This window comes from Hymenobacter aquaticus, from assembly GCF_004765605.1.
In the GTDB taxonomy this organism is placed as follows: domain Bacteria; phylum Bacteroidota; class Bacteroidia; order Cytophagales; family Hymenobacteraceae; genus Hymenobacter; species Hymenobacter aquaticus.
The window spans coordinates 340,020-455,362 of sequence record NZ_SRLC01000002.1; the positions used below are offsets into that span (position 1 = coordinate 340,020).

At 62.3% G+C, this 115,343-nt stretch carries 67 protein-coding genes (2 of these 67 cut by a window edge); 51 read left to right on the forward strand and 16 right to left on the reverse strand.

Annotated features, from left to right (window positions below):
* The 3 genes from E5K00_RS14325 to E5K00_RS14335 all read left to right on the forward strand — a co-directional run.
* On the forward strand, positions 1-1,708 hold the 3' portion of the coding sequence (locus E5K00_RS14325) for a peptidase domain-containing ABC transporter (RefSeq protein WP_317128881.1). 521 nt of this gene lie to the left of the window's left edge; the window shows 1,708 of its 2,229 coding nt (coding positions 522-2,229); the start codon falls outside the window, past its left edge; it ends in the stop codon at positions 1,706-1,708.
* A 13-nt stretch (positions 1,709-1,721) separates the two neighbouring features.
* The gene (locus E5K00_RS14330) at positions 1,722-3,038 is read left to right on the forward strand and encodes an HlyD family secretion protein (protein ID WP_135464007.1); all 1,317 of its coding nucleotides are present in this window, start codon (positions 1,722-1,724) and stop codon (positions 3,036-3,038) included.
* A gap of 159 nt (positions 3,039-3,197) precedes the next feature.
* Positions 3,198-4,388 carry a M1 family metallopeptidase gene (locus tag E5K00_RS14335; protein ID WP_167856899.1) on the forward strand — a complete coding sequence of 397 codons (1,191 nt, stop codon included), beginning with the start codon at positions 3,198-3,200 and terminating at the stop codon, positions 4,386-4,388.
* A gap of 55 nt (positions 4,389-4,443) precedes the next feature.
* Here the strand turns inward: E5K00_RS14335 and E5K00_RS14340 are convergent, their stop codons facing one another.
* The 3 genes from E5K00_RS14340 to E5K00_RS14350 all read right to left on the reverse strand — a co-directional run bounded on the left by E5K00_RS14340 (position 4,444) and on the right by E5K00_RS14350 (position 6,903).
* Positions 4,444-5,187 (reverse strand): tetratricopeptide repeat protein, encoded by a 744-nt coding sequence (locus E5K00_RS14340; protein ID WP_167856900.1) that lies wholly within the window; start codon positions 5,185-5,187, stop codon positions 4,444-4,446.
* A 97-nt stretch (positions 5,188-5,284) separates the two neighbouring features.
* Entirely contained in the window at positions 5,285-5,590 is a 306-nt protein-coding gene (locus tag E5K00_RS14345; RefSeq protein WP_135464010.1) for a hypothetical protein, read from the reverse strand.
* A gap of 338 nt (positions 5,591-5,928) precedes the next feature.
* The gene (locus tag E5K00_RS14350; protein WP_135464011.1) at positions 5,929-6,903 is read right to left on the reverse strand and encodes an NAD-dependent epimerase/dehydratase family protein; all 975 of its coding nucleotides are present in this window, start codon (positions 6,901-6,903) and stop codon (positions 5,929-5,931) included.
* 253 nt (positions 6,904-7,156) lie between these two features.
* Between E5K00_RS14350 and E5K00_RS14355 the strand changes: the two genes are divergently transcribed.
* The 4 genes from E5K00_RS14355 (at position 7,157) to E5K00_RS14370 (ending at position 11,520) form a co-directional block, all read left to right on the forward strand.
* Complete coding sequence (locus tag E5K00_RS14355; protein ID WP_135464012.1) at positions 7,157-8,212, forward strand: patatin-like phospholipase family protein; 1,056 nt, start codon at positions 7,157-7,159, stop codon at positions 8,210-8,212.
* 222 nt (positions 8,213-8,434) lie between these two features.
* The gene (gene kbl, locus E5K00_RS14360) at positions 8,435-9,682 is read left to right on the forward strand and encodes a glycine C-acetyltransferase (RefSeq protein ID WP_135464013.1); all 1,248 of its coding nucleotides are present in this window, start codon (positions 8,435-8,437) and stop codon (positions 9,680-9,682) included.
* Between the two features lie 184 nt (positions 9,683-9,866).
* Entirely contained in the window at positions 9,867-10,586 is a 720-nt protein-coding gene (locus E5K00_RS14365) for a hypothetical protein (protein WP_135464014.1), read from the forward strand.
* 505 nt (positions 10,587-11,091) lie between these two features.
* Positions 11,092-11,520 carry an STAS/SEC14 domain-containing protein gene (locus E5K00_RS14370; RefSeq protein WP_135464015.1) on the forward strand — a complete coding sequence of 143 codons (429 nt, stop codon included), beginning with the start codon at positions 11,092-11,094 and terminating at the stop codon, positions 11,518-11,520.
* Positions 11,521-11,544: 24 nt separating this feature from the next.
* Here the strand turns inward: E5K00_RS14370 and cdaA are convergent, their stop codons facing one another.
* Together cdaA and folP are read right to left on the reverse strand one after the other, a co-directional pair.
* Positions 11,545-12,384, reverse strand: coding sequence for a diadenylate cyclase CdaA (gene cdaA, locus E5K00_RS14375; protein ID WP_135464016.1), 840 nt, complete (start codon positions 12,382-12,384; stop codon positions 11,545-11,547).
* Positions 12,381-13,169: a dihydropteroate synthase gene (gene folP / locus E5K00_RS14380; protein WP_245328301.1), complete on the reverse strand. Its 789-nt coding sequence runs from the start codon at positions 13,167-13,169 to the stop codon at positions 12,381-12,383. Before folP ends, cdaA begins: the two co-directional genes overlap by 4 nt.
* A gap of 143 nt (positions 13,170-13,312) precedes the next feature.
* On the opposite strand from folP, the gene E5K00_RS14385 reads away from it, so the two are divergent.
* From E5K00_RS14385 to E5K00_RS14410, 6 genes are all read left to right on the forward strand, one after another.
* Positions 13,313-13,867 (forward strand): DUF1599 domain-containing protein, encoded by a 555-nt coding sequence (locus E5K00_RS14385; protein ID WP_135464018.1) that lies wholly within the window; start codon positions 13,313-13,315, stop codon positions 13,865-13,867.
* 160 nt (positions 13,868-14,027) lie between these two features.
* Positions 14,028-15,137, forward strand: a complete 1,110-nt coding sequence (locus E5K00_RS14390) for a BT_3928 family protein (RefSeq protein WP_135464019.1) — start codon at positions 14,028-14,030, stop codon at positions 15,135-15,137.
* Positions 15,138-15,206: 69 nt separating this feature from the next.
* Positions 15,207-16,262, forward strand: coding sequence for an ABC transporter permease (locus E5K00_RS14395; RefSeq protein ID WP_135464020.1), 1,056 nt, complete (start codon positions 15,207-15,209; stop codon positions 16,260-16,262).
* A 134-nt stretch (positions 16,263-16,396) separates the two neighbouring features.
* Positions 16,397-16,918, forward strand: coding sequence for a shikimate kinase (locus E5K00_RS14400; RefSeq protein WP_135464021.1), 522 nt, complete (start codon positions 16,397-16,399; stop codon positions 16,916-16,918).
* 79 nt (positions 16,919-16,997) lie between these two features.
* Positions 16,998-17,678 (forward strand): sterol desaturase family protein, encoded by a 681-nt coding sequence (locus tag E5K00_RS14405; protein WP_135464022.1) that lies wholly within the window; start codon positions 16,998-17,000, stop codon positions 17,676-17,678.
* A 276-nt stretch (positions 17,679-17,954) separates the two neighbouring features.
* Positions 17,955-20,372: a hypothetical protein gene (locus tag E5K00_RS14410; protein WP_135464023.1), complete on the forward strand. Its 2,418-nt coding sequence runs from the start codon at positions 17,955-17,957 to the stop codon at positions 20,370-20,372.
* 77 nt (positions 20,373-20,449) lie between these two features.
* On the opposite strand, the gene E5K00_RS22855 is transcribed toward E5K00_RS14410, so the two are convergent.
* Positions 20,450-20,620, reverse strand: a complete 171-nt coding sequence (locus E5K00_RS22855) for a hypothetical protein (protein ID WP_167856901.1) — start codon at positions 20,618-20,620, stop codon at positions 20,450-20,452.
* A 169-nt stretch (positions 20,621-20,789) separates the two neighbouring features.
* Positions 20,790-23,036, reverse strand: coding sequence for a beta-1,3-glucanase family protein (locus tag E5K00_RS14415; protein WP_135464024.1), 2,247 nt, complete (start codon positions 23,034-23,036; stop codon positions 20,790-20,792).
* Between the two features lie 740 nt (positions 23,037-23,776).
* Here E5K00_RS14415 and E5K00_RS14420 point away from each other — a divergent pair.
* The 23 genes from E5K00_RS14420 to E5K00_RS14530 all read left to right on the forward strand — a co-directional run bounded on the left by E5K00_RS14420 (position 23,777) and on the right by E5K00_RS14530 (position 95,678).
* On the forward strand, positions 23,777-24,184 hold the full coding sequence (locus E5K00_RS14420) for a hypothetical protein (protein WP_135464025.1): 408 nt from the start codon (positions 23,777-23,779) through the stop codon (positions 24,182-24,184).
* 39 nt (positions 24,185-24,223) lie between these two features.
* On the forward strand, positions 24,224-24,913 hold the full coding sequence (locus E5K00_RS14425; RefSeq protein ID WP_135464026.1) for a formyltransferase family protein: 690 nt from the start codon (positions 24,224-24,226) through the stop codon (positions 24,911-24,913).
* A gap of 46 nt (positions 24,914-24,959) precedes the next feature.
* Positions 24,960-26,996, forward strand: coding sequence for an AMP-binding protein (locus E5K00_RS14430; protein ID WP_135464027.1), 2,037 nt, complete (start codon positions 24,960-24,962; stop codon positions 26,994-26,996).
* 4 nt (positions 26,997-27,000) lie between these two features.
* Complete coding sequence (locus E5K00_RS14435; RefSeq protein WP_135464028.1) at positions 27,001-33,585, forward strand: non-ribosomal peptide synthetase; 6,585 nt, start codon at positions 27,001-27,003, stop codon at positions 33,583-33,585.
* 291 nt (positions 33,586-33,876) lie between these two features.
* The gene (locus E5K00_RS14440) at positions 33,877-47,754 is read left to right on the forward strand and encodes a non-ribosomal peptide synthetase (RefSeq protein WP_167856902.1); all 13,878 of its coding nucleotides are present in this window, start codon (positions 33,877-33,879) and stop codon (positions 47,752-47,754) included.
* 83 nt (positions 47,755-47,837) lie between these two features.
* The gene (locus E5K00_RS14445; RefSeq protein ID WP_135464030.1) at positions 47,838-48,878 is read left to right on the forward strand and encodes a TauD/TfdA family dioxygenase; all 1,041 of its coding nucleotides are present in this window, start codon (positions 47,838-47,840) and stop codon (positions 48,876-48,878) included.
* A 411-nt stretch (positions 48,879-49,289) separates the two neighbouring features.
* Positions 49,290-60,044 (forward strand): non-ribosomal peptide synthetase, encoded by a 10,755-nt coding sequence (locus tag E5K00_RS14450; protein WP_135464031.1) that lies wholly within the window; start codon positions 49,290-49,292, stop codon positions 60,042-60,044.
* A 135-nt stretch (positions 60,045-60,179) separates the two neighbouring features.
* Positions 60,180-63,575, forward strand: a complete 3,396-nt coding sequence (locus E5K00_RS14455; protein WP_135464032.1) for a non-ribosomal peptide synthetase — start codon at positions 60,180-60,182, stop codon at positions 63,573-63,575.
* 6 nt (positions 63,576-63,581) lie between these two features.
* A complete protein-coding gene (locus E5K00_RS14460) occupies positions 63,582-67,979 on the forward strand; it encodes a type I polyketide synthase (RefSeq protein ID WP_135464033.1) in 4,398 nt (1,465 codons plus the stop codon).
* Positions 67,980-68,149: 170 nt separating this feature from the next.
* On the forward strand, positions 68,150-74,167 hold the full coding sequence (locus E5K00_RS14465; protein ID WP_135464034.1) for a non-ribosomal peptide synthetase: 6,018 nt from the start codon (positions 68,150-68,152) through the stop codon (positions 74,165-74,167).
* A 225-nt stretch (positions 74,168-74,392) separates the two neighbouring features.
* The gene (locus tag E5K00_RS14470) at positions 74,393-76,912 is read left to right on the forward strand and encodes an outer membrane beta-barrel family protein (protein WP_135464035.1); all 2,520 of its coding nucleotides are present in this window, start codon (positions 74,393-74,395) and stop codon (positions 76,910-76,912) included.
* A gap of 546 nt (positions 76,913-77,458) precedes the next feature.
* On the forward strand, positions 77,459-77,974 hold the full coding sequence (locus E5K00_RS14475; RefSeq protein ID WP_135464036.1) for a UpxY family transcription antiterminator: 516 nt from the start codon (positions 77,459-77,461) through the stop codon (positions 77,972-77,974).
* A gap of 86 nt (positions 77,975-78,060) precedes the next feature.
* Positions 78,061-79,470 (forward strand): nitroreductase family protein, encoded by a 1,410-nt coding sequence (locus E5K00_RS14480; protein WP_135464037.1) that lies wholly within the window; start codon positions 78,061-78,063, stop codon positions 79,468-79,470.
* Between the two features lie 59 nt (positions 79,471-79,529).
* Positions 79,530-80,384, forward strand: a complete 855-nt coding sequence (locus E5K00_RS14485) for an alpha/beta fold hydrolase (RefSeq protein WP_135464038.1) — start codon at positions 79,530-79,532, stop codon at positions 80,382-80,384.
* Positions 80,385-80,444: 60 nt separating this feature from the next.
* Positions 80,445-81,683 (forward strand): pyridoxal phosphate-dependent aminotransferase, encoded by a 1,239-nt coding sequence (locus E5K00_RS14490; protein ID WP_135464039.1) that lies wholly within the window; start codon positions 80,445-80,447, stop codon positions 81,681-81,683.
* A 30-nt stretch (positions 81,684-81,713) separates the two neighbouring features.
* The gene (locus tag E5K00_RS14495; protein WP_167856904.1) at positions 81,714-82,094 is read left to right on the forward strand and encodes an acyl carrier protein; all 381 of its coding nucleotides are present in this window, start codon (positions 81,714-81,716) and stop codon (positions 82,092-82,094) included.
* 81 nt (positions 82,095-82,175) lie between these two features.
* Positions 82,176-83,255 (forward strand): D-TA family PLP-dependent enzyme, encoded by a 1,080-nt coding sequence (locus E5K00_RS14500; RefSeq protein ID WP_135464041.1) that lies wholly within the window; start codon positions 82,176-82,178, stop codon positions 83,253-83,255.
* 61 nt (positions 83,256-83,316) lie between these two features.
* The gene (locus E5K00_RS14505; protein WP_135464042.1) at positions 83,317-88,548 is read left to right on the forward strand and encodes a non-ribosomal peptide synthetase; all 5,232 of its coding nucleotides are present in this window, start codon (positions 83,317-83,319) and stop codon (positions 88,546-88,548) included.
* Between the two features lie 73 nt (positions 88,549-88,621).
* Complete coding sequence (locus E5K00_RS14510) at positions 88,622-89,911, forward strand: class I SAM-dependent methyltransferase (RefSeq protein WP_135464043.1); 1,290 nt, start codon at positions 88,622-88,624, stop codon at positions 89,909-89,911.
* Positions 89,912-90,059: 148 nt separating this feature from the next.
* On the forward strand, positions 90,060-91,688 hold the full coding sequence (locus tag E5K00_RS14515; protein WP_135464044.1) for a cyclic peptide export ABC transporter: 1,629 nt from the start codon (positions 90,060-90,062) through the stop codon (positions 91,686-91,688).
* Positions 91,689-91,779: 91 nt separating this feature from the next.
* Positions 91,780-92,505 carry a thioesterase II family protein gene (locus E5K00_RS14520; RefSeq protein WP_135464045.1) on the forward strand — a complete coding sequence of 242 codons (726 nt, stop codon included), beginning with the start codon at positions 91,780-91,782 and terminating at the stop codon, positions 92,503-92,505.
* Complete coding sequence (locus E5K00_RS14525; RefSeq protein ID WP_135464046.1) at positions 92,477-93,157, forward strand: 4'-phosphopantetheinyl transferase family protein; 681 nt, start codon at positions 92,477-92,479, stop codon at positions 93,155-93,157. The genes E5K00_RS14520 and E5K00_RS14525 overlap by 29 nt, the downstream gene beginning before the upstream one ends.
* Positions 93,158-93,260: 103 nt before the next feature.
* Positions 93,261-95,678: a penicillin acylase family protein gene (locus E5K00_RS14530; RefSeq protein ID WP_135464047.1), complete on the forward strand. Its 2,418-nt coding sequence runs from the start codon at positions 93,261-93,263 to the stop codon at positions 95,676-95,678.
* 130 nt (positions 95,679-95,808) lie between these two features.
* On the opposite strand, the gene E5K00_RS14535 is transcribed toward E5K00_RS14530, so the two are convergent.
* On the reverse strand, positions 95,809-96,618 hold the full coding sequence (locus E5K00_RS14535; RefSeq protein WP_135464048.1) for a DUF305 domain-containing protein: 810 nt from the start codon (positions 96,616-96,618) through the stop codon (positions 95,809-95,811).
* A gap of 395 nt (positions 96,619-97,013) precedes the next feature.
* Between E5K00_RS14535 and E5K00_RS14540 the strand changes: the two genes are divergently transcribed.
* From E5K00_RS14540 to E5K00_RS14565, 6 genes are all read left to right on the forward strand, one after another.
* Entirely contained in the window at positions 97,014-99,284 is a 2,271-nt protein-coding gene (locus E5K00_RS14540) for a heavy metal translocating P-type ATPase (RefSeq protein ID WP_135464049.1), read from the forward strand.
* A 12-nt stretch (positions 99,285-99,296) separates the two neighbouring features.
* Positions 99,297-99,674, forward strand: a complete 378-nt coding sequence (locus E5K00_RS14545) for a cupredoxin domain-containing protein (protein ID WP_135464050.1) — start codon at positions 99,297-99,299, stop codon at positions 99,672-99,674.
* 240 nt (positions 99,675-99,914) lie between these two features.
* Positions 99,915-100,265 (forward strand): ArsR/SmtB family transcription factor, encoded by a 351-nt coding sequence (locus E5K00_RS14550; protein WP_135464051.1) that lies wholly within the window; start codon positions 99,915-99,917, stop codon positions 100,263-100,265.
* A gap of 30 nt (positions 100,266-100,295) precedes the next feature.
* A complete protein-coding gene (locus E5K00_RS14555; RefSeq protein ID WP_135464052.1) occupies positions 100,296-100,883 on the forward strand; it encodes an ArsI/CadI family heavy metal resistance metalloenzyme in 588 nt (195 codons plus the stop codon).
* 42 nt (positions 100,884-100,925) lie between these two features.
* Positions 100,926-101,444: a GNAT family N-acetyltransferase gene (locus E5K00_RS14560; RefSeq protein WP_135464053.1), complete on the forward strand. Its 519-nt coding sequence runs from the start codon at positions 100,926-100,928 to the stop codon at positions 101,442-101,444.
* A gap of 81 nt (positions 101,445-101,525) precedes the next feature.
* Complete coding sequence (locus tag E5K00_RS14565) at positions 101,526-101,951, forward strand: arsenate reductase ArsC (RefSeq protein ID WP_135464054.1); 426 nt, start codon at positions 101,526-101,528, stop codon at positions 101,949-101,951.
* A 222-nt stretch (positions 101,952-102,173) separates the two neighbouring features.
* Here E5K00_RS14565 and E5K00_RS14570 read toward each other — a convergent pair whose 3' ends face one another.
* Genes E5K00_RS14570 through E5K00_RS14580 form a run of 3 tightly spaced genes read right to left on the reverse strand, consistent with a single transcriptional unit; the run spans position 102,174 to position 104,345 of the window.
* A complete protein-coding gene (locus tag E5K00_RS14570; protein WP_135464055.1) occupies positions 102,174-102,800 on the reverse strand; it encodes a hypothetical protein in 627 nt (208 codons plus the stop codon).
* Positions 102,801-102,852: 52 nt separating this feature from the next.
* Entirely contained in the window at positions 102,853-103,620 is a 768-nt protein-coding gene (locus E5K00_RS14575; RefSeq protein ID WP_135464056.1) for a hypothetical protein, read from the reverse strand.
* A gap of 32 nt (positions 103,621-103,652) precedes the next feature.
* Positions 103,653-104,345, reverse strand: coding sequence for an XRE family transcriptional regulator (locus E5K00_RS14580; protein ID WP_167856905.1), 693 nt, complete (start codon positions 104,343-104,345; stop codon positions 103,653-103,655).
* 140 nt (positions 104,346-104,485) lie between these two features.
* Between E5K00_RS14580 and E5K00_RS14585 the strand changes: the two genes are divergently transcribed.
* The 3 genes from E5K00_RS14585 to E5K00_RS14595 are packed head-to-tail and all read left to right on the forward strand — an operon-like array spanning position 104,486 to position 105,489.
* Positions 104,486-104,710, forward strand: a complete 225-nt coding sequence (locus E5K00_RS14585; protein WP_135464058.1) for a hypothetical protein — start codon at positions 104,486-104,488, stop codon at positions 104,708-104,710.
* A gap of 9 nt (positions 104,711-104,719) precedes the next feature.
* The gene (locus tag E5K00_RS14590; protein ID WP_135464059.1) at positions 104,720-105,106 is read left to right on the forward strand and encodes a hypothetical protein; all 387 of its coding nucleotides are present in this window, start codon (positions 104,720-104,722) and stop codon (positions 105,104-105,106) included.
* A complete protein-coding gene (locus E5K00_RS14595; RefSeq protein WP_135464060.1) occupies positions 105,103-105,489 on the forward strand; it encodes a hypothetical protein in 387 nt (128 codons plus the stop codon). Before E5K00_RS14590 ends, E5K00_RS14595 begins: the two co-directional genes overlap by 4 nt.
* Here the strand turns inward: E5K00_RS14595 and E5K00_RS14600 are convergent.
* Positions 105,455-106,249 carry a helix-turn-helix domain-containing protein gene (locus E5K00_RS14600; protein ID WP_135464061.1) on the reverse strand — a complete coding sequence of 265 codons (795 nt, stop codon included), beginning with the start codon at positions 106,247-106,249 and terminating at the stop codon, positions 105,455-105,457. The two genes, E5K00_RS14595 and E5K00_RS14600, sit on opposite strands and share 35 nt — an antisense overlap.
* Positions 106,250-106,352: 103 nt before the next feature.
* Here E5K00_RS14600 and E5K00_RS14605 point away from each other — a divergent pair, with 103 nt between their 5' ends.
* The 3 genes from E5K00_RS14605 to E5K00_RS14615 all read left to right on the forward strand — a co-directional run bounded on the left by E5K00_RS14605 (position 106,353) and on the right by E5K00_RS14615 (position 108,527).
* A complete protein-coding gene (locus E5K00_RS14605; protein ID WP_135464062.1) occupies positions 106,353-107,276 on the forward strand; it encodes a hypothetical protein in 924 nt (307 codons plus the stop codon).
* Positions 107,277-107,289: 13 nt separating this feature from the next.
* Positions 107,290-108,012 carry a hypothetical protein gene (locus E5K00_RS14610; protein ID WP_135464063.1) on the forward strand — a complete coding sequence of 241 codons (723 nt, stop codon included), beginning with the start codon at positions 107,290-107,292 and terminating at the stop codon, positions 108,010-108,012.
* Positions 108,013-108,077: 65 nt separating this feature from the next.
* The gene (locus E5K00_RS14615) at positions 108,078-108,527 is read left to right on the forward strand and encodes a hypothetical protein (protein ID WP_167856906.1); all 450 of its coding nucleotides are present in this window, start codon (positions 108,078-108,080) and stop codon (positions 108,525-108,527) included.
* Positions 108,528-108,534: 7 nt separating this feature from the next.
* Here the strand turns inward: E5K00_RS14615 and E5K00_RS14620 are convergent, their stop codons facing one another.
* Both E5K00_RS14620 and E5K00_RS14625 read right to left on the reverse strand, forming a co-directional pair.
* On the reverse strand, positions 108,535-109,176 hold the full coding sequence (locus E5K00_RS14620; protein ID WP_135464065.1) for a hypothetical protein: 642 nt from the start codon (positions 109,174-109,176) through the stop codon (positions 108,535-108,537).
* A gap of 50 nt (positions 109,177-109,226) precedes the next feature.
* Positions 109,227-109,940: a hypothetical protein gene (locus E5K00_RS14625; RefSeq protein ID WP_135464066.1), complete on the reverse strand. Its 714-nt coding sequence runs from the start codon at positions 109,938-109,940 to the stop codon at positions 109,227-109,229.
* A gap of 387 nt (positions 109,941-110,327) precedes the next feature.
* On the opposite strand from E5K00_RS14625, the gene E5K00_RS14630 reads away from it, so the two are divergent.
* Entirely contained in the window at positions 110,328-110,516 is a 189-nt protein-coding gene (locus E5K00_RS14630) for a VRR-NUC domain-containing protein (RefSeq protein WP_394346330.1), read from the forward strand.
* Here the strand turns inward: E5K00_RS14630 and E5K00_RS14635 are convergent.
* A complete protein-coding gene (locus tag E5K00_RS14635) occupies positions 110,513-112,204 on the reverse strand; it encodes a hypothetical protein (protein WP_167856907.1) in 1,692 nt (563 codons plus the stop codon). The two genes, E5K00_RS14630 and E5K00_RS14635, sit on opposite strands and share 4 nt — an antisense overlap.
* A 24-nt stretch (positions 112,205-112,228) precedes the next feature.
* Positions 112,229-112,537 carry a hypothetical protein gene (locus tag E5K00_RS14640; RefSeq protein ID WP_135464069.1) on the reverse strand — a complete coding sequence of 103 codons (309 nt, stop codon included), beginning with the start codon at positions 112,535-112,537 and terminating at the stop codon, positions 112,229-112,231.
* Positions 112,538-113,131: 594 nt separating this feature from the next.
* On the opposite strand from E5K00_RS14640, the gene E5K00_RS14645 reads away from it, so the two are divergent.
* Positions 113,132-114,601, forward strand: a complete 1,470-nt coding sequence (locus E5K00_RS14645) for a PDDEXK family nuclease (RefSeq protein ID WP_167856867.1) — start codon at positions 113,132-113,134, stop codon at positions 114,599-114,601.
* 20 nt (positions 114,602-114,621) lie between these two features.
* Positions 114,622-115,343: the beginning of a DEAD/DEAH box helicase gene (locus E5K00_RS14650; RefSeq protein WP_135464071.1), read on the forward strand. Its footprint extends 1,183 nt past the window's final position; only the first 722 of its 1,905 coding nucleotides appear in the window; its start codon is at positions 114,622-114,624; its stop codon lies off the right edge, out of view.

Sequence of the window (115,343 nt, forward strand, 5' to 3'; positions counted from 1 at the left end):
CTTTAAAAGCTATTCTCACGTATGGGGGCAGCTTATTATGGGGTTAATTGTGGCCTCTTTTCTTCAACTAGCTTTGCCGTTTCTTACGCAGGCAACAGTTGATATTGGTATAAATTATCAAAATATAAGATTTATTTACTTAATATTGATTGCGCAGTTAATATTGATTATATCTCAGGCTTCTGTGCAGATTATTCGTGACTGGCTTTTGTTACATATTACAAGTCGTATTAATATAAATATGTTGTCAGATTTTCTGATAAAGCTTATGCGACTTCCGATTAGTTTCTTTGATTCCAAGCATACCGGTGATATTCTTCAGCGGGCCCAGGATCAGCGACGTATTCAAAACTTTCTGACCTCAGCAACGCTTAACGTTTTATTTTCTGTAATAAACATTTTGATATTTGGATTTGTGTTGTCTTACTACAGCTTCACAATATTTTTGGTTTTCTTGTGTGGATCAGTTTTGTATGTGGCTTGGACGCTTGTTTTTATGAAGCGCCGTGCAGAGCTAGACTTCAGGTACTTTGACGAGTCATCGGGTAACCAGAGTAGTTTGATTCAGCTCGTGAATGGAATGCAAGAGATAAAGATGAACGGTTCCGAGCGCCGTAGGCGTTGGGAGTGGGAGCAAATTCAGGTTCGCCTTTTTAAAATATCTATTAAAGGTCTATCACTCGCTCAGTGGCAGACTAATGGGTCCTTGCTGATAAATGAAATTAAGAATATTATAATATCATTTATTGCTGCTAAAGCTGTAATTGATGGTCAATTAACATTGGGTATGATGCTCTCCGTACAGTATATTATTGGGCAGCTAAATCTACCTATTAGCAATTTTGTGACTTTCATCCGAGGTGCTCAGGATGCTTATATAAGCCTAGAGCGGCTGGCTGAGATTCATAATCAAGCGGACGAAGAAACTGTGAGTGAAGAGTTAGTGCGGGTTTTGCCTTCGGATCGTACCATTCATATTGAGAATATGAGTTTTCAGTATGGTGAAAAATCATCTCCTTTTGTACTGAAGAATATTACAATGCAGATACCAAAGGGTAAGGTAACTGCTATTGTGGGACCGAGTGGGAGTGGAAAAACTACTTTATTAAAATTGTTGCTGAAATCATATGAGCCGACTAGTGGTAGTGTTAGAATAGGCTACACACAGCTAAGTCAAATTAGTCCTAGGTTTTGGCGTCGTCAATGTGGAGTTGTGATGCAGGATGGTTATATATTTTCGGATTCTATTGCCCGAAATATATCTGAGTCTGATGTAGAAGGCGTGGTGAATAAAGCCAAGCTTTTGGAAGCTGTGCGAATAGCTAATATTGAGGATTTTATTGAGCGTGCTCCAACAGGCTATAACACCCGGCTAGGTGCATCAGGTACTAACATCAGTGGGGGGCAGAAACAGCGTATCTTGATTGCTAGATCTGTGTATAAAAATCCGGATTATTTATTGTTTGATGAGGCTACTAGTTCGTTAGATGCAAATAACGAAAAAATAATTATGGAAAATTTAGAGCAGTTTTATAAAGATAAAACGGTGGTTATTGTGGCGCACCGATTGAGTACGGTTAAAAATGCGGATCAAATTGTTGTTCTTGATGCGGGAGAAATTGTTGAAATTGGTAATCATGATTCTTTGGTGAGTAAAAAGGGATTCTACTACACTCTGGTGAAAAACCAGCTGGAGCTGGGTAATTGACTTGTATAATGCTATGGCTTTGAAAATAGATGAGCTTGATGAGCGCAGTGAAATTGTGCGCGATGTAATAGGACAACCACCCGCATGGCCTATCAGATGGGGTAGTATGTTAATTTTCCTTATTATCGCACTTGCTGTTATAATGTCGGCCATAATTCGTTACCCGGATACTATTATAGGTCAAGTGCAGATATCCACTACTGAGCCACCTATTCGAATTACGGCTCCGGTCGACGCACAAATCCGCAAGCTATTCGTTGTAGACGGTCAATTTGTGCAGGAAGGGGTATATATAGCAGAAACTAGGAGCGTAGCCAGTGGGCAAAGTATGAGCAAGGTCAGGGAAGTTATTAGCCAGGTTGAAGCCTTTATAAAAAATCCTAAACCTGACTTCGTTCCAACTAATCCTTATCTTACGTTAGGTGACGCGCAATTGATGTTTAATAGTTTGCAAAAAGATGTAAGAGACTATACTAGTTTTTTGCGCGACAATTATTTTGCTGAACAAATCAAAACTCTTGAATCGCAAATAGCTGACTATAAATCATTGGACGGAGTGTCTAAAATAGGGAAAGGTATTAAGTTGCAGAATTTGCAGCAGGCAAAAGAGCGCTTTCAGGCACAGAAGCTACTGTATAAGGATAAAGTTATATCTAAATTTGATTTTTTTCAGGAGGAAAGTCGCTACAACGAAGTAAAGCAAAGTTTCGAAGCAGCAAGAGAATCAGAGTTGGAAAATAATATTCTTATTACGGCCAATACTCGGCAAATAAAACAGCTGCGTTTCGACGCCAAAGAGCAGGAGCGTAAGCTGCGTCTAAATGTTCAGCAATCTTTGCTTAATCTGAAAAATCAGATGAGTGAATGGGAGCAAAAAAATGTTTTTATTTCTCCTATCGCTGGCAAAGTAAGTTATTTGAAGCGTATAGTTGATAAGCAATATGTCAAAGCCCAGGAAGAGTTATTTGCTATTGTTCCTGCCGATAGTAACTATATCGCCATTGTGAACGTCCCAACCACTGGCTATGGCAAAGTAGCAGTCGGTCAGCGGGTGCAGATTCGATTAGAAAATTATCCGACGGTGCAATTTGGTGTGTTGGTAGGAAAGATCAGGAAGCTTTCCTACCTGGCCAATGAGAAAACCTATTTCGCGGAAGTAATGCTACCCAAAGGCCTAACGACCAACTATCTGAAAACCCTTCCTTACCATCCCGAAATGGGCGGAATAGCGGAAATTGTAACGGAGGATTTAAGTTTGCTGGAACGGATATTCTATAGCATTAGGGAAATATTCGGTGAGTCTTTTTCTAAGCGCACCACCGTCTCCTGAAAAATCAGGATAAGTGTACTATAAAGAATAACTGCCGGCTGTGCCGTAGCGCGTGCATTTTCCCTAAAGCATATGGGTGAAATTTCTTTCTTGTCCGTGGTCCTGTTGAGCTGTGGGATGTGGTCGGAGCCGACGGGGCCTAATACCTGCGTCGCACGGTTGCGGGTCGAACCAGACCGGCATTGGGTGGAATCGGACACCCGGCTCGACTTTGCCTGCGCGCAGCCGCTGGATAGTATCCGGCTGGTCTTGCAGGGCGACATGGTAGTGAAGCGCGTGCAGGGGCGGCAGGTGGCTGGCTTCCGCACCATTGCCGACCCCACGAACCAGCGTGATACGCTGGTGGTGCGGTTTCGGGAGTCGATGCCGGCCGGCCGCCGCGTACTGCTGCGGGTAGCAGCCGAAGGAGAAGTGATGGAAGCACACTTGAGCAGTGCGGTGAATTCGTTTTCGCCCGCCTGGACGGAGTGGACCGAGCAGACGGCTATTATACCAACCGTGTTGTTGTCGGGCAGCGCGGCACGCTTTGCTTATGAACTGCAAATGGCGCTTCCCGTGGATTATACTCTGCAGGCCGCCGGACGGGTTGTGGCGGTGCGTGCTGGGCGGTGGGTGGTGAAAGACAGTATCGGTGGGCACTTCGGAGTATATTTTGCCAAGCCGCTTCAGCAGCGCCAAACGCGCGTGCAGGGCATTACGCTGGCCATAACGCAGCCAGCGGGTGCCGATTCCGTTCGGCAGCAGGTAGTAGCTACCGCCGCCGCTGCCGCCACTTTCTACAACGCGCTGCTGGGTCCGCAGCAACAACTTACGTACGTAAAGATGATTGTGCCGCCTCGCCCCGGCAGTGGTGCCCCTGCGGGCTGGAGCTACGCGGTACCCGGGGGCATTATCCGGCTACAGCTGACCGGCAACCGGGTCAATGACTTTTACAGCATCGGGCACGAGCTAGCCCATCAATGGTGGTACGCGGCTCCGTTCAGCAACACGAACTACCAGAGTTTTCTCAACGAAGGGTTTGCAGAATACTGCTGTTTGCTGTTCTACCGGTCTGAGTTCGGACAGGAAGCTTTTGCCCAGCTCCTGACCCGCTACCAGCGCATAGCCGAAAGCCTGGGCAGTATCCGGTTGATGCCCGGCGGGCTGGCTGAAAAGCAGCGAAATCAATACACGTACATCAAGGCGGCCTACACCCTCTACCAGCTAGAGCAGAAAATAGGCGCGCCGGCCATGCAGCGCCTGTTGCAGGAAGCCCTGCGGCAGCATCCCCAGAGCTACCAGCAGTGGTTGGAGTTGGTAGAGCAGCAGCAGGGGCCCGCGGCGCGGCAGTTCTACGAATCTGTTTTCTAGACCAAATCCGAGGTGCGCGCACATCAACCCAGAAGCCGCTTTAAGGTACCCCGCGCTACCGACCAGTCACCGTTTGGGCTTGCAGCAGGGTTTCTAACTCATAAAGCGTTATCTGGTGCGGGTAGTTAGCGTATGCCTCGTTGTCTTCGTTCAGCCGGTAGCCCTGCCTGTAATACGCCTGGCCCAGCCGAAGGTGCCGGGTGGCTTCGCCGTTCTTTTTCCGCGCCAGATATACCTGTGCCAGGTAATAGTGGGCGTCGGGAAACTGCGGGTTGAGACGCAGGCAATAGGTTAGGTAGTGTGTTGCCTGGGGGTAGTCCTGCATTTCATAATACAGGACACCCGCGTAGAATAAGCTATTGAAATGGGGCGGGCGTTGCGGGTGCCCCTGCGTTTGCTGGGCAATGTCAAGCCTGAAGCTAGCGGCAGCCTGTGCGTAATGTCCCAGCTCCAGGTTGCACAGTCCTTCGTAAAACGGATACGTATGGTCCATCTCGTAACCGCCGGGCACTAGCCGCCGGGCTTGTTGAAAATCCAGCAGGGCCCCTGCATAGTCTTTGGTGAAGATACATTTGAGAAAGCCCCGGTAAGCTGTCCACGTTTTGGGGTCCAGCGCTACGGCCTTGTCTTCCAGCGGAAAGGCTGTAGCGTAGTCACCTTTCTTGAGGTAGGGAATCGCCTTTTCTCGGTACGCCACAGCGATAGTGGGGCACGCGGCAATCAGACTATCGCAGTATTTCTCCCAATTCGGGTGATTGTAGCCATACACGGCCGCGCCTTTGTCCAGGTATTTGGCCACTAGGCTATCCGCATAGTGCCGATCCTGGCAAGCTGCCCTTGCCGCTGGTGGAGCAGGCGCCGGCTGGCAGCGGCCTGCCATCAGCAAGGCTGACGCGCTAAGGAATAATAGCAGCCACTTTCCCATCGCGCAGCTTAAAACTGAGAAAAGCAATGTAGTTAATCGGGGTATCGTTGCGGCCCCGGGCCTTTTTCCACTGATTAAGCGTTTTCAAATACGCGAACAGGTCAGCAACCAGTTGTTTGTCAAACTGGAAAGGCTGGTAAGCCTCGTTGGTTTGCAATACCTGAACGCGGGGTAGCATCTGGCCTTCACAGTCGATAACAAATCGAAAAGTAACGTACCCGGAGCCGGTATAAGGCTTAGCGCGGGCCGCGAGAAACCGCTGGGCCTCGTGGAGCAAAGTAGCCGAGCTACGGGGATATTTAGCGTCGACCCCCAAGCTGTAGTACTGCGCAAAGATTGCGCTACATGCGGGGTTGCTGCGCCGGGTCGTATCCATGTAATCGGCTCCCGCGAGCCGGAAATTCTGGGCCGCAGCTGGTAGAGCCAAGCCGGCCGCTGCGCTCAGCAACAGCAGCAGCCGACTCAGAAAAGCACAAGGGCAGCAACAAGTAAGCATAAAAGCCAGACCTTAATAGTCCGCGTAAGGTAGGCGTAGATCAGCAGTGCTGAGCCAGCCTTACTGGGCTTCAGAAATACAAAAGTAGTGCCCGCAAACGCCGCTTTTCAGGGCTTCTTCTACACCGACAGCGCCACTTGCTGCTTGAGGTGCACGAGCATGTCCTGGGTCATTTTGTCCAGGTCGAAGTCGGGTTGCCAGCCCCAGTCCTGGCGGGCGCGGCTGTCGTCGATGCTGGCGGGCCAGGAGTCGGCAATCTGCTGGCGCGAGTCGGGCTGGTAGGTCACCCGGAAGTCGGGCAGGTGGCGCTGGATGCTGGCCGTAATTTCCTTGGGTGAGAAGCTCATGGCGCCCAGGTTGTAGCTGCTGCGGATCTTGATCTGCTCGGCCGGGGCGTGCATCAAGTCCAGCGTGGCTTTCAGCGCGTCGGGCATGTACATCATCGGCAGGTAAGTATCTTCCGACAGGAAGCACTCGTAGTTCTGCCCCGCCACGGCTTTGTGGTAGATATCCACGGCGTAGTCGGTGGTGCCGCCGCCGGGCAGGCTCTTGTAGCCAATCAGGCCGGGGTAGCGCAGGCTGCGCACGTCCAGGCCGTGTTTCTTGAAGTACCACTCGCACCACTGCTCCCCGGCCAGCTTGCTGATGCCGTAGATGGTGTTGGGGTTCATGATGGTGAGCTGGGGCGTGTTTTCGCGCGGGGTATCGGGGCCAAACACGGCAATGCTGCTGGGCCAGTACACCTGCTGCACGCCCAGGTCCACCGAGGCGTCGAGCACGTTGAACAGCCCGTCCATATTCAGCTGCCAGCCAAACTTGGGGTTCTTCTCGGCCGTGGCCGAGAGCAAGGCCGCCAGGTGGTAGACCTGCTTGGGCTTGTACTGGCGCATTACTTCTTCCAGGCGGTTTTTGTCGAGCACGTCGAGCAGCTCAAACGGGCCGGCTTCCTGCGTTTCGGCGTCTTTGGGCGCCCGCACGTCGGCGGCCACCACGTGGGCGGCCCCGTAGCGCTGGCGCAGTTCGTGGGTGAGTTCGAGGCCAAGCTGGCCGCCGGCACCGATAACGAGGATAGTGTCGCTGGGAGTAGATTGCATGTTGACGGGAGAAGAGGGTGGGGGTGGGGGCTACAAAGATACCGCACGGCGCGCTTACTCCGGTGCCGGGGCCGCCGCCCGAATGGTACGTAAGTCGCCCCGGCCGGGGTTGGCCGGGTAAGTGGCTTGGGGCTAATCCATTGCTGCGCGGTACAAGATTTTGCCCGGCTGCCAACCCCCGGCTGCCCACCACGGCTCCGATGCTGTACGGCCCCGGGGCCCGCTGTTTTAACCGCTTTTACTATACTGCGCCATGCGTCAGGTCTTTATCATCGTGAGTCTGCTCCTGAGCCTAGCCCCGGGTGGCTTGGCCCAAACCCCAGCGCCCGTAGTCTACCGCAACCTGGTGATGGAGGGCGGCGGCATCCGGGGCATAGCCTACGGCGGGGCGTTGCAGGAGCTGGAAAACCACGGCGTGCTGGCCGGCATCCGGCGCGTGGGCGGCACCTCGGCCGGGGCCATTCAGGCCGCGCTGCTGGCCGTGGGCTACTCGCCGGCCGAAATCATTGCCGTGGTCAACGACATGCCGGTGCAGCGCCTCAACGACGGCCGCCTGATTTTCTTCGGGGGCAGCACCCGGCTCATCAAGCAGTACGGCTGGTACCGCGGTGACCAGTTTACCCGGTTTATGGGCGAGCTGGTGGAGCGCAAAACCCACGACCCGAACCTCACGCTGGGCCAGTTCCACGACCTAGTCCGGCAGGACTCGCTGCACTACCGCGACCTGTACACCACCGGCACGAACCTTACCACCCAGCGCGTGCAGGTGTTCAGCCACGAAACCCACCCCGACATGCGCGTGGCCGATGCCGTACGCATCTCCATGAGCATTCCGCTCTATTTCCGGGCCGTGCTGCTCGATGCCCAAGGCCACGTGGTGCGGCAGCCCGCCAAAGGCCAGCCGGTGCAGGTGCTGGTGGATGGCGGCCTGCTGGCCAACTACCCCATCGACCTGTTCGACCAGCCCCGGTACCGGCCCGGTGCCAGCGGGGCCGGACCGGCGGCCGTGAATCCCGAAACGTTGGGCCTGCGCCTCGACCGGCCCGAGCAGATTGCCTACGACACGCTGGCTACCGGCCGCCAGCAGCTGGCCCCGTATGTCATCAACAGCTTTGGCAGCTACGTAGGTGCCCTCTACAACGTGGCCCTGGAAAACCTCAACCCGCCCCGCGCCACCGACTGGCCCCGTACCGTCAGCATCAGCACCGCCGGCTTCAACCCCAAAATAAAGCGCATATCGGCGCAGCAGAAGCAGCAGCTCCTGGACAGTGGCCGCGCCGGGGTGCAGCAGTTTCTGAGCCGCCGGTAACCCCACCCCAACCTTCGCCGCGACACCCCACCCCAACCCCTCCCCTCGGGAGAGGGGCTTAGGTTAGTATTGCAATGACTTCTACTTCTACTAGTGTCGTTGCCAAAGTAAAATAAGCCCCTCTCCCGGAGGATTCCGCGCATTAAGCGGAGAAGGCTTGGGGTGGGGTTCGTATCTTTGCCGTACCCCACTCACCAAGTCACTCATTCACTCATTCACCGCATGTACACCACCCTCCAGCCCGATCTGCAGCAGCAGCTCCAGGAAATCAAAGACAACGGCCTGTTCAAGAAGGAGCGGGTAATTACCTCCGCCCAGGGGGCCGAAATTGAAACCCAGGAGGCGGGCGAGGTGCTGAACTTCTGCGCCAACAACTACCTGGGCCTCTCGTCGCATCCCGAGGTCATCAAGGCCGCCAAGCACGCCATTGACACCCACGGCTACGGCATGTCGTCGGTGCGCTTTATCTGCGGTACCCAGGACATTCACAAGCAGCTCGAAGCCAAGCTGGCCGAGTTTCTGGGCACCGAGGACACGATTCTCTACGCCGCCGCCTTCGACGCCAACGGCGGGGTGTTCGAGCCCCTGTTCAACGAGCAGGACGCCATTATCAGTGATGCCCTGAACCACGCCAGCATTATCGACGGGGTGCGCCTCTGCAAGGCCCAGCGCTACCGCTATACCCACAACGACATGGCCGATCTGGAACTCCAGCTCCAGGATGCCGTGCAGAAAGGCACCCGCCACCGCATCATCGTCACCGACGGCTCGTTCTCGATGGACGGCACCATCGCCCAGCTCGATAAAATCTGCGACCTGGCCGACAAGTACCAGGCCCTGGTCATGATTGACGAGTGCCACTCGATGGGCTTCCTGGGCAAAACCGGCCGCGGCACCCACGAGTACCGCGACGTGCTGGGCCGCGTCGATATCATCACCGGCACGCTGGGCAAAGCCCTGGGCGGCGCTATGGGCGGCTTCACCTCGGGCCGTAAGGAAATCATTGAGATGCTGCGCCAGCGCAGCCGGCCGTATTTGTTCTCCAACACCCTCGCGCCCGCCATCGTGGGGGCCTCGCTGCGGGTGCTGGAGCTGCTGACCGAAAGCACCAAGCTGCGCGACCAGCTCGAGGAAAACACCAAGTACTTCCGCGAGAAGATGACCGCGGCCGGCTTCGACATCAAGCCCGGCGAGCACCCCATCGTGCCCGTTATGCTCTACGACGCCAAGCTCAGCCAGGAGTTTGCGGCCCGCATGCTGGAAAAGGGTATTTACGTGGTGGGCTTCTACTTCCCCGTGGTGCCCAAGGGCCAGGCCCGCATCCGGGTGCAGCTGAGCGCGGCCCACACCCGCGCCCACCTCGATAAAGCCATTGCCGCCTTCATCGAGGTCGGCCAGGAGCTGGGTACGCTCAAGGACCGCTCGGCCGAGCGGCCCGAAGCCGGCCAGGTCGTGACCAACACGCCGTAAGCGGCCGGAGGCCCCGTTCCCGCTCCAATGCGAAGCGGCGGCCCCAAAATAAATATTCCCAAGAAGGGCCGGCTGCTATCCAGGTAGTCGGCCCTTTTTCTATCTTCCCCTACGCTCCGCTTATCCGCTATCCGACCTATTGCCGCGTGTCCCAATCCTCACTTTTATCCCCGTATCAATCCGCATGGCATCCCCCTTTAAAAACCGGTTCAAAAACTTCTTCCTGAGCAAAAGCATCAGCCGGGAGAGCATGAAAAAGCTGGTGGCCGACCACCTCGACGCGCTGGAGGCCGCCCAGCAACCCGCCGGGGCCCCCGACACCGCCGCCATGGCCGCCCGGCTGCGGCCCCTGTTCGAACAGTTTCAGGTGGGGCTCGGCAGCAGCGCCGCTTCGCAAGCCCAGCGCGGCACCCACACCGGCAGCGTTGCCGACACGCTTGAGGCGCTGAGAAACTACCCCGCCGAAATTGCCCGCGTCCATATTCTGCCCAAGCACGACGATAAATCGGCGACCTACCGGGAGTTTTTCCCGCAGGGGCGCACGGCTTTCACTACGGCCTCCCAAAAAACCATCGGCACGCTGGTGCGCGCCTTTGCGGAAACGGCAGACAAATATGCGGCGGTGGTACCCGTGGCGGCCGTCGCCGAGCTGCAAAAACGGCTCAAAAACTTCGAAGAAGCCTCTACCCGGCAGGGCAAAGTCGTGAAAGTGACCAAGGACGGCAGCCAGGCCATCGGCAAAGACCAGCGTGCCCTGGGGGTGCTGCTGTTCGCCCACTACGGAGCCCTCGTGAGTGCGTTTGCCGAAACCCCGGCCCAGGCCGAACCCTACTTCGACTTTTCGGTGCTGCCGGCCAGCCAGCGCAAGAAGTCCAAGAAAACCGCTGACGCCCCCGGTAAATAGGCCTGGGGGCATCTCAACCGGGGCCGCCGCTGCCGCGAGCCGCTTTCCGGGCCTCAGTACCAGGCGGCCTCTCGCTGCCCCGGTTATCCTGCCAGCCCCTTAGGAGAAGCCGTTCCGGCATCTGGAATGGGCTTCAAGTCGTTTCGAAGGTCGTTCTGGAATCCGGAAGGGCCTTCGAAACGACTTGAAGCCCATTCCGGATTCCGGAACGGCCATAAAAACGTTTCGAAGGCCATTCCGGAATTCGGAACGAAGTAAAAAACGATTGGAAGGCCATTCCGGAATTCGGAATGGCCTTCAGGCGCTTACGAAAGCCGTTCCGGATTCCGGCGTGGTGCTACCTCGGTAAGCACGCCCCGGCTACGTGGCAAGCGCCCTTAATTGGGAGGCGGACGGTGCATTCGGGGCGGCTTTTGCCTATCTTGCCCCGCCGCGCGCTGGTGTTGCCACCGGCTGCCGGGCTGCTTGCCGCTCTTTCCCTACCTCCCCCTATTCGCCGCCCGCTATGAAGCAGGAACTAAGCAATGCCTTTGGCAAAGTCTACCTGACCATCGACTACGTAGCCTCCCACAACTGGGTGTACAACAACTGGGTGGGCTACCAGACCCACGCCGGTATCGTGGACGGGGCCAACGCCTGCCTGACGCACATTGCCCGGCACCGCTGCCCCTACCTGCTCAACGACAACAGCCTGGTTATCGGGCCCTGGGACCACGCCGTGGAGTGGATAGCCCAGGACTGGACGCCCCGCGCCATTGCCGCCGGCCTCACTCATTTCGCCCACGTCGTCAGCCCCGAGTCGTTCGCGGCCCTGTCGGCGCAGGCCATGCACACCAGCATCGGCGCTAATTTCCAAATGCGGATTTTCGGCGACCTGCCCGAGGCGCAAGCCTGGCTGCGGCAGGCCCAGCAGGCCGTCGCTGCCCCGCTGTAGGCGTCGGCAGGGCCGAAAAGCGCGTTAGGCGGCTACTTCGGCGGCAGCCGAAGCCGACGGGCTGGCCGCCTTCGGAGCCGCGTCGAACAGGAACTCGTTCAGGCGGGCCCGCAGATCGGAGGACGACAGATTGCGGTACACCTCGCCGCCCCGCACCAGCGAAATCTGCCCGGTTTCCTCGCTCACTACCAGCACGACCGAGTCGGTCACTTCCGTCAGGCCGATGGCGGCGCGGTGGCGCAGGCCCATAGAAGCGGGCACGTCGGGGTTTTCGCTCACGGGCAGAATGCAGCGCGCCGCCTTGATGCGGTTGCCGGCAATAATCACGGCCCCGTCGTGCAGGGGCGAGGTTTTGTTGAAGATGGACATGAGCAGGCGCTTGCTCACGGTGGCGTCGATCAGGTCGCCGGAGTCGCCGTAGAACTTCAGATCCGACACCATCTGGAAGGCAATCAGGGCCCCGGTGTTTTTGCCGGCCAGGCTTTTGGCCGCTTCCACGAAGGGCGTGATGCTCATGCGCTCGGCGGGCGCGTCGCGCCGCCACGGAAACACCCGCATCCTATCAAACGCCGTGGCCTTGCCGATGGTGAGCAGGAAGCGGCGGATTTCCTGCTGAAACAGGATGATGCTGGCCAGCACCCCCACGCTCATAAACTGCCCCAGGATGCTGGTGAGCAGCTCCATGCCGGCGGCCTTTACTACCAGGTAAAGCAGGTAGATGGACATCAAGCCCAGGAAAATCTTCAGCGCCACGCTTCCCGTCAGCAGCTTATAGAGCTGATAAAACAGCACCGTAACCAGCAGCACGTCCACGACGTCTATCCAGCCAATGCGCAGGAAGCCGATGCTGAAGGTGCCAATCACGGGGACGAGGGAAGGTAGGTGTTGGAAACGAGCCGCACGGTTTGCACGGCCTCGGCTACGTCGTGTACGCGCAAGAGCCGGGCGCCGTTGAGCAGGGCAATGGTATTGACGGCGACCGTGCCGCTGAGGGCCGCGTCGGGGGTGAGGTCCAGGGTCTTGTAAACCATGGCTTTACGCGAGAGGCCGGCCAGGATGGGCAGGCCCAGCAGTTGCAGCTCTCGCAGATAGGCCAGCAGCTCGTGGTTCTGGGCGGCCGTCTTGGCAAAGCCAAAGCCGGGGTCCAGAATGATATCCGTCACGCCCACGGCGCGCAGCCGGGCCACTTTGTCGCGGAAGTAGCGCACCAGCTCCAGCACCAGCCCGTCGGGGTAGTCGGTGAGCTGCTGCATGGTCTGGGGCGTGCCGCGCATGTGCATCAGCACGTAGGGCACCTGCAAGCGGCCGGCGGTGGCAAACATGGCCTCGTCGAGCTCCCCGCCGCTGATGTCGTTGAGGATGTCGGCCCCGGCGGCTACGGCGGCGCAGGCCACGCCCGCGCGGAAGGTGTCGATGGAGAGAAAAGCTTCGGGAAAAGCGCGGCGCAGGGCCTCAATGGCGGGCAGCACGCGGCTTTTTTCCTCGTCTTCGCTGATGTGCTCGGCGCCGGGCCGCGAGGAGTAGCCACCCACGTCCAGCACGCGGGCCCCGGCCGCCAGCATGGCTTCGGCGCGGTGCAGCAGGTCGGTGGGGCCGGCCACGCGGCTCCGGGCGAAGAACGAATCCGGGGTCAGGTTCAGGATGCCCATGACCTGGGGCGCGGCCAGATTCAGGACGCGCCCACCGGGGCAACGCAGGGTTTGCCTCGGAGAAAAACACGTATCTTTCGCAGCCTGGACCGACATGAGCAAAGAGGCTAAAAACCGGGATTCTTAAAAGTAGGCCGAAAATTTTGAGTAACCAAACCCAGCACGAGTACGACCAGGTTATTGGCCGCTGCCGCCACCTGTTCCTGGCCAAAACCCACGACTACGGTACCGCGTGGCGCATTCTGCGCCTGCCCTCCGTCACCGACCAGATCTACATCAAGGCCCAGCGCATCCGCTCCATTCAGGAAAAGGGCGTGCAGCTGGTGGCCGATGGGGTGGAGGAGGAGTTCGTGGCCATCATCAACTACTGCATCATTGCCCTGATGCAGCTGCGCCTGCCCGCCGATGCGCCCCTGGACCTGGACCCGGCGGAGGTGGCCGCCGCCTACGACGAGCAGGTGGCCGAAAACCGCCGGCTGCTGTTTGCCAAAAACCACGACTACGGCGAGGCCTGGCGACAGATGCGGGTGGAAAGCATCACCGACATCATCCTGATGAAATTGCACCGTACCAAGCAGATTGAAGATCTGGCGGGTCTGACGCGGGTGTCGGAAGGCGTGGACGCCAACTACCGCGACATGCTCAACTACGCGGTATTCGTGCTGATTAAGATGGGGTTTGCCGACCCTAACGCCTAGTTTTGTAGGAGCTTAGCGGCCGGCGGAGTACTTTTCGGGCCGGTCGGTGGCGCAACCTCTGTCCGACGGCCCGGTTAGTTTCCCGTATGAGGCGCTATAGCCGCACCGTGCGGCCCTTCTCCACGCTATTACGACTCACGTCCCTACTCTTAAGTCCCCCATGAGACTCATTACCCGAATCTGCTGGCTGCTGCTGGGCGCGCTGTTTATCTTTTCCGGACTGGTCAAGCTCAACGACCCCATCGGCACGGCCTACAAGCTGGAGGAGTACTTTGAGGTGTTTGCCGCCTCCGTACCTAGTCTGGCCAGCTTCTTTCTGTGGTTCAAGGACAGCGCCCGGCTGTTGTCGCTCTTGCTCAGCTCCCTGGAAGTAATTCTGGGCGTGGCCCTGCTGCTGCGCTGGTATTTGCGCCAGACGCTGTGGGTGCTGCTGGTGCTGCTGGTGTTTTTCACCTTCCTTACGTTCTACTCGGCGGCCTTCAACAAGGTAACGGACTGCGGCTGCTTCGGCGACTTTATCAAGCTCACACCCTGGACGTCGTTCAGCAAGGACGTGTTCCTGCTCGTGCTCTGGGCCGTGGTGTTTTTCAATCAGCGCTACCTGCGCCGGGTGTTTGCCCGCGGCATGCTGGGCATCATGTACATGACGCTGGCTTCGGCCGTGGCCATCGGCATCGGGGTGCGGGCCCTGGGCCACCTGCCCTACTTCGACTTTCTACCTTACAAGGTCGGCAACGACATCGGCAAGCTGATGAAGGCCTCGGCGCCGCTGCGCTACAAGTACATCATGGAGAAGAACGGGGAAAGCCAGGAGTTTACCGAATACCCCACCGACACCACCTGGAAGTACAAGCAGATGGTGGCTCTGAACCCCGAAGCCGGCCCCAAAATCACCGATTTCAAGGTCTGGAACGACAAGGGCGACTACACCCAGGAGCTGTTGCAGGGCAATAAGCTGGTGCTCATCATTCAGAGCACCGACCACGCCGACCGGGACCGGTTCGAAATGATCAACAAGCTGATTCTGTCGGCCGATTCGTCGCAGAAGAAGATTACGCCCCTGGTCATTACCAGCAGCAGCCCGGCCGAGTTCGATGCCTTCCGCCACGAAGTCAACCTGTCGGCCCCGTTCTACTACGCCGATGCGACGGTGCTCAAATCCATGATTCGCTCGAACCCGGGCTTTATGCTGCTCAAGGACGGCGTGGTGAAGGGCAAGTTCCACTACCACGACATTCCGAGCCGCGCCAAGCTGGAGGAGCTGCTGTAGTTGGTAATTTAAAACCAGAACGCGAGATTCCTCGGCAAGCTCGGAATGACGTTCTCTTAATTCTATCCCATGATTTCCTTCGTGTTGCGGCGGCTGTTGCAGGGCATACTGGTGCTGGCCGGCGTGGCCCTCACCGTGTTTTTCCTGTTCACGGTGCTGCCCGGCGACCCGGTGGCGCTGCTGGCCGGCCAACGCTCGGATGCGGCCACCCGCGCCGCCATTGCCGCCGACCTGGGCCTCGACCAGCCCGTGCCGGTGCAATTGGTGGGCTACCTGAACGACGTGTCGCCGGTGGGCGTGCACCCGCGCGACTCGGCCGGGGTAGCCAAGTACGGCGGCGTGGCTTTGCTGCCGCTCGGCACCAAGGCCGTGGTGCTGAAAGTGCCGTACCTGCGCCGCTCCTTCCAAAGCAACAAGGACGTACTGAGCATTCTGGCCGACCACTTCACCGGCACGCTGTGGCTGGCGTTGGCGGCCATGCTGCTGGCGGCGGTGCTGGGCATCGGCTTCGGCATCGTGGCGGCGCTGCGGCCCCATTCCTGGCTCGACCGGGCCCTGATTACGACGTCGGTGCTGGGTATTTCGGTGCCTTCGTTCGTGGCCGGCATCCTCATTGCCATGACGTTCGGGTTTTACTGGAGCCGCTGGACCGGCCTGAACCTGACCGGGCAGCTCTACGAAACCGACCCCTTCACGGGCCGCCACCTGGTGCTGCGCAACCTGCTGCTGCCGGCCTTCGCGCTGGGCATCCGGCCGCTGGCCGTCATCACCCAGCTCACGCGCAGCTCCATGCTCGACGTGCTCAGCCAGGATTACATCCGCACGGCGCGGGCCAAGGGCCTGTCGGGCTACCGCGTGGTGGTGGGCCACGCCCTCAAGAATGCCCTGAACCCGGTAATCACGGCCGTTTCGGGCTGGCTGGCGTCGCTCATGGCGGGAGCTTTCTTCATCGAGTACATCTTCAACTGGAAAGGGCTGGGCACCGTGACGCTGCGGGCCGTCGAAAACCTGGATTTTCCGGTGGTCATGGGCGCTACCATCTTCATTGCCTTCCTGTTCGTGGTGGTCAACATCGTCGTCGACGTGCTCTACGCCCTGCTCGACCCCCGCGTGAAGCTCAGTTAAGGTGCTAATTGTTAATGTGCGAATGTGCTGATGTGGGTGAATGTGAGAAATGCATCATTAGCACATCAGCACATTTTCCACATTTCGCACATTAACACCACATTCGCACATTAACAATTAGCACCTTAACCAAGATGCGCCTGTACTTGATTGGCATGCCGGGAGCCGGCAAAACGACCCTGGGCCGGGCGCTGGCTACGGCCTACGAAGTGCCCTTCCGCGACCTGGACGCCGAAATCGTGCGGCGGGAGCGGCGCACGGTGGCCGATATTTTTGCCACCGACGGCGAGGCGTACTTCCGGGCCCGGGAAGCCGAAGTGCTACGCGAAGTGGTGGCCGAGCTGCCCGCCGTGGTGCTGGCTACGGGCGGGGGCACGCCCTGCTTCCACCAGAATCTGGAGGTGCTGCTGGCCACGGGCCACACCCTCTACCTGGAGGTGCCGGTGGAGGAGCTGGTAGCCCGCTTGCAGCGCGCCGCCGCCAGCCGGCCGCTGCTGGCCCAGTCGGCTGGCCCGGCCGAGCTGGAAGCCCGTTTGCGCGAAACCTTAGCGGCCCGGGAACAGTTTTATAACCGCGCCCCGCTGCGCTGTAAGGGCCCTTCCTGCACCGTAGCGGCAGTGCGGCAGCTGCTGCACCAGTACCGGGTGAGTAGCTAACCCGAGCACTTCTGCGTATTCGGCGCAGTGTTTGTGCGTCTCTGCGTACTTTTGCCTTTTCCAAAAGCTGATCATTCCTATGAATTCCGCTCCTTCCTCACCGGCCCTCGACACGGCTCCTTCCCCGGTAAAAACACCTGACCAGATCAAGCCCAAGCACAAAGGGTCGGCGCAGCTGTTCAAAAACCCCGTGCTGGAGCGTCTCACGCACACGCACATAGCCCTGCCCGTCTCCATCTTCCTGTTGACGGCCGCCGGCAGCCTGTACTACGGCCTGACGCGCGGCTTTATCAGCGGGGTATCGGCTTTCGGGCTGTTTCTGCTGGGCTGGTTTATGTTCACCTTCGTGGAGTATGCCATGCACCGCTACCTCTACCATATTCCGGCCACCACGCCCAAGCGGGCCAAGTTTCAGTACACCATGCACGGGGTGCACCACGAGTATCCCAAGGATAAAACCCGCCTGGCCATGCCGCCCATCATTACGGTGTTCGTGGCTTCGCTGCTGTTCTTCATCTTCCGCTTCATTTTCAGCAGCTACGCCTTCGGTATCCTGGCGGGCTTCACGTTTGGCTATGCGCTCTACCTGTTCGTGCACTACGCCATCCACGCCTACGCCCCGCCCAAGAACTTCCTGAAAGTGTGGTGGACGCACCACGCCCAGCACCACTACCGGCAGGACGAAATTGCCTTCGGCGTGTCGTCGACGCTCTGGGACCATATCATCGGCACCATGCCCAAGAAAGCGGAAAGCAAGTAGCGCCGCTACGCTGCCCATACTGAGCCCGGCTTCGCAAGAGCCGGGCTTTTTTGTGGCTCAACCTTAACAATGGGTGGCAAAGTATAATTAATCGAAGACTTTTTTACGGTCTATTAGGGCTTATATAATTCTATATTTTTCCAATAAAATTAAAATAAGTCAATGGTTTTATGGCTTTTATGGGAACTAATTATATATTTTTGATTGGTGCGCGGTAACCGTCCGTACTACTGGATGGAGGCTGCCTTGCCATTTCGTTCCACTCTATCCCCACCTATGAAGACACGTTACTTTCTCCTGCTGCTCGCGGCGCTTGGCTTGGGCACGGCACCGGCCACGGCTCAGTATCAGTTCAAAAACCAGCCCGATGCTACCTCCGCCGGCCTGGGGGCCTACGTGCAGAGCTTCAACTCGCTGGCTAACACCAAGGCCAATTTCAACAGCAACACCACGCTGCCCGGCGTGTACGCCCGCTTCACGCTGGCTAGCTTCGGTGCCAGCGAGTTCGAGTCGTACCAGCGGCTGAGCACGCCCGCCAAGCTGGCCCCCGACGACGGCTCGGAAGGCAACGCCACCGCCTCCACCGTCGATGCCGACGGTACGCCGCACGGGGCCGCGTGGTACCATTTCGGCACCAGCGGCAGCCTCGACCGGGCCCTGGGCGGCATTGCCTCCACCAACATAACCGCCGGCGTAGGCTACATCGGCATCCGGCTGAGAAACAGCTCGTCGGTGCCCATCAAGAACCTGGAAATAAAGTACGCCATGGAGCAGTGGTACAACTCCAGCAACACCCAGGAAGCCACCATGCGGGTGCACTACCGGCGCTCCACCACGCCCATCACCCAGCTCACGACCGGCACCTGGACGCCCGTTGGCGAGCTGGACGTGCCGGCCCCGTCTACCAGCACGGCCATTACCCCGCGCGACGGCAACGCGGCCACCAACCGGCGCGTGGTGCAGGCCAAGCTGCTCGGGGGCAGCGGCGTGGTGCTGGCTCCCGGCGAGGAAATCATGGTGCGCTGGTCGTACGTGTTCAACTCGGCCAGCAACGGCAACGGCTTGAGCATCGACGACGTGGTTATCACGCCCGAAACCAATATTTTCTACTCGGAAGCTACCGGCGACCTGACCGATAAGAACAGGTGGGGCATCAACACCGACGGCAGCGGCACCAAGCCCCACAACTTCGCCGTCGACAACACCACCTTTTACGTGCGCGGCACCGATTCCCTGGCTAACCGCATTTCCAGCTCCTGGGCCATCACGGGCACCAACTCCAAGCTCGTGGTGGGCACGGCCAGTGAGCGGGCCGTGCTTTACCTCGACAACGCGGCCAGCCTGACGGCCACCGTCGACGTTACGTCGGGGTCCCGTTTGCGCATTGCCAAAACCCAGAATACGCTCACGCTGGGCACCCTGAACCTGCAAAGCGTGGTGGAATACCTCAACAGCAGCACCGCCACTACCCAGCGGGTAAACGGCGGCAGCTACGGCATTTTGAAGCTGAACGGCACCGGCCCCAAAACCCTGGCCGGCCCCGTGCTGGTAACCAGCGACCTGGCCTTTACCAGCCCCGGCCTCTCGACCCTGACCCTGGCGGACCACGACCTGACCATCCTGAAAAACGGGCGGGTACGGACCCTGGCGGGTACGGCCTTTTTCGTGACCAACGGCAAAGGCGGCCTGCGGCAAACGGTCAGCAGCACGGGCGAGGAGGTAACCTTTCCCGTAGCCACCACGGCTACCGCCGCCGACTACACGCCCATCGTATTGTCGCAGACGGCGGCCAGCTCGGAGGATACCTACAAGGTGCGGGTGGCCGGCAACGTGTACCGCAACTACGACGCGAATGAAGTGGGCACCGGGGTAGTGACGGAGGGCGTGGTGAAGAAAACCTGGTTTGTGAGCGAAGAGGTGCCCGGCAACTCCGACATTACCCTGCAAGCCTTCTGGGACCCGAAAGACGAGGGCACCGGCTTCGACGACGCCAATGCCTTCGTGGACCATTACACCACGGGCCTGAGCTGGGACCGGGTGAAGCAGACGCCCGGCGCGGTGCCTGCGGCCAACAAGAAAGCCGCCAAGCGGGGAGGAGTCAAGAACTTCTCGCCGTTTGCCGTGGCCTCGCGCACCGGGGGCGTGCTGCCCGTCACCCTGACCGCCTTTACCGCCCAGCGTAGCGCGGCCACCGTGGCCTGCGCCTGGGCTACGGCCACCGAAACCAACAGCGCCTACTTCGTGGTGGAGCGCAGCGCCAACGCCGCCACCTACGCCGAAATCGGGCGGGTAGCCGGGGCCGGCACCAGCACCCGGCCCCACTCGTACGCCTTCATTGACCAGCAGCCCCTGACCGGTACGACCTATTACCGCCTGCGTCAGGTCGATACAGACGGCAGCACGGCTTTTTCGCCGGTGGCCGTGGTGCAGGGCGGAGCGGCTTCCGCCGATTTTGCCATTACCCCCAATCCCGGCGCCGGGCGGTATGAGCTGCGCACCAACTTCCGGGAGGCCACCCAACTGCGGGGCCGCGTCGTGAACCTGCTGGGGCAGTCGGTGCTGGAGCTGAACGAGCCGGTGGCGGCCGGGGAGGCCCGCCTGCCGCTGCTGCTGACCGGGCAGCCCGCCGGCCTCTACCTGGTGCAGCTGGCTACCGCCGCCGGCCCCGTAGTGCTGCGGGTGGTGAAAGAGTAACCGCTTACACTTCCTGCCAAAGTAAAAAGGCCGCCCCAGCATCTGGGGCGGCCTTTTCTATTATCTAACAAGCTCGGTTAGCGCCGCACTTTGCGCAGGATAAACAGAATCAGGAGCACGACCAGCACCACGCCGATCAGGCCGGTCCAGATGCCGGCTTTGAAGATGTCGCCGACAACTTCGCAGCTGCTCAACGAAAAGGTCAGCAGCACGAGCAAGGCAGGCAGGAGAATACGGTAGTTTTTCATGGCGGTAGGGTCGGGAAGGAAGTAGGAGAGGAGCCGGTTGGGTCCAACCCTGATGAATACTGCGGCTTGCCGGAAAAGGTTGGATTATAGCCGGATTCTAAGCCTACACGGAAAAAGGCTGCCCCGCTTGGAGCAGCCTTTTTCAGAGACAAGCTGGCAACCCCCGGGCCTACTTGGCGAAGCGGCGCAGCACCTGCTGCTGGTCGGGGGTGATGAGCAGCAGCGTGTAGAGGCCGGCGGGCAGGGCCGCTACCGGTACAGTGCTGGTTTGCAGGGTGCCCGAGGCCACGGTTTTACCCCGCAGGTCCAGAATCTGGTAGCGGCTGCCGGTCAGGGGCAGCTCGGCGCGCAGCCGCAGCTGGTCCTGGGCAGGGTTGGGGTACACTTCCAGGGTTTCGAGGCTGCGCTGGGCCCCGCTGGTAGCCAGAGCCGTGCCGGCCGTGCGGGCCGCCGCGGCTTTGCTGATGCGCACCCAGTTGATGTTCCAGCCGGCCGACTGGGCGTAGATGCCGAAGTTGTAGGTGCCCGCGTTGATGGTCACCGTTTTGGAAACGGTGGTCCAGGTCTGCCAGCCGCCGGTGGCAGGAATGGTTGAGTTGCCGAACTGGATGGTGCCGGCATTGAGGTCCGAAGAGATGGTACCGCCGCTGGCCCCGCTGGCTACGCGGTACTCAATGAGGTAGGAGCCGGTGGTGGGGAAGCTGATGTTGTTCCAGACCAGGTAGTCGCCCGCGTCCACGAAGCCCATGTCCTGGCCGCCGCCGGTGTCGGAGCAGGCTTCCACCGTCATGCCATTGTTCACGTTGGCGGCTTCGGCCTGCAAGGTCACGCTGAACGTGCTGGTCGGGGCCGTGCGCACCCGCACGGAGGTAGCCTTATCGTTCCAGTTGCCGGTGCCCAGCGGGTTATTCACCAGGCAGCTGTTGCCGGCGCTGCCCACCGTGAGCGTGCCGCCGGTGAAGTTGTCGTTTTCGTAGAGCACCACCTCGTAGCCGGCATTCACCTTGAGCGAGGAAATGTCGTCGTTCAGGATGCCCCGGCTTTGCAGGGCCGAAAGGGTATAGTCGCCCACGGGCAGGTTGACGGCCGTGCCGGTGTAGTTGCAGTCTTTGTACATGGTGCTCACGCCCGCCACCGGGGGCGGCGTGCTGCCCGCGTAGCCGCCGAAGGTGGCCACCACCTTGGTGGGCTGGGGCGTGTGCAGCGTGGCCGACTGGTCGTTCACGTCGTCGTAGGCGAAGCCGTAGCTGAGGTTATCCACGCTGATGCCGGGCAGGTGCCAGAAGCGGGCGTAGTAGTTGGCCGGCGCGGCCTGGTAGTAGCGGCTGGCGTCGTACCAGTTCTGCTGGCCGGGCGTGGCGGTGGTTACGTCCACCACGTGGCGGTTAATGGCGGCCGTCATCTGGGCCTGCACCACCAAGTCACAGTCGCCATCACTGACGCGGTTGTCGAGCAAACCCTTGCCCTCGAAGGCCATTTGCGTCGTCGGGCGGCCGTTGATAATGCCCGTGCGGCCCGCAAAGGCCCCCGACTGGCCCACCACCACCAGCCGGTCGTTGGCATCGACGCGGCCCTTGAAGACGCCCGCGTTGCCGGCGTAGAAAATTAGGTCCGTGGTTTTGTACTTGTTCCAGATGGCGTCGATGTAGCTCTTGAAGTACTGGCCGTAGGGGCCGGCCACGGTGCCGTTGGAGCCGTCCTGGAAGGCCGGGGTCTTGGACGGGAAGGTGATTTCGCCGGTGGTGTTGTTCACGGTGCCCTGAAACTCGGTGGGCACGTTGGCTTTGTAGGCGGCCACGATGTCGGCGGCGGTTTTCAGCTCACCCGTGCGCTTCTGGTAGCCACCCCCGCCGAACAGCTCCAGCCCCATGGGGTAGCGGAAGGCATCGACGCGGGTGGTGTTGCCAAAGAACCCGTACTGGTTGTTGGTCAGCTCAATGAACTCGTACAGGATGTCCTTGTTCGGGTCGTTCGGGTTCTGCGGGTTGGGCGCCGCGTAGCCCGAAGGCGCGCCCGAGGCCCCGAAGAAGTAGAGGTAGAGCTGCTGCCCGCGGGAAATAAACACCCGGCAGCCGGCAATGTAGGGCAGGGTAAACGTCTTGTTGGGAATGCTGCTCAGCCGCGTGAAGCAGGCCGCGTACTTGGAGTTGGCGCCCGGGCCGGTGTTGCCGTTGTAGGTCGGGCCCGTCACGGTATTGTACGAGGAGCTCATGGGCAGCACCTGGCCGTTGGCCGCGTTGATCCAGACGTGGTTGCCGGCCGGGTCGATGCCGACAATGGCCACGTACAGGTCGGTGTCGGGGAAGGGGGAGTTGTTGGCAATGGTAAACGGAATGCTGCCCTGCGCCTGGCTCAGGCGGGGCAGCAGCACCAGGAGCAGCGCCAGCAGGCGCAGAAAGAACGTACTTGTTTTCATACGGATAGGGAATGGATGGTGGAAATGGAAAGCAGACAGAACGTAGCGCCGCCGCGCGGCCGAAGCAGCGGTACGGGAGCTGGTAAACGCGTGGGGGAGTAGCCGGGGAGGGGCCGCCGGGGCGGGCGGCAGGCTGGGCCGCCCCGCCAAAAACGGGGGCCGCAGCCGATAGAATTAGTTAAATGTAATAGGCCTTTTTCGAGAAAATCAAGGCCCGGCGAAGGGGGCTGTAGGGCCCTGTAGCGGCGGCTATACGCTTAGCTCGCACGCGTCTTCGGCTTACGGCACACGCCGGCGCGGGCAGCAGCAGATAAGTTGGTTTAATTGCGGAATTAGAAATGCCGGGGCATTTCATTTAATAAACAATGAAAATATTTGCTTTAATAGCTTGGTTTATTGATAATATTTTAAAGAAAGCGCCAGGGGTACTACGGGTAGCGCGCGCAGTGCTGGCCGGGCCGTCGGCCGAAACCGCGCCCCGACGGTCGTTTTAGGGCCGGGACCGGGGGGCGCCCCAGGCGTACTCGAATATCGGACCGGGGCATTGGTCCAGCGGATGCGGGAGTTGGTGTAACATTCTTTTGGATCCGCCGCCAAGCCGGCACTTTTGGCTTAGTGGCAAGAGGCTGATGACCAGCGAGTCGGAGAAAACGAGCTTGCTGCCGCCAGCTGGTATTCTTCGCTGCCGCTGCCCATCAGCCTACTGCCTCACCCCGGCTTATTTAACCTTCTCTATCCATATGCGCGCTACAACCAACAACTTACGAGCCTCCCTTGCCATCAGCGTCGGCCTGGCTCTGCTGATTATTCTGGTGAAACAACTGGCCATGCTGCCCTGGTGGAGCTTCACGGTGGTGGTATTTGCCTTCGGCCTGGCCTTGCCCCACCGCCGCTGGAACGTGTCGGCCTTCGGCATCGGCTTTCTGGTGGGCTTTGTGGTGTGGGCCGGCACTAATACGCTCTACAGCACCCTCTCGCAGGCCGACCTGTTTGCCAAGGTGGGCAGCGTGATGGGCCTGCACAAAATCGTGCTGCTGCTGGCGTCCGGCCTCATTGGCGGCCTGCTCACGGGCCTCGCGCTGCTGGCCGGCAAAAGCGCCGTGTACCAGTCGAAGCCCGCGGTGCGCAGCATGGCCGCCGCCGAGTAACCCGTTTGACTTTCAGCTCATTCCTAAAGAAAACGACCCATGATTTTTGTAGGTGAAGGCGGTCTGCTGCAGAGTACGCTCCTGTTTACGCGCCAAAGCAACGTGCCCATCGACATGGTATACAGCCCCACCAACGAGTTGGCGGGCTTTTGTGCCAAGCACCAGATTCCGTTTCAGCAGGTGGCCAACATCAACGACGAGGTGGAAAGCCTGGCCCGGCTGGTGTCCGATAAAATCGTGTTTTCCATCAACAACGGCTGGCTGTTTCGCAAGCCCATCCTGAGCTTGCCCGGCTTCCGGTTCTATAACATCCACAGCGGCCTGATTCCCAAGTACCGCGGCAAGCCCGAGGTCTGCATCATCTTCGCCCTGCTCAACGGGGAAAAGGAATACGGCGTGTCGCTGCACGAAATCGACGAGAACATCGACACGGGCCGCTGCCTGGCCATCAAGAAATTTCCGCTGAACGCCCACACCACTTTCGAAGACGTGATGGTGCAGTGCCTGAAAAGCTGCGAGGCCATCTTCAACGAAAATCTGCACCACATCATCCGGGGCGCCTCGTTCGAGTCGCCGGTGCTGCCCGAGCCCACCAGCAAACTGTATTCCTACAAGGACCTGGTGAAGCTGGCCGACCACAAAACGGCCCCGGCCTACGCCAACGCCACCGACTTCGGCCTGTTCGAAATGTGGTTTTCCAAGGCCCACACGCTGATCAGTCAGCTCTAGCCGGCCCCGCCTTATTCTATTGTATCCGCTTTATACCGCTACGCCCTTGAACTCTTACGCTACGCTTACTCACTATCTGGCGCACTACGCCAGCACTTCCCCGGCGAAAGTAGTTTTCGTTTATCTGGACGAGGAAGAAGCCAACACCTGCTCCATCACCTACGCCGAGCTGAACGAGCGGGTCACGGAGCTGGCCCGCCACCTGGCCGGCCGCGGCCTGGGCAGCCAGCGCGCCATGCTGCTCTACGCCGAAGGCCTGGACTTCATCGTGGCGTTTTTGGCCTGCCTGCGCGCCAGCGTCACGGCGGTACCCATGTTTCTGCCCCGGGGCAGCAAGCACATGGCCCGCCTGACCACCATCATCAGCGACTCGCAGAGCAGCGCCATCCTGACCAGCGGCAAGTACCTGAGCCGCATCCAGACCGGCCTGCCCGAGCTGGCCATGCCCGTCCTGGCCACCGACGAGCCCCTGGAGGCCGTGGCTTTTCAGGAGCGCGCCCCCGCGCTGGATACGGCCGCCAACACTATTGCATTCATTCAGTACACTTCCGGCTCGACGGGCCGGCCCAAGGGCGTGATGGTGAGCCACCAGAACCTGCTGCACAACGAGCTGCTGATTCAGCAGGCTTTCGGCTGCGACGAAGATTCCATCATCGGCTCGTGGCTGCCTTTCTACCACGACATGGGCCTGATCGGCAACATCTTGCACACGGTGTTTACCGGTGGCCGGGGCGTGCTCATGTCGCCGTTTTACTTTCTGCAAAAGCCCCAGCGCTGGCTCCAGGCCATTTCCGACTACCGCGTCACCCACAGCGGCGGCCCCAACTTCGCCTTCGACCTGTGCGTGGACCGCGTGGACGCCGCCGAGGTCAGCACCCTGGATTTGTCGTGCTGGAAAGTGGCCTACAACGGCTCCGAGCCGGTGCGGGCCGCCACGCTGGCCCGCTTCCGGGCCCACTTCCGGGCCGCCGGGTTTCAATCCAACGCCTTTTTCCCCTGCTACGGCCTGGCCGAAGCCACGCTGCTGGTATCGGGGGCCAAAACCAACCCCGAGTACCGCACCCTGGCCGTGGATGGCGACCAGCTGCCCGCCAACCAGCTCTGCCTGCTCGACCCGGCCGAGCCCTCGGCCCGCATTCTGGTGGCCTCGGGCCGCGTGGCCGACGGCATGCACGTCCGGATTCTGGATGCCACCACGCAGCAGGAAGCCGGCGAGCTGAAAATCGGTGAGATCTGCATTGCCGGCGACAGCACCAGCGCCGGCTACTGGAACCTGGACAACGAGCGGATTGCCTTCCGCAGCGACGACACCCAGCGCTACTTCAAAACCGGTGACCTGGGCTTTTTTCACCAGCGTGACCTCTACATCACCGGCCGCCTGAAGGAGCTGCTCATCATTCGGGGCAAAAACTACTATCCCTACGACATTGAGTTTTCGGCCGGCACGGCCCACGAGGCGGTGGAGAAAAACGGCGTGGCGGCCTTTGCCGTCGAAATTGCCGGCGCCGAGGAATTGGTAGTTCTGGCTGAGCTCAAGCGGCAGCACGCCCGCACCGCCGACACGCGCCCCATCATCAAGGCCATTGAGCACAAGGTGCTCGACGAAACCGGCCTGCGCCCCTACGACGTGGTGCTGGTGCCGCCCCTCTCCATTCCGCGCACCTCCAGCGGCAAGCTCCAGCGGGTGCAGTGCGCCCAGAACTACCACCAGAACTACCTGACAGCCCTCACCCAGGCCCGCGAAACGGCGGTGCTCGACACGGCCGACTACCTGCTGCGCCTCTCGAAAGCCCAGCAGGAAGGCACGGCCGAGAGCATTCAGCACTACCTGAAAATGGTGCTGGCCAGCAAGCTCCAGCACTGCCCCGCCGACCAGATCAGCGGCACGCAGGAGCTCACCTCGCTGGGCATCGACTCGCTGCGCTCGATGGAAATCGTGAATACCCTGAACCGCGAATTATCCCTGCAGCTCGACGCTACCCAGCTGTTCCAGATCAACACGGTGGAGGAGCTGGCGGAAAAAATCGAATTATCCCTGTGGTTGAATAGCAAACAAGAAAACGGTAAAGAAATAATCTTATAATCCTATGAAGGTCCTGGATATCATTAACGAACTAAAAGCCAGCAAGATTTTCCCCAAGCTGGAAGGTGAGCAGTTGAAGCTGATTGGTGAAACGAGCAACCTCCGCAAGGAATTGATTGATGTTATCAAGGCCCGCAAGGGTAAGATTGTGGATTTCCTGCGCGAGGCCACCAAGCAGGCCGTGTACCAGCCGATTCCGGTGGTGGAGCAGCAGGCCAGCTACCCGCTGTCCAACGCCCAGCAGCGCCTGTGGGTGCTCAGCCAGTTTGAGGGCGGCTCGGTGGCCTACAACATCGTGAAGGGCTTTTATTTGCAGGGCACCGTGAACAAGGTGAACCTGGAAAAGGCGTTTCAGGCCACCGTGCAGCGCCACGACAGCCTGCGCACCGTGTTCCGGGAAGTGGAAGGCGAGCCGCGCCAGCTGGTGCTCAGCGAAATCGGCTTTGCCCTGGAGCACGACAACATCGAGGCCGTCGCCAACAAGAAGGAGCGCCTCGAAGCCGAGCTGGCCCGCCTCACCAACGAGCCCTACGACCTGACCAACGGCCCGCTGCTGAAAGTGAAGCTGGTGCAGCTGTCGGCCACCGAGTTTGCGCTGTTTTTCGGCATGCACCACATCGTCAGCGACGGGTGGTCGTTTGGCGTTATCGTGCAGGAAGTCATGGCGTTCTACGAGTCGCTGTGCAAGGGCGAAGCCGGGCCGGCCGCCCCGCTGGCCGTGCAATACAAAGACTACGCCGCCTGGATGACCACCAAGCTCACGGGGGAAAGCGGCGAGAAATACCGCAAGTTCTGGATGGAGCGCCTCGAGGAAAGCCTCGACCCGCTGCAGCTGCCCACCGACTTCGTGCGGCCCGAAAACAAGGGCTACAAGGGCGCGCTGGCCAAGTTCAGCTTCAACGCGGCCCTGTACCAGCGCATGAACAGCTTCTGCAAGGAGTCGCACGTGACGCTCTTTAGCCTGCTGCACGCCACACTCAACCTGCTGCTCTACAAGTACTCGGGCCAGAAGCAGCTGATTGTGGGCACGCCCGTGTCGGGCCGCAGCCACTACGACCTGGAAAACCAGGTGGGCCTCTACGTGAATACGCTGGCCCTGAAAACCAGCATCACGCCCGAGCAGTCGTTTGCCGCCTACCTGAAGGAAACCGCCCAGAGCACCCTGCAGGCCTTCGAGCACCAGGATTACCCCTTCGACAAGCTGGTGGAAGAGCTGAACCTGGTGCGCGACCCCAGCCGCAACCCGCTGTTCGACGTGATGATCGTGCTGCAAAACACGGCCTTCGGCGACGGCAGCATCCAGATGACCAAGCAGTACGGCTTCCGCTTGCTGGAGCTGAACGACTATTTCGCCGACGGCGCCGGCCTGGAGAGCATCCACCAGGGTGCCAAGTTCGATCTGAGCTTCAGCTTCTCGACCGAAGCCGGCAACCAGTTCGTGCTCGAAATCGACTACAGCACCGAGCTGTTCTCGGAAGCTAAAATCAACCGCTTCTTCCAGGCTTTCCTCTCGCTGCTCCAGCAGGCCATAGCCGCCCCCTACCAGCACGTGGGCGAGCTGCAACTGATTCAGGACGCGGAAAAGGCCAAGATCCTGACCCAGTTCAACGTGCCCATCGAGGGCATCGACGAGGCCAGCATGATCAGCCTGCTCACCGAGTCGTTCCGCACCCGCGCGGACGAGGTGGCCCTGATTACCAAGGATAAAACCCTGACCTACCGGGAGCTGAACGAACAGTCGGACCGGCTGGCCGTGTACCTGCGCAGTAAGCTGGGCACCGCCGACAACCCCTTCGTGGGCATTCTGATGCAGCGCACGGCCTGGACCATCGTCAGCGTGCTGGGCATTCTGAAGGCCGGGGCCGCCTACGTGCCCGTCGACCCGACCTACCCGCAGAACCGCATCGACTTCATCCTGGAAGACGCCGACCCGCTGCTCATTCTCAGCGACACGGCCAGCAGCCCCCTGATTCCGGCCATCTACGAGGGCCGCGTCATCAACCTCAACACCGAGGCGGCCACCATTCTGGCTACCGAAGGGGAGATGCCCAACGCCGGCGACCTGCGCGAAAAAACCTCCTACCTGATTTACACCTCGGGCAGCACCGGCAAGCCCAAGGGCGTGCAGATCTGCCACCGCAACGCCATTGCTTTCCTGAAGTGGTGCTGCGTGGAATTTGCCCATACGCCCTACGAGCTGCTCTACGCGGCCACCTCGTACTGCTTCGATTTGTCGGTCTACGAGTTCTTCTTCCCCCTTATTCAGGGCAAGAAAATCCGTTTGCTGAGCTCGGCCCTGGAGCTGCCCCAGTACCTGCCCCACGATAAGGACATTTTGGTGAATACCGTACCCTCGGTGGTGCGCAACCTGCTGGAAGACAGCGTGGACCTCTCGAACGTGGTGGCCCTGAACATGGCCGGTGAGCCGGTGCCCAAGAAGTTCAAGAAGGACCTGGACTACCGCCGCATGGAAGTGCGCAACCTCTACGGCCCCTCCGAGGACACGACTTACAGCACCAACTACCGCTTCGCCGACGACGGCTACGAAATCATTCCGATTGGCTCGGCCGTGGGCTACACCCAGATGTACATTCTGGATGAGTCGCGCAACCTGCTGCCCGAGGGCGTCGACGGCGAGATTTACCTCAGCGGCCAGTCCATTGCCAAAGGCTACCACGGCCGCCCCGACCTGACGGCGGAGCGCTTCATGCCCAACCCCTTCGCCCCGGGCCACACCATGTACAAAACCGGCGACATCGGCCGCTGGCTGCCCGACGGCCAGGTCGAGTTTATCGGCCGCGTCGATGACCAGGTGAAAGTGCGCGGCTACCGCATCGAGCTGGGCGAAATTCAGTTCCTGCTCGAGCAGCAGGACGGCGTGCAGCAGGCCGTGGTGGTGGTGAAAGACATTCAGGGCGAAAAAACCATCGTGGCCTACTGGGAAGGCAGCGAGGAGCAGTCGAACAAAGAATTGAAAGCCGCCCTGGGCAAGAGCCTGCCCGCCTACATGGTGCCTACCTACTGGGTGAAGATGGACAAGATTCCGCTGAACTCGAATGGCAAGGTGGACAAGAAAATGCTGCCCCTGCCCGCGCAGAAAGGCGCCGAAGCCGCCGCCCTGGTGGAGCCCACCACCGAGCTGGAAATCCGCCTGCAGCAGCTCTGGAAGGAAGTGCTCAGCAAGAAGGAAGTCGGCATCCGCAGCAACTTCTTCGAAATCGGGGGCCACAGCCTGCGCGCCACCCGCCTGAAGTCGCTGGTGCTGAAGCGCCTGGGTAAGGATATTTCCCTCAACGAGCTGTTCCAGTACCCCACCATCGAGCAGCAGGCCAAGCTGCTGGAGCGCAAAAACGAAACCCGCTTCCGCGAAATCAGCCTCGCCGACCAGAGCCAGTTCTACCCCGTGTCCTTCACCCAGGAGCGCCTCTGGGTGCTGACCAGCTTCGAAGAGGCTTCGGTAGCCTACCACATGCCGGCCGCCTTCCGCGTGCAGGGCACCCTGGACGTGCAGCTGCTGGAGCAAGCCTTCCAGCAGGTCATTGCCCGCCACGAAAGCCTGCGCACCACCTTCACCGAGCACCAGGGCACGCCCGTGCAGCTGATTCACGAGGCCTCGGCCATCGACTTCGCCATCCAGAAGCTGGCGGTAGACGCCAACGGCGCAGCCTCCCAGCTGGAAGACGTGCTGCAGGAGCAGTGGAACCAGCCCTTCAACCTCGAAAAAGGCCCGCTGCTGCGTAGCGTCCTCATCGACCTGGCCGGCCAGGAGCAGATTCTCTCGTTCTGCATGCACCACATCATCAGCGACGGCTGGTCCATTGGGGTGCTGGTGAAAGAGGTGATGCAGGCCTACGCCGCCCTGGCCCAGGGGCAGGAGGCCGGCTGGGCTCCGCTCACGCTCCAGTACAAGGATTTCGCCGTGTGGCAGCGTCAGGAGCTCTCCAACGAGAAGCTCGATGACCACCGCCGGTTCTGGCTGGGCGAGTTCGACAACCTGGGCGCGACCCTGCAGCTGCCCGCCGACTTCGACCGGCCCGCCATCAAAACCTACCACGGCGGCACCACCAACATCGTGTTCGACCCGGCCGTTGCGGGCCCGCTCAAGCAGCTGGCCAACAGCGCCGACCTAAGCCTGTTCATGGTACTGCTCGGGGGCGTGAACGTGCTGCTGAGCAAGTACTCCGGGCAGCGCGACATCACCGTGGGCACGCCCGTGGCCGGCCGCGACCATATCCAGCTCGAAGACCAGATTGGCTTCTACGTCAACACCCTGGCCATTCGCAACGAGCTCAGCGACGACCAGACGTTCCTGGCCCTGGCCCGGCAGCAGAAAGACAAGCTGCTCAACGCCTTCGAGCACCAGGTGTATCCGTTTGAGATGCTGCTGGCCGACCTGAACCTGAAGCGCGACTTGTCCCGCTCGCCCCTGTTCGACGTGATGGTTATCATGCAGAACACGGAAGCCTCGAAAGCCTCGCAGGCCCTGTCTTCGGCCCTGCAGTTTGAAAAGCTGGAGCTGAACACCGGCGTCACGAAGTACGACCTGACGTTCTGCTTCTCGGAAGAAGCCGACGGCCTGCGCCTCAGCCTCGAATACAACACCGACCTCTACCAGCCCGCCACTATTGCCCGCCTGGCGCAGCACCTGACCACCCTGCTGGAGCAAGTAGCCGCCAACCCGGCTCTGCGCCTGAGCGAGGTGAACGTGCTGGCCGCCGCCGCTACCCAAGAGCTGCTGGCCCTCACCGATAACCGCGCCGCCGGCTTCGACCAGAGCGCCACCGTGGTGAGCCGCTTCCAGGACATGGCCCGCACCCACGCCAACCAGGTTGCCGTGGTAACTGCCGAGCGGAGCCTGACTTACGCCGAGCTGGATGAACGCTCGGGGCAGCTGGCCCGCGTGCTGCTCACCGACTACGGCGTACTGCCCGAGGCCCCGGTGGCCCTGAGCTTCCAGCGCACCGAGTGGCAGGTGATTGGTCTGCTGGCCGCGCTGAAAGCCGGAGCCGCCGCCGTGGCCCTCGACCCCGCCGACCCCGCCACCCGCCTCGACTGCCTGGTGCAGGACAGCGGCGCCCGTCTGGTGCTGACCGACGGCTCGATGCCGAAAGAGGTTGCCGAATCGGGCGTGGCGGCCTTCCTGGACATCACGACGGCCGCCTACCGCGGCGACGCGGTGACGACTACCCTCGAGCCCCGGCATCTGGCCTTGGTGCTGTATACTTCCGATGCCTCGGGCAACCCCAAAGGCGTGGAAATGGAGCACCGCAACCTCATCAGCCAGCTCAGCAACGCCGCCAACGTGTTCGGCTTCCGCGCTAATGACCGGTGGAGCGTGGCCCACAACCTGAGCTCTGACCTCGGGGTAGCAGAGGTGCTGGGCGCCCTGCTGCACGGCGCAACGGCCGTGCTGGCCCCCGCCGCCGCCACCGCCGACAACGCCGCCTTCTGGGCCTGGCTGCAAGAGCAGGAAATTACGGTGCTTCACCAGCCTACCGCCGCTTTCCGCAGCCTGAATGCCGAGCTGAAAAAGCAGTTTGCCGCCTCACCGCTGGCCGTGCGCCGCGTGCTGCTGGCCGGCGACGACCTGCAGCCGGAAGCAGCCCAGGACTGGAACCAGGCCTACCCCAACAGTACCATTGCGGTACTCTACGGCCGCCCCGAAACCACGGGCTTCACCACCTGGAAGGAGCTGACGGCCCAGGAAATCAACGCGGGCAAGAGCAGCCACATCGGCCGCGTGCTGCCTACGCTGAGCGCCGTGGTGCTCGATGCCAACCAGCGCCTCGTGCCGCAGGGGGCCACCGGCGAGCTGTATGTGGGCGGGGCCGCCGTGGCCCGCGGCTACCACGCCCGCCCCGAGCTGACAACCCAGCGCTTCGTGGAAAACCCCTTCCGGGCCGGCGAAACGCTGTTCCGCACCGGCGACCGGGCCCGCGTGCTGGCCTCCGGCGAGCTGGAGCTCGTGGGCCGGCCCGAGGGGCAGGCAACCATCCAGGGCCAGCGCATCGAGCTGGGCGAGGTGGAAGCCGCGCTGCGCCAGCTGGAAGACGTGCAGGAGGCCACCGTGCTGGCCACCCGCACCGCCACCGGCGAGCTGGAGCTGACGGGCTACTACGTGCTCAGCAACCTGCTCAGTGCCAAGGCTATCAAAAAGGCGCTGGCCACCACGCTGCCCGCCGCTCTGGTGCCCGCCTCCCTGATTCGCCTGGACGCCTTCCCGCTTACCAGCCAGGGCACCATCGACCGGGCCGCGCTGCCCCGCCCCAACGACGCGGGCAGTGAGCCGCTGACCGACTACGTGGCCCCGCGCAACGAGGTGGATGAGCGCCTGATCGTCATCTGGCAGAACATCCTGGAAACCGACTCCATCGGCATCAAGGACAACTTCTTCGACCTGGGCGGCCACAGCCTGAAAGCCACGCGGGTGCTGTCCCGGATTCACGAGGAGTTCGGCGTCAAGATTGACCTCAAAAACCTGTTCGTCGAACCCACCATTGAGCATTTGTCCAACTACATCGACGCGGTGAGCTGGATGGAAAACGAGACGGTGGGCGTGGAGCAGGACGAAACGGAACTGATTTTCTAAGGAATTACGCTATCCTCCCGGCCGCCTCGCCGACTGCGTTTGGCGGCAGGGGGGGAAGTCCGGCCCGGCGCCTGGTGCGCCGGGCCTGCGGCTTGCCCCGCTGTTATCGATACCCCGCCGCATCCGGCGTTTTATAGCTTACCCAACTTACGGCTCAGCGAAGCGGCTTCCTGCTTTATCTACTACCTGGCTTCGCTGCGCCGGCCTTACCTGTCACTATCAGCCCCGGAAATTACCCCGCGCTGCGCTACAACATATACTGCTATACCAATGGACGTTCTAGATCTACTATTGAATTTACGCGCTAAGGGCACCACTATCACGCTGGATGATACCGCAAACGCCTTGCGGCTGCGGGGGAAAACCGAAAACCTGACCGCCGAGGATAAGGAGCTTATCAGAACGCACAAGGCGGCGCTGATGGACTTTATCCGGGAGGAGCGCACCCGCCAGAAAGGCTACGCCACCATCGCGCAGGCCCCGGCCCAGACCGACTACGCCCTGTCGGATGGGCAGCGGCGGCTGTGGTTTCTGAGCCAGTCGGAGGAAAACGCGCTGAACTACAACATTCCCTCGGTGCTGGAGCTGACCGGCGCGCTGAACGCGGAGCTGTTTGAGCAAGCCATTGCCAGCGTCGTGGCCCGCCACGAGATTCTGCGCACCGTGTTCCGGGAAAATGCCGCCGGGGAGCCCCGCCAGCACGTGCTGCCCACGCTGGCTTTCCGGCTGCGCGTCACGGATTTGCGCGGCCACGCCGACGCCGACGAGCAGGTGCGCGCCCTGGTGCGGCAGGATCTGCAAGTGCCCTTCGACCTGAGCCGGGGCCCGCTGCTGCGCGCCACGCTGTTTCAGCTGGCCGCCGACCGCCACGTGTTCTACTACAACATGCACCACATCGTCAGCGACGGGTGGTCGATGCAGCTGCTGACCCGCGACGTGCTGACCAGCTACCTGCGCCTGGGCCAGGGCCACAGCACCCCACCGCCGGCCCTGCCGATTCAGTACAAAGACTACGCCCATTGGCACTCGCAGCAGCTCAGCGGCGAGTCGCTGCAAACCCTGGAGCAGTACTGGAACCGGCAGTTTGCCGGCGAGCTGCCCGTATTGCAGCTGCCCAGCTCCAAAACCCGCCCGGCTCTGCTCAGCAGCAAGGGCGCTTTCCAAACCATTGAGCTGGACGCCGAAACCACCGGCAAGCTGAAAAAGCTGAGCCAGGAGCGGGGCGGTACCTTGTTCATGGGTCTGTTGGCCGTGGTGAAGGGCTTGCTCTACCGCTACACGGGGCAGGAAGACATCATCATCGGCAGCCCCATTGCCGGCCGCGAGCACGCCGATTTGCAGGAGCAGATTGGCTTCTACGTCAACACCCTGGCCCTGCGCACCCGCTTCAGTGCCGACGACAGCTTCGAAACGCTGTTCGACCAGGTGAAGGCCACCACGCTGGGCGCTTTCCAGCACCAGCTGTATCCCTTCGACCGGCTGGTGGAAACCCTGGCCCTGCGCCGCGACCCTAGCCGCAACCCGCTGTTCGACGTGCTGCTCAACCTGCAGCCCGCCGACGTGACGGCCACGCCCGATGCCCACGGCCCGGCCCTGGCTTCCCGCGACTTCGCCATTTCCCAGGAAATAGCCAGCAAATTCGACCTCTCATTCCGCTGCTACGAGCACCAGGATGCGCTGTCGATTCGCCTGGAGTACAATACCGACGTGCTCGAAAGCTCCCTCGTGGAGCAGCTCGGTCGGCACCTCACGTCGTTTGTGGCCGCCGTGCTGCGCGACGCGACGCAGCCGGTAGGCCGCGTCAACTACATCGGGGAAGAAGAGCAGGCCGCGCTGGCGCTGGTGAATCCGCGGGCGGACCTGGCGGCTTCCTCGGCCTCGTTGCTGACGGAGTTTACGTCGGTGGTGTCCCGGTTTGGGACGCGGGTGGCCGTGTCGGGCTTCGGCGGCGAGCAGCTGAGCTACGCCGAGCTGGACGCCTTGTCCTCGCAGCTGGCCCACTTCCTGCTGGCCGAGGCCGGCGCCCAGCCCCTGTCCTTGGTGGCCCTGGCCCTGCCCCAGAGCCCGGCCGTTATTGTGGCCTTGCTGGCCAGCTGGAAAGCCGGGGCCGCCTACCTGCCCCTGGACAGCAGCCTGCCCGCCGCCCGCCAGCAGTACATGCTGCGCCACAGCCAGGCCCAGCTCACGCTCACCGCTGAGCGCTACCAGGAGTTCCTCACCCAGGCCGCCCGGTATCCCACCACGGCCCCCACCCTGACTCCTCAGGCCGACCCGACGGCGTACGTGATTTACACCTCCGGCTCGACGGGCCAGCCCAAGGGCGTGGCCGTGGGCCACGGCTCCTTGCGCAACTACTGCCAGTGGTTTGGCTCGGAAGCCCAGCTCACGGAGCAGGATGTGTCGGCCTTGCTGACCAGCTACAGCTTCGATTTGGGCTACACCGTGTTGTTTCCGACCCTGCTCACCGGCGGGCAGCTGTGCCTGAGCGCGCCCGAGGCGGTGCTGGAAGACGCGGCCGCCACCTTGGCCTGGCTTGAGGCGCGGCAGGTCTCGTTCCTGAAGCTGACGCCTTCCTTGGTGCAGGGCCTGGTCTTGAGCCAGGGCGTACAGGCCCTGGCTACGGTCGGTAAGCTGCGCCTGCTGGTCTGCGGCGGGGCCACGATGGCCGGCGCCGACATGGCCGCGCTGCTAGAAAGCAACCCGCAGCTGACGATCTTCAACCACTACGGGCCCACGGAGACGACCATCGGCGTGTGCTTCCAGCGGCTGACGCAGGACACGATTACCAGCTTCGTGGCCCAGCCCGTGCTGGGCGGCCCGATTGCCAACGTGGAGCTGCTGGTGGCCGACGCGCGGCAGCAGCCCGTGCCGGTGGGCGTGGTGGGCGAGCTGCTCATTGGCGGGCGGAGCCTGGCGCAGGGCTATTTGCACGAGGCGGGCTTGACGCACGCCAAGTTTGTGGCCCACCCCAGCAAGCCCGGCCAGCTGATGTACCGCAGCGGCGACCAGGTGGTGCGGCAGGCGGACGGGCGGCTGCGGTTCGTGGGCCGGGTGGACGAGCAGGTGAAAGTGCGCGGCTACCGGGTCGAGCCCGGCGAGGTGCAGCACGCGCTGCTCCAGCTCCCCGGCCTGGCCCAGGCCGCCGTCATTGCCGTTACGCACGAGGGCACCACGGAACTGGTGGCTTACGTAGTGCCCACAAATGGGCATGTGCTGGACCAGCCGCAGTTGCGCACTGCGCTGCAGCAGCACCTGCCGGCTTACATGGTGCCTGGTATCATCATCGAACTGCCCGAGCTGCCCGTGACGGCCAACGGCAAGCTCGACCGGGCGGCCTTGCCCGATCCGCACCGAAGCGCCCAGAGCCAGCGGACGGCTCACTATCAAGCGCCGCAGGGCGCGGTGGAAACGGCGTTGGCCACGGTGTGGGCCTCGGTGCTGCGCCGCGAAAACATCAGCCGCCAGGACAACTTCTACGACCTGGGCGGCGACTCGATTAAAGCGGTAATGGTGGTGTCGCGCCTGAAGCAGGCGGGGTACAGCCTGAAAGTGAGCGACGTGCTGCGCACCCCGGTTCTGGCCGAGCTGGCCGAACACGCTCAATTGCTCACCCGCCAAATCGACCAGGGCCCGGTGACGGGCGAGGTAGAGCTGACTCCCATTCAGCACGAATACTTCGGTCGTACTTCGGTCGACCTGCATCACTATAATCAGTCGATTCTGCTCACTAGCCAGACGCGCCTGGTAGAAGAATCATTGCGGCAAAGCCTGGCCCAGCTGCTGGCTCACCACGACGGGTTGCGCCTGCGCTTCACGGTGGCGGAGGAGTCCGGCCGCTGGTGCCAGCACTACGCCGCTATTGCCGACACGCCCGTGCTGCTGCACGTGTATGACCTAACCCAGTTGCCGGCCGCCGAGGCGCGGGCCGCGCAGCTTTCATTGAGCGAGCAACTGCAGGCCAGCTTCGAGCTGGCCGCGGGCCCGTTGTTTAAAGCCGCCGTGTTCCGGCAGCCGGACGGTACGGACGAGCTGCTCCTGGTGGCCCACCACCTGGTGGTGGATGGCGTGTCCTGGCGCATCCTGCTGGAAGACCTGTCCACGCTCTACACCCAGGCCCAGCAGGGCCAGCCGCTGCAACTGCCGGCCAAGACCGACTCCTTGCAGGTCTGGCAGGCCCAGCAGCAGCAGCAGGCCCGCAGTGGGCAGCTGCAACAGGAACTGGCCTACTGGCTGGCCCAGGACCAGACCCCGGTCCACGCCCTGCCCCTGGACCAGCCCGCCGGGAGCAACCAGGTGGCCGACGCCCAGGTGCAGGCCTTCGTGCTGCCCGCAGAATTGACGGGGCAGCTGCTCACGCAGACCCACCGGGCCCTGGGCACGGAGGTGCAGGAGCTCCTGCTCACGGGCCTCACCCAGGCCCTGCAGGCCCAGTGGCCGCTGGGCCCGGTGCGCCTCACGCTCGAGGGCCACGGCCGCGAGTGGCTGGGCCGCGAGCTGGACGTGACGCGCACGGTGGGCTGGTTCACCAGCAAGTACCCGCTGGTGCTGGACGTGCGCCCGGCCGCCAATAGCGTGGAGGCGTTGATTGAAGTCAAGGAGGCGGTGCGGCGCCTGCCGGGCAAGGGCATCGGCTACGGCTTGCTGCGCTACCTGCACCCGGCGCAGCCGCTGGCCGGGGCGCCCAACTCGGACATCGTCTTCAACTACCTGGGCGACTTCGGCGCGGGGGCGGGCAATGCCGATGCGCAGCAGGCGGGCCTGTTCAGCTTCTCGGCCCAGGAGCGCGGGGCGAGTGTGAGCAGCCGGCGCGAGCGCAGCAGCGTGCTGGAGGTCTCGGCCCTGATCGTTGAGGGCCAGCTGCGGGTGAGCGTGAGCTACAGCCAGCAGCAGTACCAGCGGCAGACCATCGCGCAGCTGCTGGCTCACTACGAGCGCCACTTGACCGAGTTGATCGGCACGGTGGCGGCGCTGGAGCAGCGGCAGTTGACGCCCAGCGACTTGACCTTCTCGGGGCTGAGCCGCCAGGAGCTGGCGCAGCTCAGCGCGCAGGTGGGCGCAGTGCAGGACGTCTACGGGCTGACGCCGTTGCAGGAGGGCATGTACTACCACTGGGTGCAGGATGCGGGCTCGCGGGCCCACGGCATCCAGGTGGCGTACCGGCTGGAAGGCCAGTTGCAGGTGGCGCTGTTGGAGCAGAGCTACCAGCAGCTGGTGCAGAGCTACGACGTGCTGCGCACCAGCTTCACGCACCACTACGGCGGGCGGGCCCTGCAGGTGGTGCAGCCCCGGGTCAGCGGCGGTTTCCACTTCGTGGACCTCTCGCACCTGCTGGGCGAGGCCTTGGCTAGCGCCGTGGCGGCGGAGAAGGAGGCGGACCTGGCCCAGGGCTTTGACCTGAGCCGGGGCTCGCAGATGCGCCTGCGCGTGCTGCAGCTCAGCGCCAGCGCGTACGAGTTTATCTGGAGCCACCACCACGTCATCATGGACGGCTGGTGCTCGCGCTTGCTGAGCCAGCAGTTCACCCAGCTGTATCAGGGTCTGGTGAGCGGGCAGCCGGTGCAGCTGTTGGAGCGTCACAAGTACGCCGATTACCTGCGCTGGCTCGACCAGCGCGACGCGCAGGCCTCGCTCTACTACTGGAAAGACTATCTGCAGGGCTACGAACAGCCCGCTTCCCTGCCTAAGAAAACGGCGGCAGCGGATACGTATACCCGGCGGCATGCTTCCTTCCAGCTGGATGGCGCTACCTACGGGCAGCTCCAGCAGCTGTGCCGCCAGCAGGGCGTGACGCTGAACACGGTGGTGCAAAGCGCCTGGGGCGTGCTGCTCGGCCACTATGCCGACACCCAAGACGTAGTTTTCGGCTCCGTCGTGTCGGGCCGCCCCGGCGACCTGGTGGGCGTGGAGGACATGATTGGCTTGTTCATCAACACCATTCCGGTGCGCATCCAGTATGGCGAGCGGGAGCGGGTGCGGGAGCTGATTGCCCGCCAGCACCAGCAGCAGCTCAATGGCGAAGGCCACCACTACCGGCAGCTGGCCGAAGTGCAGGCGCAAACGTCCCTCGGCCGCAATCTGTTCGACCACATCCTGGTGTTCGAAAACCTGGCCGAGCACGACGGCGACATGGGCAGCGGCGACAACGAGCTGAGCTTGGCCCAGAGTGAAGTAAACGAGCACACCAGCTACGATCTGCACGTGACCATCGTGCCGCGCGAGGCCAGCCTTGAGTTTCACTTCAACTACAATGGCCAGTGCTACGACGACTTTATCATCACGGGGCTGGAAGCGCACTTCAAGGAAATCGTGGGCGGCTTCTGCGCCAATGACGACCAGCCGGTAGCTGCCATTGAATACCTCAGCGCCGCCGAAACCACGTACCTGCTGGAGGGCCTCAACGATACGGCCGTGGACTTCCCGGCCGACAAAACCATCGTGGATATGTTTGCTGGCCAGGTGGCCCGGCGGCCCCAGGCCGTGGCCCTGCGCTTCGCCGACTCAACCCTGACCTACCAGCAGCTCGACGAGATGTCGAACCAGCTGGCCCACTACCTGCGCCAGCAGCACGACGTGCAGCTCGAAGACCGGGTGGCCGTGCAGCTCGACCGGGGCCCCTGGATGATTGTTTCCATCCTGGCTACCCTCAAGGCCGGGGGCGCCTACGTGCCCATCGACCCAGCCTACCCCGCCGACCGGATTGCCTACCTGGTGGAAGACAGCCAGTGCAAAGTCTGCCTCGATGCCCAGCAGATCGACCTGTTCCGGCTGGTGCAGCCCCAGTACCCGACCGAGTCCGTGCCGGTGGCCCTCGCGCCGACCAACCTGGCCTACGTGCTCTACACCTCCGGCTCGACGGGCAAGCCCAAAGGCTGCATGCTCGAGCACCGTGGCGTGGTGAACCGCCTGGAGTGGATGTGGAAGGAGTACAACTTCACCAGCGCCGACGTGATTCTGCAGAAAACCACCTTCACCTTCGACGTGTCGGTGTGGGAGCTGCTGTTGCCCCTGGGCTGGGGCTGCGAAATGGTGCTCTGCGAGAAAGACGACATCTACTCGCCCAGCCGCATTGCCGCTCTCATTGCCCGCTACGGCGTCACGTGCCTGCACTTCGTGCCCAGCATGCTGAACGCCTTTATCGGTGGCCTCTGGGAGTCGAAAGAGCAGCTGGAACTGCTGGCCGGCCTGCGCTGCGTGATGACCAGCGGCGAGGCCCTGGCCCTGGAAAGCGTGAAAAAGTGGTACAGCGAGCTGTCGGTGCCCATCTACAACCTCTACGGCCCGACTGAGGCGTCCATCGATGTAACGTACTACAACACCACGCCGGAAAGCACCAAGGTGCCCATCGGCAAGCCCGTCGCCAACACCCAGATTCTGATTCTTGACCGCCAGCAGCGCCTCGTACCGTTGGGCGTGGTCGGCGAAATCTACATCGGCGGTATCCAGCTGGCCCGCGGCTACTGGAACCGGGAGGAGCTGACGCGTGAGAAGTTCGTGGCCCATCCGTACCAGCCCGGCGCCCGGCTCTACCGCACCGGCGACCTGGGCCGCTGGCTCCCCGACGGCAACGTGGAATACCTGGGCCGCACCGACTTCCAGGTGAAAATCCGGGGCTACCGCATCGAGCTGGGCGAAATTGAAAGCGCCCTGCTGGCCGATGCCGGCGTAGCCCAGGCGGCCGTCATTGCCACCAAACACGCCGACGGCGACGCCGCGCTGGTAGCCTACGTGGTGCCCGCCGCCGGTGAGCCCCTCACGGTGGACACGCTGCGCGCTACGTTGCAAGAGCAGCTGCCCGCCTACATGGTGCCCAGCTACTTTGTGCAGCTAGCCGAGTTGCCGCTGACGGCCAATGGCAAGCTCGACCGCAAAGCCCTGCCCGACCCCGCGCAAAGCCAGCTCAGCAGCCGGCAAACGCAGTATGAAGTGCCCCGCGGCGACGTGGAAACCAAGCTGGCCGACGTCTGGGCCTCGGTGCTCCGCCGCGAGCATGTGGGCCGGCAGGACAACTTCTACGACCTGGGCGGCGACTCGATTAAGTCGATTCTGGTGGTGTCGCGGCTGCGGCAGCAAGGGTATTCGGTGGAAGTAGCCGACATTCTGGGCTACCCCGTGCTGGCCGAGCTGGCCCAGCGCGCCACCAAGCTCACCCGCCAGATTTCCCAGGCCACGGCCACTGGCTCCGTCGAGCTGAGCCCGATCCAACACGAGTTTTTAGGGGATACAAATGTAGACCGCCACTTCTTCAACCAGGCAGTATTGCTGACCAGCCGCGAACGGCTGAATGAAGAGTGGCTGCGGCAAAGCCTGGCCCAGCTGCTGGCTCACCACGACGGGTTGCGCCTGCGCTTCACGGTGGCGGAGGAGTCTGGCCGCTGGTGCCAGCACTACGCCGCCATCGCCGACACGCCCGTGCTGCTGCACGTGTATGACCTAACCCAGTTGCCGGCCGCCGAGGCGCAAGCCGCGCAGCTTTCATTGAGCGAGCAACTGCAAGCGAGCTTCGAGCTGGCCACGGGCCCGCTGTTCCAGGCCGCCGTGTTCCGGCAGCCGGACGGCACGGACGAGCTCTTGCTGGTGGCCCACCACCTGGTGGTGGACGGCGTGTCCTGGCGCATCCTGCTGGAAGACCTGTCCACGCTCTACAGCCAGGCCCAGCAGGGCCAGGCCCTGCAACTGCCGGCCAAGACCGATTCGCTGCAGGCCTGGCAGGCCCAGCAGCAGCAGCAGGCCCGCAGTGGGCAGCTGCAGGCCGAGCTGGCCTACTGGCTGGCCCAGGACCAGACCCCGGTCCACGCCCTGCCCCTGGACCAGCCCGCCGGGAGCAACCAGGTGGCCGACGCCCAGGTGCAGGCCTTCGTGCTGCCCGCAGAATTGACGGGGCAGCTGCTCACGCAGACCCACCGGGCCCTGGGCACGGAGGTGCAGGAGCTCCTGCTCACGGGCCTCACCCAGGCCCTGCAGGCCCAGTGGCCGCTGGGCCCGGTGCGCCTCACGCTCGAGGGCCACGGCCGCGAGTGGCTGGGCCGCGAGCTGGACGTGACGCGCACGGTGGGCTGGTTCACCAGCAAGTACCCGCTGGTGCTGGACGTGCGCCCGGCCGCCGATTCGGTGGAGGCGCTGATTGAAGTCAAGGAGGCGGTGCGCCGCCTTCCGGGCAAGGGCATCGGCTACGGCTTGCTGCGCTACCTGCACCCGGCGCAGCCGCTGGCGGGCGCACCGGCCTCGGACATCGTGTTCAACTACCTGGGCGACTTCGGCGCGGGGGCGAACAATGCCGATGAGCAGCAGGCCAGCCTGTTCAGCTTCTCGGCCCAGGAGCGGGGGGCCAGCGTGAGCAGCCGGCGCGAGCGCAGCAGCGTGCTGGAGGTCTCGGCTATGATTGTCGAGGGCCAGCTGCGGGTGAGCGTGAGCTACAGCCAGCAGCAGTACCAGCGGCAGACCATCGCGCAGCTGCTGGCTCACTACGAGCAGCACTTGACCGAGTTGATCGGCACGGTGGCGGCGCTGGAGCAGCGGCAGCTGACACCCAGCGACTTGACCTTCTCGGGGCTGAACCGCCAGGAGCTGGCCCAGCTCACGGCGCAGGTGGGCGGGGTGCAGGACGTCTACGGCTTGACGCCGTTGCAGGAGGGGATGTACTACCACTGGGTGCAGGATGCGGGCTCGCGGGCCCACGGCATCCAGGTGGCGTACCGGCTGGAGGGCCAGCTGCAGGTGGCCTTGCTCGAGCAGAGCTACCAGCAGTTGGTGAGCAGCTACGACGTGCTGCGCACCAGCTTCACGCACCACTACGGCGGGCGGGCCCTGCAGGTGGTGCAGCCCCGCGTCAGCGGCGGCTTCCACTTCGTGGACCTCTCGCACCTGAGCGGCGAGCAACTCGCCCAGGCGGTAGCGGCGGAGAAGGAGGCGGACCTGGCCCAGGGTTTTGACCTGAGCCGGGGCTCGCAGATGCGCCTGCGCGTGCTGCAACTCGGGGCCAGCGCCTACGAGTTTATCTGGAGCCACCACCACGTCATCATGGACGGCTGGTGCTCGCGCTTGCTGAGCCAGCAGTTCACCCAGCTATACCAGGGTCTGGTGAGCGGGCAGCCGGTGCAGCTCTTGGAGCGCCACAAGTACGCCGACTACCTGCGCTGGCTCGACCGGCGCGACGCGCAGGCCTCGCTCGCCTATTGGAAGGACTATCTGAAGGGCTACGAACAGCCCGCTTCCCTGCCTAAGAAAGTGGCGGCCAACGACACGCTGGCCTATGCCCAGGCCGAGGTAAGTCTGGATGTGGAGCCGGCTCTGGTAAACGACGTGTACCAGCTGTGCCGCCAGCAGGGTGTGACGCTGAACACGGTGGTGCAAAGCGCCTGGGGCGTGCTGCTCAGCCGCTACACCAACACCCCCGACGTGGTCTTTGGCTCCGTCGTATCGGGCCGCCCCGGCAGTCTGATCGGCGTGGAGGAAATGATTGGCTTGTTCATCAACACCATTCCGGTGCGGGTGAACTACAGCGAGCAAACCACGGTGCGGGAACTGCTGCACAACGTGCAGCGCAAGGCCCTCAGCACCGAGCCGCACCACTACTCGCCGCTGGCCAACGTGCGGGCGCAGAGTGAGCTGGGCCGCGACTTGTTCAACCACGTGCTGGTATTCGAAAACCTGGAAAACAACAGTGGCGACTCCGCCGAAGACGTGGAAAACGCCGTGCTGAAAATCACGGGCCGGGAGCTGTACGAAAGCACCAACTTCGACTTCCACATCAACTGCATTCCCACGCCTGATTCGATTCGGCTGGAGTTCAAGTACAACACCAACATCTTCGAAGCCTCGTTCATTGCGGCCCTCAAAGAGCACTTTGTCACGCTGCTGACCGGCTTCGTAACGGCGCCCGAGCAGGTGGTTGATACGGTGGAGCATCTGCCGCTGGCCGAGAAAAACCGCCTGCTGGTGGAGCTCAACGACACGGCCACGGACTACCCGCTCGACCAGACGGTTATCGACCTGTTTGCCGCCCAGGTAGCCCGCACGCCCAACCGCCCGGCCGTGGTGTACGGCGCCACGACGCTGACGTACCAGCAGCTCGATGTCGTGACCAACCGCCTGGCCCAGTACCTGGTGCAGGAGTACGGAGTGGGCGCCAACGACTTCGTGGGCATCCAGCTCTACCGCTCGGAGTGGCTGATGATTTCGGTGCTCGGTGCCCTCAAGGCCGGAGCTGCCTACGTGCCCATCGACCCGGAGTATCCGCAGGAGCGCATCGACTACATCCGCCAGGACAGCCGCAGCAAAGTGCTGCTCGATGAGCAGGAAATCAGCCGCTTCCGGGCCGCTGAGGGCCAGTATGCCGACGAGTGGACGGCCGTGCGCAACCAGCCCGGTGATTTGGCCTACGCCATCTACACCTCCGGCACCACGGGCCGGCCCAAGGGCGTGCCGATTCAGCACCACAACCTGACCAACTACATCAGCTACGCGGCCCAGACGTATTGCACCCGGGCCTGCACCAGGGATGCGGCGACCTGCCCCAACGTGAACTGCAAGACCCGGGCCGGCTCGACCTTCCCGCTGTTCACGTCCTTCTCCTTCGACCTGACCGTGACCTGCATTTTCGCCCCCCTCGTGACCGGCGGCAAAGTGGTGGTCTACGGCAAGGAAGGCCTCGACGAAGTACTGCCCGACGTATTCTGGGGCGCGCACGGCATCACGGTGGTCAAGTGCACGCCTACCCACATCGGGGTGCTGAGCGAGCTGGGCAAGCGCCCCACCGCCGTGCAAAAAGTCATTGTGGGCGGCGAGCAGCTCAAGGAAAAGCACGTCTCGTATCTGCTGTCCATCAACCCCGACATTCAGATCTACAACGAGTACGGCCCCACCGAAACCACCGTCGGCGCCACGGTAGCCGTCATCGACCAGCACACGGCCAACATTACCATCGGCGTGCCCATTGCCAACACCCAGGTGTTTGTGCTCGACCGGCGCCGGCAGCTGGCCGCCGTGGGCGTGGAAGGCGAAATCGTCATTGCCGGCGAGCAACTGTCGGAAGGCTACCTCAACCGCCCCGACCTCACGGCCGAGAAGTTTGTGCCCCATCCCTACAAGGAAGGCGCGTTCATCTACCTCACCGGCGACACCGGCAAGGTGCTGCCCGACGGCAACCTCTTGTACTTCGGCCGCCGCGACGACCAGGTGAAAGTGCGGGGCTACCGCATCGAGCTGGGCGAAGTGGAAAATGCCCTGCTGCTGCGCGACGATATCAGTCAGGCCGTGGTGGTAGCCACCGAAATGGCCGAGGAAAAGGTGCTGGTAGCTTATTTCACCAGCCCCGGCGAGGTGCTGCTGCCTGAGCTCAAAGGCTTCCTGGCCGCCACCCTGCCCGACTACATGGTGCCCGCCTACCTGGTGCAGCTCAAGGAACTGCCCGTGACGGTGAACGGCAAGGTGGACAAGCGCCAGCTGCCCAGCCCCGACAGCATGGCCTCCGGCGCCGAGTTTGGCCCCGTGGCCCCGCGCAACGAGGTGGAGGAAAAGCTGCTCGGCATCTGGAAGCAGGTGCTGAAAAAGGACACCATCAGCATCCGCGCCAACTTCTTCGACCTGGGCGGCGACTCCATCAAAATCATTCTGATGGTGGCCAAAATCAAGTCGGGCTTCAAGATTGCGCTGGATTCGGCCAAGCTGTTCTACGCCACCACCATCGAGGAGCAGGCCAAGCTTATCAACGAAGTAACCGAGCAGGAAGCCGGCCTGAGCGTGGCCCCCGTGCAGCGCAGCTACCCGCTCACCGAAATCCAGGAAGTGTACTGGGCCGTGTGCCAGGACCCCGCTACGTCGGTTGCCTACAACATTTCGATGGCCTACCAGCTGACCGGGGCCCTGGAAGTAGACAAGCTGCAATCGGCCTTCCACGCGCTGCAAAACCGCCACGAGATACTCCGGACCGTGTTCCGCTACGACGAGCAGGCCTACAACGTGCGCCAGTGGGTGTTGCCCCTGGAGCAGCTGCCCGAGGCCTTCGTGGTGCGCGACCTGCGCGCGCAGCACCTGAGCCCCGCCGACCTGACGGCCATCGTGAACGAGGAAGTTACCAAGTCGTTCGACTTCGTGAACGGGCCCCTGATTCAGTTGCAGGTGGTGCAGCACCAGACCGACGAGTACTTGGTGCTGTTCAACATGCACCACATCATCAGCGACGCCTTCTCGATTCACATCATCGTGCGGGAGCTGTTCTCGCTCTATGCCAACCAGGTAGCCGACCAAGCGGCTATTACGCTGCCCACGCTGCCCATCCAGTTCAAGGACTACGCCGACTGGAGCCGCAAAAACCGCAACGAGGCCAAGCTGGCCGAAAGCGCCGGCTTCTGGAAAACCTACCTGACCAACTACGACTCGCAGATCCGCTTCCCGTGGCGGCAGCCCAACGTGCCCGATGCTTTCAAGGCCGACATCTACCGCCAGGTAATCGAGGATGAAGCCCTGGTGCAGCAGCTGCGCACCTGGGTGGGGCAGGAGAAGGGCACGCTCTACATGGCCCTGCTCACCTTGTTCAAGGCCCTGTGCCACCTCGAAACCGACCAAGCCGACCTGACCCTGGTGACGCCCGTCTCGACCCGCGACCATGAGGAAGTGAAAGACCTCATCGGCCTGTTCCTGAACACGGTGTTCGTCCGGACCCAGGTGGCCGAGCAGGAAAGCTTCGCCAGCCTCTTCGGCAAGGTGCAGGCCTCGGTGAAGCAGGTGATGCTGCACAAGCAGTTTCCCTACCTGAGCATCGTCGACCAGATTCACAAAAGCCAGGAGCAGCCCTTCTTCAACGTGGGCCTGAACCTGAACCCACTGAACGCCCACGCCAACGATGCCGCGCCCGACCTGGGCCTGGAGCTGCTGCCGCTGACCAAGGAGGAAAACTTCGTGAAGGCCCAGCTCTGGCTCGACATCACGGAGCGCGAAAAGTCCCTGGCTATCAACTACTCCTACCAGCACCGCCTGTTCGAGGAGCGCGACGTGCAGCAGCTGGCCGCCAAGCTGGAGCGGCTGCTGGGCCAGGTGCTGCGCGAGCCCAACCGCCCGCTGCTCGACATCCGGGAAGAGATGCTGGCCGCCGAGCGGCAGGAGCAGAAGGAGAGTGCCCGCAAGCTGCGCTCGGCCAACCGCATGAAGCTGATGAGCGGCAAATTGTCCTGATTCACTGATTTTTAAGAGTCTTCAACGCCTAGTATACCCTCTGTTTTTCTATCCATTCAACCGTATTTAACGCATACAACGCCATGAACAACTTAGCAAAACTCAAAGCGGCCAAAGCCGCCCCCATGCTGGCCGAAATCGAGCAGGACATCACCGTCAAGGAGTACTTCGACGGCAGCAACGGCCTGCCCCTGGTGGTAAAGCCCCTGCTGAAGGGCGTGGACCTGAAGGCCTGGATTGAGGAGCACCGCGCCGAAGTAGAAGCCGACCTGGTCAAGCACGGCGGCATCCTGTTCCGGGGCTTCGCCATCAACACGGTCGAGAAGTTCGACTCCTTCATGAAGTGCTTCAGCGAGGAAAGCATTCCGTACATGTTCCGCTCGTCGCCCCGCTACGCCGTGGCCGACCGGGTGTACGTCTCGACGACCTACCCCAATGAGCGCACCATTAATATGCACAGCGAGTCGTCGTACAGCTATGCCTGGGGCCGCAAAATCATCTTCTGCTGCATCAAGGCCGCCGAAGAGCAGGGCGAAACCCCCATTGCCGACAACCGCCGCGTGCTGGCCCGCCTGAGCCCGGCCCTGCGCCAGAAGTTTCAGGATCTGGGCGTTATCTACCAGCGCAACCTGTCGCCCCACATCGGCATGCCCTGGCAGGAAGTGTTCCAGACCACCGACCCCGAGGAAGTAAAGCGCGTGTGCGCCGAAAACAACGTGGAGTGCATCTTCAGCGGCAAAGACAACCTGACCATCCGCTGGCAGAAGCCCGCCATCTACGCCCACCCCGAGTCCGGCGACCTGATGTGGTTCAACCACTCGTATTTCTTCAACAAGTACAGCCTCTACGAAGAAATCGGGCTGGAGCCGGAAGACGAAATGCCCGAAGAGCTGCTGCCCTCCAACACCTTCTTCGGCGACGGCTCGGAGATTTCCTTCGCCGAGTACAGCGAGATTAAAAATGCCTACGACCAGGAAAAAGTGCTGTTCCTGTGGCAGGAAGGCGACTTGCTGCTGCTCGACAACATGATGACGGCCCACGGCCGCAGCCCCTACAAAGGGGAGCGCCAGATCGTGGTATCCATCGTGGAGCCCTACAAGAAACCGGCGGAAGCCAACAATTAATCAGCGAATTGCGCTTGATATTTAAGATATTTATTACTTTAGGAACGCAATTTCAGTTTACGGGGGCTGAGAGCGGCTGGTCTGCTCTCAGCTTTCCCCAGTTTATTCCAGTATTTAGTTGTTAAAATCTTATCGTATCACCTTAAAATCCTGTCTATCTGATATAGCCTAACCTACGCGGTCTGCCTGCTCCGTTATTTATTCTACTTCCCGCAGACCTCCTCCTTACCCGCCGGCCCGCCCACTCGTGCGCTGCCGGCTTCGCTACAGTTAATTCTACCAAGTCGTCGCTTCTTCGGGCAGCCGGGTCATTATGGCTTTGCTTTCCAGCTATCTGCGCTTCTCGTTGCTACCCTTTCGTTTGTATAGCTTACTCTACTCATTTACTTGATACTCTAATCTTATTGTTACATGCTAAGTCCTATTTCTAAAAACCAGGAATTCTATTTGCAATTCACGCGCAACCAGGATTCAGCTCGGCTGGAAGCCGAATGCGTGCTCCAGTATGCGGTTGATCGTAAGACTGTTGCCGCGGCAATACAGACGGTAGTGGCCCGCTACGACATCCTGCGGACGGTATTCGTTTCGAAGGAAGGACTTTCGCTGCCGATGCAATCCATCGGTGAGGTGGGCGAGCAGGCAGGGGAGATGAGCGAAGAGTCGGAAGTTACGCTGGCCCGGCCGCTGGCCCTGCACCTGGAGGCCGCCGGCCCCGAGGCCTGGCGCCTGAAGCTGCGCTGCCTGCCCATGCTGCTGGACATTGCCAGCATCAAGCTTTTCTTTGCCGAAGTGGCCGCCGTGCTGGCCGGCACTGCCGACGCGCTGCCCGCCGCCGATGACCTGATCCAGACCGGGCAGTACGCCGCCTGGCAGGAAGAGCTGGCCACCGAGGAAAACGAGGAAGCTGCCGCGTTCTGGAAACAGGCCAGCCGCCCCGGTGAAGACGGCGACCTGCGCCTGCCGTTCCAGCAAAACCCCAATGGCCGACCTTTCGTGGCCGCCGTAAAAACCGCCGTAGTCGCTGCCGGGGCGCTGAAAAGCGCCGCTCAGCGCTACGGCGTTGACGTGCAGACCCTGGTGGTAGCCCTCTACGCCAAGGCCCTGCAGCGCTTCACCGAGCGTACGGCTTTTGCCCTCGACTTCGTAACCAACGGCCGCGCCTATGAGGAGCTGGCTTCCGTTATTGGTCCGTTCTCCAAAAACCTGCCCTTGCAGCTGGAGCTGACCGACACCGCCGACCTGGCTGCCTTCAGCGCGCGGCTGCAGGAAAACATCGAAACCAGCCTCGACTGGAGCGACTATTACTTTGCCGACCGCTACGCCGGCATCCGGGCCCCCAACACCCGCTACGTGGTAGAGTACCACGACGTGGCGCCCGCCGCCGGGGCTTCCGTCCTGACGAACGTGGTGGCCCTGACCAGCGCCTTCAGCCAGAAGCTGCTGGTGCTCGACAACGGCGCTACGCTGGACGTGCAGTTTCAGTACGACCAAAACCAATACGACGCCACGGCCGCCGAGCTGCTGCTGGCCAACGTGGCCGCGCTGCTGGCCGAGCCCACCCGCTCCGCCACCGCCCTGCTGCCCCAGGACCGCGAAATCGTGGCGGCCGCCAATGCCACCGCCCAGGCCCCGACGGCCGAGCACACGGTGTTGCAGCTGATTGAGCAGGCCATTGCGGCTACTCCGGAGGCTACGGCCCTGGTGGGCCCCGAGGAAAGCTTCTCCTACCAGGAAATGGGTGCCATCAGCAAGCAGCTGGCCGGCGCTCTGAAAGCCAACTACGGCGTCGGCGCCGGCGACCTGATCGGCCTGGCCTTCGACCTGAGCACCGAAATTCCCCTGGCCATGCTGGGCGTGCTCTACGCCGGGGCCGCCTACATTCCGATTGACAGCAACAACCCCAAGGAGCGCATCCAGAAAATCCTGCTCGACAGCCGCTGCAAGCTTATCCTGACCCAGGAAGAGCTGGTGGAAGAGTGGCAGCAGGAATTTCCCGGCTTCAGCATTCTGACCGTAGCCGAAGTGCTGGCCAGCGCCAACGAGGAAGCCCACATCGAGCTGCCCCTGCCCGCCGCCGCCGATACGGCCTACATCATCTACACCTCCGGCACCACCGGGGAGCCCAAGGGCTGCGTGATTACCCACGCCAACCTGCTCAACTACATCAGCTGGGTCAACGGCTATTACTTCCAAGCCGAGCCCGCCACGGGCAACTTCTCGCTGATTACCAATTTCTCCTTCGACCTCACCGTCACGGCCCTGTTCAGCGCCATCAGCCGCGGCAAGAGCCTGCAGTGCTTCGAGCGCGGCCTCGGTATTTCGGAGATGCTCTACCAGTCGTTTGAGCCCGGCAGCGGCGTAGACACGGTGAAGATGACGCCCACGCACATTTCGCTGCTGGCGTATCTGGGCCTGGAAACCACCAACGTGCGCCACGTCATCGTGGGCGGCGAGGCCCTGCTGGCCTCGCACATCCGCATCCTGCGCACCCTCTCGCCCGACATTCACATCTACAACGAGTACGGCCCGACCGAAGCCACGGTGGGCTGCATCGTGAAGGAAATCGGCTCGGTGCACGATACCGTGCTCATCGGCTTGCCCATCACCAACATGGAAGCCTACGTGCTGACGGCCGAGCTGGAGCTGGCCCCGGTGGGCAGCATCGGCGAGCTGTACCTGGCTGGTCAGGGCCTGGCTAAGGGCTACCTGAACAAGCCCGACATGACCAGCGCTAAGTTTGTGGAAGTAGCCGCCCTGCCGGGCAAGCGCCTCTACAAGTCCGGCGACCTGGCCCGCTTCCTGCCCTCGGGCGAAATCGACTACCTGGGCCGCATCGACGACCAGGTGAAAATCCGGGGCTACCGCGTGGAGCTGCAGGAAATTCAGAAGGCTCTCGACCAGCACCAGGCCGTGAACACCAGCATGGTGACGCTCTGGAAAAACGCCAGCGAGGAAAGCTACCTGGTGGCCTACTACATCAGCTCGGAAACCCTGGAAACGGCCGTGCTGCGCGAGTTCGTGGCCGACAAAGTGCCCGAGTACATGGTGCCCGCCGTGTTTATCCCCGTCGATGCCATTCCGCTGACGGCCAACGGCAAGCTCGACGTAAAGAAGCTGCCCAACCCGCAGGACTACTTCAGCAAAGCCGCTGAGTACGTGCCCGCCGGCACCGAAATGGAGCACCGCCTCGTGGCGCTGTGGGAAGAGGTGCTGGGTACCCAGCCCATCGGCGTGCACGACGATTTCTTTGAAATCGGGGGTCACAGCCTGAAAGTGACCCAGCTCATCAGCCGCTACCACCGCGACTTTGAAATCATGCTTTCCCTGCAGGATTTCTACACCAATACCACCATTGCCGGCCAGGCCGAGCTGATTGGCCGCGCCGCCAAGTTCACCTTCGTGAACATCGAGAAAACGGCCGAAAAGGACAGCTACCCCGCTTCCAACGGCCAGAAGCGCCTGTGGGTGATGAGCCAGGTGGGCGACAGCTCCTCAGCGTTCAACATCTTCAACGCTATGCAGTTTGAGGGCGAGTTCTACCCCGAAAACTTCGAGCAGGCCCTCATTACGGTGCTTAACCGCCACGAGAGCCTGCGCACCGTGTTTGGCCAGGACCCCGTAACCGAAGAAGTGCGGCAGTTTATCCGGACCACGGCCGAGCTGAACTTCAAGGTAGACTACCTCGACCTGACCGCCGCCGCCAACCAGCGCGAGCAGGTGCTGGCCGTGCTGGAAGCCGAAGCCAAGCGCGTGTTCGACCTGGGTGCCGGCCCACTGCTGCGCGTGGGCGTCATCAAGACGGCCGACGCCCGCTACGTGGTGTACTACAACGCCCACCACATCATCTGCGACGGGTGGTCGATGGAAGTGTTCATCAGCAACACGATGAACTGCTACGGCGCTTACCTCAACGCCCAGGAAAACCCGCTGCCCCCGCTGGCTATTCAGTACCGCGACTACGCGGCCTGGCTCGATAAGAAAATGTCGGGCGACTCCTTCCAGGAAAGCCGCTCGTACTGGCTCGATAAGTTCAGCGGCGAGCTGCCCGTGCTCAACCTGCCCTCCGACAAGAAGCGGCCCCTGGTGAAAACCTACAACGGCGCCAGCCTGCGCACCAAGCTCGATAAGGAGGCCGTGCGGCGCCTGCGCCAGTTCAGCCAGGAGCGGGGCGGCACCCTGCTGACCGGCCTGCTAGCCGTGGTGAAGGGCGTGCTGCACCGCTACACGGGGCAGGAAGACATCATCATCGGTAGCCCCATTGCCGGCCGCGAGCATGCCGACCTGGAGGAGCAGATTGGCTTCTACGTCAACACCCTGGCCCTGCGCACCCAGCTCAGCGCCGACGACAGCTTCGAAGCACTATTCGAGCGGGTGAAGGCCACCACGCTGGGCGCTTTCCAGCACCAGCTGTATCCCTTCGACCAATTGGTAGAAGAGCTTGGCCTGAAGCGCGACACCAGCCGTCTGCCCCTGTTCGACTGCTGGCTGCTGCTGCACCAGGCCAACACGTCCTACCAGAACAACGGCTGGGATTTTGGCGACCTGAGCATCGACGCTTTCCCCTTCGAAGGCGAAATCTGCAAGTACGACTACCTGTTTTCCTTCGCCGAGTTCGACGATGAGCTGGTACTCACGCTGAAATACAACACCGACATTTACAGCGAGTTCTTCGCCACGCAGCTGCAAGGCAACATCAGCCAGTTCCTGATTGCGGCCGTAAGCAACCCCGCTGAGCAAATCAGCCAGATTGCCTACCTGACCGAAGCCGAAACGTCGGCGCTGGAAATGGCCAGCCAAGGCGCGGAGCTGACCATCGAAAATGAAGGTTCACTACTGACGGAGTTTACGTCGGTAGTGTCTCGGTTTGGGTCGCGGGTGGCCGTGTCGGGCTTCGGCGGCGAGCAGCTGAGCTACGCCGAGCTGGACGCCTTGTCTTCGCAGCTGGCTCACTTCCTGCTGGCCGAAGCCGGCGCCCAGCCCCTGTCCTTGGTGGCCCTGGCCCTGCCCCAGAGCCCGGCCGTGGTCGTGGCCCTGCTGGCCAGCTGGAAAGCCGGGGCCGCCTACCTGCCCCTGGACAGCAGCCTGCCCGCCGCCCGCCAGCAGTACATGCTGCGCCACAGCCAGGCCCAGCTCACGCTCACGGCCGAGCTGTACGCCGAGTTCCTGACCCAGGCCGCCCGGTATCCCACCACGGCCCCAGAACGCCCGGTCGCCGCGGCCGACCCGACGGCGTACGTGATTTACACCTCGGGCTCGACGGGCCAGCCCAAGGGCGTGGCCGTGGGCCACGGCTCCCTGCGCAACTACTGCCAGTGGCTGGCCGCCGAAGCCCAGCTCACCGAAGCCGACACGGCGGCCCTGCTGACCAGCTACAGCTTCGATTTGGGCTACACCGTGTTGTTCCCGACCCTGCTCACCGGCGGGCAGCTGTGCCTGAGCGCGCCCGAGGCGGTGCTGGAAGACGCGGCCGCCACCGTGGCCTGGCTTGAGGCGCGGCAGGTCTCGTTCCTGAAGCTCACGCCTTCCTTGGTGCAGGGCCTGGTCTTGAGCCAGGGCGTACAGGCCCTGGCCCAGGTGGGCCGGCTGCGCCTGCTGGTCTGCGGCGGGGCCACGATGGCCGGCGCCGACATGGCCGCGCTGCTGGCCAGCAACCCGCAGCTGACGATCTTCAACCACTACGGGCCCACGGAGACGACCATTGGCGTGTGCTTCCAGCGGCTGACGCAGGACTCGATCCAGGGCTTCGTGGCCCAGCCCGTACTGGGCGGCCCGATTGCCAACGTGGAGCTGCTGGTGGCCGACGCGCGGCAGCAGCCCGTGCCGGTGGGCGTGGTGGGCGAGCTGCTCATTGGCGGGCGCAGCCTGGCGCAGGGGTATTTGCACGAGGCGGGCTTGACGGCCAGTAAGTTTGTGGCCCACCCGGGCAAAGTGGGGGCGCAGGTGTACCGTAGCGGCGACCAGGTGGTGCGGCAGGCGGACGGGCGGCTGCGGTTCGTGGGCCGGGTGGACGAGCAGGTGAAGGTGCGCGGCTACCGGGTCGAGCCCGGCGAGGTGCAGCACGCGCTGCTCCAGCTCCCCGGCCTGGCCCAGGCCGCTGTCATTGCCCTCAAGCAAGCGGAAGGGGATGCCGCGCTGGTGGCCTACGTCGTGCCCACGACGGGCCAGGAAATCGACGAGGCCGCGCTGCGGACCGGGTTGCTGGCTCAGCTGCCAGCCTACATGGTGCCCAGCCAGTTTGTGCAGCTGGCGGCGTTGCCCGTGACGGCCAACGGCAAGCTCGACCGGGCGGCCTTGCCCGACCCCGGCCAGCAAGGCCGGCGCGGGGCCCACTATCAAGCGCCGCAGGGCGCGGTGGAAACGGCGTTGGCCACGGTGTGGGCCTCGGTGCTGCGCCGCGAGAACATCAGCCGGCAGGACAACTTCTACGACCTGGGCGGCGACTCGATTAAGTCGATTCTGGTGGTGTCGCGGCTGCGGCAGCAGGGCTACTCGGTGGAAGTAGCCGACATTCTGGGCTACCCCGTGCTGGCCGAACTGGCCCAGCGCGCCACCAAGCTCACCCGCCAGATCTCCCAGGCCACGGCCACCGGCTCCGTCGAGCTGAGCCCGATCCAACACTGGTTCCTCGACAATGAGCAGGTTGATAAGCAGCAATACAATCAGTCGATTCTGCTGACCAGCCAGGAGCGCCTCAATGAGGAAAACCTGCGTCAGAGCCTGAATAAGCTGCTAGCTCACCATGATGGTCTGCGTCTGCGCTTCACCCAGGATGCCAATGGCTCCTGGCAGCAGGAGTACGCACCTATCACAGAGAGCGTACTAGCAGTTTATGACATAACCCAGTTGCCGGCCGCCGAGGCGCGGGCTGAGCAGCTGCGCCTCAGCGAGCAGCTGCAGGGCAGCTTCGAGCTGGCCGCGGGCCCGCTGTTCCAGGCCGCCGTGTTCCGGCAGCCCGACGGCCCGGACGAGCTGCTCCTGGTGGCCCATCACCTGGTGGTGGACGGCGTGTCCTGGCGCATCCTGCTGGAGGACCTGTCCACGCTCTACGCCCAGGCCCAGCAGGGCCAGCCGCTGGTGCTGCCAGCCAAAACCGACTCCTTGCAGGCCTGGCAGGCCCAGCAGCAGCAGCAGGCCCTGAGCCCCGCACTGCAGGCTGAACTCTCCTACTGGCAGCAGCAGGACCAGGCCCCGGTCCACGCCCTGCCCCTGGACCAGCCCGCCGGGAGCAACCAGGTGGTCGACGCCCAGGTGCAGGCCTTCGTCTTGCCCGCCGAGCTGACGGGGCAGCTGCTCACGCAGACCCACCGGGCCCTGGGCACGGAGGTGCAGGAGCTCCTGCTCACGGGCCTCACCCAGGCCCTGCAGGCCCAGTGGCCGCTGGGCCCGGTGCGCCTCACGCTCGAGGGCCACGGCCGCGAGTGGCTGGGCCGCGAGCTGGACGTGACGCGCACGGTGGGCTGGTTCACCAGCAAATACCCGCTGGTGCTGGACGTGCGCCCGGCCGCCGATTCGGTGGAGGCGCTGATTGAAGTCAAGGAGGCGGTGCGGCGCCTGCCGGGCAAGGGCATCGGCTACGGCCTGCTGCGCTACCTGCACCCGGCGCAGCCGCTGGCCGGGGCGCCCAGCTCGGACATCGTGTTCAACTACCTGGGCGACTTCGGCGCGGGGGCGGGCAATGCCGATGCACAGCAGGCGGGCCTGTTCAGCTTCTCGGCCCAGGAGCGGGGGGCCAGCGTGAGCAGCCGGCGCGAGCGCAGCAGCGTGCTGGAGGTCTCGGCCCTGATCGTCGAGGGCCAGCTGCGGGTGAGCGTGAGCTACAGCCAGCAGCAGTACCAGCCCGCAACCATCGCGCAGCTGCTGGCCCACTACGAGCAGCACTTGACTGAGTTGATCGGCACGGTGGCCGCGCTGGAGCAGCGGCAGCTGACGCCTAGCGACTTGACCTTTGCCGGGCTGAGCCGCGGGGAGTTGGCCCAGCTCACGGCGCAGGTGGGCGGGGTGCAGGATGTGTACGGCTTGACGCCGCTGCAGGAGGGTATGTACTACCACTGGGTGCAGGATGCGGGCTCGCGGGCCCACGGCATCCAGGTGGCCTACCGCCTGGAAGGCCAGTTGCAGGTGGCCTTGCTGGAGCAGAGCTACCAGCAGCTGGTGAGCAGCTACGACGTGCTGCGCACCAGCTTCACGCACCACTACGGGGGGCGGGCCTTGCAGGTGGTGCAGCCCCGTGTCAGCGGCGGCTTCCACTTCGTGGATCTGAGCCATCTGCTGGGCGAGGCCTTGACCGAGGCGGTAGCGGCGGAGAAGGAGGCGGACCTGGCCCAGGGCTTCGACCTGAGCCGGGGCTCGCAGATGCGCCTGCGCGTGCTGCAGCTCAGCGAGAACCAATATGAGCTGATTTGGAGCCACCACCACATTATTATGGATGCCTGGTGCTCTCAGCTTCTCATTCAGCAGTTCACCCAGCTGTATCAGGGCTTGGTGAGCGGGCAGCCGGTGCAGCTGTTGGAGCGCCACAAGTACGCCGACTACCTGCGCTGGCTCGACCAGCGCGACGCGCAGGCCTCGCTCGACTATTGGGCGCAATACCTCCAGGGCTACGAGCAGACGGCTTCGCTGCCAACGCAGGTTACCAGCCAGGAATACACCCAGCAGGAAGCCTTCTTCCAGATTGCCGACGCCGATTTTGCCGGCTTGCAGCAACTCAGCGAACGGCTGGGCGTGACGCTGAGCACGGTGGTGCAAAGCGCCTGGGGCGTGCTGCTCGGCCGCTACGCCGGTACGCAGGACGCGGTGTTCGGCACGGTCGTGTCGGGTCGCCCCGGCAACCTGATCGGCGTGGAGGAAATGGTGGGCCTGTTCATCAACACCATCCCGGTGCGGGTGCAGTACGGCAACGACACGACGGTGAAAGAGCTGGTGCAGCAAGTGCAGCAGCTCCACATTGCCAGTGAGCCGCACCACTACCGGCAGTTGGCCGAAGTGCAGGCACAAAGCGCGCTGGGCCGTAATCTGCTCGACCACATCCTCGTGTTCCAGAACACGAATGCGGCAGAAAGTGCCGAATACGCGCCAACCAGCGATACGCCGGGCCTGGATATCATCAGCAAGGAGTCGTACGTGCAGACGAACTTCGACTTCAACTTCGTGCTGTATCCCTCGGCAACGCAGCTGGCCTACCGCTTCCGCTTCAACGCGGCCAAGTACGACCCAGCCTTTATCGAGCGGCTGGGCACGCACTTCCAGCAGATTCTGCGGGCTTTCGTGGCCCAGGCCAACCAGCCCGTGCGGACCGCCAACCACCTGCCCGCTGCCGAGCAGCAGCAGCTCCTGGCGCAGTTCGACGCCACCGGCACGCTGCCCCGCACCGAGGAAACCGTCCTCTCGCGGTTCGAAAAGCAGGTAGCCGCTACGCCCGCCCACACCGCCGTAGTGGCGGCCGGCGAGGCCCTGAGCTACCAGGCGCTGAACGAGCGGGTAAATCAGCTGGCCAACTACTTCCGCGGCCAGGGCATTACGGAGGGCGCCAAAGTAGCCTTCTGCCTGAACCGCCCCCTGGATGCGCTGACCAGCCTGCTGGCCACCCTGAAAGCCGGCGGCGTGTACGTGCCCCTCGATACGCAGTTCCCGGAAGCCCGCAAAGCCTTTATGCTGAGCGATTCGCAAGCGGCCCTGCTCGTGGTAGACGCGGCCAACGCCGCCGCCTTCGACCAGCAGAGCCTGCCGCTCCTGGTGCTCGACGCGCCCGACGCCACCTGGCAGCAGGAAGCCGTATCGGCTCCGGCCACCACGCTGCGGCCCGCCGATGTAGCTTACCTGATTTACACCTCCGGCTCGACCGGCCAGCCCAAGGGCGTGATGGTAACGCACCGCAACCTGGTGGATTACCTTGACGGCTTGCAGGCCAAAACCGGCATCGTGGCGGGTGAGTCGTTTGGCTTGCTCTCCACGCTGGCCGCCGACCTGGGCAACACGGTGCTGTTTGGTGCCCTGCTCACCGGCGGCACGCTCCACCTGTTTGCCAAAGAGGCCCTGACCGACAGCGAAGGGCTGCTCAACTACTTCGAGGCCAACTCCATTGGTACCATCAAGATTGTGCCTTCGCACTGGAAAGCGCTGCAAACCAACCGCACGCTGCTGCCCACCAAGCGCATCATCTTCGGGGGCGAGGAGCTGACAACCGACGTGCTGGACCGCATCCGCAAAACCGGGCCGACCCTGGAGGTGTACAACCACTACGGCCCCACCGAAACGACCATCGGCAAGCTGATGCACCGCGTGGACATGGCCCGCACCTACAGCCGCGTGCCGATTGGCGAGCCGTTCTCCAACACGAAAGTGTACGTGGTCGATCAGCACCAGAACCTGTGCGCTTACGGCGTGCCGGGCGAACTGCTCATCGGCGGGGAGGGCGTGGCCGCGGGCTACTTCGGTCGGCCCGACCTGACGGCCGAGCGCTTCATTGCTGATCCGTTCGGCGGTGAGGGCCTGGTGTACCGCACCGGCGACTTGGTAACGTGGTCGGCCGAGGGCAGCATCACCTTCCTGGGCCGCATCGACCAGCAGCTCAAGATCCGGGGCTACCGCATCGAGCTGGGCGAAATCGAAAACGTGCTCAAGGCCAAGGACGGCATCCGCGAGGCGGTGGTCGTGGCCTTCGAAACGGTGCCCGGCGAGAAAGAATTGGTGGGCTACTTCGTGAGCAACGCGGAAACCGACCCGGCCACGCTGCGCAGCTACCTGCTGGAGCGCCTGCCCGAGTTTATGGTGCCGCAGACCTTTGTGCAGCTCCAGGAAATTCCGCTGACGCCCAACGGCAAAATCAACCGCCAGGCCCTGCCCAACCCGCAGACCTTCGCCGGGCAGCGCAGCCAGGAATTTGTGGCCGCCCGCACCGAAACCGAAGAGCGCCTGACTAAGATCTGGCAGAAGATTCTGGGCAAGGAAACCGTCGGCGTTACTGATAACTTCTTTACCAGCGGCGGCCACAGCCTCAACGGCATCCTGATGCTGACCAAGGTGCACCAGCAGTTCAACGTGCGCATCGACGTGCTGACCCTGTTTGAAACGCCGACGATTGAGGCCCTGGCCGAAGAAATCGAGAATGCGCTGTGGGCCAAGGCCGAGGCCGTTCACAACGAGGCCGCCGAAGAGGTGACTATTTAAGGTAAGTGAGTTATTAAAAGCGACGAGTAGGAGGGGAGTCCGCGCCACCCGGCGCGGGCTGCCCCAGGCTTCGAACGGACCAGCCCGGGGGAGCTTACTGCTGCGCAAGTGCTATATCCTAAGCCTGTTAACACGATGAAACAATTTCTGAAGACGTTACGAAACGCCGGTGTTCTTATAAAAGTAGTAGAGGGCGAACTGAAGCTGACCGCCCCCAAAGGCGCGCTTACTCCGGAGCTTTTGCAGGAGCTGAAGGCGCGCAAGGCTGAGCTGATGGCGTACTTAGCGGAGCAGGACAGCCAGGCCGGCTTCAACGCCATTGCCCCGGTGGGCGCCCAGGCCAGCTACGCGTTGTCGCCCTCCCAATACCGCCTCTGGGTGCTGAGCCAGCTGGAAGATGCGCTGGTGGCCTACAACATGCCCGCCGCCAAGCGTCTGACCGGCCCGCTGGACGTGGCCAGCTTCGAAAAAGCCCTGCACGCGGTAGTGGCCCGCCACGAGATTCTGCGCACCGTGTTCCGCAAGGACGAGCAGCTCGACGACGTGCGCCAGTTTGTGCTGGCCCCCGAAGCCAGCGGCTTTGCCCTGACCTACACCGACCTGAGCAACGACGCCAACGCCGAAGCCACGGCCCGGGCCTACGTCGAAGCCGAAGCCATCCGGCCCTTCGACCTGAGCGCGGGGCCGCTGTTCCGGGCCGCGCTGCTGCGCCTGGGCCCCGATGAGCTGGTGTTCTTCTTCAACATGCACCACATCATCAGCGACGGGTGGTCGATGAAGGTGCTGACCAATGAGCTGCTGCGCTTCTACCAGCAGTTCCGGCAGGGTCCGGCGCCGGCCGCCGAGCCCCTGCGCATTCAGTACAAGGACTTTGCCGCCTGGCAACGTACCGAGCTGGCCGGGCAGGGCCTGCAAAATCACCGCGCCTACTGGCTCGAGCAAATGCAGGGCGAACTGCCGGTGCTGGAATTGCAGCACGAAAAGGCCCGTCCCGCCGTGAAAACCTACAACGGCGAGATGGTGCAGTTCCGGCTGAGCCCCCAGGTGCAGGCCGGCCTGAAAAAGCTGAACGAAACCTACGGCGGCACGGCCTTCATGGGCATCATGGCCGCCCTGAACACGCTGTTTTACCGCTACACCGGCCAGGAAGACATCGTGCTGGGCAGCCCCATTGCCGGCCGTGAGCATGCCGACCTGGAAAACCAGATTGGCTTTTACATCAACACCCTGGCCCTGCGCACCCAGTTCAGCGGGGCCGGCAGCTTCGCCCAGCTCTACGAGCAGGTGAAAACCAACCTGCTGGGCGCCTACAAGCACCAGCTCTACCCCTTCGACCAGCTGGTAGACGACCTGGGCGTGAAGCGCGACATCAGCCGCTCGCCCTTGTTCGACGTGATGGTGGTGATGCAGAACACAGACCTGAACTTCGACGCCAAAGAGGAAGCCGGCCAGACGGTTTCCGACCTGCGGATTGCCACCTGGAAGCTGGGCGGCCGCCTGGTGAGCAAGTACGACATGACCCTGGCCTTCACCGAGGGCGCCCAAGGCATCGACGTATCCATTCAGTACAACACCGACCTGTTTTCGCCGGCCTACATCCAGCGCTTCTTCGACCATTTTGCCCAGCTGCTGGCCCACATCGTGCGGGCCCCCGAGCTGCCCTTGCATGCCTTCGAATACCTGAGCCAGGAAGAAATTCACCGCCAAACCATTCGCTACAATGCCAACCATCTACCTACTCCTGAACAAGCAACGCTGCACCAGCTATTTGCGCAGCGAGCTGCTACTCTGCTGCCTGAGCGTGCGGTAGTCTACGAAGACCGCGCCCTGACCTACCAGCAGCTCGACGAGCTGTCGAACCAGCTGGCCGGCTACCTCATCGACCAGTACCAGCTCAAGCCCAACGACCGGGTGGGCATCAAGCTGGAGCGCAATGAGTGGTACGTGGTGGCCGTGCTGGCCACGCTGAAAGCCGGCGGCGCCTTCGTGCCGATTGACCTGGCCTACCCCGAGGAGCGCATCAGCTACATGCAGCGCAACAGCGAGCTGACCGTGCTGCTGAACGACACCGAGCTGGCCGATTTCCGGGAACAGCAAAACAACTACTCGACCCTGGCCCCGGCGCCCGTGGCTACCAGCCAGGATCTGGCCTACGTCATCTACACCTCCGGCTCGACCGGGGAGCCCAAGGGCGTGATGATTGAGCACCGCGCCATCGTCAATACCGTGCTCAGCGAAATTGACTCGCTGGAAATGCAGCCCGGCATCCGGGGCATGCAATTCATGTCGTCGTCGTTCGACGTGTCGGTGTGGGAGATGTTCACCATTCTGCTGGCCGGCGGCGAGCTGCACATTGCCAGCGACGCGCTGAAGAAAGATGCCGCCGCCTACACCCAGTACCTCAACGACCACCGCATCGACATTGCGGCCATGCCGCCGGTGTACCTGCAACTGCTCGACATCGACCAGCTGCACCACCTCCGGCAGCTCGTGACGGGCGGCGAGGAAACCAACCGCAAGCTGATTCAGGCCTTCAACCAGCAGGGCGACTACATCAACGCCTACGGGCCCACGGAAGCCTCGGTGGTGGCTACCACGCACATCATCAAGAAAGGCACCTACGACGGCGCGGCCAAGATTCCGATTGGCAAGCCCCTGAGCAACATGCAGCTCTACGTGCTCGACCAGCGCGGCAACCTGCTGCCCGAGGGCCTGGTGGGCCAGCTCTACATCGGCGGGCCGGGCCTCTCGCGCGGCTACCTGAACCGCCCCGACCTGACGGCCGAGCGGTTCATTGCCAGCCCCTTCGAGCCCGGCGCCCTCCTCTACGACACCGGCGACCTGGCCCGCTGGACGCCCGAAGGCACGCTGGTATTTGCCGGCCGCAAAGACGACCAGGTGAAAATCAGGGGGCACCGCGTGGAGCTGCGCGAAATCGAAAACGCCCTGCTCGCCAGCCCCGACGTGCGCGAAGCCGTGGTGTTGGCCCGCGACATGGCCGACCATACCAAGGAGCTGGTGGCCTACTTCGTCAGTGAGCAGGCCGCGCCCGGGCCGCAGCTGAAAGCCCACCTGGCCCAGCGCCTGCCCGCCTACATGGTGCCCGCCTACTTCGTGCAGCTGGAGCGGCTGCCGCTGACCAGCAACGGCAAAATCAACAAGCTGACCCTGCCCGCGCCCACGGCCGAGCACGCCGCCGGCAAAACCGAGTACGTGGCCCCGGCCAACGAAATCGAGGAAACGCTGGTGCACATCTGGAAGGAGCTGCTGGGCAAAGACCAGATCAGCACCTCGGCCAACTTCTTCGACCTGGGCGGCAACTCCATCAAGATTATCAAGCTCAACCAGCTCATCAACGCGGCTTTTGCCAAGAATTACAAGATTGCCACGCTTTTCAACGTGGTGACCATTAAAGACCAGGCCGCCTTTATCAGCCAGGATACCATGCCCGATACCGATGCCGGCCTGGCCGAGCAAATCGAGGAATCGGTACAATCATTAGACGAGTCGCTTGCCTTATTCAATAGCTAAATCATTATGGAAACCAAGAGCAATTACACCGGTCTGGAAGTCGCCGTTATCGGCATGGCGTGCCGCATGCCCGACGCCAACACCCCCGAAAAATTCTGGCAAAACCTGCAGGGCGGCAAAGAGTCGGTGCGCTTCTACTCCGATGAGGAGCTGGCGCAGCTGGGCATGAGCCCCGAGAAAATCAGCAACCCGAACTACGTGAAGGCCGCGGTGAACGTGGACGACAAGGACTGCTTCGACGCTAACTTTTTCGACTACCGCCCCGGCGAGGCCATGATTATGGACCCCCAGACGCGCGTGTTTCACGAGTGCCTGTGGGAAGCCTTCGAAGACGCCGGCTACGTGCCCAACGACCTGGCCGACACCGTGTCGTTGCACGTATCGGGGGCCGACAGCACCAACTGGCGAGTGTATACGCGCTTCCTGAATGAGCGCGAAAAGCTCGTCGACGGCTTCAGCGCCAGCCTGCTCAACAACGTGAACTTCCTGCCCACGCTGGTTTCCTACAAGTTTAACCTGAAGGGGCCGGCGCTGTTTCTGTTCAGCGCCTGCTCCAGTTCCCTGATTGCGGTGCACCAGGCCTGCCGTAGCCTGCTCACCGGCGAAAGCAAAATGGCCGTGGCCGGCGGCGTCAAAATCAAGACCAGCGCCGCGCCCGGCTACGTGTACCAGAGCGGCATGATCTACTCGCCCGATGGCCACTGCAAAGCCTTCGATGCCAATGCCAACGGCACCATCGGGGGCGAAGGCGCGGGCGTGGTGCTGCTCAAGAAGCTGAAGGATGCCCTGGCCGACGGCGACAACATCTACGCCATCATCAAGGGCAGCGCCATCAACAACGACGGCAACCGCAAGGTGGGCTACACGGCTCCCTCGGTGCAGGGCCAGGTCGAGTGCATCAAAACGGCCCACAAGCTGGCCAAGGTCGACCCCGGCACCCTCACCTACATCGAGGCCCACGGCACCGGCACCAAGCTCGGCGACCCCATCGAAATTGAGGCCCTGACCCGGGCCTTCGACAACCCCAAAAAGCAGTACTGCGCCATTGGCTCGCTGAAAACCAACTTCGGCCACCTCGACTCGGCCGCCGGCATTGCGGGCTTCATGAAAACGGTGCTGGCCATCAAGAACCGCCAGATTCCGGCTTCGCTCAACTTCAAGCAGCACAACCCGGAAATCGACTTCGAGAACTCGCCCTTCTTCGTGAACCAGCAGCTGCGGCCCTGGAACGAACCCGTGGTGCGGGCCGGCGTCAGCTCGTTCGGCATCGGGGGCACCAACGCCCACGTGGTGCTGGAGGAAGCGCCCGTGGCCCCGGCCCCGACGGTGGCCCTGGCCAAGCACCACCTGTTCACGTTCAGCGCCAAAACGGCCTGGTCGCTCGACAAGTACCTCGACGCGTTCCGGGCCCACTTGCAGGACAAGCCCTCCGAGGCCGTGGCCGACGTGGCCTACACCCTGCAGAGCCGCCGCAAAGCCTTTAAGTACCGCGCCACCGTGAATGCCCAGAGCCTGCTGGAGCTGCGCGACAAGCTGACGGCCAAAACCGGCATCTGCAAAGGCAACGTGCAGACGATTGACCCCAAGCTGGTATTCGCTTTCCCCGGCACCGGCGTGCAGTACCGCAACATGGGCCTGGACCTTTACAACCAGTACCCCAGCTTCCGGGCCCGCGTGGATGAGGGCCTGAACTACCTGCTGGAGCTGACCGGCGAAGATTACCGCAGCGCCCTGTTTGCCCCCGACGATGCGCCCGAAGCCGCGCTGAACCGCATCAACGCCACGACGGTGGCCATGCCGCTGATTTTCGTGCTGGAGCACGCCTTGGCGTCTTTGCTGCTGGAATGGGGCCTGAAGCCCAGCTACCTCATCGGCCACAGCCTGGGCGAATACGCCGCCGCCTGCGTGTCGGGCGTGTTCGGCTACAAGGATGGCCTGCGGCTGGTGCTGAAGCGGGCCCAGCTGATTGCCAGCATGCCGACCGGCGCGATGCTGAGCATTTATGCCAAGGAAGAGCAGGTGCTGCCGTTCGTCAACAACGAAGACATCTGCCTGGCCGCCGTCAACTCCCCGGATCAGTGCGTGGTGGCGGGCCCGGTCGAGGCTATTGAGCAACTGCGCCTGGTGCTGCACAGCATGAACATCAACTCCGTGCGGCTGAATACGGAAGTGGGTTTCCACTCCAGCCTGATGGACCCCATCTTGGCCGACTTCAAAAAAGTAGTGGATGCCGTAGCGCTGCAGGCACCCCAGATTCCGTTCGTGTCGAACCTGCACGGCGGCTTTGCCACGGCGGAGGAGGTAACGCAGTCGAGCTACTGGGTAAACCACCTGCGGCAGACCGTGCGGTTTGCGCAGGGCGCCGAAACCCTGCTGGCCCAGGCCGACGTGCTGTTTGTGGAGGTCGGGCCCCGCCGCGTGCTCACCGACTTCATCCTGAGCCAGGCCGAAGCCCGCGAGCAAGCCATTACGGCCGTCTCGACCCTGCGCAAGCCCAACCTGCCGGTAAACGACGAGCAGTTCCTGAAGGACGCCCTGGCCGTGCTGTGGGTGAATGGCGTGACGGTAGCCTGGCAAAACGAGCATCCGCAGCAGAAAGCCCGCATCGTGTCGTTGCCCACTTACCAGTTCGAGAAAAAGCGCTTTACCGTCCGCATCAACTCCGACGAGCTCTACAACCGCCCCAGCGCCAATACCGCCGACAAGCGCGGCCGGTTCCAGTATCCCTTCTGGCGCGCCAAGTACCTGGCCGAAGCCGCGGCTGCCGGCCCCGCAACCTACCTGCTGTTCTCGCAGGGCGACAACCTGTTTCAGCACCTGGAAAGCAACCTGCTGGCCGCCGGCAACGAGGTGCTCGACGTTCGCCCCGGCGAGCAGTACACCGTCACGAACCGCAACACGATAACCATTAACCCTACCGTTAATGAGCACGAGGAGCGCATCTACCAGCGCATTCTGAGCAGCAAGGCCGACACGCTCAAAATCGTCTACAACTGGAGCTTCATCGACGGGCAGGCCGACGCGACGTTCGTGCTGAACCTGGTGAACAACCTGGTCAATAGCCCGCTGAATCTGCGCAAGGTGCAGATTACGGTGGTAAGCCAGGAGCGCGGCGCGGCAGCTTCCGCCTTCACGGCTAGCGCCGCCGACGTGGTGCAGGCCATTGCCGCCGAGTTTCCGCAGGTCTTTATCCGCTCCATCGCCGTGGACGCGAACAACGAAGCGGCCGAAGTAGCCACGGCCCAGAAGATTGCCCAGGAGCTAGCGGCCACGGCCACCGACGCGCAGGTGGCTTACCGCCAGGGCAAGCGCTGGGTGCTGAGCCAGGACGAGCTGACGCTGGGTGCCGTACCCCGCAACCTGCTCAAGCCCCAGGGCACCTACGTGCTGGCCGGCGCCCTGAACTCCATCAGCATCGTGCTGGCCGAGTACCTGGTGCGCGAGTTCGACGCCCGCGTGATTCTGCCGCGCTTCGAGCCGGCCAACAAAGCCGGCATGGCCCCCCACGTGGTAGCCAGCCTGGAAAAGCTGCTGCTCGAAGGCCGCCTGTACTTCCACGAGCTGAACGCCAGCAACCCGGCCGACCTGGCCGCCCAGGCCCAGCGCGTGCAGGAGCAGTATGGTCCCATCAACGGGGTTATCTACGTCGATGAGCTCTTCAATGAGCCGGGCCTGCACCAGGCGGCGGCCGGCCGCAACCTGCGCGCCCAGCTCTCGGCCAAAGGCAACTCGCTGCTGGCCCACATGGCCCTGTTCAACGACGAAGCCCTCGATTTTGGCTGGGTAGCTTCCTGCGGCTCGGCCCTGATGGACAGCCTGGAGCCCCAACTCGACGCCTGCGCCGCCGGCAAGTGGGTGGCCGTGAACTTCAGCCGCCAGTCGCTGGAAAAAATCATGGAGGCCGAAAACCTGGCGCTGCTCAAGCAAGGGCTGGTGATGGTGTTTGAAAACACGGTGGGCCTTACCCAGGTCAGCGAAGTAACCTACACCTCGCCCACCGCCGCGGCCGCGCCTACGTTCTCGGCCGACGAGCCCGAAGACCTCTACCAGAGCGAGGAGCCCCGCGTCGAGAGCTATTCCAGCACCTTCGACCGGTCGTTGCTGAACACGCCGCTGACGCCGGCCGAGTCGGACACGGAAAAGGAGATGCTGGCCATCTGGGAAGACTTTTTCGGCTTTACCAACATCGGCATCGACGACTTCTTCTTCGCCTTGGGCGGCGACTCGCTCAAGACGATGATTATGCTCAACAAGATGCATCAGGCCTTCTCGGTCGAAATTACGCTCGAGGAGTTTTTCCGCGACGCTACCATCAAGGAGCTTTCCCGGCGCATCGATAACCTGCACTGGGCCAAGAAGCAGGTGGTGGAAGTGCAAAAAGGCGGCACCAGCTTTATTATTTAATCGGGGCGGCCCGGGACAGCCGGCCTCTGTTCCGCGCCCCGGGCCGGAACGGGGCCGGCCGTGGCCGTACCCCGGCTGGCGGGCCACGCTTAGCTGCCGCGCCGGCCAGTATCAGAATTCTATTACGCTATACGCAATCCTAACTCATACAGGGCAATCCTACTACGTGCATGAATAATCTCATCGAAAGACTACGCAAGAATAAGGTAACGCTGATGCTGGTGGAGGATAATCTGCAGGTGAATTTCGCCGACGGCCCCCCCGACCCCGCGCTGCTCCAGGAGCTGCGCGACCACAAGGCCCAGCTGGTCGAGTTTCTGCGCGGGGCCGGCAAGCAGCGCGACTTCGACTCCATTCCCGTGGTCGAGCCCCAGGCTTCCTACCCGGCCACGCCCGGCCAGTACCGGCTGTGGGTGGTGAGCCAGCTGCCCAGCGCCTCGGTGGCCTACAACGTGCCCTCCCTGCTGGATCTGGACCTGGAAATTGATGTGGAGTGCTTCACCCAGGCCCTGCACCAGCTCGTGGAGCGCCACGAGATACTGCGCACCGCTTTCCGCGAAGATGCCCTAACCCAGGAAGTGCACCAGCACGTGCTGCCCGCCGCCGCGCTGCCGTCTTATTTTCAGTACCTGGACCTGCGCGAAGATGCCGACAAGGTGCACAAAGCCAACCAGTACGTGCGCCAGGATTCATTGGCCCCGTTCGATTTGAGCGCCGGGCCGCTGCTGCGCGTGGCGCTGCTCCAGCTGGAAGACCACCACACGGTCCTGTTCTACAACCTGCACCACATCATCTGCGACGGATGGTCGTTGAAGGTGTTCCGGGCCGAGCTGCTGGCGCTCTACCAGGCCCAGCTGCAGGGCCGCCCCACTACCCTGAAGCCCCTGCGCATTCAGTACAAGGATTTTTCGGGGTGGCAGCGCAAGCTGCTGGCCGAGGAGCAGGCCGACCACCGGCAGTACTGGCTTGATAAGTTCGCGGGGCCGCTGCCGGTGCTGGAGCTGCCCACGCCCAAAATGCGCCCCCCGGTGAAAACCTACGGCGGGGCCGAGCTGCGGTTTCAGTTTGATGCCCAGCTGCTCAACGGCCTCAAGCAGTTCAGTCAGGACCAGGGCGGCACGCTTTATATGGCGCTGGTGGCCGTAGTGAAAGGCTTGTTCTACCGCTTCTCGGGGCAGGAAGACATCGTGCTGGGTACGCCCACCGCCGGCCGCGACCATATCGACCTGGAAAGCCAGATTGGCCTGTACATCAACACGCTGGCCCTGCGCACCCAGTTCAGCGGGCAGGCGTCGTTTCTGGCTCTGTTTCAGCAAGTGAAGGACACGATTCTGGGCGCTTTCGCCCACCAGTTCTACTCCTTCGACCACCTGACCCAGGAGCTGAACCTGAAGAGCGACCCCGGCCGCTCGCCGCTGTTCGACGTGATGGTGATTCTGCACAACAACGACCTGAAAGGAGGAGCCAAGCCGTCGGGCCCCGCGGCGCCGGCCAAGGAAGGCGTGGCCGTGCCCATCACCATTGCCCAGTTCGACCTGCGTCTCTCGTTCAAGGAAACCGCTGACGGCCTCACTTTGGGCATTCAGTACAACACCGACATCTACACCAAGGCCTTCGTGGAGCGCCTGGGCCAGCACGTGGCGCACTACGCCCAGGCCGTGCTGCTCAACCCCCAGGTGCCCCTGACGGCCGTGCCCTACCTCAGCGCCGGCGAAACCCAGCAGCTGCTGGGCGTATTCACCGACACGGGCGTGCACCGCAATACCGGCAAAACCCTGGTCGACCTGTTCGAGGCCCAGGCGCGCAACACCCCGGCCGCCCCGGCCCTGGTCTACGGCCTCAAGCGCTTCAGCTACCAGGAGCTTGACGCCCTGGCCAACCAGTTTGCCCACTTCCTGCACCAGCAGCACCACATCGAGCCCAACAAGCTGGTGGGCCTGCAATTGCACCGCTCGGAGTGGCTGGTAGTTGCCATTCTGGGGGTACTCAAGGCCGGCGGCGCCTACGTGCCCATCAGCCCATCTATGCCCCAGGAGCGGGTCGACTACATCGTGGCCGACAGCCAGTGTGCCCTCATCGTGGATGATACCGTGCTGGCGGAGTTCTTCCGGGTGCAGGCTACCTACGATGCCCGCAATCGGGCCGACAGCGCCGCGCAGCCCACCGATTTGGCGTACGTCATCTACACCTCCGGCTCGACCGGCAACCCCAAGGGCGTGATGATTGAGCACCGCAGCGTGGTGTCGTTCTTCGAGAACATTCCGCTGGCCCTGGGCCTGCGCGACGTGCAGGCCCTGGCCGCCACCACCGAATTTACCTTCGACATCTCGGTGCTGGAAATCCTGGGCACGCTGTGCAGCGGTAAGCGCCTGGTGTTGTTCGACGACGCGACGCTGGCCGACCCGGCCGTGCTCTACGAAGCGCTGGCCGCCTCCGAAGCCGATGGGCTGCAGCTCACACCCTCGCGCCTGCGCCAGCTGCTGGCTGTGCAGGATCAGGTGCCCGCCAACATCAAGGTGCTGCTGGTAGGGGCCGAGCCGCTCACCCAGAAGCTCTACGACAAGCTCCGGCACTCGGCGGTGCAGGCCATCAACGTGTATGGTCCCACCGAAACCACCATCTGGAGCACCAGCCTCACCCTCGACCACTCCGAGCAGCTCACCATCGGCGGGCCGCTGATGGGCGAGAAAATCTACATTCTGGACGACAGCCTGGCCCTCACGCCCATCGGTATTCCCGGTGAAATCTGCATCGGGGGCAGCGGCATTGCGCGCGGCTACCTGAACCGGCCCGAGCTGACGGCCGAGAAGTTCATTGCCAACCCCTTCGTGGCCGAGGAGCGCATCTACCGCACCGGCGACCTGGGCAAGTGGCTGCCCGACGGCACCATCGAGTTTATCGGCCGCAAAGATTACCAGGTGAAGGTGCGGGGCTACCGCATCGAGCTGGGCGAAATCGAGGCCGCGCTGCTCAAGAACCCCGCCATCAGCGCCGCTACCACCACCGTTACGGAAAACGAGGACGGCGAAAAAGACATTGTGGCTTACGTGGTCAGCTCCGAGCCCCAGACGGCGGCCAGCCTGCGCAGCTTCCTGAAGGAAAAGCTGCCCGTGTACATGGTGCCCAGCTATTTCGTGCAGCTCGAAGCATTGCCGCTCAACACCAGCGGCAAAGTCGACAAGAAGGCCCTGCCGGCCGTCGGGGGCGCCAGCCTGCCCAGCGAGGTAGAGTACGTGGCCCCGCGCACCGAGCTGGAGCGGGTGCTGGCCCGGGCCTGGGAAGCCGTGCTGCTCAAGGAAAACGCCAGCGTGAAGGAAAACTTCTTTGATGCCGGCGGCAACTCCATCAAGTCCATCCGGCTGCTCTCGCGCCTGAAGGCCGACGGCTACGACCTGAGCGTCACCGACATTCTGACCCATCAGGTGCTGGAAGACCTGGCGCCCCACCTGCGCCCCGTATCCCGCCTCACCGACCAGGGCCTGGTGCAGGGCGAAGTGCCCCTGACGGCCATTCAGACGTGGTTTCTGGAAAAAGGCGACGACCACAAGGAGCACTTCAACCAGGCTGCCCTGCTCTTCAGCAAGGAGCGCATGGACAAGGAAGGCCTCCAAAAGTGCCTCGAACGCCTGGTGGTGCACCACGATGCCCTGCGCACGACCTTCCGGCAGGAGCCGGATGGCCGCTGGATTCAGGAAACCAAAGTGCTCTGCGAGGGCTTCACCTTCGAGGAGTTCGACCTGCGCGAGGCGCCCAGCCCCTGGGACCAGATGGCCGAGGAAGGCGAGCGGCTCCAGATGGGCATGAACCTAGCCGATGGCCCCCTGGTGAAAGTAGGTCTGTTCCGCCTGCCCGACGGCGACCGGCTGCTCATCGCCATTCACCACCTGGTCGTCGATGGGCTGTCGTACCGCATCCTGTTCGAAGACCTCTCGGCCCTGTATCTGCAGTACCAGCAGGGCGAGGAATTTGCGCTGCCGGCCAAAACCGACTCCTACAAGTATTTCGCCGAGTGGGAGCGGCAATATGCCCAGAGTGAGCTGGTGAAGCAGGAAATGGCGCACTGGAACGCCCTGCTGGAGGAAGAGTTTCCGCCCCTGCCCATCGACCACCCCGAGGGCAGCAACCGCCTGAAAGACACGGCCAGCCTGAGCTTCCAGCTGGGTCAGCCGCAAACCGAGGCCCTGTACCAGGGTGCCCGCCGCGCCCTGGTTGCCGTCGACGACGTGCTGCTGACGGCTTTGGCCTACTCGTTTGAAGAGGTGTTCGGAACCAACAAGCTGCTGCTTTCCATGGAAGGCAACGCCCGCATTCAGAACCCGGCCGAGCTGGACGTGGCGCGCACCGTGGGGTGGTTTACGACCATGTACCCCGTGTGCCTGCGCCTGCAAGAGCAGCGCGACGAGCTGGAGCAGATTCTGGCCACCAAGCGCGCCTTCGCCGAGGTGCCCAACAACGGCGTGGGCTTCGGCCTGCTCCGCTACGTCAGCGATGGGGAGCTGTACCAGAAAGCGGCGTCCAACTGCACGCCCCAGGTGAAATACAACTACTTCGGCGACTTCGGCTCGGGGGCCGAAACGGCCTCGGGCAACCGTGTGTTCGAGTTTTCGGGCGAGCGGAAAGGCACGGCCATGAGCCCCGACTTTCAGCGCATTTCCCTGATTGACCTCTCGGGTATCGTCGTGAACAAGGAAGTGAAGCTGTCCATCACCTACAGCAAATTTCAGTACGAGGAAGCCACCATTGCCCACCTGGTGCAGGTGTTCAAGCGGGAGCTGCTGCGCCTGATCGACAAGCTGACGGCCAGCCAGAAGCATGCCCCGGCCAAAGCCGAGGTGCCCGCCGCACTGACGGCTACCGAAGCCAGCCCGGTGTTCCCGCTAACCTTCCACCAGCAGCTGTTCCTCTCGGCCAAGCAGCAGGGCGAGCTGCTGACCAGCACCGGCAGCGTCGGCCCCCTGGTGCTGAACGACTTCGACCCGGCGGCCTTCGAGGCGGCGTACCGGCAGCTGCTGGCCAGCTTCGACGTGCTGCGCATCAACATAGTGCCCACTGAAGATGGTAGCCTGGGCCAGCGCGTACTGCCCCTGGCTGCCCTGACGCCCGTCATCGACTACCACGAAATTCAGTCGGCCGAGGAAATCGGGCCGGCCCAGCAGGCCGTGGGAGAAGCCTTCCAGGTGCCTTTTGCCACCACTGCTAACCAGCTGCTGCGCTGCGCCGTGATTCACGGCAAGGGCCGGGCCATGGTCTACCTGTGCATTCACCACGTCATCACCGATGCCTACTCCAACGACGTGATTCTGAGCAGCCTGGGCAAGCTGTACGAAAGCCGGGGCGCGGCCGCCGAGCAGTTGGCCCAGTTCCCCTCGTACCTGGATTACGCGCGCTGGCAGCAGAATTTCCTGGCTTCCGAGCCGGCCCGGCAGCAGCTGGCCTACTGGCGCCAGCACCTGCCTCAGCACGTGCCCGCGCTTGCCGCCGCCGAGGCCAAAGTGGGTTTCATGGAAGAGGCCGGCTTTATCTCGGAAACCGAGCTACAGCAGATTCAGGCCTTCTGCAAAGCGCACAACGGCTTCCTGAGCACCTTCCTGCTGACGGCCTACCACCTGTCGTTCTACCACCAAACCCGCTCAGCGGCTTCCATTATCAACATGGTGTCGTCGGGGCGCGACCGGAGCGTGCCGGGCGTCGACATCGACCGGCTGGTGGGGGCGCTGATGGACGGCTTCCCCGTGAGCGTGACCATGCACGACGACATGACGCTGGCCGAGCTGTTTACGCGGGTGACCGAAGCCTTCATGGGCGGGCGGCTGCACCAGGACATTCCCCTGAACCGCATCAGCCAGGAAACCGAGCAGCGCTACGGCTACCGCCTCGACGATGCCGCCGTGGGCGCCATCAACTACCAGGATAAGGCGGGCAAAGTGCTGGAGCTGAAAGCCGGCGAGGAGCTGGGCCGCATCGTAACCCAGCACAGCAGCCACGGCGAAATCAAGAACGACAGCCGCCTGACGGTGGTGCGCTACCAGAACGCCATTAAGCTGGGCCTGAAGTACCGGACGGCCGCCGTGGGCGGCTCGACCGAGGGCGGGCAGCTGAAGCAGCTGTTGCAGCTGGTGCAGCTCCTGCGCGAGCAGCCCCACGCCACGCTCACCACCCTGGCCGGCGGCCTCTACGAGCTGGCCTAACGCCCCGGCCCGGCAGGCAGCCCGCAGCACCGAAACGCCCCCGAGTGGGGCCGGCGCTACGGGCTGCTTACCGGGCATTGGGTTGTTCATCACCCGAATCACCGGGTTGGTGTAACGTTTTTTATATCCCCCTATCCACCTAATACCTTGCCCCTCAAGCCGAAGCTGCGTTGCCCAGGGCACCCGCTTTGGCCTGAGAAATAGCTATTTTAAAGATTCAAGACAATGAAAGCAGCTAGCAAACAGATACTATTTCTTCTGCTCTTTCCCTTGCTGAGCACCGGGGCGTATGCCCAGGCCATCAGCAAAGTGACGGGCCGCACCACCGACGCGCAAAGCAAGGTGGTGGAATTCAGCAGCGTGTCGCTGCTCAAGGCCGCCGACTCGACGCTGGTGAAAGGCGCGCTGGGCGACGTGAACGGCAACTTCGAAATCGAGCAGGTGCCCGCCGGCGCCTACCTCATCAGCGTGTCGAGCCTGGCTTATAAGCGCCTGTTTACGCCGGTATTCACGGTGGCCGAAGGGCAGGCCGAAGTGCGCCTGGGCGACCTGCGCCTGGCCGACGCGGCCCACCAGCTGGCCGAAGTGAAAGTAACGGCCACCAAGCCCCTGATTGAGCAGCAGATCGACCGGATTGTGGTGAACGTGGAAAACTCCATCGTGTCGGCCGGCAACACGGCCCTGGAAGTGCTGGAAAAGTCGCCGGGCGTGTACGTGGACAAGGACGGGGCCATTTCGCTCAAGGGCAAGGCCAACGTGCTGGTCATGATCAACGACAAGCCCACCTACGTCTCGTCGTCGGACCTGGCGGTGATGCTGAAGAACATGCAGGCCAGCCAGGTCGAGAAGATTGAGATTATGACCAACCCGCCGGCCAAGTACGACGCGGCCGGCAACGCGGGCATCATCAACATCAAAACCAAGAAAAACCAGAACATGGGCCTGAACGGCTCCTGGAACGCGGGCACCCGCCTGGGCTTCTTCACCCGGGCCAACGGCCAGGCCGTGAACTACGTGAAGGAAAACGCGGGCCTGAACCTGAACTACCGCGAAGGCAAAGTGAACCTGTTCGGCAGCCTCTCGGCCGACAACGGCAAGAGCCCCCAGACCCAGCAGATTACCCGCCGCTTCGGCAAGGCCGACCAGGTGGAAACCAACTTCAACCAGCTCTCGGAGAAAACCCTGGAGTCGCGCCTGGTGAACTACAAGGCCGGCGCCGACTTCTTCCTCACCGACAAAACCGTGGTGGGCGTGCTCTTCAACGGCATGGCCAGCAACGGCGGGCAGCAGTACAACAGTGATACCCGTATTGCCTACCCCGCCGCCGGCCTCGACACGGCCGTGTACACCAAGGGCGACCTGGATAACAAGTGGCTCAATAACGCTCTGAACCTCAACTTCAAGCACGTGCTCGACTCGACGGGGCAGGAAATAACGGCCGACCTGGATTATGCCCTGTTCAACAACAGCAGCGAGCAGCAGTACCGCACCAACAAGTACGACGAGCGCAGCATCCTGCGCCAGATCCGGAACGAGGACGGCAACACCGGCTCCGACATCTACATCGGCTCGGGCAAGCTGGACTACACCCGGCCGCTGCCCAACAAGGCCAAGCTGGAAGCCGGGGTGAAGGCGAGCTGGGTAACGTCGCAGAACGACATGCAGTTTTTCTTCCTCAACAACGAGGCCCAGCAGCCCACGCTCGACCCCCGGCGCACCCGCGACTTCGAGTACCGGGAGCGGATTCAGGCGGCCTACGTGAGCTACGCCAAGGAGTGGAATAAAGTCAGTGTGCAGCTGGGCCTGCGGGCCGAAAACACCAACGGCCAGGGCACCTTGCAGGGCGCGCGCCTGCTCAAGCGCAACTACACCAACCTGTTTCCGAGCGTGTTCGTGAGCAAGCCTCTGAACGAGAAAAACCAGCTGGTCTTCTCCTATAGCCGCCGCATCGACCGGCCCAACTACGAGGATCTGAACCCCTTCCTCTACTTCCTGGACCCCTACACCTACAACCGCGGCAACGAGTACCTGCGGCCCCAGTTCACCAACGCCTTCGAACTGTCGCACACTTACAACAACAACATCACCACCACCATCAACTACAGCCGCACCAAGGACGTCATCACCGACTTCCTGGAGCAGGACGCCTTGACCAAAACCACGTACCTGACTGAGCTCAACATCGGCCTGCAGGAAAACTACGGCATTTCGGTGTCGGTGCCCGTGCCCGTGACCAAGTGGTGGACCAGCAACACGTACTTCAACGCCTTCCACAACCGCTACGCCGGCGACGTGCCCCGGCAGGGCCGCAATGAGCTGGGCGCCGAATACACCTACATGCAGCACCTGAGCACCTCCGTCACGACCTGGACGGTGAACTCGGTGCACCAGTTCTCGTTGCCCAAGGGCTTTGCAGCCGAGCTGAGCGGCAACTACCGCTCCCGCTTCCTACAGGAAAGCCAGCTGTTTGGCCAGCCCATGGGCGCCGTGTCGGTGGGGTTGCAGAAAAAGCTGCTGAACAACCGGGCCACGCTCAAGCTCAACGTGTCGGACGTGTTCTGGACCAACTACTTCCGGGGCAACTTCCAGTTCAACGACATCGACGTATCGGTGCTGAACAAGCGGGAAAGCCGGCAGGCGCGCCTCACGTTCACCTACCGCTTCGGCAACTCGAAAGTAGCCGCCGCCCGCTCGCGCCGCACCGGCTTGGAGGAGGAGCGGGGCCGCATCAAAACCTCGAACTAGCCTGGTTCCACGGGCAGTCCGCCAGTCCGTAGCCCTGTCCTGCTTTGCCCGCCCCGGGCAGAGGAGGGCAGGGCTACTGCGTTGGGGCTAGCGGTGCCGCCTGGTGCCGCATGCTAGGCTTCTGGTAAGCAAACGTCTGGTTAATAATAATATATACTCGGGCTTGAACCGGGAAGGTCAGGGGCAGAGCCGGCGCGGCTCCGGCGGGCTGGCCCCCGCCGGAGCCGGGTTGGTATAGCGGATGCGGGTGTTGGTGTAAATTTTTTCAGGAACCACCCCCAATTGAGCACTTTTGGAATACCCGCAAGAGCAATTATTCTCTTTAGCGCCGCTTGCGGGTATTATGCTATAAAGCCCGGGTAGAGCCACCCAAAAAGAAGTCCGGTGTGACTGACGTGGCGAAGCTGTAGCCGGCAGAGTACGCCATTATTATCAGTTTTATTATTAGCCAGTGCCGCGCCAGTGGGATGGGGGGCAAAGCCGCCGGTTTTGCCCCCCATCCGCCCGCCGCCCGCCACCTGGTTATCCTACTTTCACTATCTCGTTATGAACAGTCAACCCAAGGCGAAAGACGGCTGGTACGCGGTGTACACCTACCCGAAAGCCGAGAAGCAGGCCTACAGCAAGCTGCAGGCCATGGGAGCCGAGTCGTTTCTGCCCCTGCAAACGGTGGAGCGGCAGTGGAGTGACCGGAAGCGCAAGATTGAAGTGCCGCTGTTTCCCAACTACATTTTCGTGAAAACCACCTCCGAGCGGCGCTTCGAGCTGCTCGAGATTCGGGAGCTGGTGCGCTTCATTTCCTTCGAGGGTCGCCCCGTCGCCATTCCCGAGCAGCAGATTGCCGCCATCCGGCAAATCGTGACCCAGCCGGGCGAAATCGTGAAGGAGGTGTTCGACTACAAGATGGGCCAGAAAGTGCGCATCGACGCGGGCCACCTGCAGGGCGTGGAAGGCTACGTGGTCAAGAAAAACGGCGCCGAGCGGCTCGTGATTCAGATTGAGGCCCTGCGCCAATCCATTTCCGTGGACCTGGCCGCCAGCAGCCTGACCCGCGTGCCCTAGCCGCCCGCCGCTGCCCAGCTCCCAGGCTATTCTATTTACTATCGGTAAGAACGATTCATCAACTACCGCTTATTGCCCGTTGCTATATGACTGTTCTGCAAAAAGATAACTATACGCTCAAGGCCCTGTGCCGGCAGGATGTCGAGTCGCGCAATTCCCACGTCAACCGCATCAACTTCGCCCTCAACTCCTTCGACTTTGAGCGCCAGGCGGCGCCGGTGCCCTTCACGGCCGCGCTGCGCAAGTACCAGGGGCTTTTCGAGGCCGTGTACGGCTACCGCCAGGACGACAAGGACCCGCTGAAGCGCACCACGCCCTCGGCCGGCGCCCTGTACCCCACCGAGCTACTGCTGCTGCACCACCTCGAGGGCCAGTGGCAATTGCTGTACTACAACTTCCGGCAGCACTGCTTTTTCCGGGTGGCCCCGGCCAACCTGCGCCAGCTGCTCGACGACCTGAAGCCCACTTCCGACCGGAGCGTGATGCTGGTGTACTCCGACTTCGGGCGCACCATCCAGAAGTACGGCGTGCGGGCCTTCCGCTACCTCTACCTCGACGCTTCCTTCGTGCTGTATAACACCTGGCTGCTGGCGGCCACCTGGAAGAAAAACGCGAATCTGGCGCTGCACTTCCCCCGCAAGTCGGCCCGGGGCTACCTGCCCGCGCCGGCCAGCAACACCCTGCTCTTCAGCCTGGCCCTCAGCAACGACTTCGACGCCGTGCCGCTCGAGGTGGCGGCCTGCACGCCCGCGTTTGCCGAAGGCAGCGCCCCGGCCTCGTCCATTGCCTACCCCAACATCTACAACGCCAACCTGCTGCGGGCCCAGAGCTTCTACGCCAAAGCCTGCGCCGACAACCAGGCCTACGTCGCCCGGCTCGACTACGGCGGGCCGGAGCTGCACCCCGAGGACGTGCTGCACTACCTGCTCAACCGCCGGTCGGTGAAAACCTTCGCCGACCAGGCCGTGCCGCTGGCCCAATACACGGCCGTGCGGCAGGAGGTGCGGGCCTACGCCGACAAGATCAAAACCGTGCTGGGCACCGACGACTTCGAACTGGCCTGCCTGCCGGTGAACGTGGAAGGCACGGCCCTCGGCGTGGAATACCTGATGGCGGGAGTGGTGCGGGAAGTGGCGGCGGCCAGCCGGGCCGAGCTCAGCGCCCAGATTGTGGCCGCCTGCCAAGACCAGATCATCATGCGCCACGCGGCCTTCGTGGTGGTGGTACTCGTGAACGTGAACAAGCGCAACGGCTACTCGACCGGCTACATCGACTACGTGAAGGGCGCGCTGTTCGGCGGGTTGGTTTGCGCCAACCTCTACCAGTCCGGCCTGTTCAACAAGGTCGGCACCACCACCATTGGGGGCTTCTCCGAGAAGCTACTTGGGGCGGTGCTGGGCCAGGAAGGCTACCTGCCGATGGTGGTGCAGGCCTTCGGTGTGCCCGACAATACCATTGCCAAATATGATAATTCGACGGTAGTGGCCGTGCGGTAAGAAACATCCGCCCGCCCATCTGTACCCCAGTATTTAGCATCCGGCTGCTTTCAGACGTTATGAGATATCCAATCGAACAAGGCTTTGTAGAGGTGAGCCCCTGCATTGAATTGCATTATGAAGTGTACGGCCCCAAAGACGGGCAGCCGCTGGTGGTGGTCAACGACTTCTTTTCGTCCAAGCACATCTGGGTGCGGTATTTCGCGCCGGTGCTCAGCCGCTACCGGCTGGTGGTGTACGATTTGCGCAATCAGGGCTCCTACAACAAGATTCAGCCCCTGGTCAATAGCATGAGCCTCGACGACCACGTGGCCGATCTGGCCTGCCTGCTTGATAAGCTGGCGCTGGCGCAGCCCATCTTAGTGGGCATTTCTACTTCCACGCTTATCTGCAAGCGGTTTGCCCTGCTGCACCCCGCCGCGCTGTCGGCCCTGGTGCTGGTGGCGCCCTTCTTCAGCCCCTTCGGCGAAACCCGCAAGAAGCTGCTGCTCAACGGCTGGCTGACGGCCCTGAATACGGCCGGCCCCGACGCCCTGTTTGAGCAGCTCTACGCCCAGAGCCTCTCGTGCCGCACGGTGCAGGAAGGGCAGGACGTAGCCTTTCTGGCCCAGAAAGCCATTTTCCTCAATACCAACTCCCCCGAGCAGCTGCGGGCCTTCCTGACCCTGGCCGCTACCCACACCGACAACGCCGAGGAGCTGCGCAAAATCAAGGTCCGGACGCTGCTGGTGGCCGGCGAGCAGGATTTTCTGAACTCGCCCTCCAGCATTGCCCTGCTGGCCCGCCTGCTGCCCGACGCGTCGGTGTCCATCATCGACTTCTGCAACCACATGCCCTACTTCGAGTCGAAAACGATGTTCGAAAAGGTGCTGCTGGAGTTCGTTACCGAGCCCGAAACGGTGGCTTGCAACTAAGCGCCTGGCGTGCTGTTAAGGGTATAAACTATTATTTATCAATACATTATTCGAAGGTATATGCTGCCTGCCTCCACGTCTTCTCTGCTGGCCGACCGGCTTCACGGTCTGGGCGAGTCGCAAACCCTGGCCATGACGGTCAGGGCGCGGGCGTTGCGGGCCCAGGGCTTTCCGATCATCAACCTGAGCCTGGGCGAGCCGGACTTTCCCACCGCGCCCCACATCCGGGAGGCCGCCAAGCAGGCCATCGACGAGGGCAACTCCTGGTACACGCCCGTGGCCGGCACCCTGGAGCTGCGCCAGGCCATTGCCGACAAGCTCCGGCGGGAAAACAACATCAGCTGGAATCCGGAAAACATCCTCGTCTCGACTGGGGCTAAGCAGGCTCTGGCCAACGTGATTCTGGCCCTGGTGAACCCCGGCGACGAAGTCCTGATTTTCGCGCCCTACTGGCTCACGTACCACGAGCTGGTGCAGCTGGCCGGCGGCGTGCCGGTGCTGCTCGAAGGCAGCTACGCCAACCAGCTCAAAGCCACGGCCGCCGATTTGTCGGACGCCATTACGCCCCGCACCAAGCTGGTCGTCTACTCGTCGCCCTGCAACCCGACCGGCGCTATTTTCAGCCGCGAAGAGCTTACCCAGATGGCCCGGGTGGTGGCCCGGCACCCGCGGGTGCTGGTCGTGGCCGACGAAATCTACGAGCATATCCGCTTCCAGGAAGAGTACTTCAGCATGGCCTCGCTCGACTTCGTGCGGGAGCAGGTCATCACGGTGAACGGCTTTTCGAAGGGCTATGCCATGACGGGCTGGCGCGTGGGCTACCTGGCCGCCGCCCGCTGGATAGTGGAAGCCTGCAACGCGGTGCAGGGGCAGGTAACGTCCGGGCCCTGCGCTATTTCCCAGAAAGCCGCCGTGGCGGCCCTCACCGGCACCCAGGAGCCAGTACGGGCCATGCAGGAAGTGTACCGCCGGCGCCGCGACCTGGTAATGGAGCTGCTCGGTGCCATTCCGCACCTGCCCGTGGATGAGCCCGCCGGCGCGTTTTTCCTGCTGCCCGACGTGAGCTACTACCTCGGCCGCGAGGTGAGCGGCCAGCGCCTCGCCACCGCCCAGGACCTGTGCGCCTGGCTGCTGGAAGAAGCCCACGTGGCCCTCGTGACCGGGGCGCCGTTTGGCGCGCCGACCTGCATCCGGCTGTCGTATGCTACTTCCGAAGAGAACCTGCGCCAGGCGCTGCCGCGGCTGCGGACCACGCTGGCCGCGCTGGTCGGGCACCCGCAGGAAGCCTGTTATTTATAATAAGTATCCTTTATGCTATTCGTATCACTTATGGAAAAGAAAGACATTATCCGCCGGCTGTGGGAAATGCTGATTGACGCCGGCTACGAGCGGTTCACCAACTGCAGCCCCGACGAAATCAAGGATGAGCTGCTGGTTGACCTGGGCCTGGACTCAATGGGCCTGTTGCATCTGATGGTGGGCATCGAAACCGAGTTCGGCATCGAGTGGCGCGCCAACGACGTGAATGCCCTCACCCTGAGCACCCTGCACACCATTGCCAGCTTCCTGCTGATGGAGGCCCACAACGCGGTGGTACACACCTACGGCCTGGCCCGGGAGGCTTTCGGCGGCAGCGCGGAGGGCTACTTCCAGCTGCGGCCCCAGCCCATCGTGGGCCACGAGCAGTTTTCGGCGGCCCACGGCCGCTAACCCCCGAGCGGGGCGGCGGCCGCACGGCTGTCGGTCCGCTACTTATCGAGTGCTACTTCATGGCTATTGACCCGCGGGACTATGTGGTTTGAGATAAAAAATATCGAGGCAATTGACTCGCCGGCGGTTATTCTGCTCCAGGAGCGGGTGCTGGCGAACCTGGCCGCCCTGACCCGGCTGGTGCCCGACGTGGCGCGCCTGCGCCCCCACGTGAAAACGCACAAGATGCTGGAAGTAACCCGGCTGCTGCTCGGGGCGGGCATCACGCAGTTCAAGGCCGCCACCATTGCCGAAGCCGAAATGGTGGCTATGGCCGGCGCCCCCGACGTGCTGCTGGCTTACCAGGTGACGGGCCCCAAGGTGAAGCGCCTGCAGGCCCTGCGCGCGGCCTACCCCGGCACGGCCTTTTCCTGCCTGGTCGATACCGCCCCGGTGGCCGACGAGCTGGCCCAGGCCTTTGCCGCCCAGCCCTTGCCCGTGTACCTGGACCTGAACGTGGGCATGAACCGCACCGGCGTCGCCCCCGAGCGGGCGTTGGCGCTCTGCCGGCACTGCCAGGCCCTGCCCGGACTGCAGGTAGTGGGCCTGCACGCCTACGACGGCCACATCAACGACACCGACCCGGCCAAGACCGACGTGGTGTATGCCCTGGTCCGGCAGGCCCAGGCGGCAATTGAAGCTGCCACTGGCCAGCGCCTGGCGCTGGTGCTGGGCGGCTCGCCCACGTTTCTCAACCACGCCCGCCACCCCGAAGTAACGGTAAGCCCCGGCACGTTTATCTTCTGGGATGCCTTCTACCAGGAAGCCCTGCCCGACCTGCCTTTTGAGCCGGCCGCCATTCTGGCTACCCGGGTGCTGTCGGTGGTCGATGGGCAGACGCTCACGCTGGATCTGGGCCACAAGGCCGTGGCGGCCGAGCGGCCCCTGCCCCGGGTGCGCTTCCTGAACCTGCCCGACGGCGTGCCCATCAGCCAGAGCGAAGAGCACATGGTGGTGCGCGTGCCCGATACAGCCCATCTGCCCGTGGGCACGGTGGTGTACGCGGTGCCCCTGCACGTGTGTCCTACCATTGCCCTCTACGAGTACGCCTACGTGGCCCGCAACCAGGAATGCCAGACTACCTGGAAAGTAAACGCCCGCACCCGAATGATTACCATATAGCCGCCGGCATCCGGCGGCCTGTTTAGCTAGCTTAAAGACTACCCGATAAGTATTATTTTTTATGGAACAGGAAGTAAAAGATTGTGTGGAAGTGAGTGCGCAGCAAGTCCGGCAGTACTGGCAGACCCAGCTGGCCGACGAGCTGCCCGTGTTGGATTTCCCCGGCGACGTGGCCGCGACGGAACAGGCACCTGCCACCGCTCTGGCTCACTTTTCTATTGATTCGGCGCTAACCCAGGCCCTGCGCGACTACAGCCAGCAAACCAACGGCACGCTGTTCACGGGCGTAGTAGCCCTGCTGACGAGCGTGCTGCACTGGTACACCCGCCAGCAGGATATTATCGTGACGACCAGCTTAAGCGCCCCCGACGGCTCCGGCTTCGAGGCGCTGCCGCTGCGCCTGCGCCCCCGGCCCGCCGACTCTTTCGCTGCCGTGCTGGCCCAGGCTACCGAGGTGGCCGCGCAGGCCGCCCACCACCGCGCGTTTACTCTCGACGCCGCGGCCCAGGCCCTGGAGCTGACGCCCGAAGTAGTGGCGCGCAGCCTGCGGGCCTTGCAGCTCGTCTACCAGGCGGAAGGCGCGCCGGTAGCAGACGCTACGCCGGCCGCTACGCGCACCGCGCTGCTAGTGCGCGTAGCGGCCGGCGAGGAGCTGGAATTTACCCTCGAATACGACGCCGGCCGCTACAGCCCGGCCCTGATGGCGCAGCTGGGCCGCCACTGCCGGCAGCTGCTGGCCGCGCTGCTGGCTGCTCCCGCGCAGCCCATCGGCCGCGCCGCGCTGCTGTCGGAGCCCGAGAAGCGGCAGCTGCTGCAAGAGTTCAACGCCAGCGCCATTGCCTTCCCCGAAAACGGCCAGACCATCGTCGAGCTGTTCGAGAACATGGTGCGGCAGCATCCCGACAAGACGGCCCTGGTGTTTGAAGGCCAGGAGCTGACCTACCGGGAGCTGAACGAGCGCGCCGACCAGCTGGCCCGGCGCCTGCTGGCCCTGGCCCCGGTGACGGACGCGGCCGGGCAAAACCGCCTGGTGGCCATTTGCCTGGAGCGAGGCTTCAACGTGTACGTGGCCATGCTGGCCAGCCTGAAAAGCGGGGCCGGCTACGTGCCCCTCGACCCGCACTACCCCGAGGAGCGGGTGGCCTTTATGCTCCAGGATACCCAGGCTCGCCTGGTGCTGACCGAGCCCAAGATGCTGGCCGCCAAGCCGTATCTGGCAGGGGAGGGGCGGCAGATGGTCATCCTGGGCGAGGAAGCCGCCAACGACGCGCCGGCGGCCCCACTGGCGCTGCCCCGCCGCGTAGCCGGCTCCGACGTGGCCTACGTCATCTACACCTCCGGCTCGACCGGCCTGCCCAAGGGCGTACTCATTGAGCACGACCAGATTGCGGCCACGCTGCTGCACATGCGCAACTACTACGGCCTGAGCGCCGCCGATACCTGCGTGTACTACCGCTCATACTGCTTCGACGGCAGCATCGAGGAAACCCTGCTGCCCATGATTTCCGGGGCGCGGGTTATCATCGTGCCCACCAACACCGAGGAAGACCTGGTGGCTTACCTCTACCGGGTTATCGAGCAGTATGGCGTTACCAAAATCAATACGCCGCCGGCCTTCCTGCACCTGTTCCTAGACCGCATCGAAAGCGGCGCGGCCCTGCACTCGCTGCGCCACCTCGTGTCGGGCGGCGACGTGCTCAATAAGTCGCTGATCGGGCGGCTGCACGCCAACCTCACGGCCAAGGTGCACAACACCTACGGCCCCACCGAAAACACCATCGACTCCACGGTTTTTGAAGTCGACCGCGCCGCGCACTACCACACCATCCCGATCGGGCGGCCCGTGGCCAACTCCTCGTGCTACGTGCTCAACGAGTTTCTGCAACCCGTGCCGCTGGGCGTGGTGGGCGAGCTGTGCGTGGGCGGCACCGGCGTGGGCCGCGGCTACCTGAACCGGCCCGAGCTGACGGCCGAGAAGTTTATTGCCAACCCCTTCGCCGCCGTGGCCGAGCTGGGCTACGCCAACGAGCGGATTTACCGCACCGGCGACCTGGCCCGCTGGCTGCCCGACGGCACCATCGAGTTCCTGGGCCGCATCGACAACCAGGTCAAGATCCGGGGCTTCCGCATCGAGCTGGAGGAAATCGAAGCCGCCCTGCTCAAGCACCCCGAAATCGACAGCGCCGTGGTGGTGGTCCGGCAGTTTGAGAACAGCAAGGAGCTGGTGGCCTACCTGGTGAGCAAAGTGCCCCAGAGCGCCGACGCGCTGCGTGGCTACCTCAAAGCCAAAATGCCCGACTACATGGTGCCCAGCTACTTCGTGCAGCTGGCCCAGATGCCCATCAGCACCACCGGCAAGGTGAACAAAGCCGCCCTGCCCGACCCCAAAACCAACGCCCTGTCCGGCAGCCAGCAGCACGTGGGGGCCCGCAACTCCCGCGAGGCCAAGCTGATCGAAATCTGGCAAGAGGTGCTCAACCGGGACACCATCGGGGTCAAAGACAACTTCATCGACATGGGCGGCACTTCGCTGTCGGCCATCCAGGTGATTCTGAAGCTGCGCACCGACGGCTACAAGATTTCCACCCGCGACTTCCTCGAAAACCTGGTGCTGGAAGAGCAGGCCGCCGTGCTCAACGACGACGCGGCCCAGGCCGTGGAGCCTACCACCCAGAACGTTACCGTGGCCCTGAGCCCGGCCCAGCAAGCCCTCGTGCAACAGCCCGCCGCCGCGCACCCCGCCCTGGTATTGCAGGCCCGCGGGTGGCTGTCGGAGGCCATGCTGAGCCAGGTGCTGGACAAGCTGCTGAGCCACCACGAGGTGCTGCGCGCCGCCCTGGTGCAGGCCGGCGGGCAGTGGCAGCTAGAAATTCCGCCCACGGCCAAGCCCCTGATTGCCTACTTTGACCACCGGCCGTTTTCGGAAGCGGAAGCCGCGGAAGAGGAGCGGCAGGTGCTGGCCGCCGCCCGGCAGGAAGAGCTGGGCCAGGGCATGCCAGCCGTGAAATTCCTGGTATTCCGCCGCGCCCAGGCCGACCGGGTGGCCATCGTGGCCCACGCCGCCCTGCTCGACGCCGCGGCCTGGCAGGTGCTGGTAGCCGATATGGTGACGCTCTTCGCGCAGGCCGAGAAAAATAGCACGCTGGCCCTGCCGGCCAAAGCCCACGGCTTCCAGCGCTGGATGGACGAGCTAGCCGCCGCCCCCGCCGCCACTGCCGCCGAGCAAGCCTTCTGGCAAGCTGCCACCGAGGCCAGTGCCGGCAGCCGGACAAGCGCCGAACCAGCGGCGGAGCAGGTGCGCCTTGTCATTCCTTCTATTTCCCAAGCCGCCCTGGCCACCGCCAATCAGGCCTTCGATACGGATTCCGCGCAGCTGGTGCTTACGGCCTTCCTCGGTGCGCTACGGGCCGAGCTGGGCCTGACCACGGCGGCCGTGGAGCTGGCCGCCTCGGCCCGCGAGGCCGGGGGGGAAGAGGGCAATTCGCTGGGCAACTTCACGGTGAATTATCCGCTCGGGTTGGCCCTGAATGATTTCCCGGTCTGGGAAGCGGCCCTTGCGGCCGTGCGCCACCAGGTAGAGCAGGTGCCGGGCAAAGGCACTGGCTATGCCGCCGGTGCAGCCGCCCAAAATGCCCCGGCGGGTGTGCCGCCCTTCCGCTTTGCCTACCAGGAAGCCTCCTTTGCCGATGCCCTGACGGATTCGCCCTTCCAGGCCGCCGAGTACGAAGCTGCCGCCCCGCTGGCCCTGTCGGCCGGGCTCGACTTCTCCGCTACGCTGCTCGACAACGACCAGCTCCAGGTGGTGCTGCGCTACGCCCCCGGCCAGTATTCGGCGACGGTGGTAGAAGCCATTGGCCGCTCGTTTGAAGCCGGGTTGCGGCAGACCGTGGCGGCCTGCGCGGCCCGGGTGGCGGCGCAGGGGCCGCTGTACCGGATTTCCTACAACCAGCAGTATTTCTTCCGCAGCGGCGACATCGACCAGAGTCGGGGCGTGCTGCCCGAGTTTGTGTTTCCCACGGCCAGCGTCGCGCTGTTCCAGTCGTTGTGCACGCAGTTCCTGGCGGCCCTCGATATTCTGCGGGTGCGGTTTGAGCGCCACCACGGCGAGATTTTCCAGCGCGTGGCCCCGGCCGCCACGGTGGTGCCCGACGTGCGCCGCCACCAGGTGGCCGATGCCCACAACGCGGCGGCTACCGAGGCCGTGTTCCAGCGCGAGCTGCACCAGCCCTTCCAGTTCAGCGACCAGCAGCTGGTTCGTTTCGTGGTGGTGCACGATGCCCAGGTGGCGCGCTGCCAGATCGTGGTGCACCACGCCGTGACGGACGGGGCTTCCAACCAGCTGCTCGTGCAGCTGATTCAGTCCCTGATGAGCGGACAGATGGAGCCCCTGCAACACTTCGTGCAAACGGCCCCCCGCTACTGGGACTACATCCGCTGGCAGAGCCGGTTTATGCGCTCGGCCACGGCCCGGCAGCAGCTCTCTTACTGGACCACCAACCTGGCGGGCTTCGAGCACACCGCGCCCCTGGGGGGCAAGGCCGAGGAAGAGCAGTTCGATTACCTGTTCCGCATCAGCCAGGTGATTCAAGGCGACAGCCACGAGCGGATTCTGGCCTTCTGCAAAGCCTACGAAATCGACCTGAGCAGCTTCTTCCTCACGGCCTTCGCCCTCACGCTCTACGCCCGCAGCGGGGCCGAGGAAACCATTGTCGACATCTTCTCCAACGGCCGCGACCAGCTGATTCCGGGCGTGGCGGTGCCCCAGCTCGTGGGCGTCATTGCCAACAAGCTGCCCATCAAGCTGCGCCTCAGCGAGCAGATGAGCTTCGGGCAGGTCTGTAAGCAGGTGATGGAGGTGTACTACGAAGGCCGCCTGCACCAGCAGATTCCCTACATCGAGATGGAAAAGGCCCTGCGCGCCGCCTGCCAGCACACGCTGGGCGACTTCGTGCAGGTGCGCTTCAACTACTTTGACTACTCGGCCTTCCCGTTTGGCAAGGGCACCGAGGGCTTCACCAGCCAGGCCAAGGAAGTGAAGCTGATCGGCAACAACGCCGCCGTGCTCAGCAACTACCGCCTGATTCTGGACTGCAAAGCCTACCAGGACACCGTGAAGCTGGAGTGGAAGTACCCCTGCACCGAGACGTTCGAGGGCTGGGAAGACACCATTCTGCCCATCGTGCGCCTCATCACGGAAAGCACCCAGGCGCCCCTCTCGCGCATCGGGGCGGAAGCGGCGGCGCCGGAAGCCGCGGCGGAAAGCGCCGACGACCTGGTGACCATGACCATATAACTAGGGCTGCCGCGCGGCCACGCTACCTGTATTTCTACCTGTATCCCTTTTTCTAACGCAATCTGTTACCACTATGAAAGAGCAACTTGTGAACGATAATGACCTGTTCAATCTGACCATTGCTACCTCGCCGGAAGACGTGGACAGCATTAACAAGAAGTTTTACGGGAAGTATAACTACCCCTGGCCCCCGCGCTCCTTCCCGGCCTACCCGGCGGGCATGGCCGGCAGGCTGCTCAACCAGGACATCGGCAGCTGGGACCATTCGCGCATTCCGGCCCGGCCCCGCATCTGGGTGGCCGGCTGCGGTACCAACCAGGCCCTGTTCACGGCCCTGCGCTTCCCCGAGGCCGACGTCATCGGCACCGACCTGTCGGCGCAGTCGTTGCAGCTGGGCCGCAAGAATGCGGCGCAGATGGGCATTGCCAACCTCAAGCTGGAGGAAAAGAGCATCAACGAGGTAACCTACGCCGAGGAGTTCGATTACATCATCTGCACCGGCGTGGTACACCACAATGCCAACCCCGAGCTGACGTTGGCCAAGCTGGCCGGGGCCCTGAAGCCCAGCGGCGTCATCGAGTTCATGGTGTACAACTACTACCACCGCCTGATGACCACCGCCTGCCAGAACGCGGTGCGCACCTTCTACAATCGGGAAGAGTCGCTGGACATGGATCTGGAAATGACCATCGTCAAGAAGCTCATTGCCCACTTCCCGTTCCGCAACCTGATGGGCGAGTACATGCGCACCCACCACTCGGCTCCCGAAGCTAAAATCGCCGACTGCCTGCTGCAACCGGTGGAGTACAGCTACACGGTCGAGTCGTTGGAGAAGCTGGTGGGCGCCGGCAACCTGGAGCTGCTGATTCACTGCATCAACCAGACCGACGTGGCCGTGAATGCCCTGAACTGGAACACGCACTTCGACGAGCCCCTGCTGGCCCAGGAGTACGAGGCCCTGCCCGACAACAAGCGCTGGCAGATTTCCAACCTGCTCATGCTCAACGATTCGCCCATGCTGTGGTTCTACTTGCAGCGCAAGGATGCCCCGGCCGAGCGCCTGAGCGAGCGGGACATCTGCGAGGGTTTCCTGGCCAGCAAGTTTGCCAAGAACACCTTCCCGGTCAAAAACCACGTCATCAACCTCAAAGGCACCTACGCCCTGAGCGACCGGACGCTGACCTACCCCCTGATTCAGGCCCCGACCGACGCGCTGGCCAAGAAAGTCTGGGACGCGGTGAACCCCGAGCTGACCATGCGCGAGGTATTCGCGCTGGCCGGCATCGAGCCCACCTTCCAGAACGTGAACAACGCCCGCATCCAGCTGACCACCTCGGCCTTCCCGTACCTGCTGGCCCAGTAGCCGCCCCGCAGGCGCGCCGCATCCCGAAAAGCCCGGCGGCCACCCGCCGCCGGGCCTGTGGCGCCACCGCCGAGCGGGTGGATGACTATAACCGGCGGCCCCGTAACCCCGCGCCAGGTTTCCCTATCACTATTCACCCATTATTGCGATGTCGCAGCTGAAATTCAGTACCCTTATCCGCTTTATCTTTCTGAGCTTCCTGTCGGGCGGCACGAGCTTTCTGTTCCTGACCTTCGTCAACCGCGTTATCGGGCAACTGATGGCGCAGGGCTACGGGGCCATCACCCAGACCTACACCCTGCTGTTTCTGCTCATCGTGGTCCTCTTTATCTGGACGCGGCGGGTGCTGGCGCTGGCCATCATCCGGTTTTCGCAGAGCCTGTTCTGGTCGTTGCGCAAGGACATTATCTTCCTGGTGCTGAAGTCGAACTACCAGCAGCTGAGCAGCCGCAAAGACCTGGTGCACACGGCCCTGGTGCGCGACATCAACATGCTCACCAACGCCTCGCTGAACATCATTCAGTTTGCCACGTCGGTTATCATCGTGGTGGCCTGCCTGGTGTACATGGCTACCGTGTCGGGGCCGCTGTTTCTGGTGAGCCTGGCCGTCATCGTGCTCGGCACGCTGCTCTACCAGTTCAACGCCCGCCGCAACAACGACTTCTTCAAGCAGGCCCGGGCCCTGGAAGACCGGTTCATGTTTTACTTCAACGCCATTCTGGGCGGCTTCAAGGAAATCTACATGGACACCAAGAAGGGCCAGCGGATTTACGGGAAGAAGATTGCGCGCATCGCCGACGAGTCGGTGGTAAACCAGGAAAAGGCTTTCGTGGGCTTGCTCAACAACCAGATTACCGGGCAAACCATGTTTTACCTGCTCATCGGGGCCATTCTGCTCTACTGCGGCGCGGCCTGGCGCATTGCCCCCGCCGACACAGTGAGCTTCCTGTTTATCCTGCTCTACGTGCTCAGCTCGGTCGAAACCATCATGGTGCTGCTGCCCAACCTGCTCCAGGCCAAGATTTCCTCCGACCGGATTGCCAAGCTCCAGGCCGACCTGCTGAGCGAAAAGCCCCTGGGCGAGCTGGTGGATCTGCAACAGACCCTGGGCGAGTTCGACACCATTGCGGTGCGCGACCTCACGTTTCAGTACCACGGCGCTAACCAGGAAAGCTTCGGCATCGGGCCGGTCAACTTCAGCATCAGCCGCGGCGAAGTCGTGTTTATCTACGGCGGCAACGGCAGCGGCAAAACCACCTTCGTGTCGGCTTTGCTCGGGCTGCTGGTGCCGGCCAGCGGCGGCGTGTACTACAACGACTGCCTGATCGACGAGGAGCGCAGCCAGTCCTACTCGTCCCTGTTTGGGGTGGTGTTCAGCGACTTCTACCTCTTCGACGAGTTCTACGGCATCGACCACCTCGACCAGGAAATGCTGGCCTACTACCTGCGCCTGTTTGAAATCGAGGACAAGGTGAAAGTCGAGGACGGCAAGTTTTCGACCACCCACCTTTCCACCGGGCAGCGCAAGCGCCTGGCCCTGATTACGGCCCTGCTCGAAGGCAAGCCCCTGCTGATGCTCGACGAGTGGGCCGCCGACCAGGACCCGTACTTCCGCAAGAAGTTCTACACCCAGATTGTGCCCGAGCTGAAGGCCGCCGGCTTTACGCTTATCGCCATTACCCACGACGATAAATATTATAACTGCGCCGATACGCTCTACAAAATGGAATACGGCAAGCTGATTCGGGAGGAAGAGCCCGTGTTCAGCACGCTCTAACCCCCTTGCCCGGCCGCCAATCCGGTCCCTGCTGTCGGCCGGGAAGCGAGCTGCCACGTTGTTTGCTCCCTGTTGTTTACTAGCTCGCCCTATGAAAAAACCTAAGTTATTCCTGCTGCATTTTGCCGGTGGCAACTGCTTCTCCTTTCAATTTCTGCTCCCGTATCTAAACGACTTCGAGGTGTTTCCGCTGGAGCTGCCCGGCCGGGGCAAGCGGATGCGCGAGCCCCTGATCCGCGACTTTGAGCAGGCCGCCAAAGACATGTACCACCAAGTGATGCAGGTGCTGGCCCTCGACGCCTTTTCGGCCTCCAAGTTCCTGATCTACGGCCACAGCATGGGGGCGCGCCTGGCCTTCAAGGTGGCCGGCATGCTCGAAAAGGCCCACAAGCTACCCGTTCACGTCATCATCAGCGGCAGCTCGGGGCCTTCGCTCCTGCAGAACGACCGCAAGATCCGGCACCTGATGAACAAGCCCGAGCTGAAGCTGGAGCTGCAAAGCCTGGGCGGCCTGCCCCAGGAAATCCTGGAAAACGAGGAGGTGTTCGACTTTTTCGAGCCCATCATCCGCTCCGACTTCGAAGTGGTGGAGCGCAACCAGCTGGGGCCGTTTCCGCCCATCCAGACGCCCATCTATGCCGTGATGGGCGACGAGGAGGACACGGCCCCGCTCATCACCAACTGGGAGCAGTACACCACCACCGACTTTTCCTACGAGGTGCTGCCGGGCAACCATTTCTTTATTCACCAACACCCTCGCCGGATGGCCGAGATAATCCAAAGCTGCTATGCTACGACTCCTGTATACAAATACTGAGTGCCTGGAGGATAATGAAATTGCGCATTATCTGGATTTTCTGCCCTTCGCCATGCACGGCGACATTCTGCGCTACAAGTTTGCCGACGACCAGAAGCACCGCCTGCTGGCCCGCCTGATGCTGCGCTACTGCCTGCTCGAAACCACCGGCTCGGATGAGCTGATGACCGAGTGGAAAAAGGACGACAACCACAAGCCCTTCATTGCCGGCTGGTACCCGTTCAACATCTCGCACGCGGGCAAGTGGGTGATTTTTGCCTACAGCGACGAAAACATCGGCGTCGACATCGAGAAGCAGACGGCCGTCGACTACCAGAGCCTGATTGCCTATTTCCACCCCGACGAGCAGGCCTACGTGCGCAAGTCGGACGACAAGCAGCTGAGCTTTTTCAACATTTGGGTGAAGAAGGAAGCCATTCTCAAGGCCATCGGCACCGGCATCGTGGAAGGCTGGCAGGAGTTCAGCTGCATCGACGAAATCGTGGCCTACAAAGACGAGCAGTGGGTGTTTCACCCCTTGGCCATTGCGCCCGGCTACGTGTCCTACCTCTGCACCAGCGGCAACGTTACCTCCATCGAGCTGCAGCAGGTCTACGCCAGCGCCATTGCCACGGCTAGCCCGGCGGCGGCCTACGCCCTCCACGAGGCGTAAGCCGGCCGCCCCGGTTCCGAATATTCTTATAGCCAGTGCCTTTATACTTTATTTCTAACCCCGCCTTCGGGCGGAGCACCGCAGGCCCAGCCTGCCCCCAACGATGAAAGCACCGAGTATAGCGTTTCTGTTTCCCGTCCTGATTGTGGGCCTCATTGTGATGGTGTTGTCGCGCAACATCGGCGACGTGCCGGCCCTGGGCCCGCTGTTCGACCCCTTCGTGGGCCTGGCCCAGAACGACAAGCCCACCGGGCGCGCCCTGGCCACCGGCCTGCACGAGCTGCAGCGCCCGGTGCAGGTGTATTTCGACGAGCGCGAAGTACCGCACATCTTCGCCAGCCAGCAGTCCGACCTGTTTTTCGCCCAGGGCTACGTCACGGCCTCGCTGCGCCTGTGGCAGATGGACTTCGTGACCTACGCCTCGGCCGGCCGCCTGGCCGAGGTGCTGGGACCCAAGTACCTCGACAAAGACCGGTTGCAGCGCCGCCTGGGCATTCTGGAAGCGGCCAAGAAGTCGTTGGCTTTCATCGAGCAGGACAGCCAGACCAACCAGGTGCTGACGGCCTACACCAAGGGCGTGAATGCCTACATCGAGCAGCTCCACTACAAGGATTACCCGCTGGAATACAAGCTGTTTGCCGGCAAGCCCGAGCCCTGGTCGAAGCTCAAGACGGTGCTGATTATGAAGTACATGGCCACGGCCCTGAGCGGCTACGACGAAGACATGGCCATGTCGAGCATGCGCCTGGCTTTGGGCAAGGACTTCGACCGGGTGTACCCCGAGTGGACGCCCGACAACTCGCCGGCGGCCCAGCGCGCCGCCACCCAGCTGGCCCGGCACCGCCCCGCCTCCGCCGACTCGCTGGGCTACCTGAACTACGCTTTCCTGCAGGGAATCACCACCGTGACGCCCAGCGAGTACAACCCCAAGCTGGGCAGCAACAACTGGGTGGTATCGGGCAAGAAAACCAAGTCGGGCAACCCGATTCTCTGCAACGACCTGCACCTGAGCTTGTCGTTGCCGGCTATCTGGCTGGAAATGCAGCTTTCGGCCCCCGGCATCAACGTGTACGGCGTCTCGATTCCGGGCGCGCCGGCCATCATCGTGGGCTTCAACTCGTCCATTGCCTGGGGCACCACCAACGGGGCCACCGACGTGAAAGACTGGTACAAGCTCAAAATTGCCGACGACTACTCGGCCTACGAGTTTGACGGCCAGTGGCGCAAAACCACGGCCCGGGTCGAGGAAATCAAGGTGCGCGACGCAGCCACGGTGTATGACACGATCTACTCCACCGTGCACGGCCCCATCGTGATGGACCGGCGCTTCCACGAGAAGCCCGAGCTGCTGAACTACGCCCTGCGCTGGGAGCTGCACAACCCCTCCAACGATATTCTGGCCTTTATCAAGCTTAATACGGCTACTAATTACCAGCAGTACCGCGCGGCCATCAGCCACTACGCCTGCCCGGTGCAGAACTTCATCTACGCCGGCAAGGACAACGACATTGCCATTACCCACCAGGGCAAAATCACGCGGAAGTGGGCCGAGCAGGGCCGCTTCGTGCTGGACGGCACCAAAAAGTCGCACCTGCCCACCAGCTACATTCCCGAAGACAGCCTGCCCGTGAGCCACAATCCCGGCAGCGGCTACCTGTTTTCGGCCAACAACCGGCCCACCGACGAGAAGTACCCCTATTATTACAACGGCTACTACAGTGAAACCCGGGCCGCGCGCATCCACACCCTGCTGGCTGCCGACAACCAGTTCGACGTGGCTAAGATGGAGCAGATGCAGCTCGACAACACCAACGGCTTCGCGGCCCAGGCCATGCCCGTGCTGCTCGCCGCCCTCGACCGGACCAAGCTCAACGCGGCCCAGCTGAAATTCCTGGCGGCCATCGAAAACTGGCGCGGCGACTACAGCCAGCAGGATACCACCGCCATCCTGTTTGACCTGTGGTGGGACAACGTGGAAGACTACACCTGGGATGAGCTGCGCAACTACCCGTTCTACAGCCAGGCTCCCAAGGATGAAGTGCTGCTCCAGCTCATTGCCCGCGACCCGCAGAACCGCTACTTCAACCGCATCAACACCGCCGCTACCGAAGATGCCGCCGCCGTCATTCAGTCGTCCTTCGTCGATGCCGTGGCCCGCATCGTGGAAAAAGCCGGGGAAGGCGCTTCCCCCGCGTGGGGGCAGGTCAACAAAATCAACGTGACGCACCTCTCGACGCTGGCCGCCTTCAGCCGCATGGGTATTTCCTCGGGCGGCAACCCGGAAGCCATCAACGCCATTTCCAAGAACTGGGGCCCCTCGTGGCGCATGATTGTGGAGCTCGGCGACAAGCCCAAAGCCTACGGTATCTACCCCGGCGGGCAGTCGGGCGACGTGGGCAGCCCGCACTACACCGATTTCATCGACGACTGGCAGAAGGGCCGCTACTACGAGCTGCACTTCTACACCTCGGAGCAGGAAGCCAAAGCCGCCACCAAGGCCGCCTGGCAGCTGGGCAACTAGCCCCCGCCGCCGCATCTGACCCCAAACGACCCCGGCCCCAGCCGAGACGGAATGTTCCGTCTTGGCTGGGGCCGGGGTCGTTTGGGGCAATGGCTGGCGCAGGGCCGCTCCGCCAGCCTGAAGTTAAGCGTTACGCTTTTTTCTCCAGCTCCATTTCGCATACCGGGCATTTGCCGGGCTTGGTGCTCTGGCTGCCTTCGCAGCCCATGGGGCACTCATACAGCACCGAGCTGGCTTTGAGCTGGCTGCCGGTTTTGGCCTGCCACTCCTTAAACTGCTTGATTTCCTTTTCCTGAGCGTTTATCATCTGCTGAGCCATAGCCTTGAGCTTTGGGTCGCGGCCGTGGGCCAGCTCGGCCTTGGCCATGTCTACGGCGCTCTGGTGGTGGGGCACCATCAGGCGAGCATAGTCCTGGTCGACGCTGCCGCTGGGCTCGCCCAGGTTGGTCATCATCACGTCCATCGAGCTTTTCATCTGGCGGGTGAACGGGTCGGCCGGGTCGGTGGGCTTGTAGTTGGCGGCGGCCCCGTCGAGGCGCTCGGCAATGGCTTCCAGGGCCAGAATCTCCTGCTGCTGGTCGTCGCTGATTTTCTGGGCCATGGCCCGTAGCGTCGCGTCTTTACCTTCCTTCAGCTCCAGGGCCGACATTTCGACGGCGCCTTTGTGGTGGGCCAGCATCATGTGCGCAAAGTCGTGGTCAGTGTTGCCGGCCGGCTTCAGCGCGTCCATGTTGGTCATCATGGTGTTCATCACGCCCTTCATGTCGGGCGTGGCGGCGTGGCTCATCGGCGCGTGGTCCATGCCGGCCATGTCGCCGTGGCCCGCCGAGTCGGTGGTGGTGGTAGTCGTGGTGGTTTCGGCCGTTTTGTTGCCGTCGCAGCTGCTCAGGAGCAGGGTGCAGGAAGCCAGGGCCGAAAGGAAAAAAGCAGAGCGTTTCATGGAAAATCCGAAGGGGTAAGGGTGGGCGTAAAGTGGTTGCGGGTACTTGGGCGGAAGCCAACCCGGCGGGACTTCTGCCGGCGCCCCGGCACCAGCTTGCTACACGGCAGGTGGGGCAGTAAGCCGCCGCAAAAGTAGAAAACTTTACGCGGGCCGGAGTCGATGTATACGCTACCAGCTGGCCCGTGGAATGGTTCCGCGCTGGGGTGGGAGCGGGGCAGCAGGTAAGCGGCTCCGGTAGTTTCGTGGCCGGCCGCCGACAGTGGGGCGTCGTGAAATTATGCAAGTATTACGCAGGATTCCGTACCACCTTCCGGGGCCGGTTGCCGTTACTTTGTAGTGTCCCTGCCGGTTCGTCGCAACTGTTGGGCGGGGCGTTATTCACCTGATTGGTTATGGCCTCTTCCCCCGAAACCACCACTCTCGACATCGAAGGAATGACGTGCGCCTCCTGCGCCTCCTTCGTCGAAAAGTCGTTGTCCCGCGCGCCCGGCGTGCAAAGTGCCTCGGTTAATTTCGCCACCGAAAAGGCCACCGTGCAGTACCTGCCCGAGTTGGCCACGCCGGCCACGCTCAAAGAAGCCGTCATCAATGCCGGCTACGGCGTGCTGGAGCGGGCCCCCGATACCAGCGCCGCCGAGCGCAGCGCCGAAATAGACCGGCAGAAAGCCCGGGCCTACCACAAGCTCAAGCGCCGCTTCTGGGTGGCCGCCGCCCTGGCCCTGCTCATTATGCCCCTGAGCATGCTCATGCTGTGGCCGGCCCTGCTGGAGCGCGTCAGCCTGCCGGTGCTCAACTACGTGCTGCTGGCCCTCACGCTGCCGGTGCTGCTCTACAGTGGGCGCGAGTTTTACGTGTCGGCCTGGAATGGCTTCCGGCACCGCGCCGCCAACATGGATACCCTGATTGCCGTGGGCACCGGCGCGGCCTTTCTCTACAGCTTGGCCGCCACCGTGGCCCCGGGTTACTTCCTGCGCCGCGGCATCATGCCCGAAGTGTATTTCGACACCACGGCCACCATCATTGCCCTGATTCTGCTGGGCAAGGTGCTCGAAATGCGGGCCAAAACCCAGACCTCGGCGGCTATGAAAGCCCTGCTGGGCCTACAGGCCAAAACTGCCCGCGTGGTGCGCCCCGGCGGGCAGGAAGTCGACGTGCCCATCGAGCAGGTGCAGCTGCACGATGTAGTGGTGGTGCGCCCCGGCGAGAAGGTCGCCACCGACGGCCTTATTACCGAGGGCCATTCCTTTCTCGACGAAGCCATGCTCACGGGCGAAAGTCTGCCGGTGGAAAAAACGGTGGGCGCCGCCGTATTCGGGGCCACGCTCAACAAAACCGGCTCCTTCCGCTTCCGCGTCACCAAGGTCGGGGCCGATACCATGCTGGCGCAGATTGTGCAAATGGTGGAAGACGCGCAGGGCAGCCGGGCCCCCATTCAGCGGCTGGCTGATAAAGTCAGCGCCGTGTTTGTGCCCACGGTGGTCGTCATTGCCATTCTCACCTTCGTGCTCTGGTTTGATCTGGCCCCGGTCAGCACCCGGCTGCCGCTGGCGCTGGTCAACTTCGTGGCCGTGCTCATCATTGCCTGCCCCTGCGCCCTGGGCCTGGCCACGCCCACGGCCATCATGGTCAGCACGGGCAAAGGCGCCGAGCACGGGGTACTGATCCGCAACGCCGAGGCGCTGGAAAAAGCGTACCGGGTGAACACCGTGCTGCTGGACAAAACCGGCACCATCACCCGCGGCGAGCCGGCCGTTACCGACTTCGTAGCTCCCGGCTCATCCGCCACCGACCTGTTGCCCCTGATTGCGGCCGTGGAGCGGCAGAGTGAGCACCCCTTGGCCGAAGCCGTGGTACGCTACGCCGCCGCGCAAATGCCGGCTGCGGAATCCCTAGCGGCTACCGCATTTCGGGCTGTGGAGGGCAAAGGTGCCGCCGCGCTGGTCGACGGCCGCGCCGTGCTCATCGGCAACCGCCGCCTGCTGGCCGACGAAGGCGTAAGCCTTTCCGCCGACCTGGAAGCCCGGGCGAAAGACTTGCTGGCCGAAGCCAAAACCGTGCTCTACGTGGCCGTGGCCGGACAGGCCGTGGCCCTGCTGGGCGTCGCCGACACGGTGCGCGACACGTCGGCGGCCGCCATCGGCAAGCTGCAACGCCTGGGCATCGAGGTGGTGATGATGACCGGCGACAACCCGCAGACGGCGGCGCAGGTGGCCGCGCAGGTGGGCATTACGCGCTATTTCGCCGAGGTGCTGCCCGCCGACAAAGCCGGCAAGGTAAAGGAGCTCCAGGCCGAAGGCCGCACCGTGGCTATGGTCGGCGACGGAATCAACGACGCGCCGGCGCTGGCCCAGGCCGATATCGGCCTGGCCATCGGCTCGGGCACCGACGTGGCCATGGAAGCCGCCGGCATCACCCTCATGCGCTCCGACCTGAACGGCGTGGTAACGGCCATCGAACTGTCGCGGCAGACGATTCGCACCATCAAGCAGAACCTGTTTTTTGCCTTTATCTACAACACCCTGGGCATTCCCATTGCGGCCGGGCTGCTGTATCCGGTGTTCGGCTGGCTGCTGTCGCCCATGCTGGCGGCCGGCGCCATGGCCCTGAGCTCCGTGTCGGTGCTGACCAATTCGCTGCGCCTGCGCGGCTTCACCAACCAGTAATGCTGCTTTGTTATGGATTCTGCTGAGCTTATCGTCACTGCGGGCGGCCTGGCCCTGGCCGCGTTTGTGCTGTGGTACTTCTTCTTCTCGGCCCGCCGGACGGCCGCGGCGGTTTCTTCGTCCGGCGGCGTGCAGGAGGTGGCCATTACCGTCAAGGGCGGCTACTCGCCCGACGTCATTGAGGTGGAGCGGGGCAAGCCCGTGCAGCTCAGCTTCTACCGCGACGAGGAAAGCAGCTGCTCCGAGGAGCTGCTGATGCCCGACTTCCGCATCCGCCGCGACCTGCCGGCATTCAAAACCACCCTGGTCGAGCTGCTGCCCCAGCAAGCCGGCCGCTTCGAGTTTACCTGCGGCATGGGGATGCTGCGCGGCAGCCTGGTGGTGAAGTAACGCCCCGGATTGCCTTTGAGCCTGACCACTCAGACACAAAAAAGTCCCGCACAACTAGCCGCCTCCGCTTCAGGTGGCTAGTTGTGCGGGACCTTTTTGTGTTTTGGGTGAAGTCTGATTGCGCTGATAATCAGAAATTTGATCTTAGATGATGAGCTTTATATAAAAATATTTTTATCTATGTCGTAAAAATGCGACATATAATGACGTATATTTACGACATAGTTATTGATTCTTCAGATGACCTACGCCAAAACCACCGCCTTCACCGCCGAGCAGCAGCAGCTGGCCCGGGTAGCCAAAGCCCTGGCCCACCCCGCCCGGGTGGCTATTATTCAGCTTTTGGCCAGCAAAACCACCTGCATTTCCGGCGACATTGCGGCCGAGCTGCCCTTGTCGCGCACTACCGTGACGCAGCACTTGCAGGAACTGAAAGCCCTGGATCTGATTCGGGGCGAAATTGACGGCCTCACCGTCTGCTACTGCCTAAACACCACGCTGCTCCGCCAGGTGCAGCAGCAATTCACCGCCTTTTTTCAGGCTGCTACCACCGAGCCCGCCTGTGGCCCCGATGCGGCCTGCGCCTGCTGATTTTTCTTTCCACCTCAACCTCTTACTCGTATGGAAGCCTCTGTTTTTCCCCGGATGCACGTGTCGCTGTATGTGTCCGACCTGGCCGCCACGGTCAGTTTCTACGATACCTTCTTTGGGCAGCCCGCCACCAAAATCCGGCTCGGCTACGCCAAATACGTCCTCGACCGGCCCTCGCTCATCATTTCCTTCGTGGAAAATGCCGGCCGGGTAGCCAGCAACTTCGGGCACCTGGGCTTTCAGGTCGAAACCGTGGCCGAGCTGGACGAGCGCCTGACCGCAGCTCGGGCCGCCGGTCTGGTGCAGCGCGAGGAAATCGGCACGAGCTGCTGCTACGCCAAGCAGGACAAGTTCTGGGTAAACGACCCCGACGGGGTAGAGTGGGAGGTCTACTACTTCCACGAGGATGCCGAGTTCAACGACCCGCGCTACCAGGACGAATACAGCCAGGCCAGCAGCCAGTGCTGCATTGCCCCCGCCACCTCCCAGGAAGCCTCCGCCACGGCCGAGGTTATGGCCTTTCCGTTGGCTACCGTTGCGGCGGCGGCCCCGGAGCCCACGGCGGGCTGCGGCTGCGGCACTCCCACCACGCTCACGCTGGCCCCGGCTTGCTGCTAGACGCTACGGCCTCTCGTTTCTCCATCCTTCACGTTTGGTTTCATGAATATCCTCCCACTTACCGCCGCGCACTGGGAGCAGGTGCGGGCAATTTATGAGCAGGGTCTGGCCACGGGTAACGCCACATTTCAAACCGAAGCGCCCACCTGGCCCGACTGGGACCGGGGCCACCTGGCCCATAGCCGCCTGGTAGCCACCGACGCGGCCGGCCACGTGCTGGGGTGGGCCGCTCTGTCGCCGGTGTCGGGGCGCTGCGTGTACGGCGGCGTGGGCGAAGTCAGCGTGTACGTGGCAGCCGAGGCGCGGGGCCGGGGCGTAGGGCAGCAGTTGCTGCGGCAGCTGGTGGCCGAGTCGGAAGCCCAGGGCATGTGGACGCTCCAGGCCGGCATATTCCCCGAAAACACGGCCAGCATCCGGCTGCACGAAGCCCACGGCTTCCGGCTGGTCGGCCGCCGGGAGCGGATTGGCCAGCTCCGCGGCGTGTGGCGCGACACGGTGCTGCTGGAACGCCGGAGCCCGGTAGTGGGCGCCGACCAGCCCCAACCGGCCGCCACGGCATAGCACTGCAGTTTTCGGCTGCCAGCAGCTGGCTCACGGCGGCCGGTTAGCGCGCCGCCGGTATTCATATTTCGCTCTTGTATTATGACCGCCAAGAAAAACGTGCTGGTGCTCTGCACCGGAAATTCCTGCCGCAGCCAACTGCTGCACGGCTACCTGATCCAACTGCTCGGCGAGAAGGCGACGGTGTACAGCGCCGGAATAGAAACCCACGGGGTCAATCCGAAAGCCGTGCAGGTGATGCGGGAAGATGGAATTGACATTGGGCACCACACCAGCAACCACGTCGACGAGTACGCCGCCGTGCCTTTCGACTACGTAATTACCGTCTGCGACAACGCCCGGGAGGCCTGCCCCGTGTTTCCCACCACCGCCGCCGTCCTGCACCACAACTTTCCCGATCCGGCGAAGGCTACCGGCACCGCCGAAGAAGTGCTGGCGCAGTTTCGGGCAGTGCGCGACCAGGTGCAAGCCTACGCCCAGGACTTCACCCGCCAGTACTTCGGCTGATTTGCCGATCCGCCGAGCCAAAACGCCTGTCTGAATACCAGGTCAAGGATGCCAGGAATGGCAGATAAAAAGAGAAAGCCCGGTAACAGACTGGTTTAAAGTCTACTACCGGGCTTCTTGGCGCTCCCTCCTGGGTGCGTAATTATTCCTATTGGCTTCTATTAAAGGAAAAATGCGTCATTGTGTCCCGTTTCGTGTCCCGGTTTGCCTGAGATAATAACATCACCCGTTTGGATACTTTTCCAGTAGACGTTTACTTATCTCATACTCATTTCCCATGATCAGCGTGTAGGCATCTATGGTATTCTCAAATTCCGCCCGGTCTTTCAGATACTCATAATGCTGATTGCGCCGGGTGGGCCGCAGAGAAACAGTCACCGTAGTGCGGCCTTCCTCATAGCTGTGGGTGACCCTGTACACGTGATAAGAGCCGGACCCGGCATAATTCTTCAGAAAGGGTAACTCGACTTCTTCACCAACCCGTGGGGTGACCGGCAGGCGGCACACACAGGAAGCCTTGTTCGTATAGTCGTCGATCAGGAACCGGTGCTCCACCAGCGGAAACTGCAGCACATCCGCATCCGCATCAATCAGTGCCAGAAACTCCTCGTGCAGCAGTGTAACCCAGCGCCGCAGCACCGAAGCCGATATGCCCAGCTGTTGCTGCAACTGGTTGCCAGCCGGCACCGGATCGTCCTCACCCATGACCAGTATGATATCAATCAACGCATCATAGGGCCGGCCGCGGCCTTTTAGCCGGAGCAGCGCTGGCTTTGCATAATACAGGTCAATGAAAACGTCCTTCATCCGGGGAGGCGTCTTCACACTGGTATTGGCAGAAATTCTCATGACGGCAGTAGCTTGTATCCGTCAGGAAAATTACCGGTTGCCGGCCCCAAACTCAATAGCTCCGGTCTGGTGCTGTGTCATCTTCCCTAAGCAGCCACTGACGATACCCGGGCAGGTGCTCATGCAGGAAGCCGCCCCAATTCTGCCAAGAGAAAAAGCTGCTGGGATGCCTGATAAAGAGCAGCCGGGTGGTTTCTCCGGCTGCATTTGTCACGGTGGCAATCCGGGGTGTCGTCCTGCCGATTGCCGGCCGCCGTTTCGGTCCGTCTATTGTATAGCCGTGTCGGCGCGCTGCGACCAGCATTTCCTCCGTGTAACCGCAGATTTCAACGCCTGCAAACAGGCAGTATCCCGGCTGCAATACGCTCAGCACGGCGAAAAATGTGTCCCATGCAGCCTGATAATCTTGCTGGGTGGGGCGGGCCCGCGCGTTTGCCATGGGCCGCTGCACCCGGTTGAAGTAGGCCACCGACGACCACAAACGCTGTTTCTGCTCCCGGGAGTGCTGCCTGCCGTAAAGTGCTCTGGTGAGTGCTGTAGTGAATTTGGTAGGCTTTGGGGGAGTTTTAAAGCCGTGGTCAAAAACGAAATACCTGGTAAACTCCCAGTTCGCCAAGTAACGGCTCACTTGTTCCTTCGTTTCGGTTGGATGTGTCCAGTGGTAGTGACTCTCTCCGATAAGTAGCAGCCGCTGATTACGCGGCAGTTCTGCGAAGCCGGTACCTACCCAAGGCAACCAGTGCAACTGGTCGGCGGTGCTCTGTAGTGCTTCGTCGTAACGGGTATCAACAGCCGCCCGGTGACGGTCAGAATGAGCCATAAGTAGTAGTAGCCAGATAGGAGGTCCGGCTATTATAGCACCTTTCCCCGCACGATTTCCAGCACCCGCCACATGTACCGGATATCTTCGGCGGCCACCGTCAGGCTGCCCGCGTTTTCGTTGTCGGAGTGCAGCACCAGGTAGCCCTTCGTCAGCAGGTCATTGTCCTTGATGCGCTTGATGGCAAACTGGCTGCCGAACACCACCGCGTACACCCCGCTCACCGCATACTTGCAGTCCTCCAGCGGCAGCAGCACCGCGGCCACCTGCATGCCCGAGCGCAGCTGCGGTTCCATCGAGTCCCCGTCCACGTCAATTACCCAGGTCTTCCGGCCGCGCAGCTCCGGACTGGGACTGTAGATGCGGATTGTGTCAAACAGCGTGGTATCCAGGTCGCACAGGTCCCCGAAGCCGGCCCGGGCAGGCACGGTAATGTGAATCCAGTCCTCGTAATCTTCCTCGTCCAGCGGGTGCGCCAGCCGGGCATTGCCATTGAGCCCCGGCGTGGCTTCCTCCATCGGCCCGATACCAAACCATAGCCAGTTGCGGCTGACTTCCAGCTTCTGCACAATAGCCTCCAGTACCTCCTGGCTGGGCTGATGCCGGCCGGCCTCCAGCTGCGTGATGGTCGGGCGTTTTACGCCGAGCAGATCAGCCATCTGCTGCTGGGTGAGTCCCCGCGCCTGGCGCACGATCCGCAGCCGTTCGCCGGTACTGGTACGCATGTTTTCTTCCGCTACTTCCTGAGCCGGAGATTTTTTACTGGTAGCATATTGTGCCATTTAGTTAGGTATTGTTACATTTGGTCACTCCGTTAGTGGGTGGAACTGTAACAAACATGGCAAATGTAACAAAATGAAACCAAATGAAACCGTCTGAACCGAAAAAATCCGTGCCCGATCTGCGGGCACTATTACCCCACGGCTCTATCACCTACATAGCGCACCGGCTTGAAATGTCCCGGGCCGCCGTCACCAAGGCCCTGCGCAAGGGCCGGCCCTCGCACCCGGCCGTGGCTGAAGCCGTGCGCCTCATTAAGGAGGCCGGCAGTCAGGCCGTGCAGCAGGATCTGTCCCAGCTTACCAGATAATCCGTCATTATGCTTCTGTACTTCACCGCCGACAAGGAATACCCCCGCCGCCCGCTGCCGCCGACGCCTTACCTGCAGGAGGAGCCCCGCGCTGCCACCGCCGCCCTCGAAACTGCCGTGCGGGCCTGCCCCAAGCCCGACTACTTCGGCAACTATCCGTTCCCGACCCCGGGGCAGCGCCATGAGCTGTGCCAGTGCCTCGACAGCCCCTACCTCACGCACCGCGAGGCGGTATGGCTGGAGCTCTGGCGCACCCAGTTCGATACCGACACGGCCGCCCGGGTACTCGGGCAGCTCCACATTATCATCCGCCACCGGCAGGCTACCGGCATTATGCCCGTGCCCCACAAAGGCGGCTATTTCTTTCCCGAACAGGTTAACTGCCCCCGGCCATGACGGAACTGACCACCACTACCGCTGACGGCCTGCACATTATCGTGCGGATGCCCGACGACCACCCCTGGGTGCGCGAGTCCCTGGAGAAGGCCTGCGCTGCTGAGGCCCGCCGCCAGATGGAAAATACCCCGGCGCCCGACCCGGCCTGCGCCGTGCCCCGCGCGGCCGAGCTGCTGGGTCTGCACCCCGAAACCGTGCGCGACTACATGCGTCTGCCCGATAACCATCCGCGCCGCCTGCACTACGTGCCCGGCGAGAGCAGCCGCGGCGACCGGGTGCTGCTCTCGCAGCTGCACGACTGGCAGCGCCGCAACCGCACCGACGCCGCGCTGATTGAGCCGGCCGCCGCTATTCGCCGCCGCCGGGCCGGCCGCCCGGCCTGACCGGCGGGGCCGGTACCCGGGTCGTAAGGTAGCCGCGCACCTGCCACAGCTCGATGATGTCGGCCGCCGGTACGTGCATGGGCGGTATCTGCGCGTTGTCGGCCAGCAGCTCCACCACCTGCCGGCGCTCCGTCACGGGCGCGGGCAGGCGCCGCACCAGCACGCTGCCGGGCACTACCACCACGCAGGCCGAGCCCGGGGCCAGCAGGTCCCACCGCTCCACGAAGGAGCACACGGCCACGTCGTGCCGCCGGATGCCGGGGTGCAGCTCGTCGCCGTCCACCTCGAAGGCGCGGAAGGTGCCCGAGGCAAACAGCGGCAGCCGGAAGGTGGTGAGCTTGTCCAGGAAAGCCGGGTCGTCGTGGCGCCGGGCGTAGGCGGCCTGGTCGCGCAGCGGTACCATCAGGATGTTCTCGTGTCCGGTGTGGTCCACTGTCACGGCTACGGTCCGGCCCCCGCTGATGCCCCGCTCCGGCAGCGCCGGCGCCTTGGCGGCAAACAGCGGCAGGTCATCCACCGGCGCGCTTCCGCTGCGCAGCATGGGCCCGGTACCCAGAATCAGCCACTCCGGCGACAGATCCGGCCACGCCGTCAGTAGCTCCACGATGGTGTCGTAGCCCGGCCTGGCGTCGTTGTTCACCAGCTTGTAAACTTTTGAAGGCTTCTCGTGGCCCAGCTTCTGCGAAGCCTGATAGGCGTTCAGCCCGTGGGCTTCCAGAAAGGCCTTGATCCGGTCACCAACCTGCATTTCCTGACTCATACGTGGGGGGTGCTGCTTCCGGGCCGCGCAGGCTACCGGCTTGTATTTCTATGCAAAGTACGCATCTGCCCCTTACCCTCTGCTACCTCCCGCACGGCCCTGTATGAACTACATTACCCATACCCGCGCTGCCTTTGCCTTCCTGGCTGCCGAGCCCACGGCCACCCCGCAGCACATCAGCCTGTACGTGGCCCTGTTCCAGCTCTGGAACGCCGCCCACTTTCCGCCCGCAGTCCTGCTGTTCCGCGACGAGCTGATGCGGGCGGCCCACATCGGCAGCGCCGGCACCTACCGCGCCTGCCTGCGCGACCTCACGGCCTGGGGCCTCATCACCTACCAGCCCAGCCAGAGCCAGCACCACCCCAGCCAGGCCCTCATGCACGAGCTGAAGCCGGAGGCGGCCCTGCCCGCCGCTGCGCCCGGAAGTGCTCCAACCACATCCGGCCCAGGCTGTGGGCCAGGCCGCAGCGCAAGCCGTGGCCCGACCACCGGCCAGGGCGTGGCGCCTATTCTGAAAACACCGGTAACGGTAACAGACGAAGAAAACCCCGCAGACTTTTCAAACGCATCTGCGGCGGGCGCGAAAAAACCGGGGGGCTACGCTGTGCCGGCTGAGCTGCTTTCAGCGGAGCAGCTGACCGCAGAGGAGTATGCAGGTGAGGCCCCGAAAGAAAAAGTTGCGCCAAAAAGAAAGGCCCCCGGCAGGGGAGGGGGGCGGCCCGAGGTCCTGTTTGCCGAATCTGAGCTGGCTGACCCCGAGGCCTTCGTGGCGGCCTTCGCCGGCACCGATTTCGAGCTGGCCAATCTGCGCTTCTACCACCAGAAAGTAGCCAACTGGCGCAAGGACGGAGAGCCGCCCCGGCGCCGCGACTGGAAAGCCACCGCCAAAAATTTCATGCTCAATGACATCGAACGCAACGCCCTCGTACTCGCTCCCGCGCAGCCAGCCGCCGGCTACGGTGCCCCCGTCCCCGGGGCCGGGCTCCGAAGCGCAATTGCTGACTATTTCGACAGCCGCTACGCTTGAGCAGCTGGTTACCGTGTCCGACGAGCGTCCCCGCCTGCTGCTGGCCCGCATGTCCGTCGGCCTCGACTACGCCCGCGCCGCCGAAGCGCCCAAGCTGTTCCAGGTGCAGCGCCGCATCGGCGAAGGGGAGCTGCTGAAACTGCTGGCCGTCATCTTCAGGGCTTTCGTCGATTCGGTGCGCGTGCCCCATAAGCCCGACGCGGCTGACCTCATCGAACTGGCCGAAACGGTCATGCGCAAGTACAGCCACGACAGCCTCAAAGACATCATCCTGGCCCTGAAGGAGGCCCGCACCAGTGGCCGCAACTTCTTCCAGGAACTCGACCAGGGCAAAATCTTCGCCCTGCTCAACGACTACTTCGACAAGAAGGCCGCCTTCCTCGAAAGCCGCCACCTGGACCAGAAAGCCCAGGGTGCCTCGGCGCAGTCCCAGGCCGTGGCCAGCCTCGGCGACCTGGCCCCGAAGCTCATCCAGCAGCTGGCTGACCGCATCCCCGACGACCACCCCAACCACGACACGCTGCGCGCCCGCCTCAGCCTGCAGAAGCAGCGCCGGCGCCGCGGCCTGCCCACCCCCGACCCCGAGGAGTTCCGCCGCCAGCAGCACGCCGCCGCGTTCCGCAACCCCCGCCCCGACTGGCAGGCCCGCCCCGATGCTCCACTGGGCGCCGTAGGCCGGTACGTAAGGCAACTGCGCGCGGAGAATGACGGGCAGCAGCTTCGCAGCAGCGCCTGACTCTGCTTGGCAGCATTGCCTGCCCGGGCCCAGTGCAGCCGGAGGCGGGTTCGTGGTTACCTTTGATGAATCTACCAGGGCTCCGGCCCGGCACCATGGCCCGCAACTCCATCATCTCTACCGGCACCGGCTATTCGCCCCACAACCTGCTGACGCTGTTCTGCGAGGCGGAGCAGACCGATACCCCGCATACGGGCGGGCGGGTGCTGGGCCGTACCGCCACCGGAGTGGCCGTAGCGGTACGATGCCGCCGGTGTGGCCACGTCCGGGAGCACACCCTGTCCCCATTGCCAGAGGGCCTGCAGGTATACCAGGTCCGGATAACCGGCGAAGACGGCCCCCACCTGCCCGATTCTATGCGGCCGCTGCCTTTCCTGGAAGAATCATTTGAGGTGGTGGCTGCGTCGCTGCAGGACGCACATGAGCGGGCTGAGTTTGCCAGTTCTCTTCGCTTCGCCGGCCACCTGGTACGCTACTACATCAACGGCGAAGAACACCTGAACGAGCGGTTCTAATGTTGTATTAGATAATGGCTGCCGGATGTGAATGGCTCAGACGAATCTCGGGGATACCATTCGACTGGCAGTAAGTGACGAATTCATCGAGCACCTGACGGGTACCAGTCTCATTCAGAAACGACGTTATTGGAAAGCTTTTGGTGATCAGCGTGCCGCTGCCATCAGCAGTTTTCAGCTGTGTGTATCCTACGGACGTTCTGGTTTCGGTAGCAGGAAAGTCTTTCCCGAATTCACCGTGCCAGGTATTCTTTCCAACCAAAAAGCGCAGCCGCGTTTCGGATTCTTCAACCGGTGCGAATGAGCGAATATCCGTTTTTTCGGCACCCGAATGATCATAAAATCCTGTGTCGCTCTGCAGAATTACTGCCAGCCTGATCCTGTTACCATCAACAAGTTCTTCACCCAGGAAAAACTCGTAATGGTACATATTCAGCCAGTCCCAGGCCCAGTTGTCTAGGCTGCCCCGTCCATCCCGGGGCGCTACACTGCTGAACCAGCACCAACCGCCATGGTAGTTGCGGCCGAGCTGCTCAGCTATAAACTTTACGGTGTCCATCACCCGAGCCTGAAACAGGTACAGGAGCCGGTAGGCCTTGCGCACGTCAAGGGCCACTGCCACTAAATCTTCCTGGGTAAGCTCACTCATAAAATGCGGATATCAGTTGGCGCTGCACATGCAGGGCCGGGGGTATGTAATCAGAATTGGGAGGATTTGCTCAGCAACGTCTGCAGTCCGTTGCCCTGCTTGAGCCTTGTCAACTCACTGCCAGGCATAGTCGCCAGCCAGTCGTTAGTGGCGTAACCGTGCAGGCCGAAAGCGGCTATCAGGTCCTTGAGCAAGTGACTGAGGTGTGGTGTATCAGGCGGTAGCTGCTGCTGGGCAGTGCGCAGAGCCCCCAGCAGAGTGCGCCACCGACATTTGTACACTAATATCGTGCGACTTGGGAAGGTCAAATGTGTTGGCTGTTCATCGCCGTGGTCAATACCCCCAACGGCCAGCAGCAACACGTTTTTCTCACAGCCATACTCATTGAGGTACGCCTGTACTTGGTCACGCCACTGCTTAGGGTTTTGCTGCCCGTAGTCGTGACGCTTTGCCTCAATTATCAGATCAAATTCCGATGTGCGAACAAAAACGTCGGGCTCCACGCTGTACGTGTTGGCAGTGTGCGTAGCATCCCATCTTGGCCAGAACTCATAGCTGATAATTTCTGGCGGGGACTGGCAAGGTAATTCCAGGTTGTAGGCCCCTTTGCACAACACCTCCCACAACAGGCTTGCGGGCAGGTAAAACAAGTGCCCGAATACCGAGGAAGTAAGAGAATCCTCCGACGCGCCGAACAACGACCGCCAGTTCACGGCGTCCTGAAAGTTGCGGCCTGCCTTGTTGTTTCTTATAGCATGAAGCATTAGACCGGCGTAAGTGAGGCGGCAAATAGCATCGGGACCCGCACTTGCACAAGTAAGTGCCCCGAATAGCTACACCTTAAAATGCGGCCGGTGCTTCCCCCTCAGCCCAGAGCGCCGCCGGACTCGCCGCCTTTATTAACTGCGGCCCACTGGCTCCGCCCATAGCCTGCCCGCGTCCACCTCCGGCTAGCACATTTTCTAACCTACCACCAGCGGCCCCCGCTCGAACTGTCCTCATCCACAGTCGGCGAAACCACCAGTGCCATCTTGGCCTACCTCACGCTGCAGGGCTTCGCCGTATGGCGCCAGAACACCAGCGGCATCTTTAAACAGAAAACCGGCAGCTACCGCTCCATCCTCTAGGACCGCCCCCACGTCCCCGACATTATCGGCTTCCGCAAGCGCGACGGCGTGTTTATCGGCATTGAAGTCAAAGCCGGCCGCGACCAGCTGCGCCCCGAGCAGAAGCAGTTTCTCGATGAGCTAAAAGCCGCCGGTGGCCTAGCTTTCGTCGCCCACAGCTTCGCGCAGTTCCAGCAGTCGTTTGAACACCGTAGTGGCTTTGCTCATCCTTAAAAATTCATGCTCACCGTAGAGTCGCCAATTTTTATTTCAAAAGGGTGAGAGTCGGGCACATCGCCCCTATCCGTCCGGCGCTTCGGGTCAAAATATCGCAGGCACGAGTAAGCGGCTCCAAGTGGGTCATCAGGCTTATACTTTAAGCCCGTTGCAAGTGTAGCCACAAGTTGCATCCACGAGCCCCAAGCTGCTTTCTCACTCGGTTCACCACTCGTGAAATGCGCCGTGTGCCGGTTCAGCACCATCAGGTAAAACCCTTTGTAGCTCCTACGCTCCTCGCGTGTGAGTTGAAGCTGAAGGGCGCTGAAAATTTCTTCTGGCTTCAACCTTGTTGCCCAAGCATATACTCTCTCCACCCATTCGTTAGCCTTACCGTAGTAATTCTTCACAACGCTTGCACGCCGTCGCATAGAGTCGCCATAGCCATCAGGCCATTTTAGCTGAATGAGCGCAAGGGTACAGGTCTTTCTGTCGTACATAACAGCGTCTACATCCGTTGCGCCAAGTGGAGTAGTAATCCGCACCTCCCTATTAATCTTAATAATATGCTCTTGCGGAAAAAGCTTAAACAGGTCGCTGCGAAATCTATCCTCCCTATTATTCACAGACCGGAAATAGTCTTTCTCAAACCGACGCTTTAACTCGTAGTTGAGCAGTTGAAACGGGTTGTCACAGCAGCCCGCAACCGACCTGAGCAGAAATCCGTCGGACATCCGAACAAACGGCGGCGGCGCTGCGGCTGTGAAGCTTGTGTAGCCTTCGCAATTGGCTTTGTCTACCGTCAGACAACTCAGAATCTGGCTGGCCTGCTCCTCAGTAACATCAAGGTCTTTAACAAGCGCCTCAACGAAGGAATGGTCAGGTCGCAGATAGGGCAGCAAATTAGCCAGCAGCGCCTGTGGCTGTTTTTCAATCGCGGCAAGTGCGTAATGCGTGTGCATTAGTGCAACGCCCATAAGTTGTTCAACTGCATCAACGTAAATTCGATAGGGCAGGCCACCAAATACGTCTTCTGGCCCAAAATTCTCATGCTCCTGTAACCGCAAGAGATGGTATTGGCCTTGCTGTTGGAAATAGTCAGAAACCTCTTCTGGCGCATCATAGGCCATAAACTGGGGGTACGGCATCTGGACGGTCTGGCGTAGCAGCGGCTGTATGCTTTCAAACGATAACGGCCGCTCTTTCTCCCGAGCCTTGATGACTTGCTCAAATAAGTTTGTAACGACAAGGTGCCTATACTCCCTCTCGAAACGTTCGACACCATAGTATTTATGGTTGGGCTCAAGCTGCGCTTCGCGGCCGGTAATTTCAGTAATTTTCACCATCCCGTAGTGCACGTAATCCAATAGCTGCTGACATAGACCAACTCGGCCTGACGCACCCAGGAGCATCTGCCCGTTCTCTATAAGCTCCTTGTTTGAGGGAAAAAGCATAGGCTGAGGCTCCATGTCAAAGAGTCCGTATGCCTCCTTGAAAAGCGGCTGCCATCCGAATTTGTATAAGCTTGCTATTGACGGACTAATCTCCGCATCGTGTTGGGATATAATGTACTGAACGTCCAAGCTTCTAATTAGTCCCAGCAATGCCACGAAAGGCGGGTTAGCCCTGATATGTCTACCCACAGCGGCCATTTCTGCCTCAATCTCCTCACGCAGAAAATCCAGATTTTCCCTTTGTGAACTCATACAGTTGGCGGGATTTCACTATTGCTAATGCGTTATAACCAGCACCGGCCCACACAAAGCCGCGTCCTCGTCGCCTGGGTCAAATTCCACCCCCGACACCTCAGTTACCGCTGCCATTGCGGCCTCGTTCACAGGCTCCTCGCAGTCGAACACCGAGTAGGCCATGTACCTAGGCCCCCTGACCAGCACATCTACCAAGTCGCGGGAGCAGCCTATGGGCACAGGCACCTGCTCGGGCACCGCCGCTAACCCGGTAGCCGGGTCGGGCAGGCTCAGCCCCTCAACGGAAACGCGCTGCGGATTCTGGTGCGGCAGATAGGAAGTAGCATTCATAGCAAAACGGTGTGCATAAGGTAGGCGAAGTTCGGCGATAGCTCACAACTAAACTGCCCGAGGACTAAAGGGTAATGGCATCCGTGTAAATTGCCCCATATTCCGCATTTACACCCTACAGCTTTGCTTTTCGCACAAATAGATACACTTAGCGCCTCTGCTCTAGCGCAATCTACTTCAGGCTCCCCGATAGTTTTAGCCGTTCTACTTGTCTCTGCGCTCGGTCTGCTGGCTTACTGGATTTTTCGTCCCAAGTCGACCCAGCACCACACGCTGCCGCCTCCGCCACTTCCCGTCCCGCCTTCCCCAGGTACTCTACCTATTCAGAATAGGCCACAGCCTGCGCCTGCAATTCCGAAGGTTGCTTCGCCAACGCTCACGCCAAAGCCAACTCCGGTCACCAAGAGTCAGCCAGAGGCCGCTGCTCCACCGCCGCCTGTCCATTCTAAACCAATTCCCGCCACTCCGCCGCCAACTCCTGCTGCTGCGCCCCCCGCTCGACGGGCAGAGCCTACCCAGCCTACTCCTCCACCGGCTACGCCCCGGCCTGCGCCCCGGCCTGCGCCCCAGCACCCGGCTGCCGAACAGGTACCGGTGCCTGGCGAAATTAAATACATTGGTTACGAGCCGCTACCCGCCCGCAGTAATAGCCGCTATCCTTATCTGCGCTGGCCAGCCGCTGGCAAGCGCGTACCTGTCAAGTTCCCCCGCGCTGGTCGCTCGGCCAACCGCGGCTACTGCGAAGCGGCTTTTGTTGAGCATTTGCGCCGCTTCTTTCCTAAGTCCGGCCCGGTTCGGGTGCTTGATAACCACCATCTGCCCACCGCCAACGCTTCCCGTCCCTACGAGCCGGATGTAGCTCTGCTACACGAGCGCAACGGCCTCAATCTCTTTCTCAACGTCGAGATTGACGAGCCTTATGACGGTGCCAACCGCTTGCCCACACACTGCCAGGGTGACGATGACAGCCGCGACAACTTTTTTACCAGTCGCGGGTGGGTCGTGCTGCGCTTTGCCGAAATTCAGGTTCATCAGCAGCCGGAAGCCTGTTGTGCCGTTATTGCCCACCTCATTGCCCGGCTCGACCCTGCCTACCAGATTCCTGAAACCTTATTATCTGTCGGTACGCCCGCAGGCGTGGCGGTCTGGGATGTGGTGCAGGCGCAGAAGTGGGCTAAAGCCCGCTACCGTGAGCAGTACTTGGGAATCATTGACTTCGGCAGATATGAGAGTAGTGGCGTCGGTCCTGCCGCCGAACCGTTACCCATTGAGGCGGAGATTGAAAAACTGGTAGCTCAAGCAGCCCCCCTGCCTCCGCCGCCCAAGCCTGGTACGCTGCAGAAAGCTAACCCTGACCCGCGCCGTAGCGCCTTGAGCTTCGATGCTGACGCCCACCAGTATTACATCAACGGACAGCCTGCATTGGCTGTCAGTACTTTGATAAGCCGCTTCTTCCCGGAGTTTGACACTGAATATTGGTCGGCCTACAAAGCGGCTCAACGCGGCTGCACACCCGAAGAGGTGGCCCAAGAATGGGCTGACAAAGCTGCTGCCTCGTCGCGTGCCGGCACCATCCTGCATCAGCAGATCGAAGATTTTTACAATCAAGGCACCCCCGCTACTGGCTCCGAGTTTGCTCATTTCCTCAGCTTTCACCGCGCTTTTTCCCACCTTGTGCCTCACCGCACCGAGTGGCAGGTGTACAGTGAGGAGTTGATGCTGGCGGGCACTCTCGATTTTGTGGCCCGCAACACTGATGGAACCCTTTCTATCTACGACTGGAAGCGCAGCCATAAAGTGGTAGATGCTGCCGGCCAAGTTCAGCTAAACCGCTACCAGACTGCCGAGGGGCCGCTTGGGGACCTGCCCGACTGCTCGTTCAGCCACTATACCCTGCAACAGAATATGTATAAGTGGCTGCTTGAAACCAATTACGGTTGCCGCGTCCGTGATATGCACTTGGTAGTGCTACATCCTGACTATGACCGCTACCACCTCGTACCCGTGCCCGAGCGCCCTGCCCATGTTGCTCGTATGCTCGATGTTGTGCGAGCCAAACGATAGAGCTGTAACCCTGCCTCGCTATGCCAGCCTCCAATTACCAGCTTATAGAATTGGTTGAACAGCTTCGCCGGTTTCATGATGCCGAGCACGAGGCCCAACAGCGTGAAATACGCCAGACTTGGGCGCTGCCGCTGGCGGCGCGGGTGCGCAAAGGTAGCGCCATTGCCAATGTGAGTATTCCCGGCACCGTACCGAGTGAGGAAACACGCGAGAGCATTCGCCAGCGGCTTACTAACGCGGGTATTGAGCCAAGCGAGGAAAAGATTCTCAACAACTTTCGTTCCTATGCGTCGCTCTCGCCTACTGTCACTATAGAAGCACCCGTCAATAGGTCAAATTTCAGGGCAGGATCCTATGTCCTCTTGCACCGCGGCGACCCATTCAATGAGCGTGAATCTTACCCATTAGTGCTCATGCAAGACGCCGGCCAACGGCTAACGCTGGAAGCCGAGTTTGGCAAAAATCCCCGTGCCCGCGGCCTCTCCGATGGCTGGATTTTGGATGCTCATCAGCCTGACTTACGGTGGATATTACATAAAGCTCTCGACCAACTTCTGGCGAGCCAGCCCGATGCTATTAGTGATGTGCTCGTTGACCAGCAGCTACCGACCTTCGACCCTGACCACCTCACCCAAGCCGAGGCTTTATCTGCTACGTTAGGTTTCAACGCCCGGCAGCGTGAGGCGTTTATCAATGCTTACGGCGCCCGTAACTATTACCTGATTCAGGGGCCACCCGGCAC

Bases quoted from the DNA above. Each gene is read 5' to 3' on its own strand.
- E5K00_RS14625 (WP_135464066.1), bottom strand. From the start codon at position 109,940: ATGCTTCATGCTATAAGAAACAACAAGGCAGGCCGCAACTTTCAGGAC.
- E5K00_RS14515 (WP_135464044.1), top strand. From the start codon at position 90,060: ATGTCGCAGCTGAAATTCAGTACCCTTATCCGCTTTATCTTTCTGAGC.
- E5K00_RS14510 (WP_135464043.1), top strand. From the start codon at position 88,622: ATGAAAGAGCAACTTGTGAACGATAATGACCTGTTCAATCTGACCATT.
- E5K00_RS22855 (WP_167856901.1), bottom strand. From the start codon at position 20,620: ATGAAAAACTACCGTATTCTCCTGCCTGCCTTGCTCGTGCTGCTGACC.
- E5K00_RS14495 (WP_167856904.1), top strand. From the start codon at position 81,714: ATGGAAAAGAAAGACATTATCCGCCGGCTGTGGGAAATGCTGATTGAC.
- E5K00_RS14560 (WP_135464053.1), top strand. From the start codon at position 100,926: ATGAATATCCTCCCACTTACCGCCGCGCACTGGGAGCAGGTGCGGGCA.
- kbl (WP_135464013.1), top strand. From the start codon at position 8,435: ATGTACACCACCCTCCAGCCCGATCTGCAGCAGCAGCTCCAGGAAATC.
- E5K00_RS14620 (WP_135464065.1), bottom strand. From the start codon at position 109,176: ATGAGTGAGCTTACCCAGGAAGATTTAGTGGCAGTGGCCCTTGACGTG.
- E5K00_RS14555 (WP_135464052.1), top strand. From the start codon at position 100,296: ATGGAAGCCTCTGTTTTTCCCCGGATGCACGTGTCGCTGTATGTGTCC.
- E5K00_RS14635 (WP_167856907.1), bottom strand. From the start codon at position 112,204: ATGAGTTCACAAAGGGAAAATCTGGATTTTCTGCGTGAGGAGATTGAG.
- E5K00_RS14465 (WP_135464034.1), top strand. From the start codon at position 68,150: ATGAATAATCTCATCGAAAGACTACGCAAGAATAAGGTAACGCTGATG.
- E5K00_RS14455 (WP_135464032.1), top strand. From the start codon at position 60,180: ATGAAACAATTTCTGAAGACGTTACGAAACGCCGGTGTTCTTATAAAA.
- E5K00_RS14370 (WP_135464015.1), top strand. From the start codon at position 11,092: ATGAAGCAGGAACTAAGCAATGCCTTTGGCAAAGTCTACCTGACCATC.
- E5K00_RS14460 (WP_135464033.1), top strand. From the start codon at position 63,582: ATGGAAACCAAGAGCAATTACACCGGTCTGGAAGTCGCCGTTATCGGC.
- E5K00_RS14520 (WP_135464045.1), top strand. From the start codon at position 91,780: ATGAAAAAACCTAAGTTATTCCTGCTGCATTTTGCCGGTGGCAACTGC.
- E5K00_RS14550 (WP_135464051.1), top strand. From the start codon at position 99,915: ATGACCTACGCCAAAACCACCGCCTTCACCGCCGAGCAGCAGCAGCTG.
- E5K00_RS14600 (WP_135464061.1), bottom strand. From the start codon at position 106,249: ATGAGTCAGGAAATGCAGGTTGGTGACCGGATCAAGGCCTTTCTGGAA.
- E5K00_RS14640 (WP_135464069.1), bottom strand. From the start codon at position 112,537: ATGAATGCTACTTCCTATCTGCCGCACCAGAATCCGCAGCGCGTTTCC.
- E5K00_RS14595 (WP_135464060.1), top strand. From the start codon at position 105,103: ATGACGGAACTGACCACCACTACCGCTGACGGCCTGCACATTATCGTG.
- E5K00_RS14585 (WP_135464058.1), top strand. From the start codon at position 104,486: ATGAAACCGTCTGAACCGAAAAAATCCGTGCCCGATCTGCGGGCACTA.
- E5K00_RS14390 (WP_135464019.1), top strand. From the start codon at position 14,028: ATGAGACTCATTACCCGAATCTGCTGGCTGCTGCTGGGCGCGCTGTTT.
- E5K00_RS14605 (WP_135464062.1), top strand. From the start codon at position 106,353: ATGAACTACATTACCCATACCCGCGCTGCCTTTGCCTTCCTGGCTGCC.
- folP (WP_245328301.1), bottom strand. From the start codon at position 13,169: ATGGGCATCCTGAACCTGACCCCGGATTCGTTCTTCGCCCGGAGCCGC.
- E5K00_RS14445 (WP_135464030.1), top strand. From the start codon at position 47,838: ATGAACAACTTAGCAAAACTCAAAGCGGCCAAAGCCGCCCCCATGCTG.
- E5K00_RS14420 (WP_135464025.1), top strand. From the start codon at position 23,777: ATGCGCGCTACAACCAACAACTTACGAGCCTCCCTTGCCATCAGCGTC.
- E5K00_RS14425 (WP_135464026.1), top strand. From the start codon at position 24,224: ATGATTTTTGTAGGTGAAGGCGGTCTGCTGCAGAGTACGCTCCTGTTT.
- E5K00_RS14540 (WP_135464049.1), top strand. From the start codon at position 97,014: ATGGCCTCTTCCCCCGAAACCACCACTCTCGACATCGAAGGAATGACG.
- E5K00_RS14535 (WP_135464048.1), bottom strand. From the start codon at position 96,618: ATGAAACGCTCTGCTTTTTTCCTTTCGGCCCTGGCTTCCTGCACCCTG.
- E5K00_RS14415 (WP_135464024.1), bottom strand. From the start codon at position 23,036: ATGAAAACAAGTACGTTCTTTCTGCGCCTGCTGGCGCTGCTCCTGGTG.
- E5K00_RS14365 (WP_135464014.1), top strand. From the start codon at position 9,867: ATGGCATCCCCCTTTAAAAACCGGTTCAAAAACTTCTTCCTGAGCAAA.
- E5K00_RS14410 (WP_135464023.1), top strand. From the start codon at position 17,955: ATGAAGACACGTTACTTTCTCCTGCTGCTCGCGGCGCTTGGCTTGGGC.
- E5K00_RS14355 (WP_135464012.1), top strand. From the start codon at position 7,157: ATGCGTCAGGTCTTTATCATCGTGAGTCTGCTCCTGAGCCTAGCCCCG.
- E5K00_RS14570 (WP_135464055.1), bottom strand. From the start codon at position 102,800: ATGAGAATTTCTGCCAATACCAGTGTGAAGACGCCTCCCCGGATGAAG.
- E5K00_RS14400 (WP_135464021.1), top strand. From the start codon at position 16,397: ATGCGCCTGTACTTGATTGGCATGCCGGGAGCCGGCAAAACGACCCTG.
- E5K00_RS14395 (WP_135464020.1), top strand. From the start codon at position 15,207: ATGATTTCCTTCGTGTTGCGGCGGCTGTTGCAGGGCATACTGGTGCTG.
- E5K00_RS14505 (WP_135464042.1), top strand. From the start codon at position 83,317: ATGGAACAGGAAGTAAAAGATTGTGTGGAAGTGAGTGCGCAGCAAGTC.
- E5K00_RS14530 (WP_135464047.1), top strand. From the start codon at position 93,261: ATGAAAGCACCGAGTATAGCGTTTCTGTTTCCCGTCCTGATTGTGGGC.
- E5K00_RS14615 (WP_167856906.1), top strand. From the start codon at position 108,078: ATGAATCTACCAGGGCTCCGGCCCGGCACCATGGCCCGCAACTCCATC.
- E5K00_RS14435 (WP_135464028.1), top strand. From the start codon at position 27,001: ATGAAGGTCCTGGATATCATTAACGAACTAAAAGCCAGCAAGATTTTC.
- E5K00_RS14350 (WP_135464011.1), bottom strand. From the start codon at position 6,903: ATGCAATCTACTCCCAGCGACACTATCCTCGTTATCGGTGCCGGCGGC.
- E5K00_RS14500 (WP_135464041.1), top strand. From the start codon at position 82,176: ATGTGGTTTGAGATAAAAAATATCGAGGCAATTGACTCGCCGGCGGTT.
- E5K00_RS14330 (WP_135464007.1), top strand. From the start codon at position 1,722: ATGGCTTTGAAAATAGATGAGCTTGATGAGCGCAGTGAAATTGTGCGC.
- E5K00_RS14565 (WP_135464054.1), top strand. From the start codon at position 101,526: ATGACCGCCAAGAAAAACGTGCTGGTGCTCTGCACCGGAAATTCCTGC.
- E5K00_RS14470 (WP_135464035.1), top strand. From the start codon at position 74,393: ATGAAAGCAGCTAGCAAACAGATACTATTTCTTCTGCTCTTTCCCTTG.
- E5K00_RS14480 (WP_135464037.1), top strand. From the start codon at position 78,061: ATGACTGTTCTGCAAAAAGATAACTATACGCTCAAGGCCCTGTGCCGG.
- E5K00_RS14575 (WP_135464056.1), bottom strand. From the start codon at position 103,620: ATGGCTCATTCTGACCGTCACCGGGCGGCTGTTGATACCCGTTACGAC.
- E5K00_RS14475 (WP_135464036.1), top strand. From the start codon at position 77,459: ATGAACAGTCAACCCAAGGCGAAAGACGGCTGGTACGCGGTGTACACC.
- E5K00_RS14545 (WP_135464050.1), top strand. From the start codon at position 99,297: ATGGATTCTGCTGAGCTTATCGTCACTGCGGGCGGCCTGGCCCTGGCC.
- E5K00_RS14450 (WP_135464031.1), top strand. From the start codon at position 49,290: ATGCTAAGTCCTATTTCTAAAAACCAGGAATTCTATTTGCAATTCACG.
- E5K00_RS14405 (WP_135464022.1), top strand. From the start codon at position 16,998: ATGAATTCCGCTCCTTCCTCACCGGCCCTCGACACGGCTCCTTCCCCG.
- E5K00_RS14485 (WP_135464038.1), top strand. From the start codon at position 79,530: ATGAGATATCCAATCGAACAAGGCTTTGTAGAGGTGAGCCCCTGCATT.
- E5K00_RS14525 (WP_135464046.1), top strand. From the start codon at position 92,477: ATGCTACGACTCCTGTATACAAATACTGAGTGCCTGGAGGATAATGAA.
- E5K00_RS14590 (WP_135464059.1), top strand. From the start codon at position 104,720: ATGCTTCTGTACTTCACCGCCGACAAGGAATACCCCCGCCGCCCGCTG.
- E5K00_RS14490 (WP_135464039.1), top strand. From the start codon at position 80,445: ATGCTGCCTGCCTCCACGTCTTCTCTGCTGGCCGACCGGCTTCACGGT.
- E5K00_RS14580 (WP_167856905.1), bottom strand. From the start codon at position 104,345: ATGCGTACCAGTACCGGCGAACGGCTGCGGATCGTGCGCCAGGCGCGG.